Genomic DNA, 114,025 nt, shown 5'->3' on the forward strand with positions numbered 1-114,025 from the left:
TCGAAGGTGGTGACCCGAGGCGGTACACCGGGCCCGGTGGTGACGAAGACGGTCGCCTCGGCGAGGCCGTAGGCGGGCCGGGTCTTGTCCGGCGTGTAGCCGGAATCGGCGAACGCGGCGTGGAACCGGTCCAGTACCCCGGGGTTGATCGGTTCGGCGCCGTTGACGATCGCGGCGACGCGGTCGAGGCGGAGCCGGGCGCGGTCCTCCTCGCGTACCCGGGTCGCGCTGTAATGGAAGGCGAAGTTCGGCGCGGCACTCCAGCTTCCCTTGTGGTCGCTCAGCAACTCCAGCCAGCGGACCGGCCGTTCGATGAAGGCCAGCGGATCCATCAGCACCGACCGCATGCCCATCGCCAGCGGCGTGATCAGCCCGAGCACGAGACCCATGTCGTGGAACAGCGGCAGCCACGACACGGTGGTCCCCGTCGGGGCGATGCCGAGGCCGTGCACGGCCTGGCTGACGTTGGCCAGCACGTTCTCGTGGGTCAGGACCACACCCGCCGGGGTACGGGTCGAACCGGAGGTGTACTGCAGGTACGCCACGTCGTCCGGTGCCGCGGCCGGGGCGGGCCACGCGCGGGCCGGGCCTTCGATGGGCTGGTCGACCGCGACGACGGCGACGCGTTCGCCGCCGGGCAGTCCGGCGAGGAACTCGCGGACCGCGTCCTCGGACGCGGCGGTGGTGACCACGGCGGTGGGGGAGCAGTCGGTCAGCACCGCGGCGAGCCTTCCGGCGTGCCCCGGCAGTCCGGGGTCGAACAGCGGCACGGCGACCGCGCCCGCGGTGATCGCGCCGAGGAAACCGACGACGTAGTCCGCGCTCTGCGGGCACAGCACGGCCACCCGGTCGCCGGGACGGACGGGGAGCGCGCTCGCGACGGCGTCGACGCGTTCCTGGAGTTGCCCCCAGGTCAGGGTCTTCCGTCGCCCGGCGCGATCGGTCGCGAAGTCGGCGAAGGTCAGGGCCGGCCGGTCGCCGTCGACGTCCGCCCAATGCCGAAGGCAGGCGGGGAGGGTGGTGCCGGCCGTGGCGGGCAGGTTTTCGGGGGCCAGAGACATGGCATCTCCTCATTGTCTGGTGGTGAAACCGCGACCGCGATCGACGTCGGCAGGGCGCTGCTTGGTCAGCTATGTCGCGGTTGCGGACGGGGCGCCCTGCCACCGCGATAGCGGGGCCTTCGGCCGGGCGGGTCAGGGGTTCGGCGGGGTGGTGCGGGGTTCAGCGGCCGAGCGGTCCGGCGGCGTGCTGCCAGGCGGCGACGGCGAGGGCGTCGAGATCGAGGCCGGTGGTTCCGGCGTCACGAAGCACGACCAGTACGTCGTCGGCGGCGATGGCGACAGTGCGCAGGCGCAGTCCCGGCAGCTCGGGGGGCTGTCCGGGTAGCGTCAGGAGTTGCTGGTACGAAAGGGTTTTCGCGCCCGTCACGGCGGGCGGGGGTTGGACGGTGACGGTCGACACCGCGGAACCGGCCGCGTCGTCGACCGTCACCTTCGAGCACCGCGCGGCCTGCGCGGCCCACGCCGTCAGGTCGGGCGGGTTCGTCGTACGCGCGACGAGTTCGGAAACCTGCCCGCCGGGCACCGCGGACTGGAAACCCTGGCCGGTGGCGGTGGAGCCGACCAGTCTGCCGTGGACGACGTCCTCGCAGCCGCCGATGTCGATCCGGCTCTCCTCTCGGTCCGAGGTGGACAGTGCCGCGGCCAGGTCGAAACCGTCGCGCGCGGACGCGTGCGGGACGGTGTCCGGCGGGAGGAGGGCGGCGGGCGGAACGGCGGTCTGAACGGCGGGAGGGGGCGGCGCCGCGACCGCCTGAATCGATTCTCCAGGCGTGCCGGAAATGGTCGCAACCGCGGCGGCGGAGACGACGAGCGCGCGAATTCGGGCAGCCATGAATAGCCCTTTCGAAAGGGTCCTGATGGGGTCGCGGTCCCTTCGGTGGGACGCAAGCGCCAGGGTCGCGTCAGCGGACGCCGAACCTGGGCGGCACGACGAAGGCTACGGCGGGAAATCGAATACCGGAAGGTATCAAGAGAACGTAAATGTCTTTCGTGTACAGGGTGTGACCTGGGGCTTCCAGGCTTTTCCCTGGTGCGTGAGCCAGTCTGGTACCACCGTGCCACTGTCGCTCACCGTCCGTAAGCGACGGGTCACCCGGATGGGGGAGGTGGACACATTTCTTGTTTCCCTGGCATTCACATTGTCCTCCCGTAATGTGGGCAGGACAATTGCTCGGAGGGGCTTCTTCCGCTTAACGTGTCGACACCTCGGATTTCTTAGCGAGTAATCGCCGTCACATTTTCGAATTCTGTCGAACGACCGGGACAAAGGATCACGTATGCGCAATACTTCGAGGCGGCTGTGGGCCGTCGCGCTGCTGGCGGCCGTGACGAGCTTGCTGCCGAGCATCGCCACCGCCCCGGCGCTGGCCGAGAGCGGTGTCCCGGACGCCCGTGCCGACGACGGATCGCACGTTATCGCCCAGACCACTGTGGACGGCGATCCGCGGATGCTGGACCTCACCGTGCGCTCGGTCGGCGTCGGGAGCTACGCGATGGTCCGGTTGATCCTGCCGTCGGGATGGGACGCCGAACCGGACCGGAAGTGGCCGGCGGTGTACCTGCTCGCCGGGGAGACGCGCTTGCAGGACTATCGCGGCTGGACGGCCAACACCGACATCCGGAAGCTCGCCGACGATTCCGGCGCGCTGGTGGTGATGCCGGGTTCCGGTTCCGCGGGGTTCTTTTCCGACTGGTGGAATTACGGCAAGGACGTCGTCCTCAATCAATGGGAGACGTTCACCGCGGTCGAGATCCCGCAGCTGATCGATCGTGGCTTTCGCGGCGACGGGCGGCGGGTGGCGGCGGGGCTCTCACTCGGCGGATACGGCGCGGTGGAGCTCGCCGCCCGGCGGCCGGGGGTGTTCCGGTTCGCCGGGTCGTTCAGCGGCAACCTCAACCCCACCGGACCGTACGGCGAGTTGCTGACCAGCGCGATCGTCGCCTCGGCCCGGCAGGATCCCGAAGCGCTCTGGGGCGACCGGCGACGCCAGGCGTCCCGCTGGGAAGCGCACGATCCGCTGGTGAACGCCGACCGCCTGCGCGGCACCGAGCTGTACCTGTCGACGGGCAACGGCCTGCCGGGACCGTTCGACGGCAAGCTCCCGATCGACGTGCTGCCCGGAGCGATGCTGCTCGAGTTCCTGTGCTCCGGCCAGACCACCGCGATGGCCGACCGGCTGAACCGCCTCGGCGTCCCGGTCGTGACCGACTTCTACGGGCCGGGCACGCACCACTGGGCGTACTGGCAGGACCAGTTGCACAAGACCTGGCCGCGGATGCTGCGCGCGCTGTCGGCACCGGTGAAGACGGGGGAGGCGTCATGACTCGTCCTTCCTATGTGGTCACCGGGGCTTCGAGCGGGATCGGCAGGGCCTGCGTGACCGAACTCGTCCGCCGGGGCGCCCACGTCTGGGCCAGTGTGCGCACCGACGCGGACGAAACCGAACTCGTCCGCGTGTACGGCGAAGAGGTCTCCGTGCTGCGGATGGATCTCCGGGACGCGGCGTCGATCGCGGCGTGCGGGGAGAAGGTCGCGGCGGCGGGACCGTTGCGGGGACTGGTGAACAACGCCGGGATGGCCCGTCCGGGACCGCTGGAACATGTCCCGCTGGAGGATTTCCGGCAGCAGCTGGAGGTCAACGTCACCGGTCAGCTCGCCGTCACGCAGGCGATGTTGCCCGCGCTGCGCGCCGCGCCCGCCGCCCGTGTGGTGACGGTCGGGTCGATGGGCGGGCGCATCGCCGGGCCGATGGTCGGGCCGTATCACACGTCGAAGTTCGCCTTGGTCGGGTTGACCGACAGTCTGCGCGCCGAACTGGCGCCGTCCGGGATCGGCGTCATCCTCGTCGAGCCCGGCGCGGTGGCCACTTCGATCTGGCCACGCGCCCGTGCCGCCGCCGAGGAGGTGCGCGCCGCTTTGCCGGAAGTAGCGCGGGAAAGGTATGCGGTGCAACTGGCAGAGGCCGAGCGCAGCGCGGAACGTTCCGCGAAGAACGGTGTACCGCCGGAACAGGCCGCGCGGGTCGTCGTCCACGCGCTGACCGCTCGCCGTCCGGCGCCGCGGTATCTGGTCGGCCGGGACGCGCGGATCGCGGCGGTACTGGCGAACCTGCCGTTCCGGCTCCGTTACCGGCTGACCGCGGCGAAGCGATGAGCCGGCTCGTCGTGGTCGTCGCTCCCGGTTCGCGCGGCGATGTCCAGCCGTGTATCGCCCTGGGGTGTGGTCTCGCCCTCGACGGCGATCGTGTGCGGGTGCTGGCGGCGGAGCGGTTCCGGGCGCTGGTGACCGAGCGCGGCCTGGACTTCGCGCCGCTTTCGGCCGATCCCGGTGACGTCCTCGGTTCGGACGGCGGACGCGAATGGACCGAGGGCGGGCGTAATCCCGCGACGTTCCTGCGCGGGCTGCGGGGCGCTTTGGCTCCCGTGCTGGAGCGCCTGCTCGCGGATGTCCACAAAGGATCGTCCGGAGCGGATCTCGTGCTCGCGCCGACGCTGGGTTTCCTCGGCGCGCACCTGGGTGCCTCGCTCGGTGTACCCGATGTAGAACTGCACTACCAGCCCAGCGTGCCGACCCGAGCCTTCGCGCATCCGTTGCTGCCGTGGTCTTCCAGGCTCGGTCCGGGTGGGCGGCGGCTGAGCTTCCACGCCGTCGACACCGTCGCCTGGCAGGTGCTGCGCCCCGAAGTGGACCGCTGGCGCGAGCACTCGCTCGGACTGCCCGCGGCCGGCGTGCGTGGACCCCGGAGAAAGGAGACCCCGGTGCTGTGCGGGTTTTCCGACGCCGTCGTGCCCCGGCCGAAGGATTGGCCCGCCAGGGTCCACGTCACCGGATACTGGTTCCTCGATACTCCCGCCGCGTGGAGGCCGGACCCACGCTTGCGCGACTTCCTCGCTTCGGGGCCGCCGCCGGTGTACGTCGGTTTCGGCAGCATGCGGCCGTCGGAGGCTGAGCGGACCTTCGCCGCTGTCCGCACGGCGTTGCGCCGGGTCGGGCTGCGCGGTCTTCTCGGTACCGATATCGAGCTCGACGACGACGATCTGCTGGCGGTCCAGGACGTCCCGCACGCGTGGCTGTTCCCGCGCACCGCGGCGGTGGTGCATCACGGCGGCGCGGGCACGACCGCGGCGGCGTTGCGGGCGGGCGTCCCGGCGCTGGTCTGCCCGGTCTTCTCCGACCAGCCCTTCTGGGGTGACCGGGTCTCCCGTCTCGGCGCGGGCCCGCGTCCGCTACCGCTACGGGAAATCACCGCGGACGCCTTGACCGCTAGGCTGCTGGAGCTGTCCGGCAACCTCCTGTTTCGTCGTGGGGCGCAGTTCGTCGCAGCGCGGCTGCGTGCGGAGGACGGGGTGGCGCGGGCCCGAGAGGTGCTGCGGGACGTGGGTCAGCGCAGCTCCGCGAGATAGGTGGAGAGGCAGCCGAAACAGGACTGCCAGCCGTCGACGTGCTCGTCGCGCTCCACCACGGTCTCGAAAATGGCTTGGTGGAACGTCATTTCGGTTTTGCCGTCGCGGTCGGAGAAGCCGATCGTGACGAGAGTGTCGTGCCCCCGCGCGCCTTCCGGTTCCTCCCAGGCGAAACTGAAGACGAGCCGCTCTGGCGGGACGATCTCGTGGTAGACCCCCGAGGCCCACAGGTCGGTTTCGCCGTCGCTGACGCAGATCCGCCAGCGGCCGCCCTCGGCGAGGTTGACCGTGCAGGACTTGGTGGTGAACCCGGCCGGGCCCCACCAGCGGGCGAGATGGTCCGGATCGGTCCACACCTGGAAGGCGAGTTCGCGGGGCGCGTCGAGGAGGCGCGTGATCGTCAGGTCGGTCATCGATTCTCTTCCGCGACGAGGTTGTGAGGGTATTCAACCAGAGAGTTGATCAACGTGTTGGTTGAACTGTAGTGGGCTGAGTGGCCGTGTCAAGACGCGAGTAGTCGACTGGTTGCGGTGGTCTTAGTTCGCGTGAAGCGGGGTGCCTCGGGTACCTACTGGGATTTGGGTGCGATTGACCGCGGTTCCGGTCCGTGATGCCCAGCGGCCGTGTCGCGAAAGCCACTTTCGGGACATCAGACGTCGCGAAAGTGGCTTTCGCGACACCCGGAAGGCCACGCGAGTCGTCCCGCTGGGCAAGCGAAACCGCCATCCGCGCACCGCGGTCGGTACCTGAGACAACGGGATCTGGCCGGGGGTGCCGCAGGTGCCGACGCCGGTTTCGCTGTGCGTGATCATCGCCGTCCTCGTCACGGTTTCGTTCACCAGCCAGTACGCGCGGCGCCGCGAAGCCGCACGGGCGACACGGGAGCGAGCGATGATCACCGGACTCGTCGTCGGCGTCCTGATCGATCTGGCGGCCGCCCCGTCCGCCACGCGGACCGTGGCCGTGATCGAATGCTGGCGTGTCGGGTGTCCGAACCGGCGGCATGTCCGGTACGGCCGGTACGCTCCCCGGTGGTTGAGAAGTCAGCCCTCTTTTGTCCGCACGCCGGAAATACCGGTGAGGAAAGGTGGCTGTCCGTGTCCAACGCCGTGCGTCACGGCGAGCAGTCCCCACCTCGTAGACCTTCGCCGCAGCTGGATCGTTTGCACGTCCTGCTCGTCGAGGACGACGACGGTGACGCGCTCCTGGTCGAAGAGATGCTCGCGGACGCGGCCGAGAGTCTCGAACGGGTCGTCCTCGACAGGGCCACGACGCTCGAACAGGCCCTCGCGCGGCCGATCACGGCCGACTGCGTGCTCCTCGACCTCCAACTGCCGGACGCGACCGGGCTGACCGGGCTGACGCGGTTGCGGCAGCACGCGCCGTCCACCGCCGTGATCGTGCTGACCGGCCGCGAGGACGAGGCGCTCGGGGTGTCGGCGCTGGGGGCGGGCGCGCAGGACTACCTGGTCAAGCACCAGGTGGACGGTCAGCTGCTGGCGCGGACACTGCGGTACTCCTGGGAACGCAGCCGCGCCGAACACATCGAGCAGCAACTACTGCAGCACCAGCTGCTGGCCAGGGAGAACGCGCGCCTCGAACGCGGCCTGCTGCCGACCCCGCTGGTGACCGATCCCCGGCTCGGCCTCGCCGTGCGGTACCGGCCCGGCCGGAACGGCGCCCTGCTGGGCGGGGACTTCTACGACGCCGTCGAACTTCCCGACGGCACCCTGCAGCTGGTCATCGGCGACGTCTGCGGACACGGCCCGGACGAGGCGGCACTCGGGGTCGCGCTGCGGATCGCCTGGCGTTCGGTCGTGCTCGCCGGGCTGCCGATGGCGGAAACGCTGGCGATGGTGGAAAAGATGCTGCAGCACGAGGCGCTGGGACCGCTGTTCGCCACTGTCTGCATGATCACGGTCGCCCCGGACCGCCGGTCCCTGCGGATGACCCTCGCCGGTCATCCGCAGCCGCTGCTCGTCGACGACTCGGGCGGCAGACTGCTGTCCAGGGAAGCGCTCGGTCCGCCGCTGGGCGTCGCGCCCGGCACCGGGTGGCGGGAGCTGACGGTGCCGATGGGGCCGCGATGGTCGCTGCTGCTCTACACCGACGGCCTGTTCGAAGGACGCGTCGAAGGCAGCGGCGAACGGGTCGGGCTCGAACGGATGGCCGCCGCGGCGCTGAACAGCCTGTCCGCCAAGGGTGACTCCGCCGCGGCGCTGGACCACCTGATCAGCGAGATGGACGTCCTCCACGGCGGGCCACTGGACGACGACGTCGCGCTGGCCCTGCTCACGTTCGACGCCGAGGAGACGCCTCGATGAAACCCGACCCCCACCCCGGCGTCTGGTCGATCAGCCGTTGGGCGGTGCTGTCCGGCGTGATCGCGTCGCTGCTGCTCGGCGGCGCGATCGTGGCGGCCTCGATGGCGCTGGTGAGCCTCACCGACTCCCGGGCAAGGTTGCTGGACGTGACCAATCCGCAGGTGCTGCAGTCCACGTCGCTCTCGACGGCGCTGCTGAACCAGGAGACCGGCGTCCGCGGCTACATCCTCGCCGGGCGTGCCGAATTCCTCGAGCCTTACCGTGACGGGCTGCGGGCGCAGGACGCGGCCGTCGTCCAGTTACGACAGCTCGGCGCCGCACCTGGTACTCCCACCGGTGACGAACTGGACCGGGTGCTCGGCGCCGCCTCGAACTGGCGACAGAAGATCATCGAGCCGGTGCTGGCAGGCGCTCCCACCACCGGCGCGCAGATAGACGCGAGCAAACCGCTGTTCGACGACGTGCGTGGCTCCCTGAGTGTGCTGCAGAGCCGTCTGGAAGCCGAACGGCTGGACGCCCGCGAGGACCTGTCGTCCTCCGCCGACGTCTTGCGGGCCATGCTCATCATGATCGCGGTCCTGCTCTGCGCGGTGGTGGCACTGGTGTTCTTCCTGCTGCACCGGAAGCTGATCAAGCCGATCCGGCAGCTGGCGGCCGAGGTGAGCGACGTCGCGCAGAACGACATCCACCGCCCGATCCGCGGCTCCGGCCCGCGGGAAATGCGAGTGCTGGCGTCCGATGTGGAATCGCTGCGGTCACGGATCCTCGACGAGGTCACCCATCTGGAGCGCGCGCAGGAGACGATCGCCGTCCGGACGCGCGAGCTGGAGCGGTCGAACTCGGATCTGGAGCAGTTCGCCTACGTCGCCTCGCACGACCTGCAGGAGCCGCTGCGCAAGGTGGCCAGCTTCTGCCAGCTGCTCCAGAAACGCTACCAAGGGAAACTGGACGAGCGCGGTGATCAGTACATCGGGTTCGCCGTCGACGGCGCGAAACGGATGCAGGCGCTGATCAACGATCTGCTCGCCTTCTCCCGGGTCGGGCGCAGGGAGAGCGAGAGCGGGGTACTGGAGACCGGGGACCTGCTGGACACCGCGCTGGCCAATCTGGACGACGCCGTCACCGAGTCCGGCGCCCGGATCACCCGCGGCGAACTGCCCGCCGTGCAAGGGGAGAAGTCCTTGCTGACGGCGGTCCTGCAGAACCTGGTCGGCAACGCGCTCAAGTTCCGCGGGGAGAATCCGCCGGAGATCGAGGTCTCCGCCGAGCGTGACGGCGCGGACTGGCGATTCTCCGTCACCGACAACGGAATCGGCATCAGCGCCGAGTACGCCGAGCGGATCTTCGTGATCTTCCAGCGTCTGCACGGCCGCGGCGACTACCCGGGTACCGGGATCGGGCTGGCCCTGTGCCGCAAGATCGTCGAACACCACGGCGGGCGGATCTGGCTGGACACCACCGTCACGGCCGGGACCCGATTCTGCTTCACCCTGCCCGCACAACCGGCGCCGGAACCGGCGACGGCCGAAAGCTCCAGCGGAGGAAACGAACAAGCATGACCGAGTCCCTGGAACCGATCCACATCCTGCTGGTCGAGGACGACCCGGGCGACGTCCTCATGACGCGGGAGGCGTTCGAGCACCACAAGATCCGCAACACCCTGTCGGTCGTTTCGGACGGCGAGCAGGCCCTGCAGTTCCTGCGCCGCGAGGCGCCGTACGAGGACGCGCGGCGTCCGGGGTTGATCCTGCTCGACCTGAACCTGCCCCGCAAAGACGGCCGCCAGGTGCTCAGCGAGGTCAAGGCGTCACCGGAGCTGCGCACCATTCCCGTCGTCGTGCTCACCACGTCCGAAGCCGAAGAGGACATCCTCCGCAGCTACGACCTGCACGCCAACGCCTACGTCACCAAGCCGGTGGACTTCGACCAGTTCATCGAAGTGGTGCGGCAGATCGACAACTTCTTCGTCACCGTGGTGAAACTGCCCCGCTGACCGCACGGGAAGCGCGGCACGGCCAGGGGCGGCCCGTCGCGCGGGCCGCCCCCTGCGCCGGGATCAGGACTTGCGGTGCTTGCGTTCGTCGTCCGTGACCTCGAACTGCTCCTTGCGGACCTTGCCGGAGATCGTCTGGTCCTCGGTGACGGTCTCGGTCTTCAACCGAGCCCGCTCGACCGCGACGGTTTCCTTGCCCACCACCGGTTTCTCGGCGTGCAGCACGACCTCCGTCTCGTCCTCGGCGATCTCGGCATTCCCGCCGGAACCCCGCGTGATCGGTTCCCGCTCGATGCGCACCTCTTCGTGGCTGACCGGGATGGTGACCTGCTGTTCCTCGGTGACCACGTACTTGCGCAGCCGGACGTGGCCGGTCTCGACCTGTTCGGTGCCGACGTTCAGCCGCTCCTCGGAACGCGTCATGGAGTGTTCGGCGTCCCGGTCCCTCTTGCCGGTGCCCGTGCCGCCCATGGCACCCTTCCCGGCGGTCGCGTCGTCCATCCCGGGCCGGGTCTTGCCCCGCGTCTGGTCGTCCAGCTTGCCGTCCGGCGACGTCCGCGGCATCGGCATCCCGTAGTGCTTGTACAGCTGCGCGCTCTCCTCCGTGGAGAGGTGGCCGTCGGCCTCGATGCGGGGCGCGTCGGAGACGGCTTCCTTGTCGACGCGGACGTGCACACCGTCCTTGTCCTTGTGCGCGCCGGTAAGCGGGACGAAGCTCTCCTTGGTGCCGAACAGGCCCGTCTTGACCGTGATCCATTCCGGCTGGTGCGTCGCGTCGGCCAGGTAGACGTTGCCGACCTTCCCGAGCTTGTTGCCCGTCGGATCGACCACGGCACTGTCGATGAGTTCCTGCGGCTGCATGGTCTTCGCCATCGGTCCTGCTCCTCCCGAACGATGTTGCTGAGGGGCCAACCGTCTGTCGGGCCGGTGCACATGGCAACCGTCGTGGTGTACCTGTGGGTGACCCCGGAAAGTGCTGGTTTGAAGCCGCGCTCGCGGGCCAAGCACGGCGTGTCGCCGCAGGTGGAAGGGGGTGTCCGAGGGGTGACCGATGGTCACTGGTCGGCGCGAAGGTGTGGAACTCCCACTCGCCGAAAACCGGATGCGCGGATCCTGGCCCATGTCCTACCCTCGTGCTCGTGATGCAGCAACTGCTGTTCCTCTGAGGAACGACGCCTTCACCGGTACCGCGAACCGCGGCACCGGAGTTCGTTCTTCCTGCTCATCACTTCGCTGGAGGCAGTTCCTTCATGTCATCCCCTCTTTCGCCCGCGCCACTGCGCGCGGCGCACGTCCGCCTGTCCGACGTCCACCTGTCCTTCGGGGGACGGCCGGTACTCTCCGGAGTCGACCTTGTCGCCGCCGCCGGTGAGCGGGTCGCCATCGTCGGGGAGAACGGCCGTGGCAAGACCACCCTGCTCCGGGTACTCGCCGGTGAGCTGGCCGCAGACCGCGGTGAGGTGCACCGCGCGGGCACGGCCGGTGTCGCCGACCAGCAGATTCCGCTCGCGGCGACCGACACCGTCGGCGCGCTGATCGATCTCGAACTGGCCGCCGTACACGGTGCGCTGGCTCGTCTGGAGGCGGCCACCGGCGCGCTCGGCGATGGCCGTCCCGGCGCGGACGACGTCTTCGCCGCCGCGCTCGCGGAGGCCGAGGCCCTCGACGCGTGGGACGCGGACAGGCGTGTCGCGGTCTCGCTGGCCGCCTTGAACGCCGTCGACGACCGTGATCGTCCACTCGGGACACTGTCGGTCGGGCAACGCCACCGGGTGCGGCTGGCCTGCCTGCTCGGGGCCGGGCATTCCGTCCTGTTGCTCGAAGAGCCGACCAACCACCTGGACGCCGCCGGGCTCGATCACCTCACCGAACGGCTGCGTGCCCACCCTGGCGTGGTCGTCCTGGTCAGTCACGACCGGGCGTTGCTCGCGGACGTGGCCACCACGGTGATCGACCTCGATCCGTCGAGCGACGAGCGGCCACGGGTCTACGGAGGTGGCTACGCCGCCTATGTCGAGGCCCGCCGAGCCGAACGGGCTCGCTGGGAGACGTCGCACGCCGAGCAGATCGCCGAGCGGCAGCGGCTCGCGGACGACCTGTCGTCGGCTCAGAACCGGCTGCGCGACAACTGGCGGCCGCCCAAGGGCACCGGCAGGCATGTCCGCGTGACCCGCGCGCCGGGGCTGGTCAGGGCGGTCCACCGGCGGCAGGAGGAACTGGCCGGGCACGTGGTGGCGGTCCCGCCACCGCCCGCCAGGTTCGCCATGCCCGAGCTACCGGGCGGGCGTACGGCGATGGAACTCTACGACGAACAGCTCGCCAGGGCGGGGACTCCGGGGCCGGGGCTGGGCGAACTGGGCCTGCTCGCCGGATACGACCGGCACCGGCCGGTGGCCCAGCTGTCGGTCGGCGCGCGGCGGCGGCTGGACCTGGCATTGGTGCTGGCCCGCCGCCCGCACGTGGTGCTGCTGGACGAGCCGACCAATCACCTGTCCGCCACGCTCGTCGACGAGCTGACAGTCGCGCTCGGCGCCACGCCGGCCGCGGTGGTGATCGCCACGCACGACCGGCAGTTGTCGCGGGATACGGCGTCCTGGCCGCGGCTCGCGTTGTGAGCCGTCAACCGCGGTGGGCGATGGTGTAGCGCACGGTCTGTGCGAGCACCACGCTCCCGTCGGGTTCGCGCAGTGGTTCGAGCTCCGCGAGCACGGCCTGGCGTACGGCGTCGAGGCGGTCTTCCGGGACCAGTTCCCAGAACATCCGCTGGCCGTGCGACCAGGACCAGGTGATCCAGTGCCCGGGGTCGGCGAACTTCACCGGATAGACGCGTTCCACGGACGTGACACCGGTGAAGCCCGCCGAGTCCACGGCCTGGTCGAAGCCCTCGAGGGTGGCGAACAGGCCGGATCTGATGGCGAGGGTCCAGGCCAGCTCCGGCGGTACGAACGGTTTGAACACTTCGCGCACGGCCGCCCACCGGGGATCGTCCGCGCCGAACGTGGTCATGCCCAAGCGGCCGCCCGGCTGGAGCAGGCGATGCCACGACCGCAGACCGGCGACCGGATCCGGTAGGAAGAACACCACGAAGGACGCGAGGACCACATCGAAGCAGGCGTCGGCCAGCGTCGGTTCTTGGGCGTCCATAAGGGAAACCGAGGCATTGGCCAGCCCGCGGTCCTCGATGTCCTTCGCGGTGCGCTCGATCATCGCGGAGGAAAGGTCGATGCCCTGCACCGATCCGCCCGCGCCGACCCGCTCGGCCGCCGGGAACAACACCGCGCCACGTCCGCAGCCGACGTCCAGCACCCGCTCACCGGGGGCGACCCCGGCGCGATCGAGCAGTTCGCGCGCGAACGCGCCGAAGAAGTCGACGCCGAGGGCGTCGTAGGTTTTCGCCGTCCGGTCGAACAGCTGCGCCATCGCCTGCCGGGTATACGCGCTCATGCGCAGGACGATGACCCGGCGGAATGCCGTTGTCAAAGGAAGGGCCGGGATTTGTCATCCCGTGCCGATCGGCGGCGACGCGAGCGCTGAGCTGCCGGCTAGAAGGCTCGGGACAACTGGGAGAGGACGATCAAGCCGCAGATGATCAGGTTCTTGACCTTGTGGTCGACCAGGATGGCCACGAATTCGCGGATGGTGGCGCTCGGCCAGAAGTACCAGGCCGTCGGCGACCCGATGACCTGGCCGTGCACCTTGGCGCGGCGGGCGACGAGGGCGGCGCGGAGCACGTGGAAGTTGTTCGTGACCACTGTGCACCGATAGTCCGCCTTCTCCCGCTTCATGATCTCGGCGCTGAAAGTAAGATTCTCGAACGTCGTCCGAGACTGATCTTCCAGGCGGATCCGCTCCCTCGGCAGCCCGGTCTCGACCAGATAATCGGCCATGGCATGGGATTCCGGCAGGTCCTCGTCAGGACCTTGCCCGCCCGACGTGACCACCATCGTCTCCCGGCCACGGCGAGCCTCCGCGTCCACGACGCGTTTGGCCCGCTTCAGGCGGCTGGCCAGCAGCGGCGGCACCTGGTGGCCGTCCAGCAGCCCCGAGCCCAGCACCACGATGAAGTCCACGCCCTTCTCGGGGCCGATACGGCCGTAGACGATCGAGTACAGGAGGAAGCAGACGAAGAGGAACGAGACGTAGACGATGATTCCGTTGAGACTGCCCCTGAGGATGTCGAGCGGCTCCCAGGCCAGTTGCGTGACCGTGGCGTTGAACACGATCAGCAGGCAGATGCCGACCCCGGTCAGCAGCGACAGCACGTTGGCGAGCCGGCGTCCCTCGCGGCGGAGCATGGTGATCCCGTTGCAGATCAGGAAGACCGTCAACGCGAGGGTCGTCGGCACGATCAGCAGGACCACCCCCAACGTGACCACGCCCGCCGCGTCGGGCGACACCGAGGCGAGCAGCGCGATGAGGGTGATGCCGAGGAACAGGAGCGCGAAGAAGAGGTAGAAGCCGTTCCGTAGCTGGCGTCGGTCGCGGAGGAAGCTCACCAGGAACGCCGCGCAGCACAGTGCCGCGATGGCGAAGGGAATTGCGGCGGCCTTCACGAGATCTCCAGCCTTCGGACTATGCGAGCACTCATGTATCGGCACGCGGTGCGGCGGCATTGAAGCACACGGTAGCGGCGCTGGTGGCGACGACGGTCGGCGGGTCGGCTTTCCTTGCCCGACAGGGGGAAACGGTGTAGCCGCTTGACTCGGGATGGCCGGTGCGTCGGCGACAGTCTCACCCTCGGCATGGTCGGGATCCAGCGGAGTTACCGCGCCCGCTGGACCGGCCGCTCGTCCCACACCGGTTCCATCGTCTCCCGCACCTTCCCCTCGGTGCCGAACACGAGGAACCGGTCGAAGGATCGCGCGAACCACCGGTCGTGCGTCACCGCCACCGTGGTTCCTTCGTACGCTTCCCGTGCCTGCTGCAACGCTTCCGCCGAGGCGAGGTCGAGGTTGTCGGTCGGCTCGTCGAGCACCCCGGCCCGCCACTGATGGTCACCGAGCCGCCGTCGGGCTTGAGTTCGAGCGCGCAGACGGCTCCGGCGATCGCGCAACGCAATATCTCCGGTAAGGTCGGTGACGTGGAGCGAACCTACTTCGGCGTGCGGCTCAAGCTGATGCTTGCGCTGTTCCTGCCCGAGTTGTTCGTCGTCCTCCCGGTCGTCGGCGGGGTCAACCCGCTGAGCCTGGTCACCGCGCTGACGGCGTCGGTGGCGGTCGCCAACCCGCTCGGGCTGGCCGCCGCCTTGACCGCGTCGCTCGCCGTCATCCTGCTCGCGCTCGCGGCGCATCTCCGGCTGGAGCCGACGGCCGCCGCGATGAAGGTGCGCGCCATCAGCCTGCGCGAACGCGCGCAGTTGTTCTTGAGCCTGCGCGATCCCGACGCGCGCGGCCGCGTCCGGCCACGCGCTCCGTCACGGGGCATCGTGGCTGCCTGACTTCTCCTCGTTCGAAGGTGAGGCAGTCACTCCTGCCCACGCACCTTCAAACGACGGAGTGACCTGGTCATGTTCGATGCCTTTCTCTACCCTGTTTCCGCGATTCTCTGGTTCTGGCACAAGGTTTTCGGCGCCGTGGCGAGCCAGGACTCAGGCGTGGCCTGGGTGCTTTCCATCGCGTTCCTCGTCTTCACCCTGCGTCTCCTGCTGGTCAAACCCGCGCTGGGCGCGCTGCGCGCGGGCCGCCGCACACAGGCACTCGCCCCGCAGCTGCAGAAGATCAAGGAGAAATACGGCAAGGATCGCCAGCGGATGGCGAAGGAGATCCAAAAACTGCACGCCGACAACGGTTCCAGTCCGCTGGGCGGCTGCCTGCCGGCGCTGGTCCAGCTGCCGGTGTTTCTCTCGCTGTACTGGGTACTGCGTGATTTCACCCCGGATGCCCAGTCGAACCACGTGTTCGATCGTGCCGGGGTGGAGTCGTTCCTGAACGCCGACCTGTTCGGCGCGAAGCTCGGCAACTGGCTTTCGCAACCGGCGACGGAGCTGGCCGCGTTCGGCACCGACCACGCCCATATGATCGCCGTCGGGGTACCGCTGATGCTGATCGCGAGCCTGGCCACGTTCTTCTCGATGCGCTCGAGCCTCACCCGGCAGACCACGACCGCTCCGCAGGCAGCGGGGATCGCCAAGCTGATGATGTACCTGGCGCCGCTCGGGATGCTGGTCTCGGGTTCGTTCTTCCCGGTGCCGATCGGTGTCCTGCTGTACTTCCTGCCACCAACGGGTGGACGTTGGGGCAGCAGCATTTCCTCACCAAGGTCGTCGACAGGGAAGAGGCGGCCCGGAAGGTGGCGAAGCCCAAGGTGACGGGTCCTCGGCCCGGGCAGAAACCCCAGCGGCGCTAGTGTCCTGAGTCCTGCTGCTTGGGCCCTCCTGCGTCACCGGGTGGCGTCCCAGGCGTGCTCAGGAGCACGCGAGTGCGGCGAACGGGCCGGTCACCGAGGTGGTCACCGTGCCGTCACCAGATGCGTACTTCGTAAACCCGGACGGTGCCGGAGAAGCCGACGCCCTGCCAATAGCCGAGGTTCGACGATTCGTAGCGGCCATTGCGTTCGTAGTTGACCGTCACCTTGTTGTTGCCCGAGAAGATGTTGTAGACGCCGCCGATATCGGTGCCCGTGACACCCGAGTTGGCGAAGCACCTGTTGGTGCCCATTCCGTTTCCGAACGAAATGTCCAGCTTCACGAAGTCATCCCGATTTCCACAGCTGACCTGACCGATGGCGAAGGCGCTCGCCGGAACGGCCACGAACAGTCCGAGTGCGGCGGTGCCTACGACCGCAAGCCTCTTGAGACCATTTCGCATTATGGCTGTATTTCCTTTCTCGCATGGATGGTCACCTCTCTCGCTTCGTTGGCCGCGAAGGGTGGAACAAATCGAAAATGGGTTCTCGGTGCTTTCCGGTGCTCGAGAGCGAGCTTATCTTCCCGTGCGCGGCACGGAATGAAACGTCCGTGACGCTGCCTGTTTCGTGTTCTGTCGTTGCCCGAAGAGGCAGGAGGGGTGTGACCATGACCTCAGTCCGAGGACGGAAAAGGTCCAAGAACTGTTCGGTACCGGCGTGTCGGGCAAAGCTTGATCAGGAATCATCTCGCTCTGCCTGGGAACTGTTCCCTGGCGGGTGGGTGTTCCCGGCGCCGTCCGGCGCCGGGAACGCGTTGCCGCGGGTCAGCGCTTCCGCAGGTAACGGCCCGTCAGCGACGCGGGGTCCTCGGCCAGCGCCGACGGCGCGCCCTCGAACACGACCGTCCCGCCGTCGTGACCCGCGCCCGGCCCGATGTCGATGACGTGGTCCGCGTGCGCGATCACGCGCTGGTTGTGTTCGATCAGGACGAGGGTCGCGCCGTCGTCGACGAGGTCGTCGCAGAGCGCGAGGAGCCTGTCGACGTCGCTGCCGTGCAGCCCGGCGGTGGGTTCGTCGAGGACGAGGCGCAAGTCGGCCGCGGGGCCCGCGTCGGCGAGGTGGCGGGCGAGGAGGAGCCGTTGCCGTTCGCCACCGGACAAGGTGTCGAGGCTCTGTCCGATCGTCAGGTAGCCGAGGCCGACCTTCTCCAGCCACAGCAGCCGCCGCGCGATGGGGGAGTCCTCGCCGAACAGGGCGGCGGCATCCGCGGGGTTCATCGCCATGACGTCGGCGATGGTGCGGCCGTTCAGCCGGGCGGCGAGCGTGTCCGGATTGAACCGGGTGCCGCCGCAGGCGTCGCAGCCGGTTTGGACGTCGTCGAGGAACGCCAGGTCGGTGATGATGACGCCCTTGCCCTTGCAGACGGGGCAAGCTCCCCGGCCGTTGGCACTGAACCACGACGGATGCTTCCCGGTCGCCTTGCCGAAGGTGTCGCGGATGGGTTCGGCGACGCCGATCACCGTCGCGGGGGTGGAGCGGATGCGGCCGCGCAGCGGAGCCTGTTCGACGACGACGAAATCGGGATGCCGCCGGGGGAGTTCGTCCGCGATCAGGGTGCTCTTGCCGGAGCCGGCGACCCCCGAGACGACGGTCAGGACGCCGAGCGGCACGTCGACGGTGACGTCACGAAGGTTGTGACTGCTCGCGCCGGAGATCGTCACGGTTCCCCGGGCGGTGCGAGTCCGCTGCCGGAAGCGAAGCGGAGCACGCAGGACCCTGCCGGTTTCGGTGCCCGTCGCGGCGAGTTCGCCCGGACCGCCTTCGAACTGGACGCGACCGCCGTCGGCGCCGCCGGCGGGTCCGAGGTCGATGACGTGGTCGGCGGCTGCGATGACCGCGGGGTGGTGTTCGACCACGAGGATCGTGTTGTGCGCGTCGCGGAGTTCGGCCAGCAGTTCGAGCAACCGGTGCACGTCATGCGGGTGAAGGCCGGTGCTGGGCTCGTCGAACACGTAGCAGACGTCGCTGAGCGCGCTGCTGAGGTGACGGACGATCTTGACACGCTGGGCTTCGCCGCCGGACAGCGTCCTCGATTCCCTCGACAGGCTGAGATAGCCGAGGCCGACGGAATCCAGTGCGTCGAGGCGTTCCCGGATCGCCTCCACCAGCGGCGCCACAGCCGGATCGCGTACGCTCGCGACGACCTCGCGCAGGTTGCCCACCGGCAGCGCCGACCAGTCCGCGATGGACTGCCCGTCGATCAGGCTTTTCCTGGCCGCCTCGGCGAGGCGGGTCCCCGCGCAGTCCGGGCAGGTGCCGCGGGTGACGACTTCGGCGAGCCCTTCCTGCTCCTCGGTGGTGAGGCGTGAGGGCGTCTTGCGCAGATACGAATCCCTCAGCCGCGGAAGGATTCCGTCGAACATGCCGTGCTTGGGATACTCGGAGCCGGGGTCGTCGAGGGATAGTCCTTCGGCGTGCAGCAGGGTTTCGACCTTCGCCGCAGGCAACCGGCCCAACGGGACATCCGGGTCGACGAGTCCGGAGTGGACGAGCCGCTTCCACCGGTAAGTCCCAGGGGCGAACGTCGGGAAGCGTACGGCGCCTTCGCGCAGGCTCCGCGCGGGGTCGAGCAGCCGGTCGAGATCGATGTCGTCGACCACGCCGAGCCCTTCGCACCGCGGGCACATCCCGCTGGGATCGTTGAACGAATAGGCGGGCGAGAATCCGGCGCCCGGCTCTCCGAGGCGGGAGAACAGCAGGCGCAGCAACGGCGCGATGTCGCTCGCCGTGCCCACCGTGGACCGCGTGTTCCCGGTGAACCGCCGTTGATCCACGATCGTGGTGAAGACCAGCCCGTCGATCCGGTCGACGTCGGGGGGCGGATGCTGGGGGAGCCGGTTCCGGACGAAGGCGGGATAGGTTCCGGTGACCAAACGTTCGGCTTCGGCAGCGATCGTGTCGAAGGCCAACGACGACTTTCCCGAACCCGAGACGCCGGTGAACACCGTCAGCTTGTGCTTCGGCACCCGCACCGACACCTCGCGGAGGTTGTGCGTCCGGGCTCCTTCCACGGTGATCCACTGGCCGCGTTCAGTCCGTACTTTCGCCATGAAGCCAGGCTACGATGAGATGTGGCCGGTTTGCGGCCACAATTATCTCAAGGTGGGAGGCGCCGTGACGGCACCACGAGAACGGATGCTGCGGCTGCTGTCACTCCTGCAGACCGGCCGCCAGTGGCCCGCCGCCGAACTCGCGACGGCCATGGAAGTCCCGCCGCGCACGCTTCGCCGGGACATCGACCACCTCCGCACTCTGGGCTATCCCGTGGAGAGCGCCCGCGGTCCGGGTGGCAACTACCGTCTCGTCGCGGGCGGCGCGCTGCCGCCGCTCATGCTGGAACACGACGAGGCGATCGCCACCGTGCTCGGGCTGCGCCTCGCCGCGGCGGGCGGAACCGGCATCGACTTCACCGCCGAATCGGCGGACCGCGCCGCCGCGAAACTCCGCCGCGTCCTCCCGGCGGCCCTGCGCCGGCGGACCGACGAAATGCTCGCCGCGGTCGAGTTCGGAAGCGGTGAACAGGCGCGGGTCGCCCCTGACGTCCTGAACGTCCTCGCCGCGGCGATCGCGGCTCGCCGATGCATCGAGTTCGCGTATACGGCGAAAGGGGGCCCGTCGTCCCGGACAGTCGAGCCAATGCGCCTCGTCCAGCTCGGTAAGCGGTGGTATCTCTACGCGTGGGACCTCGGCCGGCGGGATTGGCGGAGTTTCCGGCTCGACCGGATCACCGCGCCGAAGACGACCGAGGTGGCGTTCGAGCCTCGTGCCCTGCCCGTCGACGACGTCGCGGCGCATCTCCAAGAACGCTTCCACAGCCCGAAATCGCTCCGGGTCACGCTGACCCTGCACGTCGGCGCGAGTGAGGCCGCGGCCCGTCTCCACCGGATCGACGGGAGTTTCGAAGCCCTCGGCGACCACCGCTGCCGGTATGTCGCGTATGTGGATTCGTTCGAATGGCTGGCCGTCGTCCTGACCCTGACCGACATCGGCTTCACCGTGGAGGAGCCGGTCGAGTTCGGCGAGTACCTCGCGCGGACGGGGCGGCGCCTGCTGCGGGGGACCGAGCCCGGCACCTCGTGAGTGTTAAGGACAATTCTCTCGAGAATTAGGGCAAAGCGTGTCTCGCTGCCCCCAATGTGGCACTGGGGACATCAGGCCTGCGGTGTGTCGTGCCGCGTGAAGGCCTCCTTCCCTGCTTTGAGGGTCAGGGTCTCGGCAAAGTCGCGGAGCCGCTGGTCACCGCTGGTGGTAAGCCGGGCTTGACATCGCTAGTGCCTGCCAGGGCCGAGTGGGGAGGTGGGACCTTGGACGTCCGAACTCTCCCCCGCTCGGACGTGTGCCGGAGGGGCATGTCCCTGAACCTCTGTTGAGCAAGCTCCGCACCCGGTGCGACCTCGAGACGATGTAGTCCTTGATCGGCCTGCTGATCTTCACCGGAGTCGGGTTCGGCGCCGCGGGGTCTCTTTCGCCACTGGCCACGATGGGGCTGGCGTCGCTCATCATGGCTCCTGCGGTGGGTCACCAACGGCAGCCGTCCGGGCAAGATCACTCGCTGACGGGCCGGCTGGCCTCAGGCGTCACCCGCCTGGGGCCACTGCTGGCCGCGGCTCCAGGAGTCCAGCACCATCAGGGTCTTCGTCCCCGTCACCTGGTGATGCCGCCGGATCTCGTCGATGGTGTGCTGCAGGTGGCCCATGTCCCGCACCCGCAGCCAGACGAGCGCGTCGGGGTCACCCGCGATGGTGAACACGGCCTGGGCTTCCGGCATCCGGGTGGTCGTCCGGACGATCTCGCCGACCTTGGTGGTCCCGGTGAACCGCAGTTCGGTGAACGCCTCGATGGCCCAGCCGAGTTTGGCGTGGTCGATCTGGACGGTGTAGCCGACGATGACGCCGTTCTCCTGCATGCGGTCGATGCGGCGTTTGACCGCGGCGGTGGACAGCGTGACGCGGGCCCCGATGTCGCCGAGGGTGCGCCGGGCGTCTTCCCGCAGGAGTTCGAGGATTTCGCGATCGGTCTCGTCGATGAGCTGGTCCGCCATGAGCCGGATGGTACGCAGACGCAACAGATATCGGCCAGTGGTGAGGATGGGCTGGATATTTTGCGCGATCGATGTCAATAGACTTCCGCTTGTTGCGGCGACCCGGGAGTTCGGGTCTTCTGTCGTGACATCACGTGGGGGTGCCGAAGGAGGCAGGTCGGTGGAGCAGTTCACGTTGGAGGACCGGTATCTACGGGAAGACGGCACCGTCTACCTCAGCGGGGTACAGGCGCTGGTCAGGATGCTGTTCGACCGGGTGCGGCACGACCGCGCCGCCGGTGCGTCCCCGGCGGTGTTCGTCTCCGGCTACGAGGGGTCCCCGCTGGCCGGGTACGACCTCGAACTCGGCCGACGGTCGGTCCTGCTCGACAACCACGACGTCGTGCACCGCCCTGGCCTGAACGAGGAACTCGCCGCGACGGCGGTGATGGGCAGCCAGCTGACCGCGTCGGTCGGCTCGTCGCCCGGCGGGGTCACCGGGTTCTGGTACGGCAAGGCACCCGGTCTGGACCGGGCGACGGACGCTTTGCGGCACGCCAACCTCGCGGGCACCGATCCGGCGGGCGGCGCGGTGGCGCTGGTCGGCGACGATCCGAACGCCAAGTCGTCCTCGGTGCCCTGTGCCTCCGAACTCGCGCTGGCCGACCTGTCCATGCCGGTGTTCTTCCCGTCCGACTCCCAGGACGTGCTGGACTTCGGCCTGCACGCCGTGGAACTGTCCCGGGCGAGCGGGCTGTGGTCGTCGATGAAACTGGTGGCGAACGTGGCCGACGCCGCGAGCACCGCCCACGTCCGGCCACAGTGGACGCCGCCGGAGCTGGCGCTGCCCGCCTATCGGCATAAGCCCAGTTCCCGGCTGCTCGGCACCACGCTGATGGCGCTCGAACGCAGTCTCTACACCGAACGCCTGCCGCTGGCCGTCGAATACGTTCGCGCGAGCGGAGTCAACCGGATCGTCCAGGAAGGACCCGCGGACCGCGTCGGCATCGTCACCGCCGGAAAGTCCTATCTGGACCTGATGCAGGCGTTGCGGTTGCTCGGCCTGGACTCCGACGCGTTGTCCCGGCACGGGATCCGGATCCTCAAACTCGGCGTCATCCATCCGCTCGAACCGTCGATCATCCGCCGGTTCGCGGACGGCCTCGCCGAGATCGTCGTGGTGGAGGAGAAGCGTTCCTTCGTCGAATCGGCGATCAAGGAGGTGCTCTACGGTACCGCCGGAGCGCCGGCCGTCCACGGCAAGACCGGCCCGGACGGCCGCACGCTGTGCACCGAACTCGGCGAACTCGACCCGGACGCCGTCGCCAGGGTGCTGGCCGGACGGTTGACCGCGCACCACGAGATCCCGTCGGTGACCGCGTGGCGGGGACAACGGCGGCGTGAGCGCATCTCGGTGCCGTTGCTGACCAGGACGCCGTACTTCTGTTCCGGCTGCCCGCACAACTCCTCGACCAAGGTGCCAGAGGGAACCGTGGTGGGCGGCGGCATCGGCTGTCACGCCATGGCGCTGTTCATGGAACCAGAACAGGTCGGCGACGTCGTCGGACTGACGCAGATGGGCGGCGAGGGCGCGCAGTGGCTCGGGATGGAGCCGTTCGTCGAGACCTCGCATTTCGTGCAGAACATCGGCGACGGCACCTTCACCCATTCCGGCAGCCTGGCGGTGCGGGCTGCGGTGGCCGCCGGGGTGAACATCACCTACAAGATCCTCTACAACGCGACCGTCGCGATGACGGGCGGCCAGGACGCCGTCGGCGGCCTCCCGGTGGAGCGGCTGGCGTCGCTCCTGCTGGTCGAAGGCGTCGCCAGGGTGGTCATCACCAGTGACGAGCCGAAGCGGTTCCGCGGCGTCCGCCTGCCCGACGGTGTGGAGGTCCGGCATCGCGACGAACTGCTGCGTACCCAAGAGGAACTGGCGGCCGTTCCCGGGGTGACGGTGCTCATCCACGACCAGGAATGCGCCGCGGAGAAGCGCCGCAAACGACGTCGCGGCAAGCTGGCCACCCCGGCGGCCAAGGTCGTGATCAACGAGCGGGTGTGCGAGGGGTGCGGCGACTGCGGTGAGAAGTCGAACTGCCTGTCGGTGCAGCCGGTCAGCACCGAGTTCGGTCGCAAGACCACGATCCATCAGTCCTCGTGCAATGTGGACTATTCGTGCCTGGCGGGGGACTGTCCCTCGTTCATGACGGTGGTGCCCACCGGGCGGAAGCAGCGGCGGCGGATGGGGGAGATCACCGCGGCCGAGCTGCCCGAGCCCGAGACCGCAGGCACCGACTTCACCGTGCGGATCACCGGGGTCGGCGGGACCGGCGTGGTCACCGTCGCGCAGATCCTCGCCACCGCCGCCGTGCTCGAAGGCAGGCAGGTCCGGACGCTGGATCAGACCGGGCTCGCGCAGAAGGGCGGCGCCGTCGTCTCGGATCTGAAGATCACCGCCGAGCCGACCCCGCAGGCCCCGAAACTCGCGGCCGGGGAATGCGATCTTTACCTGGCCTGTGACGTCCTCGTCGGCGCGGACCCGGTGCATCTGACGGTCGCGGATGCCGGCCGTACCACCGCGGTGGTCTCCACGACCGAGGTGCCGACCGGCCGGATGGTCGTCGACACCACCGTGTCCTTCCCCGACGCGGCGACCGTGCGGGGCGCGATCTCGGAGAACGCGGCGCGAACCGTGGTGATCGACGCCCGCGCGCTGGCGGAGACCCTGTTCGACGACGACCAGTTCGCCAACATCCTGCAGCTCGGCGCGGCCCACCAGACCGGCGCCATCCCGCTGGACGCGGCCAGCCTGGAACGCGCGATCGAACTCAACGGGGTCGCGGTCGCGGGCAATCTGCAGGCTTTCCGGCGCGGCAGGCAGCTCGTCGCCGATCCCGACGGACTGCACGCGGCGGTCACGCCTCCCGCCGTCGCCGCGATCCCGGCCCCGTCGGAGGCCACTCTCCGTACCCGCGCGCTCGTGCACGCCGAGCCGGGTTCGGAACTCGCGCGCCTGCTGGACATCCGCGTTCCCGAACTCGTTCAGTACCAGGACATTCGCTACGCGCGGGAGTACGCCGAGTTCGTCGAACGCGTCCGAGTGCTGGAAGGGGACTCGACCACCGTCACCGAAGCGGTGGCGCGCAACCTGCACAAGTTGATGGCCTATAAGGACGAATACGAGGTCGCGCGGCTTTCGCTCGACCCCACCGTGCTCGCGGGGATCGAGGCGGAGTTCGGCGTGGGCAGCCGCTACGCCTACCGGCTGCACCCGCCTGTTCTCCGCGCACTCGGGATGAAGCGGAAGATCGCACTGGGTAAGGGTTTCCGTCCGGTATTCGTCGCATTGCGCGCCGCGCGGAAACTGCGTGGCACGCGCTGGGACCCGTTCGGCAGGGCAGGGGTCCGGCAGGTGGAACGGGAGCTCGTCGTTCAGTACCGGGAGACGATCCTCGCCGCTTTCGGCACCGTGGACGCCGATCGCGGCAGGCTGCTGGCCTTGGCCGAGCTGCCCGATCTGGTTCGCGGCTACGAAGACGTGAAATTGGCGAACGTCGAGGCTTACCGCCGGGAACAGTCGGCGCTCCTCGCCGAACTCGTGCCGGGAGACAGGCTCAGCGTAAGCGGGTGAGTAGGCCCGTCGGCACTGAAGCCGGAGATGTCGGCACTGCGGGATATTGAGAGGTGAAGCAAAGGTCTCGTGTTCGAGTGCGGTGCCGGTCACCGGTTCCGCTGCCGGACCGCGACCCTCACTGTGTGGATTTTGGGACGTCAGATGACCCAAAATCCACACAGTCCCTATCTTCACACACCCGCATCCGACGCCACCTTACGGCGTCTGCACCTGCTGATCAGTGACCTGGATGGGCGGCGACATCGCCGGCGACACCAGAGATGTCGCCGCCGTCAGTCCCCGTCCAGTCCCAAGAGGACGGTGAGGCCGCGCAGGCAGTCCTCGAAGACCGGCTCCAGGTCGGTGTAGGCGAAGTCGAGTTGGTGCAGGACTTCCATGCACAGCAGGCCGTACAACCGAGTCCAGCAGGTCAGGAAGACGTACGCGGCCTCCGGGGGGAGACGCGCTTCGATGGTGGCGGAGTAGGCGGTCAGCTGCTTGCGGAGCGCCGGGGAAAGATCGGCCGGATCGGGTACCGGGAAAGGCCGGGTCCGCCACAGTTCGGCGGTCAGTTCGAGCAGGACGAGTTCGAACCGTTGCCCGGCCTCGTGCCGGGGTGAGCTCTGATCCAGGTCGGACGGGGTGATCGGGCTGGCGAAGATCCAGCCGAACTCGGCCGGATTGGTGATCGCCCAGGTGCGCATGGCCCGGCACACCTCGAGGATGCGACGGCCGGTCGGCGCATCGGCGTCGACGTCGCGGGCCTGTTCCAAGGCGGCGGTCAGTTCGCGGAAGAAGTCGGCGGTCACGGCACCGATCAGCTCGTCGTGACCCGCGTAGTAGTGGTACAGCGCGGGGCCGCTCATGCCGACCTGCCGGGCGACCGCGTTGATGGTCACCGCGGCCGATCCCTGCTCGACCAGCAGGGTGCGCACGGCCGCGTGGATTTCCTTCAGCGCGTCCTGGCGCCTTCTCTCCCGCCTGCTGCTCGGGCTGTCCGCCATCGCCGCCTCATCTCGTCGCACTGTTGACATCCTAGAGCACCTATGTTTCCTTAATGACTCTAAGATAGCCTAGAGCCATTAAGGAGATCTCGTGGAGTGTTGGTGCGGCCGATGAAGGTGACCATCGTGGGCGGCGGTATCGGCGGACTGACCGCCGCAGTCGCGTTCCATCAGCGCGGCTGGGAGGTCGAGGTTCTCGAGCGCGCACCCGAATTCACCGAGCTCGGGGCGGGGCTTTCGATCCAGCCCAACGCCCTGCGCGCGCTGGACGCACTCGGTCTGGGTGATCGTCTTCGCTCCGGCGGACTGGCCGACCCGTTCGCGGGTGTCCGCCGTGCGAATGGGCGATGGCTGTTCCGCAACGACGTCGCCGACCTGAAGCACCGGTTCGGCCAATGGGCGACCGTGCACCGCGCCGACCTGATCGACCTGCTCGTCGAGGCCCTGCCCGCGCGGGCGCTGCGGCCCGGCACCGACGTGCGTGAGGTGCGGCCCGACGGCGTCGTCGTGCACAGCGGTGGCACCGCCGCCGCCGACCTGGTCGTGGGCGCCGACGGTGTGCACAGTGCGACCCGGCGGTCCCTGTGGCCCGATGTACGCGGACCGCGCTACGTCGGGTACACCACTTGGCGCTTCATAGTCCCTCCGCACCCGATCACCGGAAGCGTAGAAACCTGGGGCCGTGGCGAACGGTTCGGGCACCTTCCGATGCCTGACGGCCGCGTCTATTGCTACCTGATGGCCAACGCCCCCATCCGTTCGCGCACCGGTCTGGACCAGCTACGCGAGCGGTTCGCGGGCTGGCACGATCCCATTCCCGTACTGCTGGCGGCGGCGCGGGAGGACACGGTGTCGCAGCACGACAGCCACCAGCTGCCGGAGTTGCCCACCTACGTGTCCGGCACGGTCGCTCTTCTCGGCGACGCCGCTCATGCCATGACGCCCAACCTCGGGCAGGGCGCGTGTCAGGCACTCGAGGACGCCGTCACGCTCGCTCTCGCCGTCGACACGCTCGGCGTGCCCGCGGGTCTGGAGGAATACGACCGTTCCCGTCGGCCGCGGACGCAGATGATCGCCCGCCGCTCCCTTCAAGTCGGGGCTCCCGCGCACTGGACTTTCCCGCCATTGATCGCCCTACGCGACGCAGTGCTTCCTCGCCTGCCCAGATCCTTCTTCGAGCGCTCACTCGTCCCCGCTTACACCTGGACTATCTGACAAACCGTCGTCGGAGTGATCACGATGACTTTCCGGCTGCTGGACGCGCCCGTGGTGAAGGAAACACTGGCGAAGTCGCCGGGCGTGCCGGCGGTGATCACGTCGGGATGGTTCTTCGACGAGGTCGTGCGCAACAGCGCGGTCGCGGATCCGGCGACGTTCCGTCAGGTGCGGGTGGTGGTGAAGGAGACCGCGGCGGTGGCGTGGGTCAGCCGTCCGGACCATCCCTGTCCAGCTGATCACGAAGTGCCTGCCGTCACCCCGCCGAAGCAGGCGGAACCGGAACGGGACGGCGGGGCGGTCACGATGACCGCGACCTCGTCGGACAGCGGCACGGTGTATCAGGCCGCGCGCGACCAGGAAAGTTCGCGGGCCTGGTCGGGGGTCCATGATCGTCCACCACCGTTGCAGGCTTGGCGCAGCTCGGGCATGTCTTTCCCTTTCGGAGGAAGACAGGATGCCAGTTATGGCAGAGGCTTTTGGCCACTGTTACTGCGCGTGGCAGCGTATCCGGCGGCGAAGAAGAACGGCCCGAGCCCGTTTGCAGGAGCCAGGTCATCGGCGTAAGCGACAGCGGGCTCTCAAGGTGCAGCGCGGTCGGCTGGTACACATCGCTGACCACGCCTTATCGAATCGACGTGTCAACGACGGTGCCGTGGTGTGCGTTGGCGATCGCCGGTAGCCGGCTTGCTGGCCGCGGACGTCGTCCGACTATCCGGCCGCTCAGACCCCGGCGTCCTGCTTCCGGCCGCGGCAGTCGCGATCGGTTTCTTCGCGTTTCGAGGAATTCATTCGCTACGTGAAGGAATCCAGGTTCAAACTCCAGCGCCATTCGTCTGCGGCTCCGGTGACGTTTTCGACAGCGGCGGTCCGGCCTATGTCCGGAGGTGCATGGTGTTGCGTCTTGGTGTTCCGGTGGGGTCGAGGTAGGCGGGGGCGGTGAATTCGGGGAGTCCGTCTTGGGCGATCTGGACTTTCCATTCGCTGTGGTGGATCAACCGGTGATGCTTGGTGCACAACAGAACCAGGTTGTCGATCTTTGTTTCCCCGTGGTGGCGCCAGAAAACAAGATGATGTGCCGTGCAGCGCGGCACCGGCATATCGCAGCCTGGAAAGGTGCAACCGCCATCGCGGATGGTCAACGCATACTTTTGAGCCAGGGACACGGTGCGTTTGGAGCGGCCGATGTCGAGGGGTTCCCCTGCGGTGCCGAGGACTCCGGGACGGACGCGAGCATCGCAGGCGAGGATTCTCGCATCGGTGGCACTGATCGGTCCCACCAGATCCAGGTGTGCTTCACCGATATCCCGGATGAGGTCTTCGTAGGACATGGTGACCAGAATGTGGGTGGCCTCGCCCGCTTGGCCGGGAAGATTGCGGCTGGTGGTTTTCAAGCGCACATAGTCGGTGAAGGCGTCGCCGTAGCGTTCGTCTTGGGTGCGGGAGTCCCGGATCCCGTCGATGGCCTTGTGGGGTTTGGCCATCGGATCGAGGTCGGACTTCAACCGCGCATACGTCTCCAGGTCAAGTCTCGCCTTGAGACCGAGGCTGCCGTCGCGGTGTTTGACGAAACGTAGTTCGGGCCGGGTGTCTTTGGGGTCTTCGTTGCGGGGTTCTTTGCCGTCGGGGTCGAGATGGTCGAGCAGACGACGTCCGGCCTTGGCGATTTCCCGGGGTCCGGCCCGGCGGGCGAGGGCGACGAGCGTCATCTCCCCGGCGCGGACACCGTCGTCGGGGACAGTGGAGGGGATACGGGCGAGGACGCGGATGATGGCGTCGATTTGCCGACCGCCGATCGCGCCCTCCGCGGCGGCTTCAGCGGTCAACGGTGCCAGCGGCGGGACCGGGGCACCGTCGACGGATACCCCGGGGTGCAGTGCGAGGACTCGGTCGGCGCGGTCGTCGGCGTCGCCCTTGATGAGGTGGAAGTCCTCACCGATCAACGCCGACAACGTCGAATGCCCGCTGCATCCACGAATGCCCCGGGTATTCAGTTCCGCCAGTATCGAGTCCTGCTCGAAATCCAGCTGGCGTTTGAGGACCTCGTTTTCCTGTTTTCGGGCGTGCAGCGTCGCAGTATCGGCACGCCACCATTCGGTGCGTGCTGCCTGGGGACTGTTTTCGCTGGCCACGTGATCAACATTACTCGCATTCGAACAAGTGTGCTAGTGGTTATTTATGTGACGAGCCCAGGTGTATCTCTCACCCGAAAGGGGGCAAAGTGCGACGAGAGCGAATACGCACGGAAACGGTTCGCCATTTTGTGGGCCCGTAAGCGAACCCGCCTAGTGTCGCGTGATCGACACATCCCCCTAAACCCGGCCTGACCGCGTCCGCACGTTCGGCGATGTCTATGCGTACGGCGACAGCTGGCGGGTCGCCTCCACCGCGTCCTTGATCCGGCCTTGCGGCCAGTTCGCCACGGGTAACCCGACGGCGCCGTTCTTCGCCGGCGACCTGAATCTCTCGCTCCGCGTCCAGTCCGAGAACGTCTGCCGCCAGACCGGCATCCTCAGGCCCGTCTGGCTGGAAGCCTGCACCGTGGGCGTCGCCGTACTCGGCAGCGCCTTCTATATCGATCGGCAACCGAACGTCATCGACGCCAACCCGCCACGTCTAGAAAGGTTCGACCGCAAAGCAGTTTCGGGTACGACGGGCCCGGGCAGACCACGGGCCCGCCGGTTGCTTGGTCTCGTGCCCGGGCGGGTGCGAGATCATCGCGTCCGGCGGGGGCAGGCTAGGTTGCTCAGGTGAGTCTCCTCGATGATGTGGCCGAGCGCGACGGCTGGCGATGCTGGGTGTGCGACGAACCGGTCGACGCGGACATGTCGGTGAACGACCCTCGGGGGCCGAGCGTCGACAGCCGGACCGCCGACCGGAAGGCCAAGGTCCCCGAGCGGCTCGCGCATCGCGGGTGCAACACCCGCAAGGGTGCGGTCAAGGTGGTGATCTCTTGGCCGGACCGCCTGCACGTGGTCGAACCCGCACCGCTGATCACCGTCGCCGGGAGGCTGGAGCGCAAGGGGGGTCGCGAGATGGTGGCCCGTTGCCCGACCGAAAAGGATGCCCGAGAGGCGGCGGAGTGGCTGGTGGACCGGTTCTCCCGGCTGGTACCGGGGCTGCCGGTGACTGCCGGTATCGAGCCGGGTGGCGGCCAGTTCCTCGTCATCCTGGCCACCGGCCGTCGCTGACCGGGGTCACCAAGCGCGCCGGTGGCGACAGCGGAACTTCGGCAGTCGGGCCTTCAGACGCTCGCAGATTCCGCGATCGAGCCACAAGCCGTAGCGCGGTTCAGCCGACCCACCCGCAGTACCACGATGCCCAGCCGACCGGAACCTACGACGAAAGCCGATCGGCGGGGAAACGGCGAGAAACCCCCAGATTCGGGGGCTGGCCGTCGTCTGCAAATCGGCCGTTTCGAATGCCTGAACCGTCTTGTCGATGTCGCATTCGGCGACGAGCAGAGTGGCTCCGGCGGCATTGCTCCCGACGGGGACGAGCGCGAGCAGAGGGGTTTCCGCTGTCACCCGCCCGCGCGCAGAACCTGCGAGGTCGGTCCGTCACGTGGATCATGGGGACGTTCCCGCCGCCGCAGCATCGAAGGGGTCGAGATGGCCAAGCCCAACGTCGCCGAGCAATTCGTCCAAGTCCTGCTGCAGGCCGGGGTGGAACGGATCTACGGCGTGGTCGGTGACAGCCTGAACCCGGTGGTCGACGCCATCCGCCGTACCCCGGGTATCGAGTGGGTGCACGTGCGCAACGAGGAGGCGGGCGCGTTCGCCGCGGCCGCCGAGGCCCAGCTGACCGGACGGCTCGCGGTGTGCGCGGGTAGCTGCGGACCCGGCAACACCCATCTGGTGCAGGGCCTGTATGACGCGCACCGCACCGGTGCCCCGGTACTCGCGCTCGCCTCGCACATTCCGTCCGGCCAGATCGGTACCGGGTTCTTCCAGGAGACTCACCCCGAACGGCTGTTCGTCGACTGCAGCGGCTACTGCGAGCAGATCAGTCAGCCCACTCAAATGCCCAAGGTGCTGCGGATAGCCATGCAACACGCGCTGTCCCGCGGCGAGGTTTCGGTGCTGGTGCTGCCGGGTGACGTCGCGCAGCTCGAGGCCACTTCGCCCACCGGGAGCGGGGCACCGGTCACCGAGCACGGGACGGTCATGCCGCCCGAGCCGCAGGTGGCACGGCTGGCCGAGCTGATCAACGAGGCCGAAACCGTCACCCTGTTCGCCGGTGCCGGGGTGCGCGGCGCGCACGCCGAGGTGATGGAGTTCGCCGGCGCGGTCCAGGCGCCGGTCGGCCACAGCCTGCGTGGCAAGGAGTGGATCCAGTACGACAATCCCTACGACGTCGGAATGAGCGGCCTACTCGGCTACGGCGCCTGCTACCGGGCCATGCACGAGGCGGATCTGCTGGTGCTACTGGGCACCGATTTTCCTTATGACTCCTTCCTGCCCCAGGCCAGGACCGTGCAGATCGATCATGACGCGACCCGGCTGGGCAGGCGCACCCCGCTGGAACTGGCCGTGCACGGCGACGTGGGGGAGACCCTGCGAGCCGTGCTGCCGCTCTTGCGGCGCAAGACCGACCGGGCGTTCCTGGACCGCATGCTGCGCGACCACTGCAAATCACTGGAACAGGTCGTCGACGCCTACACCCGCAACGTGGAACGGCACGTCCCCATTCACCCGGAGTTCGCCGCCGACCTCTTGGACGAGCTCGCCGCGGACGACGCGATCTTCACCGTGGACACCGGCATGTGCAATGTGTGGGCCGCCCGTTATCTCACCCCCAACGGTCGCCGCCGGGTCATCGGGTCGTTCCTGCACGGCACCATGGCCAACGCGTTGCCCCACGCCATCGGCGCGCAGTTCGCCTACCCGGGACGACAGGTGGTGTCGATGTCCGGCGACGGCGGGCTGGGCATGCTGCTCGGCGAGCTGCTCACCGTCGCCTTGCACGACCTTCCGGTCAAGATCGTCACGTTCAACAACTCCTCGCTCGGCATGGTCAAGCTGGAGATGCTTGTCGACGGCCTGCCCGACTACCAGACCGACCATCAGCCTGTCGACTTCGCCGCGATCGCGCGCGGTGCGGGTCTGCACGCCGAGCGGGTGACCGATCCGACCCGGCTGCGTTCGGCTCTCGAGGTCGCGCTGAGCCACGACGGTCCCGCGCTGGTGGACGTCGTGACCGACCCCAACGCGCTGTCCGTCCCGCCGCACATCACCGCCGGCCAGCTCGGCGGATTCGCCCTGGCCGCGAGCAAAGTCGTCCTCGAAGGCGGTGTCGGCCGGATGATCGACCTCGCCAGGGCCAACCTCCGCAACATTCCCCGGCCCTGAACTCAGCACAGCGACTGGGATGTGTCACGCAGATCGTTGATCCACGCTGGAAGGCCTGTTCCTTCCCCATGGTTCACACGGTGGAAGGGGCCTTCGTCCGATCAGACGACGAACGCGTGATCGCGGCAGGGTACGAGTACGCGGTCAGGCGTTCCGCGAGGTCCGCGTCGCCTTCGTGTGCCGCGACTGGAGCGGTGCCGGAGCGACCGGCAAGCGCGCCCGCGAACACTTCGTTCGTGAAAGCGGCCACCGCCGCCGGCGAGGGAAGAATCTCGATTCCGTGATAGGCCACGGTGATCAGGTCTTCACTGCTGTGCGTTTCGAGTGCGAGGGACCAGCCGTACCGTTCGTCCCACGTGAGCGCGACGTCTTGGGCGGGATGACCGGGAAGTCGTCGGTCCAAGGCGATGTACGCACCGGCAGTCGGCTCGAGTTGGGCGTAGAAGGCGTCGCCGTGCAGTCCGAGTTCCGCGATCACCAGCCGCACATAGCGATGAAGTCCCCGGATGACAGTGTCACCGAATCCCGATTCCATGCTGATAGCCACCTCGCACTCGTCTGGTCTGCGGCGCCGGCTGCTTGACGCGGAATGAGGGGAAGGCCCCGTCCGAGCACAGGATGACCATCCGTTGATCGCTTCAAACCTTCGGCCGGGGGCGGATTCTGCCGGCTTCCAGACGGCGGCCGCTGATCACCGATCCGGTGATCAGCGGCCCGAAACCTACCGAGACGAACTCGAACAAGACCTGCCAGACTTGAGTACCAAGCCCCGTGTTGGCGGCTTACGAACTCGGGGCGAGCCGGCGTCATGACCCGAGCCGATCAGTCGCGGTAGCAACCCCACGAATACGGATCGTAGTAGTTCGTGTACGCGGCATAGGTGTCGCTGCCCCAGTAGGTACGGCAAGCGGCGTTCAAGTCGATACCGGATTGCCGGCCGTCGTGATCGACACAGACCCAGCCATAGACATCCCAGCGAACGATCCCGGAGCGGGCGTGCCCGGTGCGCTGACACCAGTCGTCCAGCGGGAGCCCGCCTACGTAGCTCGAATCGACCGTTACACCGGGTCGGGCGGCGACCGCGCCATTGTCGCCCGCTGCGAACGCGACACTCCCGCTCAGCCCGATCCCGAGTACCGCACCGACGACGGTCATTGCCCGCTTCATCGAATTGCGCATAGCTGATTACCCCAGTTCTCGAAAGGAAATTATCGTTCAACCAACGACACCCAGTGTTGATTGTTTCTCCTTCCAGTAACAGTCGCTTTCACGTCAGGCCGAGTAAGATTTGCGCCATGACCGTCATGGGGGGCGCACGGGTACGGGTGGCCGTGCCACTGATGGCCGACCTTCCGCTGTTCGAGCTTGCGGTGCCGTGCGAGGTGTTCGGCCACGACCGGCGCTTCGCGGAGCGCACCGTCGAGGCACGCGGATCGCGTCGGTGTGCTCCGGTGCTTTCGTGCTGGCCGCCGCGGGACTTCTGGACGAGCGCAAGGCCACCACACATTGGATGCACGCCGACGATCTGCGGCGCGGCTACCCTCGGGTCACAGTCGACGAACGCGCGCTCTACATCGACGAAGGGGACGTTCTCACCAGCGCGGGAACAGCGGCGGGGATCGACATGTGCCTGGCACTTCACTCGTCAAGTCGGGCTTCCTCCGCTGAAATGGCTGAACCGGCAGCGCCTCACCGCGGCTCGTGAGCTACTGGAAACCACCACGCTGTCCGTCGACAGCATCGCCGCCCGCACCGGCTTCGACAGCGGACATCTACTGCGGCAGCATTTCCACCGGAACCTCGGTACGACCCCCGCCGCCTATCGCCGCACGTTCGGCTCCCGGCACCGCTGAAACGCGTCCGGCTCTCGACGAAGATACGGCGCCGCGTTCGCGGGGTGATCGACCTGAACAGCGGCGGACCACCTCGGCGAGTCGGACTTTCTCGACCTGGACTTCGAGGCGGCCGTAGGCGAAATGCCGTAGCAGTGGTTCGATAATTTGGCCCATCAAAGGATGCTGCTCGCTTCGGAGTATGATGCGTGAGAGTGAACGGTCTCGACAGTGGTCGAGTCATGGCGGATAATCGGATGTGCGCGGCACCCTGCAAGCAAAGCCTTTGTTGCGCTCAGTTCCCTGCTCCCATCATTTGGCGAAAAGGAAACCTATGCACGACGATGATGAGCCAGTAGGTCGGGTGCTCGGTAGGCGGCAGGCGTTGATTCTGCTCGGTGCCGCTGGTGCGACACTCGCTGTCGCTGGATCCACCACGGCCAGTGCCACCACCTCCACCGCAGGAACTTCCGACGTCTGCACGCTGGATTGTGTAGTCAAGCCAGAGCAAATGGAGGGTCCGTACTTCGTCGACGAACGACTCAACCGCTCCGATATCCGCAGTGAGCCGACCACCGGACAACTAGTTTCCGGCACTGCGCTGGTAATCAATTTCACCATTCAGCAAATTCGTCAGCAGTCGTGCACGCCACTACCGGGAGCGATGATCGACCTCTGGCAGTGCGACGCGTTCGGCCTGTACTCGGACATTCCGTCTCAGGGAAGTTCCGGCCGCCGATTCCTGCGCGGTTACCAGAACGCCGACCAGTCGGGGGCGGCCCGGTTCACTACCATTCTGCCGGGCTGGTATTCGGGGCGCACGCTGCACATCCACGTCAAAATACGCACCGTCGGAACCAACGGCCGGCCGTACGAGTTCACATCGCAGCTTTACTTCACGCCCGAGTTCGGCGCGGCCTATCTGCGGACCGAACCGTACCGGCGGAAAGGCCCGGCCGACACGACCAACAACCGCGACTCGATCTACCGCAACGGCGGCGCCCAGATGCTGCTGCGCCCGCAGCAGGCCGGAAGCGGCTACACGGCGGACTTCGCGATCGGCCTCGACCTGTCGAACACCCAAGTCGGCAGGCCCGATTAGAGCAGGCCCAGTAAGCCACCAGGACCAGAGATCGTGGACGGCGACGGTGAGTTCTGCCTAGTTGTGGCGGCGCGCGTGGCATGGCTGTTTGGGCTGGTCGAAGCAGCATTCTAGGGCGCTATTGTCCCCCTGCGAGGTCGCAGGGGGACTTGCCGTCCGCATTCCCGAGGGGCGCGACAGTCGCTACGTGCTCTGAAAGCCAACAAGCGGTTGCGACGCGAATAGCCCAGTCGCCGGAATTGCAGGTATGGACGGGCTGAAAGGTCGACGCGTTCCGGTGACCCGGTCCTGACTACTTCCGATCTTCACGACGGTAGCGTCCCGCTGTTCGTCGGTCTGCCAGTATGTTGCCCTGTCTTGCGCCAACAGCTGTCGATGACTTTCGACTGCCCGCTTCGCCGCGATCTGGTCCTTACCAACACCAAGAATGCGGCGGTGGGCGGACGGCTTGCCGTCGGGTGTCACTTGCAGCGGTGCTGGCTCGGCACAGGCCCCCGTTACGATCGATGTCTCCTTTCCAGCTCCGGCCAACGAGTTTCGAATGTCCGCCAGATACGGCGGTACTTTTAGGTACAGGGTCGGACAGCGGCCGAACCTCCGCATAACCGGACAGCAGTTGCCGGGCGCGGGCGAGGTCGAACCGGCCGGTAGCTGGAGTTCGCCGCGCCGCCGTCCGCCCGATGACCTCACGGTCGCGAAGCCAGATCGCGACCGGCACGGCGACTACCGCGGTGGACGTTGGCCGACGTCGATGAAGCGGTGCATGGCCTGCGGGTTGTTCACCCAGGAGATGAGCAGGTATCGGCCGGGGACGAGGTCCAGGTGTGCCACGACCTGATTGCCGCCGGCGATCGGGGTTATGCCCCGAGGCTGGGCGATGACGGGGTCGGGACCTTCGCCCCGGATCATTCTTTGCACGTCCTGCTCGGTGGTGTCGGCCCTGACCTGCATAAGGATCGCTTCCTCGTGGGCACCGGTCCTGTTGCGCACCAACAACCTGGCGTGCGCGGCGAGGCGTCCGGGTGCGGAGAATCGCGGCTGACCGTCCGCGCCGATGAAGTGCTCGATGACCTGGTCGAATTCGACAGGTTCGACCTGCCAGTCGCCTTGCGCCGTCAGCCGCCTGACGGGGTCTCCTGGATCAGGCTGGGCCAGCGACCGCAGATCCATCAGGTAGTAGGTCCCAGATGTGAGGAACGGGGTGAAGGTTTGAGGCGCGTCGCCCGTCACCGAGACGCCACCGAGGGCGGTGGCCTGCCGGTTCCATTTGCGCACGGCACGCGCACGCTCGACCGGGTCCACGCTCCGCATGACGGTCGTCATGGTCTCCAGGAACGCGGTCAAAGGGACATCGGGGCGCAATCGGACGGCGATCACCCAGCGCGAGGGGGTATTGGGAGTGCCGCGCGGTGTGCTTACCCGGAAGGTCGTGGTACCCGGCGGTAGCGTGGATTCGCCGGGGATGCTGAGCTTGTCCTCATCGGCGATCACCTGCACGGGCGGCCTCGGCTGGACGGGGACTTCGGCCGACGCCGTCGATCCGGGAGCAGGCGTGCCCGCCACGAGGACCACGGCCATCACGATACCGAGCAGCGCCACTCGCCTCACCTGACCAAGCGGGGTTCTGGTGAACAACATGCCGCCAGTCTCCGACCTCGACCAAAGTCGAAGTCAAGACACGACAGGACCGGCATCTTCGGATGCTGACGGCTTCGGAGCGAGCTGTCGTGGCCGCGCAAGCGGTTTTCGCTGAGCAGCATCCGGACGGCGAGGCCGCCGAAGGCCGCGCGTTTGAGCCAAGGACCTTTCGCTGGACGTCTCAGGGGCGCGGGCACATAGCCACGTACACCAGCGCTCGAGACCTGTTGGGTCGGGTCGCTGGTCGCACCCACCCCAAGTAAGCGGACGAAGCTGGGGGAGTGGTCCCTCACCTGCACGCCACCTTCCGTGACGGACAGTCGAAGACGGCACCGAGGCCATCGCCGTCTCATCGCCATTGAACTAGCTCCTGACCAGGCATTTCCTCTGTATTCGCAGGTTCGCGGTCTCCCGTTCCTCCTCGGAGGGGCGACTTCGAACGCGTTCCGGTCGCCTCAACATCGCCAGTTGATCTTTGGATTGCTAGTTACGGAAGTTGCTTCGTGTCTGTCAAAGCTGTTGGATTTCCGGTCGAGCGTGACGCTGTTCTGCAGCTAGTCACGGTGATCATCGGCGTCATCGTGGGGCTGACGTTCCTGTTCGGGTTCGGCGACGTCCTGGCCTTCCTGCCGCCCTCCGTGCGGTCGGGTTGGCCCGACTCTCGTGGTCTGGGCCCGGCGGCTCCACGGTGCCATCCGCGACGGAATGATCAGTTGATGCGCTATCGTGATCGAAGTTGACGTATTTATCCTCGAATACGTGTCGGCGCAGGTCCCGGCCTCTCGGGCGGTATCCCCGAAGGATTCCGATTGTTGCGCCTGGCAAAAAGTCTCTTTGTGCAGTGTTGTGGTTGTCGGCTCCGCGACGTCGAGGTTAGACTTGGTCCGGCCGATCGAGGGGCCTTCGGCCTATCACCTGCGACGACCTGCCGACATCGGTAGGTCGCGGTATCCGCGATGACGCGCAAAATGCCTGCCGTTACTGTATCTGGGGGACTTCTATGCCTGTGGCGAATGGTGATCTTCACGAATCCGTTTCAGAACGCATGACGCACCTGCTCGGCGAGGTGCTCAAAACCCAAAGCATGATCATCATACTGCTTTCCAGAATGCATCCGAAGGAGCAGGCGGAGCCGGCGGAGTTCGTCAAGACGGTGATCGGCTATCCGTTGGACACCGAGGGCGGCCAGGCGGTCGTGGGGACCGTTTCCGGTTCGCGGCAAGGACTGGGTTGCCAGCTCACGCCGCGCGAGCTGGAGGTGGTCCGGCAGCTGGCGGAAGGCAAGTCGAACCGGTTGATCGCCCGGACGCTGGGTATCTCCGAGCGGACGGTCAAGGTGCACCTGAAGACGGTCTTCTCCAAGCTTCGGGTGGCGTCGCGCACGGAGGCGGTTCTGAGCGCCCTGCGGCTGGGCCTGGTGGAAACCGGCAGGTAGAAGCCCTCTTCCGAAGTTCTTGTCTCGAAGTCCACTCCTACGGTGAAGCATTGACGCAACGGTGCGTCTATGCTTATATCGAGACTCAACGTTGCGTATAGGCAAGCGTATGGTCGCCGCTTCGTGAACTTTTCCGCGCCCTCAAAGCCTGATCCCCTGAACCCGCAAGGAGCGCTCCGCGTGTCGAACATCCAGACGTCGCCCGACTTACCGCCTTCCGTCGAGCGCTCGCGTGGCCCGTTGGCGGCGGTCACCGCCTTCGCCTTCTGGGCCGTGATGGTGGGCACCACGGTGCCCACCGCGCTGTACCCGCTCTACAAGTCGCAGTTCGCCTTCGGCTCGCTGGCGGTGACGATCCTGTTCGCCGTCTACGCCGTTGGTGTCGTCGCCGGCTTGCTCGTCTTCGGGCGGGTGTCGGACCAGGTCGGGCGCAAGCCGGTGGTGTTCGCCGCGGTGCTGCTGGCCGCCGTCGCCGCGGTCGTGTTCCTGACCGCGCAAGGCCTGCCCGGCCTGCTCGTCGGTCGCGTGCTGTCCGGTTTCTCCGCCGCTCTCGTCACCGGTGCGGCGACGGCCGGCATCATGGAACTGTTTCCGTTGGCGCGCAAAGGAAGGGCACCTATCGTCACCCTGCTGTCCAACATGGGCGGGCTGGCCTGCGGCAACCTGATCGCCGGACTGCTCGCCGACACCGGGATCGCGCCGCTGCGCCTGCCGTGGATCGTGCACGGCGGCCTGCTGCTGATCGCCCTGGTCTCCCAGGCGTTCGTGCCCGAGACGGTGACCGTCACCGGCAAGCTGAAGCTGGCCCCGCAAAAACTGCACGTGCCGCGCGAGATCCGCGGCGTCTTCCTGCGTTCGGCCATGACCGGTGGCGCGGGCTTCGCGGTGCTCGGCGTCCTCACCGCGGTCACCGGCATCCTGCTGGCCTCCGAACTGCACCTGACCAGTCCGGCGCTGACCGGCTTCGTCGTGTTTCTCGCGTTCGCCTGCACCGCGCTCGGTCAGCTCGTTCTCCGGCGGATGCGGCCCGCCATCGCCCTGCCCGTCGCGTGTTCGGCCCTGATCCTCGCCTCGGTGCTCGTCGCCCTCGCCGTGCTCGCCGCTTCGCTGACAGCGCTGCTGCTCGCCGCGGTGGCCACCGGTTTCGGCACCGGGATCGCGATCGGCTGCGGCATGCTGGCGATCACCACGGGCGCCGCGCCCCAGCTGCGCGGCGCCGCCGTGTCCACCTTCTTCGCGATCCTGTATGGGATGCTGAGCTTGCCCGCGGTGGGCGTGGGCGTGCTCATCCAGCTGTCCGGCCTGCGGGTCGCGGGTACCACGTTCGCGATCGTGGTCGCGCTGATCGCGGCAGGGGTGCTGCTCAGTCTGACCAGCCAGAAGAAAGCAGCCGAATGACCAGCACACGTCCGTCCACCGGTAAGAACCCCCACGGGCACGCGGGGCCCCGCCGCAACGTGAGCGCCCGACAGGCCGTGCTCGACGCTGCGGACGACCTGCTGGTGGAACGGGGTTTCGCCGGGGTGACCATCGAGGCCATCGCGAACCGCGCGGGAGTCGCCAAACAGACGATCTACCGCTGGTGGAAGTCGAAGGTCGAGATCCTCCTCGACAACCTGGAGGAAGATGGCGAAGCCGCGCTGGCCTGGGAGAACGGCGATGGTGAGCCGCTGGCGGAGCTGGTCGGCCAGCTCTCGCGGCTGCAGGCGTTCCTGCGCGACGAAGCCGCCGGTGCCGTCATGCACAGCCTCATCGGCCAAGCCCTGCACGACCTCGACACCGCCCAGCGGTTCCGGGAAGGTTTCCTGCTCGCGCAGCGGCGGCGGGATCTGGCCGGGCTGCGGAACGTGCTGGAGCGCCTGGACTGTGCGCCAACGGGCGACGCCGAGCTCGCCGAACTGCTCGACCGGCTGCTCGGCCCGATCTACTACCGGTCAGTGGTGCTCGGGATCTCGTCGAGCCCCGAGTTCCTGGCGGATCTGGCGCATTCGGTGGTCGGGCAAGCCCGTGAGGGGCGGCGGGAATGACCCGGTCGCGGCCGGACCGCCACCGCGTCCCGGCATCTGTGGTCGACGTCGTCCGGTTGTCGGAGCCGTTCGTGCGGATCACGCTCATGCTCGGCGGCGCCGACGGAGTGCGGTTCGACGGGCCGACCCGATGGGTGAAGTTGTTCGTCGTCGACCCCGACACCGGAGCGCAGGTCGGGCGGGCCTACACGGTGCGACGGCAACGCTCCGCCGAGATCGATCTCGACATCGTGTTGCACGGCAACGGCCCGGTGGCTCGGTGGGCGGAATCGCCGCTGCTCGGCGAGGTCGTGACGGTGGCCGGGCCGCGCGGCGGGTTCACCCATCCGAAGCCCGGAACGCCATACCTGCTCGCCGGCGACGAAAGCGCCGCACCGGCGATCGCCTCGATCCTCGGCTCCCTGCCCGCGGGACACGGCAAGGTGACCGTGGTGCTCGAGGGCGGTGAGCACTTGCTGCCGCCCATCGATCCGACGATGACGTCGGTGTGCTCGCTTCGCCGGAGCGAGGGGATGAAGAAGGGCACGTTGATCACCCCGGCGCTGCGTGCGCTCCCGAAACCTTCCGTCGACTCGGTGATCTGGGTCGCGGGCGAGGGCGGCGCAGTGAAGCAGGCGCGAATGTTATTTCTCAACGAATGGGGTCTCGATCGCGATGAATTCTCAACCAAAGGCTATTGGAAATACGGTGAGCCCGACCATCGCGAGTAGCTGAGCTTTCAAGTATCTGCCTTTTCGGGCGGCCCGAACGGACCCCTAGTTCTCCGAAGAGGTCATTTCGCGGCACGGTTCGCTGGATAAACTGGCGAGATGAAGGCTCTGAACCTCAATACGCTTGTCGTTCTCGACGCGCTGCTGGAGGAATGCAGTGTGACCGGCGCGGCGAAGAAGCTGGGACTCAGCGCGCCTTCGGTCAGCCGGTCGCTGTCGCGGATACGGCTCGAGCTCGGCGACCCGATTCTCGTGCGGGCGGGTCGCCGGCTCGTGCCCACTCCGCACGCGCTGGCCCTGCGTGATCGGGTTCGCGGCCTGGTCGAGGAGGCATCGGAGCTCCTTCGCCCGAAGGACCCGCTCGAGATGTTCTCGATGACCCGCACGTTCGTGGTCCGCGCCAGTGACGGCTTGGCGTCGGCGGTGGTCGGCCCGCTGGTGAAACGGTTCGGCGAGAGCGCGCCGAACGCGGTGCTGCGGTTCACGGCCGAGGGCGGGGAGGACGTCGACCCGTTGCGCGACGGGGAAATCGACCTCGACATCGGGATGATCGGGCATCTCGGCCCTGAGGTTCGGGTCGAGTGGCTGTTCGACGACAGGTTCGTGATCGCCGTGCGGAAGGGTCATCCGCTGGTGACCGGTGAGGCCACCCTCGAACAGGTCGCGGCCTATCCGCACGTGAACGTCTCGCGCCGTGGGCGGACCCACGGCCCGCTGGACGGCCTTCTGCGGCGCGAAGGCCTGAACCGCCAGGTGAGCCTGGTGGTGGCGTCGTTTTACGTGGCCCTCGAAGTGGCTTCGGCGTCGGACTTCGTCGCGGTCGTGCCGTCGAGGGTGCTCGGCTCGGCCATCGGCCGGTTCGGCCTCGCCGAGGTCGACCACCCGATCAGCGCGCCGGTCGCGATTTCCCAGGCCTGGCACCCCCGGATGGACGCAGACCCGGCCCACCGCTGGCTGCGCCACCAGTTCCGCGACGTCTGTCACCGGGAAATGGCGGGCTGAACACCCGGTTCGCCTCCGTTTATCCGAATCTCCCCGTGGGTAAGAATGCCGTGGTGCGCGCGAAGTCGCGGTCGCGGGAATGCGCCCACCTTTCGGCCGGGTATTCACGGTCCCCGTTCGCCATAGTCCTTAACGGCTAGTACCAAAAGGCGGGTACTGGACCGAACCGGGGCCGGAGATGCTGTAGCGGACGGACGAAAGAGACGAAAACTAGGTGGACAATGACGACCTCGCGACCCGAATCCGTGGAACTTCCTTACACCGGTGCCGAGTACCTGGACAGCCTGAAGGACGGGCGTGAGGTCTGGATCGGCGGTGAGCGCGTCGAGGACGTCACCGCGCACCCGGCGTTCCGGAACAACGCCGGTTCCATCGCGCGGCTCTACGACTCGTTGCACGATCCGGCCACCAGCAAGAAGCTGATCGTACCGACCGACACCGGCAACGGCGGCTTCACCCATCCCTACTTCAAGGCACCGCGGACGGTCGAGGACCTGCAGGCGGGCGTCGAGGCGATGACCCAGTGGTCGCGGATGACCTACGGCTGGATGGGCCGCACGCCGGACTTCAAGGCGGCGTTCCTGTCCACCCTGGGCTCCAACGGCGACCACTACGCGCCGTTCGAGGACAACGCCGCCAACTGGTACCGCAAGGCCCAGGAAAAGGTGATGTTCATCGGCCACGGGATCGTCAATCCGCCGATCGACCGCCACCGGGGGATGACCGAGCACAAGGACGTCTACCTCACCGTCGACCGCGAGACCGACGCCGGCCTCGTCGTGTCCGGAGCGAAGGTGGTGGGCACCGGCGCGGCCGTGACCCAGCACATCTTCGTCGGCAGTTACGCGCGGATCCCGGAGAACGGCAAGGAGTTCTCGGCGTTCTTCATCGTGCCGATGAACGCCTCCGGGCTGAAGATCATCTCGCGCCGGTCCTACGAGCAGGTCGCCTCGGCCACCAGCACCCCGTTCGATCAGCCGTTGAGCAGCCGGTTCGACGAGAACGACGGGATCCTTGTGTTCGACCAGGTCTTAGTACCCTGGGAGGACGTGTTCTGCTACGACGTCGAGAAGGCCAACAACTTCTTCGTCGGCTCCGGCTTCTTCTACCGCGCGATGCTGCACGCCTGCGTCCGGTTCGCGGTGAAGCTCGACTTCCTCACCGGCCTGCTGGCCAAGGGCCTCGACACCACCGGCACTCTCGACTACCGCGGTGTGCAGGGGCGGCTCGGCGAGGTCCTGTCCTACCGCAGCGTGTTCTGGGGCCTCATCGATTCGATGGTGCACAACCCGACGCCCTGGCCCGACGGCACGCTCGCCCCGAACGGCGAGACCGCGATGGCCTTCCGGGTGCTGGCCACCAGCGTGTACCCGAAGATCAAGGAGATCTTCTTCAAGGACCTCGGCAGCGCGTTGATCTACAACAACTCCGACGCCGCGGACTGGGGAGTGCCCGAGCTGCGCCCGTACCTCGACAAGTACATCCGCGGCCGGGGCGTTCCCGCGCAGGAGCGGGTCAAGCTGATGAAGCTCATCTGGGACGCGGTCGGGACCGAGTTCGGCGGCAGGCACGAGCTGTACGAGATGAACTACGCCGGTAACCACGAGCAGATCCGGTTCGAGGCGCTGCAGGCGCAGCAGGCCACCGGCAAGTTCGACGAGTACACCGGCCTGGTCGACTCCTGCCTGTCGGAGTACGACGTCGACGGCTGGAAGCTGCCGCACCTGCACGGGCCCCAGAGCCCGGCGCTGCGCGGGATGTGACCCGTCGTGACCGCATCGACCGACGGCCGGGACCGCCTGCGCACGGTGATGAGCGAACTGGTGACCGGAATCTGCGTCGTGTCCACCCTGGTGCACGGCAGACCAGGGGAGGCCGAGGACGCGGTCGTGGTGAACAGCTTCACCTCCGTCTCGCTCGACCCGCCGCTGGTCTCGCTCTACCTGCGGCAGGACTCGACCTTCCTCAACCGCCTGCGCCGGTCCGAAGTCTGGGCCGCCTCGATCCTGGGGTCCGGCACGGCCGAGGTGGCCAAGGCGCTGAGCCGCCCGTACGGAAGCCGGCCGCCGCTGGCCGAAGTCGGCGCCTGGCACTCCGGCCCTGAGACCGGCTGCCCGGTACTGGACGGCAGTCCCGCGACGATCGAATGCGAGCTCTACCGCTGTGTCGAGCTCGGAGACCACGTCCTGGTGATCGGCTCGGTCGTCGGGCTCGACACCACCCCGGCGCCGCCGCTGGTGTTCCACCGCGGCGCCTATCACGCCCCGTTTTCCGATCTGCCGCGCTGACGGCAGCCACCTGGAGGTATCCGCGATGTCCGAAACCGGGTCGCCCCGCGTCATCTGTGTCGTAGGGGACCGCTTCCGCGATTTCGCCGAGTCGGTCGGCGCCTGGTCGCTGAGCGAACTCGTCGCCGCGATCACGGGAGGCGAGTTCGACGAAGGGCCGTGGCCGCTGCGAATCTTGATAGGGCAAGGGATCGACGACTACTCCGGCGCCTACCTGCTGGCCGCGCTGACGCGGCGAGGTGTCCAGGAGTCCGAGGTGAGCCTGCTGCGGCCGGAAGAGGTCATCGCCGACCGGCACGAGCTGCACAAGGGCCAGGCGCACAACGTCCTGGTGGCCAACCTCACCGAGGAGACCCCCGAGGTCTTCACCGCCGATCTCCGACTGCACAACGACAACGAGCTGGTGGTCGACGCGCAGACCCGGCCACACGTGCAGGGGATGGTGGCGGTCGAGGCGGCGCGCCAGATGTTCGTGGCGGTGACCGAGCGGTTCTACCTCAGCCGTACCCCCGGCCGCCGGTACTACCTCGTCATCAACGCGATGAACACGACGTTCAAGAACTTCCTGTTCCCGGTCGGCGCCACCCTCCGCCTCACCGTGCTGCAGGCCGACCTGGACAAGCCTGAGCAGCTGGTGTTCTCCCACGAGGTCGTCATCGAGCAGGCGGGCCGCCCCGCCGCGGTGACCAGGATCGACTTCGCCGCGATCGACCTCGGCGTCATCGACGACAAGGAACAGCGCCGCGCCAAGCAGACCTTGGCCACGGTGCTGGAAAACTCCGCGGCCGCCCGGTGATCGCGGCGCAGGCGTCCCCGCGGGTCGCCGTGGTGGGTGCCGGCATCGGCGGGCTCGCCGCCGCGGTCGCCCTGCGCCGCCGGGGCCTCGAGCCGACGCTTTACGACCAGGCTGAGGAGTTCGCCGAGGTCGGCGCGGGGGTGGCGATCGGCGCCAACGCCAGCAGGCTGCTGGAGCGTCTCGGCTTGGGTGACGCCTTGCGCGCCGACGCCGTGCTGCCGTCACACGCGCAGTTCCACCGATGGGCCGGTGGCGAAGTGTTCTGCTCCCACGAGCTGGGTGACCACTACACCGGCAGATTCGGCTCGCCGTACTACACGGTGCACCGCGGCCACCTGCACCGGTTGCTGCTGGACGGGTTCGCCGACGGTGCCCTGCACCTGGGACACAAATGCGTTTCGGTCACCGAGGACGCCGACGGCGTGGAGCTGGTCTTCGACAACGGCGTCACCACGCGGGCGGACATCGTCATCGGGGCCGACGGCGTGCACTCCGCGTTGCGGGAGGCCCTGTGGGGTCCGCAGGAGGCGACGTTCTCCGGCACCAGCGGCCTGCGCGGGCTCACCCCGATCGACCACCTCCCACTGGGTCCGGGATTCGATCCGCGGAAGCCCGCGCTCTGGTTGTTCCCGGGACCGGGGCGGCACTTCATCTGCTACCCGGTCAGCGGCGGGCGGCTGATCAACTTCCTTGGCGTGGTCCCGGACCGGCACTGGACCCAGGAATCCTGGGTCACGCGCGGCGACGTCGGCGAGGCGGTGGCGGCGTTCGACGGCTGGAACACCGTGGTCACGTCGATCCTCGCCGGGGCATGGAGTATCGGCAAATGGGCGCTGTACGACCGTGAACCGCTGTCCCGCTGGAGCACTTCGCGGGTCACGCTGCTCGGCGACGCCGCCCACGCGATGCTGCCGCACCACGGGCAGGGCGCGAATCAGGCGGTCGAGGACGCGGTCGTGCTGGCGGGCCAGCTCGACGGCGTCCGTGAACCGGCCGGCATCGCCGAAGCCCTGCGCCGGTACGAAGCGCTGCGCAAGCCCAGGTCCCGGCAGCTGCAGATCGGCTCGCGGACCAACGGCGACTGCTTCCAGGTCCCCGACGGGCCGGAGGCGCTGAAGCGCGACGAGCGGCTCACCCACCTCGCGGACAACGTCGCCTGGATCCACGGTTTCGACGCCGAAGCCGAACTCGGTCTCGGCGTCTGACCCCGGAACGAAAGGAACGCGGCAGATGGCTCGCGTCTACGAGATCGACGGAGTGGTCCCGGTCATCGACCCGGAGGCGTTCGTGCACCCGGACGCGGTCCTCATCGGCGACGTCCTGATCGGCCCCGGCTGCTACATCGGCCCGCTGGCCAGCCTGCGCGGTGACTTCGGCCGGATCGAGGTCCGGGCCGGGGCGAACATCCAAGACGGCTGTGTCGTGCACTGCTTCCCCGGTTCGGTCACGGTGGTCGGCGAGAACGGGCACGTCGGCCACGGCACCGTGCTGCACGGGTGCCAGGTCGGCCGGGACGTGCTGGTGGGAATGAACAGCGTCCTGATGGACGGAGTCATCGTCGAGGACCAGTCGTTCGTCGGGGCGATGAGTTTCGTCAAGGCGGAAACCCGGGTGCCCGCGCGTTCCCTGATCGCGGGCAGCCCGGCGAAGGTGCTGCGCGAGCTGACGGACGCCGAGATCGACTGGAAGGCCAACGGGACCCGCACCTATCAGGACCTCGCACGGCGGAGCCTGGCGAGCCTGCGCGAAACCGAGCCCGCCTCCTGGGAAGAGCCCGGCCGCCGCAGTTTCGCCGGATCGGACGGCACCGAACCGGTCCACGTCACCCTCCACAGCTACCGCGTTAGATAGGAGCACGCAGTGCCTGAGCAGCAAGGAACTCTGGACTTCCGGACCGACCGGGCCCGGATCGACCAGCTCGACCAGTCCATCATCGCGCTGCTGCGGCAGCGGTTGGAGATTTCCCGCAGCATTCAGCGGCGGCGGACGAAGACCGGTGGCGCGCGGATCGCCGAAGGGCGTGAAGAGGCCGTCATCGGGCGCTATCGCGACGCGCTGGGTGGCACCGGTGGCGCCCTGGCCGAAACCCTCCTGCGGCTCTGCCGCGGCACCGAGCCGGGAAGGACACGAACATGACCGTGTTGCCGACGTGGCGCGCCGAGCGCGCGCCACACCAGCCGGACTGGCCCACCGGCCCCGACATCGTGGCGGTCGAGACCGAACTGGCCGGTTATCCGCCGCTTGTCGCGCCTCGCGAGTGCGACCGGCTGCGTGATCGCCTCGCCGACGTGTCGCTCGGCCGCGCGATGCTGCTGCAGGGCGGTGACTGCGCCGAGACGTTCGCCAAGGCGACACCTGCCTCGGTGCGGGGCAAGCTGCGCTGCCTGCGAGAGATGGCCGTCATCCTGACCTGCGCCTCCGGACTCGGAGTCGTGCAGGTGGGCCGGATCGCCGGCCAGTACGCGAAACCGCGATCGCGGCCGGTCGAGACCCGCGACGGCGTGACGTTGCCGTCCTACCTGGGCGACGCGGTGAACGACGTCGAATTCACCGAGGACGCGCGCCGGATCGATCCGTACCGGCTGCTGCGCACGTACCGCTCCTCGGCCGACACCCTCGACGAGATCAGCGCGCTGATCGGACACGACGGCATCGACCTGACGTCGCTGCACGAGCAGATCCGGGAGATGGCCGCCCGCGGCCCACGCAACGAGCGGCACCAGGAGTTGATTGAAAAGATCTCGGTGGCGCTGCGGTTCCTCGCCGGATACGCCGGGGCAGACAGCGATCTGCGCGCGCCGGACTTCTACAGCAGCCACGAGGCGCTGCTGCTGAACTACGAGACGGCCCTGGTGCGCATCGACCCCCGCACCGGTGACGACTACGGCAGCTCGGGCCATCTCCTGTGGATCGGCGAACGCACCCGTCAGCCCGATGGCGCCCATGTGGCGTTCGCGGCCCGGGTGCGCAACCCCGTCGCGGTCAAGCTGGGGCCGGCGGTGCGGCCGGAAGAGGCGCTGGCGCTCGCCGAACGGCTCGACCCGGATCGGGAGCCGGGTCGGCTCACCTTCATCGCCCGCTTGGGCGCCGACCGGGTCCGCGACCTGTTGCCGCCATTGGTGGAGCGGGTCCGCGACAGCGGGTCCCCGGCGATCTGGATCTGCGATCCGATGCACGGCAACACGATCACCGCACCCGATGGCCACAAGACGCGGCACTTCGACGACATTCTGCGCGAGGTGCAGGATTTCTTCGCGGTTCACCACGAGCTGGGAACCCACGCGGGTGGCCTGCACCTGGAGCTCACCGGCGAAGACGTGACCGAATGCGTCGGCAGCTCGGGTGTCGGGTTCGACGACCTGGCCACCCGCTACGAGTCCGCGTGCGATCCGCGGCTCAACCACGATCAGTCCCTGCATCTGGCCCTCGAACTCGCAATGGTGTTCGAGGACCGGGCCGCGGAGGACAGGAGGACGGCATGCGCTGTTTCGAGGACTTCGTGACCGGTGACGAGCACCAGCTCGGCCAGGTCGCGATGACCGAAGAGGAGATCATCGGCTACGCCAGGCAATGGGACCCGATGCCCTTCCACACCGACGAAGCGGCGGCGAGTGCCGGCCCGTTCGGCAAGCTGGTGGCGAGCGGGAACCACACCACCGCGCACGCGACCAGGCTGTACGTCTCGCAGCTGCTCGCCGACTCGACCTGCCGGGGCTCCTACGGTCTGGACGAGGTGCGGTACCTGCGGCCGGTGTTCGCCGGTGACGTGCTCGCCGTCCGCGCCGAGGTCGAGCAGGCGGTCGGCCATCCGCGCCGCCCGGACACCGGCGTGGTGCACCTGCTGGTCGCCGCCGCGGGCGCGGACGGCGAAGACGTCCTGACCTTGCGGACCCGCGTCCTCGTCGGCCGCCGGGAAGCGGTGGCGGGATGACGCTCACCGAAGACACCGCCCTCGTCCGGCCCGACGCCACGGCGCTGCTGCCCGACAACGATCCGGTGCGCGTGCTGGACACCCCCGCCGCGGCGGATCTCGATCACGAGGACTTGCTGCGCCTTTACCGCGAACTCGTGCTCGGACGCCGGTACAACGAGCAAGCGACCGCGCTGGTGAAGCAGGGCAGGCTGGCGGTGTACCCCTCGTCCACCGGGCAGGAGGCCTGCCAGGTGGCCGCCGCACTGGCACTGTCCACTCAGGACTGGCTGTTCCCGACCTACCGGGACACGCTCTCGGTCGTCCTGCGCGGGGTCGACCCGGTACAGACTTTGACGCTGCTGCGGGGCGACTGGCACACCGGTTACGATCCGCACGCCACCCGGGTCGCGCCGCTGTGCACCCCGCTGGCCACCCACCTGCCGCACGCGGTCGGCCTGGCGCACGCCGCGCGGGTCGCCGGGGACGACGTCGTCGCGATGGCGCTGGTCGGGGACGGCGGCACCAGCGAGGGTGACTTCCACGAGGCGCTGAACTTCGCCGGGGTCTGGGGTGCGCCAGTCGTGTTCCTGGTACAGAACAACGGATACGCCATTTCCGTGCCGCTCGCCAAGCAGACCGCGGCGCCGACGCTCGCGCACAAAGCCGTCGGCTACGGCATCCGGGGTGTGCTCGTCGACGGCAACGACGCGCCGGCGATGCTGGGCGTGCTCACCGAAGCCGTCGACCGCGCCCGCGACGGTGGCGGCCCGACGCTGGTCGAGGCGCTGACCTATCGCGTCGACGCACACACCAACGCCGACGACGCGACGCGGTACCGCTCCACCGCCGAAGTGGAGGCGTGGCGCGAACGCGACCCGCTGGACAGACTCGAACGTCATCTGCTGGAGACCGGCAGGCTCGACACCGGGACGATCGAAGAGGCCCGCGCCGCGGCCGAGCGGATGGCGGCCGACCTGCGGACGCGGATGCACGCCGAGCCCGCCGTCGCCCCGCTCGGCCTGTTCGACCACGTCTACGCCGAACCGACCCCCCAGCTGCTCGAACAGCGGGAACTCCTGCTCGCCGAGCTTTCCGAAGACGTGGAAGGGAATTGCTCGCCGTGACCAGTGTCCAGACGAGTCCCCGGGTACGGCCCGCTCCCGAGGACGTCGAAGAAAGCATGGCCCGTGCGCTCAACGCCGCCCTGCGCGACAGCATGGCGGCGGATCGGTCCGTGCACGTGCTGGGTGAGGACGTCGGTGCGCTCGGCGGCGTGTTCCGGGTGACCGACGGCCTGACCGCCGAGTTCGGGGAAGACCGGTGCACCGACACGCCGCTCGCGGAGGCAGGGATCCTCGGCAGCGCCATCGGCATGTGCCTCTACGGCGCCCGTCCGGTCGTCGAGATGCAGTTCGACGCGTTCGCCCACCCGGCCTTCGAGCAGCTCGTCGGACACGCCGCCAAGATGCGCAACCGGACCAGGGGAGCGGTTTCGCTGCCGCTCACCGTCCGGGTGCCCTACGGCGGTGGCATCGGCGGCGTCGAGCACCACAGCGATTCCTCCGAGGCGTACTACACGCACACCCCGGGGCTGCACGTCGTCACCCCGGCCACCGTCGATGACGCCTACGGCCTGCTGCGGCAAGCGATCGCGAGTGATGACCCGGTCGTGTTCCTCGAGCCGAAACGGTTGTACTGGGGCAAGCAGCCCTTCCGCCGCACCCTCGACGTGCCGCCCATCGGCCGCGCGGTCGTGCGCCGCCCCGGCCGGGACGCCGTGCTCGTCACGTATGGGCCGAGCCTCGAGGTGTGTCTCGAAACCGCGGAGGCGGCCAAACCGCTGGGGCTGGACGTCGCCGTGCTCGACCTGCGGAGCCTCGTCCCGCTGGACGACGAGACGATCTGCGAAGTGGTGCGCCGGACCGGCCGCGCGGTGGTCGTGCACGAGGCGACCGGTTTCGGCGGAGTGGGCGCGGAGATCGCCGCCCGGATCGTCGAGCGCTGTTTCCACCAGCTGGAAGCGCCGGTGCTGCGGGTGACCGGGTTCGACATCCCGTACCCGCCGCCTAAGCTCGAGAGCCACCATCTGCCAAGCGTGGACCGCGTGCTCGACACCCTCGCGCGCCTGCAGTGGGACGGCCGTCCGGGAGGTGTTTCCTGTGCCGGCGCGTGAATTCCTGCTGCCCGACCTCGGCGAGGGCCTGATCGAGGCCACCGTCGTCCAGTGGCTCGTCGCTGTCGGCGACCTGATCGCCGTGGACCAGCCGGTCGCCGAGGTCGAGACCGCGAAGGCGACCGTCGAGGTGCCGAGCCCGCACGGCGGCATCGTCACGGTGCTCTGCGCGGCAAAAGGCGAGACACTCGCCATCGGGAGACCGCTGCTGGTGGTGGCGGACGAAGACGAGGAAGCCCCGGTAGCGTCCGATCCCGGCTCGGGCCCGGTCCTCGTCGGTTACGGCACCACCCGGCGCTCGACGCGGAACCGGCGTGACCTGTTCGGCGGCCGAGAGCCCGCCACTCGCGGCGGCACCGCGGCGGCCCCGGCGCGCGGTGCCGTCGCGGTGGCCTCACCGGTGGTGCGGCGGCTGGCCAAGGACCACGGCGTCGACCTCACGAAGCTGCGCGGCAGTGGGCCGGGAGGGCTGATCGTGCGCGCGGACGTCGTCGCCGTCACCCGGCCCGCGGCGGACGATGAGGCCCAGCGCGTCCCGATCCGCGGCCGCCGCAAGACCGCCGCCGACCGGTTCACCCGCAGCCACGGCGAGATCCCGGCCGCGACCTGCTGGGTGGACGCCGACGCGACGGAGCTGCGCACGGCGAGGCAGCGGATCAGTACCGACGCCCGGCCGATCGGCTTGTCGGCCCTGCTCGGCCGCGTCTGCGTCGCCGCGCTGGCGAGGTATCCCGATCTCAATTCCACAGTGGACGTCGAACGCGGCGAGCTGGTCCTGCACCGGGTCGTGCACCTCGGGTTCGCCGCACAGGGCCGGGACGGACTGGTGGTCCCGGTGGTGCGCGACGCGCAGAAACTGAGCACCGCCGAGCTCGCGGCCGAGATGGCCCGGCTGGTCGAACGCGCCCGCACGGGTGACCTGTCGCTCGCCGAGATGTCGGGCGGGACGTTCACCCTCAACAACTATGGGGTGTTCGGAGTGGACGGTGCCTCGCCGCTGCTCAACCATCCGGAGGCGGCGATGCTCGGCGTGGGCCGCATCGTGCCCCGGCCGTGGGGCCACGACGGCGGGATCGAACTGCGCGATCTGGTCCAGCTCGGCCTCACCTTCGACCACCGGGTGTGCGACGGCGCCGTGGCGGGCGGATTCCTTCGCTACGTGGCCGACTGCGTGGAGGAGCCGATGCGGCTCCTCGCGGACAACTGACCCTGACGGCTGAAAGGACAGCGAATGCGCAACGGCGGGACGGCTCTCGACGAGGCCAAGGTGCGGCGCGTGCTCGACCGGATCGGTGACCGGAACGGATGGAACTCGGGGGAGGAGCCGGCGCTGGACCGGCTGCTGCGTGGCACGGACGCGCAACCGGAACTGGGCGACGTCCTCGAGGTCTACCGGGACGGCGCCTTCGCGTCACCGCCGGAGATCGGACTGCTGTTGTACTCGGCGGTCCGATCGATCAAACCGGACGTGGTGGTCGAACTCGGTACCTCGTACGGGTTTTCCACCCTGCACATCGCCGCGGCCCTGCGGGACAACGGGCACGGGACCGTCTTCACCTCCGAGATCGACCCTCGCAAGGCCAGGGACGCGACCTGGAACTTCACCGCGGCCGGCCTCCACTCCCACGTACGGGTCCTGCTGGGAGACGCCGCGACGAGCCTGAAGGGTTTCGGCGAGCAGGTCGACTTGGTGTACCTGGACAGCTGGGTGGGTTCGTACCTGGACGCGCTTATCGTCCTGCGGCCCGCGTTGCGACCCGGTGCGCAGATCTACGCGAACTCCACGCGCCGCTTCGGCGTACAGGCACGGCCATACCTGGATCACGTGCGTGACAGCGCGAACGGGTTCTTCTCCGTGGAGGTCCCCCTGGGCAACGGCCTGGAGGCATCGACCTACGTCAGCCGCGAGCTGAGGGAGGGGTCCGCCGGGGCGATCGAGTCCGGGAAGGCCGGATGAACCGGTTCGTCGCCGTTGTCGTACGTCACCGCCGGGCAGTCCGCTCCTGGTCGGCCGGTGGCAGCACCCATACGTGCCGGGGCGGCGCGAACGGTTCCGCCGCGCGCGCCGACATCGTCATCGGCGCGGACGTGCGAGGCATTCGAGGTCGCCGCTCGGCGGGTGGCCGTGAGCCCGCACCTCGTCTCCACCTCGGGGACGCAGCCCGGATTCGCTCGCGTCACCGCCGAGGTGCTCAACGCCGGCGAGCTGCCCATCACCGACGTCTTCATTCGTGTGCACAGCGCACTTTTGCAGGAGGTCCCCTTCGCCGTCGCTCACCGGCTCGATGCGGGGGAGAAGCTGACGCTTGATCTGGTCGTCGTCGAAAACCCCGATCCGGGTTCCGTGCCCTACTCCGACCGTCTCCAAACTTCCGCGAGTTTCACTGATTTTGACGGCTGGATGTGGCAGCGGTGGGCCGATGGCAGCATCAAGCCGCCGGTGGACATGCGACCTCGCAGTCGTTGGCGAACCCGTCTTCACCGGATTCGGCTTATTGGATGGCTGGTGGGCAAGTGGCGCCGTCGCGACGAGCGACCGCCTCGGCACCACACAGCGCGTTTCGGGCGTAGAGCAAGGACAACGGGCTGGGTACCTTCCGGGATCGCTGGGAAGCTCACATCCAGTACGACCGTGTCACTCTGCTCGCTACGCCGGGGCGATGCCGAAGGCGCACGATGGAACCACCTGGACCGGGAACACCGGTTTCGATGGCCTAGATTCCAAGAGCCGCCCGCAGCGCGGCATGCACGTTGCGTTTGTGCTCTTCCGATCACCGGCGACGACTGCGGCGATATCGCGGAACTCGACGCCGGCTGGGAGCCATGCCCACCCACGCCGGACACGATGCGAATACCGCCGGGGTCTGCCTGACACAGACCTCTGCCCGCATGGACGCGCCCTCATTCCCCTCCACCATGAGCGGTGGTGGCCGACGCCGAATGTGCTGCCGCACAGGTGATCCAGACAGTCCTGCGCGGTGCCGACCGCACTGATCCCGATCAGGTGCTCGGTGTACTCGACAGATGCGGCCGCAGCGCCGGGTCGGTCGGCCGAGAACGTTGCCAGGTGGCGAAGTCGGTGTAGCGCACGGGGAGTCCGGGCAGCGTCCACGCGTGTAGTCGACTGAGTGCGCAGTCGCCGGACGACCGGCGTCTTGGTCGACGGAGAATCGGGGAGGTTCACGGTGCGAGCTCGCCGGGACAGACCGTGCCGGGCGCGGGCAGGGTGCCGTCGATGAGATAGGCGTTTCCGTGGCGGCGGAGACAGGTGTTGCCCAGCAGGTAGGCGGCATGTCCGTCGCCGTGCCGGACCGGGCGCGCCCGAGGGAACTGCGACGCGACGTGTGCCGCCCCGAGATGGCCAGTGTTGTTGTCGAGTTCGCCGATCGTCACCAGGACGGGCGGTGAGTGTGGCGCCGAAAGCGGGTGTGGCGGGTAAGCGGGCTCCCCGGGGATGCCGACGCAGCGCCCGAGTTGGTAGCGGCCTTCGATCCAGCCGAAGCGCGGGGCGATGGCCTTCAGCTGTCGTTCGATCCGGAGAAATCGGTGGTAACCGGGCAATGCCGGCACGAAGTCGTGGCACAGGGTCGCGCTTTGCACGGATCCGGTCGGACCATTCGGTGGGTACTGGAGCACGGTGCGAAAGTCGCCGAAGTCACCGGCTCGCGCTTTCGCGATGGCCCGTGCCAGATCCGGCCACCGAGGTGGGTTCATGCCGACGAGCGCGCCGGCGAACAGGTCACCGGTCGAGTGGCCGGCCGACGCGACGAGGTCGTCCCAGGCTGCTGCGGCGTCCACGCCGTACAGCGCGCAGGACGGTGTTCGCGCACACCAATCGCGGAAGCGCGACAACTGCTGTTCCTGCGCTTGGGCGTGGTCGGACAACCAGTCGACGAGCCGGGCCTGCGTGTGGTCGGCGACACCATCGAGGTACAGCCGCTCCAGCCGCGCTCCGAACAGTTCGGCGTACGCCTGCCCGTAAGTGGTGCCGTAGGAATTGCCGAAGTACCGCAGCTTCTCCTCGCCGAGTGCCGCGCGGAGGGCGTCCAGATCATGCGCCATCTGCCAGGAGTTGAGGCCCGCGAACGCCGGTCCGGCGGCCTGACGACACCCGGCGTCGTACGCCGCGTTCTCCTTGGCGTGCGCCCGCCACGTGGCCTCATCCTGCCCGCGCACCAAACCGAGGATCGACGCCGGAGAGCGCGGGCACTCGATCCGCCCGGCGTCCCGGCCGAGCCCGCGCGGGTCGAACACCACGACGTCCAGCCGTTTGGTGAGCTGATCGAGCCAGCTCTGAATCGGCGCCGACCGCGGGCCGGTGATCGCGGCCGTGCTGTTGCCCGCACCGAGGTTGGCCACCACTTTGCCTGACCGGCGAGCCGGATCCTTCGCCGCGACCCGCACCACGTCGACAACGGTGGCCGGTCCCGTCCGATCGGTCCAATCCACCGGGACGGGGTCGCTGACGGCGACTCGGAAAGGTTCCATCTGTGACCGAACTCGCTCGCGTGTTGCCACCGGAAACGCTTGACCTTCACCTTCCACGAAGGACGGCACAGTCACAGCACCTGGATGGCCGAGGACGGCATCCCCGAAGTCGCCCGCCGGGGGCGGCTGGGTCAGAAGATGAAGGGCATCGCGAGGGTCTACGACACGTGACTCCGCTGATGCGCCGCCAGATTCTGCAAGCGCTCGAGACCCGCTGGATCGGGTCGCTGGTCGCCCTCACCCCGAGTGAGCGGACGAAGCTGGGGGAGTGGTTCCCGCACCTGCATGCCACGTTCGGTGACATGCGACTCGAGACGGCCCGAAGGTCATCGCCATTTCATTGCCATTGAACGACGGAAGCCCTGCTCCTCCGAGGAGGAACAGGGCTTCCGTCGTGCGAAAACAGTTGGTGCGCGATACTGGGATTGAACCAGTGACCTCTTCCGTGTCAGGGAAGCGCTCTCCCGCTGAGCTAATCGCGCGAGGTGGAGACGGGATTCGAACCCGTGTACACGGCTTTGCAGGCCGTTGCCTCGCCTCTCGGCCACTCCACCGTGTCAGGCCCTGGAAGGCCTTCCGAGCGGATGACGGGATTCGAACCCGCGACCCTCACCTTGGCAAGGTGATGCGCTACCAGCTGCGCTACATCCGCACATCCTCGGTCCAGGTGGGAGGTCAGACCCTCGCGGTTCCGTCTCTCACCTCGTCGCCGTGGTGTGTGTGAACACTATCCGACCCTGAAAGCGGCTTTGCAACCGGGGTGCCACTTGCTGTTCGCAAGCCCGTCATCAGGTCAGATCGTTGGGGATGAGGTGGGTCAATGCGTCGTCGACGTCGACCCACAGGTGCTCGTTGCCTGGCAGCACGACGTCGTAGGTCCGGTCGAGGAAGTCGGCCAGCTCCTGAGCGGATGCCTCGAACATGGCGTGCCCGGAGGGCGAGTTCAGTTCGATGAGGACGGACTCGGGATCTTCGACGGAGGGGCGGATGCGGACGTCGCCATCGCCCGCGTCGGCCAGGAGGCCGTCGGCGAGGAGATCGCGGGCGTACACCCACTCGACCCAGCCGGCGCGGCCGGTGCGGAAGGCAGCGACGACCGCGTAAGGGTCGCGTGTGTCGTATCGCAGTTCCACCTTGACCGGAACCGCGGGTGTCCGCGGCGCCAGGAGGTCGAACACCGCCGTCGAGCGGAGCGTCACGTGATCGTTGCGCATCGTCCTACCCTTCGTCTCCTTCCCGGCCCGGTCGAACCGAGTGGCGATGATGTGACGTATCGGCCGGCTGATCGGAACGCGGTTTTGCCGCAGATCACCCGGACGGGGTCATCGGACCCCGGATCCATACTCCGCCACCCCATCATCACCCGCGCGACGCGCAGCCCTACATGCGCCCTGCAGGCAGTCCACATGTACATACTGCGCGGTTTAGTCGTCACGCGATAGCACCGTCGCATGAATGTCGAAACGGGTCGCAGGCGCCCCCTGGCCTCGACAACCCCGGCTAGCTCGTGGTTGTTCGCTCCGTATTTGCTGGTGAGCGGAGTGTGGTCGGGACGAACCACCCGTTTGCAGGCGCCCTAAAGTCGTGGGGTAGTGTCTGCCGGACACCGCGAGCGGGCGATTAGCTCAGCGGGAGAGCGCTTCGTTCACACCGAAGAGGTCGCTGGTTCGATCCCAGTATCGCCCACCGGATGAAGGCCCTGGACCACTCGGTCCGGGGCCTTGATTCGTTCTCGGACGGTGTCGGCGGGCAGCCGTCCGGCGGCATTCGATCCCCAGGTCGGACGCGGGTTATGTGGGGGCGGTACTTCTACCGTCGCGGGCAGGCCCGCCTGCCCGGCTGAATTCGCCCGGTACGAAAGGGATGGCCGGGATCACCGGATCGGACATCTCCACAGCGGGCCGGTCCGGCCGGTGTGGACATTCGCCGGAAATTTGGTGTCGCGCGACGAAAACGTCACATGAGAGGTCCATCGAGACAACATTGTGATCCTCGGCACGCCGTGCCCTCCTAGGAGGTCTAGACCATGGTGGAAGTGATGCGGAGCACGGAGGAGCGGCTCACTCGTCCGGCTCTGGCTGCGGGGTCGCCGTGATGCTGACGTGATGTGACGAAACGCCACTCCCGTGACCGATTGACAAGGTAGGTCGGGACGAGGTGAGCGCGCCTCTGGGGCCGTGCTGCTCCCAGGGGGTGAAATCCACAGTGGACCGGTCGGAGATCGACTTTTCCGGACCGTCCACTATGGAGTTTTCGGGGCTGTTCGGCCGTTCGGGTGCGCTGTGCTCCAAGTGGCCGGGAAGGCCGGGAATTCGTGACTACTTTGCGTAGTTGTTCGGAGGATACGATCTATTACGCATCGTCATCATCTTGTTATCAACAGGTCATTCATTTGCCGGAAGGTCGCGCAGGGCGTGGCTGGAAATCCTTGTAACGATGGCCGGAGAGTGGCCGATACCTTGTCGTGTGTCGCCCCATCGGCCGCTGCGGGACCTTGAGAATCGATCACTCTTCGAAATCACTCTCATTTACTCAGCGTGTTGATCCGGCGTTCGGGAATCCCCAATCCGGGAGGTCTGATGGAAGAGTCGGTGCGGCCGTCGTCCACCGTTAACGGGACGCCGCAGCACATCGACCTTCAGTCGATCCCGCTTCCCCCGCAAAGGGGTGCGGGCATCGCCGCGGCGGTCGACACGACGTCGGCGCGGCCGCCGTACGCGGCTTGGGAATCGCGCTACCGTGCCTGGGTCATCGGTAGTGACGTTTTCACCGCCTTCGCACTCATCGTGATGAGCGCCTTCTTGATCGATCGATCCGATCCGCACGACATGCACGCGCTCGGTACCGCGGCGGCGTTCCTGTTCGGCTTGTCGGTCTGTCGCGCCTGGAGTCCTCGCGTGCTGGGCGAAGGCGCGGAGGAGTACCGGACGCTGGGGCGAGGTCTGGTGGCCACCGCGGTCCTCGTCGCGCTGGGCGGCTTGCTCTTCGGCGCGCTCGCCGTGCAACCGTGGGTCTTCATCGTCGTCCCGATGATCTCGGTCTTCATGTTCCTGCAGCGGTACGCGCTGCGACAGGTGCTGCACCGGCGCAGACGGCTCGGTGAGTGCCTGCTGCCGGTGCTCGCGGCCGGCAGCGCCGACACGGTCGCCGATCTCATCGCCCGCACCAAGGCCGACCCGCACGTCGGCTGGCGGGTGGAAGCGGTCTGCACGTACTCCGGCGCCGGCGCGGAGCGGGGGAGCGGTGAGGTGGAAGGCGTTCCGGTCGTCGGGAAGCTCGACGACCTCGCGGGCCATGTCCGCCGTGGCGGCTACCGCGTGGTCGCCGTGACCGCGGACCAGCACTGGAACCCGAAACGCCTGCAGCGCCTCGCCTGGGACCTCGAAGGCACCTCCGCCGAGATGGTGGTCGCCCCGATGCTGATGGAGGTGGCCGGTCCCCGGCTGAACGTCTCCGGCGTGCTCGGCATGCCACTGCTGCGGGTCAGCGCGCCGATGTTCACCGGTGGCCGCCGTCTGGTCAAGGAAGTGCTCGACAGGTTCGGCTCCGCCCTGATCCTCACCCTCGTTTCCCCGCTGTTGCTGGCGATCGCGGTCGCGATCAAGCTCGACGACCGCGGTCCGGTGATCTACCGGCAGCGCCGTGTCGGCCGCGACGGCCACACGTTCACGATGCTGAAGTTCCGCACCATGGTCACCAACGCCGACAAGCTCAAGCAGGAACTCCAGGCGGACAACGAAGGCGCGGGACCACTGTTCAAAATGCGGGAGGATCCGCGGATCACGCGGGTCGGCGGCATGCTTCGCCGGTACTCGCTCGACGAACTGCCACAGTTGCTCAACGTCGTGAGCGGGCGTATGTCCCTCGTCGGCCCTCGTCCGCCGTTGCCGGAGGAGACCGCGAAATACGCCCCCGACGCGCGCCGTCGCCTGCTGGTGAAGCCGGGCCTGACCGGGCTCTGGCAGGTCAGCGGTCGAAGCGACCTCAGCTGGGCCGAGAGCATCCGTCTCGACCTGCGCTATGTCGAGGACTGGTCGCTCGCCCTGGACCTGGTGATCCTCTGGAAGACCTTCCGGGCCGTGGTGCAGGGGCGAGGGGCCTACTGACCTCCCGATAGTGATCGACCGCACACATCCGGATAGTTGAACGAGAAATAGTTCAACGCTCAACCAGGTTGAGCCGAGTAACTGGAAGCGTACGGAAGGAAGATCCACCCATGACCACCAGCGTTGAGTCGGCCGTAACCCTGAACCTCCCACAGGACGTGCAGGACCTGCTGTTCCGCGAGGCCCGCACCGCGAACAACTTCAGTGCCGAGCCGGTGACCGACGAGCAGCTCCGCGCGATCTACGAACTGGTCAAGTGGGCCCCGACGTCGATGAACAACCAGCCGCTGCGCGCGCTGGTGATCCGGACCGAAGACGGCAAGAAGCGCCTCTCCCCGTTGCTGTCCGAGGGCAACCGCGCGAAGACCGAGGCCGCGCCCGTGACCGTCGTGCTGGCCGCCGACACCGAGTTCCACGAGCATCTGCCGCGGACGTTCCCGCACTTCCCCGGCGCCAAGGACCTGTTCGCCGACGAGGCGGGTCGCACCGAGGTCGCCAAGCTCAACGCGCTGCTGCAGGTCGGCTACTTCATCATCGGCGTCCGCGCCGCCGGGCTGGCCGCCGGTCCGATGACCGGCTTCGACCGCGAAGGCGTCGACAAGGAGTTCTTCGCGGACAAGTCGTGGAAGTCCCTCGTCGTGATCAACGTCGGCAAGCCGGGTGACAACCCCTGGTTCGACCGCCTGCCGCGGCTGGACTTCGACGAGGTCGTCGAGACCATCTGACCCGTCGCTCGAAACGCGTTGGCCTCCTTCCAATGAGAAGGAGGCCAACGCGTGGTTAGGGGTAATGCGCGTGAGTCGCGCCGCACGTGACGACTAACATCACGGGAACCATCCGCTTTCACCGCGAGGAGTCCATCGTGTCCCAGCCGTCGTCAGTAGCAGCCGCAACCGCCTCGCGCGTGGTGGTACCGGCGGGCACTACGGCGGGCGCCGCGGTCCGAGAGGCAGGTCTGCCGACCAAGGGGCCGGACACGATCGTCGTCGTGCGCGACGCCGAGGGCAACCTCCGCGACCTGGCCTGGGCCCCGGAGTCCGAGGTCGAGGTCGAGGCCGTCGCCGCCAACACCGAAGACGGCCGCAGCGTCATCCGTCACTCGGCCGCCCATGTGCTCGCCCAGGCCGTGCAGCAGCAGTTCCCGCAGGCCAAGCTCGGCATCGGGCCGCCGGTCAAGGACGGCTTCTACTACGACTTCGCCGTCGACACCCCGTTCACCCCGGAAGACCTGCAGGCGCTGGAAAAGCGCATGAAGCAGATCGTGAAGGGTTCGCAGCAGTTCTCCCGCCGCGTCTTCGACTCGGTCGACGAGGCCAAGAAGGAACTGGCCGACGAGCCGTTCAAGCTCGAACTCGTCGACATCAAGTCCGATGTGGACACTTCCGAGATCATGGAGGTCGGCGGCGGCGAGCTGACCATCTACGACAACCTCGACCCGCGCACCAAGGAGCGCGTGTGGAGCGACCTCTGCCGCGGACCGCACGTGCCGACCACCAAGTTCATCCCGGCGTTCAAGCTCACCCGCGTCGCCGCGGCGTACTGGCGCGGCGACGACAAGAACCCGCAGTTGCAGCGGATCTACGGCACCGCATGGGAATCCGCCGAGGCGCAGGACGTCTACCTGGAGCGCCTCGCCGAGGCCGAGCGCCGCGACCACCGCAAGCTGGGCGTCGAGCTGGACCTGTTCTCCTTCCCCGACGAGATCGGCTCGGGGCTGCCCGTGTTCCACCCCAAGGGCGGGATCATCCGGCAGGAGATGGAGAACTACTCGCGCCGGCGGCATGTCGAGGCCGGGTACGACTTCGTCTACTCCCCGCATATCACCAAGGGCGCGCTCTTCGAGACCTCCGGCCACCTCGACTGGTACCGCGACGGCATGTACCCGGCGATGCACCTCGACGCCGAGCACAACGAGGACGGTTCGGTCCGCAAGCCGGGCCAGGACTACTACCTCAAGCCGATGAACTGCCCGTTCCACGACCTGATCTTCCGCTCACGCGGGCGTTCCTACCGGGAACTGCCACTGCGGATGTTCGAGTTCGGCTCGGTGTACCGCTACGAGAAGTCCGGTGTCATCCACGGACTCACCCGCGTCCGGGGCATGACGCAGGACGACGCACACATCTTCTGCACCCTGGAGCAGGTCCCCGGTGAGCTGAAGTCCCTTTTGGACTTCGTGTTGAACCTGTTGCGCGACTACGGTCTCGACGACTTCTACCTCGAACTGTCCACTCGGAACGAAGAGAAGTACATCGGATCCGAAGAGGTGTGGGCCGAGGCGACCGAGGTGCTGCGCACCGCCGCCGTGGACTCCGGGCTCGAACTGGTGCCGGACCCGGGCGGCGCGGCGTTCTACGGGCCGAAGATCTCCGTGCAGGCCAAGGACGCGCTGGGTCGCACGTGGCAGATGTCGACCATCCAGCTGGACTTCATGCTGCCCGAGAAGTTCGAGCTGGAGTACACCGCTGGCGACGGCAGCCGTCAGCGTCCGGTGATGATCCACCGCGCGCTGTTCGGGTCGATCGAGCGGTTCTTCGGTGTGCTGACCGAGCACTACGCGGGCGCGTTCCCGGCGTGGCTGTCGCCGGTCCAGGTGGTCGGCATCCCGATCACCGAGGACCAGGTCGAGCACCTGCGCGGGGTCGAGAAGGCGCTGCGGGCCAAGGGGATCCGGGTCAACGTCGACGCGAGTGACGACCGGATGCAGAAGAAGATCCGCACCCACACCACGCAGAAGGTACCCTTCATGCTCCTGGCGGGCGCGAAGGACGTCGAGGCGGGCGCGGTGTCGTTCCGGTTCCGTGACGGCGGCCAGATCAACGGCATCCCGGTGGCCGACGCGGTCGAGGCGATCACCGGTTGGGTCCAGCGTCGCGAGAACTCCTCGCCGACGGTGGCGGGCTTGGAGACGGTCCTCCGGTGACGGGCCCCGATGGCCCTGAAGTCGTCGGACAGGACGGAGTAGGGGTCCCGGACGCGCTGCAGCGCCTGTGGACCCCGCACCGCCTCGCCTACGTGCAGGGCTCGAAGAAACCCGACGAAGGCTGTCCGTTCTGTCGCCTCCCCGAGAAGAGCGACGAGGACGCGCTGATCCTCGCGCGCGGGAAGAACGTGTACGCGGTACTGAACCTGTACCCGTACAACCCCGGTCACCTGATGGCCGTGCCGTACCGCCATGTCGCGGATTACCCGGACCTGACGCCGGAGGAGACCGTCGAGGTCGCCGAGTTCACCCAGCACGCGATGCGGGTGATCCGGGAGGTTTCGTCGGCGCACGGGTTCAACATCGGGATGAACCAGGGTGTGATCGCCGGCGCGGGGATCGCCGCGCACCTGCACCAGCACGTGGTGCCGAGGTGGGGCGGCGACGCGAACTTCATGCCGGTGATCGGGCATACGAAGGTCTTGCCGCAGCTGCTGGGGGAGACGCGGCAGCTGCTGGCGGATGCCTGGTAGGTGCCTGGCGCAAGTAGTCCTCTAGTTGCGGTCCTTGCACACGCAACTACCGCAACTAGAGGACTACTTGCGCCAGGCACTCACGGCCCAACCGGCCCACCCGGCCGAAGCGTGACTCAGGCGTTGAGCGCGGCCTGCAGCTCGATGTCGATCTTGACCTTCTCGGACAGGAAGGCGTTGCCCTCGGGGCCGATGCCGAAGTCGCGGCGGTTCACGGTGGCGGTGGCCGAGACGCCGAGTGTGGTGGCGTTGTCGTTGGCCGGGTTGGTGCCGATGCCGTTGAACTCGGCTTCGAGCGAGACCGGGACGCTCTTGCCGCGCCAGGTGAGTTCGCCGTCGATGACGTAGTCGCCGCCGTCCTCGCGGATGCCGGTCGAGCGGAAGGTGATGACCGGGTGCTCGTCGACGTGGAAGAAGTCCTCGGACTTGAGGTGCGTGTCACGCCCGTCGACACCGCTGGCGACCGACGAGGCGTCGATCTCGACGGTGACGGTGGAGTCGAGGATGTTGTCGGCGGTGACGACCTCGCCGGTGAAGGCGGTGAAGTTGCCGCGGGACTTCGCCAGGCCGAGGTGCTTCACGGTGTAGGCGATGTCGGAGTGGGCGGTGTCGACGGTCCACTTGCCTGCGACGTAGCCCGGGATTTCGGTGGTGGTCATTAAGTCGATCTCCAAAGTCTGTGATCTGTCTGTGGTGAACCCTCGGCTGGTTGAGCGCTCAACCACGACTGTAGCGCAGTTTGGTTGAGCGCTCAACCAGGGGTAGAATGAGTGACATGTCCGAACCCCGATGGCTCTCCGACGAGGAGCAAAGAACCTGGCGCGACTTCTCCGCGGCCACGCGGATGCTGCAAGCGCATTTGGAGGGCCAGCTCCAGCACGAGGCGGGCATGCCCCACACCTACTACGAAGTACTCGTCGCCCTGTCCGAGGCGCCGGGCCGTCGGCTGCGGATGAGCGAACTCGCCGACGCGCGCAAGGCGTCACGAAGCAGGCTTTCGCACGCGGTCGCGCGGCTCGAGGCGAACGGCTGGGTGCGCCGTGAGTCCTGCCCCGCCGACAAGCGTGGTTCCTGGGCTGTGCTCACCGCCGAAGGCTTCGCCGCGCTGGAGAAGGCCGCGCCCGGGCACGTCGAGGCCGTCCGCGAGAGCCTCTTCGACCCGCTGACCCCCGAACAGGTGAAAGCGCTCGGGGAGATCAGCGCCGCCGTGCTGGGGCGGCTGTCGCCGAAATGTGCCGCCGCGGAGGCGGAACTCGCGCTGCGGGAAGACGCTCTCGCCGACCTGGAGGACCCGGCCGAACTGGCCAAAGCGGACTGAGGGAAAGCCGGTCCAGGGGCAGGCGCGACGACGGGCGTCGGTGCGGGTGGATAGGCTTCGGGCACCATCCGACCCTGCTGCTTAGGTGCACCTGAAGAACCGATGCTCAACATTTTCGCGCGCGCCTCCGTTTCCCGCGTCACCGACCCGTTGGGGAAGGTGCTCGTGCGCGCCGGTCTGACCCCGAACGCGATGACCGTCATCGGCACGGCCGGGGCGGTGCTCTGCGCGCTCGCGTTCTTCCCCAACGACATGCTGCTGTGGGGCACCTTCACCGTCTGGGGCTTCGCGATGCTGGACCTGCTCGACGGCGCGATGGCCCGCGCCCGCGGGTACGGCACGGCGTTCGGGGCCGTCCTCGACGCGACCTGCGACAGACTGGTCGACGGCGCGTTGTTCGCCGCGATCGCGTGGTGGTGCTTCGTCCACGACGACAACCGGCCCGCCGCGGCCGCCGCGCTGATCTGCCTGGTGCTCGCGCAGGTCATCTCGTACGTCAAGGCCCGCGCCGAGGCCTCCGGGCTGGAGGCGGACGGCGGGCTCGTCGAACGCGCGGAGCGGCTGATCATCGCCCTCGTGGGAACCGGGCTGCACGGTCTGGGCGTTCCGTACACCGTGGACATCACGCTCTGGCTGCTCGCGGTGCTTTCGGTGATCACCCTGCTGCAGCGGACGGCCGCGGTGGCCAAGGCGGCGAGGGCCGCGAAGGCGGCCGGGCCACCCGTCACGGAAGGCGGGTCATGAGCGGGTACTCCCAGCGGCTCGGCGACTTCGGCTACGCGGCGGGCTGGCGGCTCGCGCGCTGGCTGCCGGAGCAGATCGGCGCGGTGACCTTCGGCCTCGGCGCCGACCTCGCCGTCCGGCGGGACGGCGGTGCGGTGCGCCAGCTCCGGAGCAATCTCGCCAGGGTCGTGCCGCAGGCGGACGATGCCGAACTCGACGAACTGACCAGCCGCGCGATGCGGTCCTACGCTCGGTACTGGCACGAAATGTTCCGGCTGCCTTCGATGGATCACAAGGAGGTCAGCCGCAAGGTCTCCCAGTCGATCACCGGGGTCGAGAACCTCGACGCCGCTCTCGCCGAGGGCAACGGCGCGGTGATGGCGTTGCCGCACAGCGGAAACTGGGACGCGGCGGGCGTCTGGCTGGCGGACTACCTCGGCGGCTTCACCACGGTCGCGGAGCGGCTGAAACCCGAATCGCTGTACCAGCGGTTCGTGTCTTATCGGGAATCCCTCGGATTCGAGATCGTGCCACTGACCGGTGACAGCTCCGCGATGCGCGTGCTGCTCAAGCGGCTGCGGGAGAACAAGGCGATCTGCCTGGTGGGGGACAGGGACCTGACGACTTCCGGGGTGCCGGTCAAGTTCTTCGGCGAGCAGACCCGGATGCCCGGCGGCCCGGCCCGGCTGGCCGCCACCACCGGTGCGGCGCTGATCCCGGCGGGCTGCTGGTTCACCGAGGACGGCTGGCAGATCCGGCTGCACCCGCGGATCCGGGTCACGAACCGGTCCGAGGTCCCGGCGGCCACCCAGGCGCTGGCGGACATCTTCGCCGGTGACATCGCCGCGCATCCGGCGGACTGGCACATGATGCAGAAGTTCTGGCTCTCCGATTTCGAAGCCGGGGAACAGGCCGACCTCGGCGAAGCGAGTTGAGCCGATGGCTCAGACGCGGGGCATGAAGATCGGGATCGTCTGCCCGTACTCGTTCGACGTGCCGGGCGGGGTGCAGGGACACGTCATCGCTCTCGCGAAGGCACTTCTCGCGCGCGGGCACGAGGTCTCGGTGCTCGCGCCCGCGGACGAGGACTCCGACGTCCCGGACTTCGTCGTCCCCGCCGGGAAGGCGCTCGGCATCCCGTACAACGGCTCGGTCGCACGGCTGCAGTTCGGCCCGGTGTCCTACGCACGGGTGCGGCGGTGGATCCGTGATGGCGAGTTCGACGTCCTGCACCTGCACGAACCCGCCGCGCCGAGTCTTTCCCTGCTGGCGTTGAAGGTCGCGGACGGCCCGATCGTGGCGACCTTCCACACCGCGACGACGCGTTCGCGCACGCTGGCGGCGTTCCAGCCGGTGCTGCGGCCGCTGCTGGAGAAGATCACCGCGCGGATCGCGGTGTCGGCGCTGGCCCGCCGGGTCCAGGTCGAGCACGCCGGCGGTGACGCGGTCGAGGTGCCCAACGGCGTCGACGTCGACTTCTTCTCGCGCGCGCTCCCGCTGGACGGCTATCCGCGAGCGGGCGGCACGGTGGGCTTCGTCGGGCGGTACCTCGAGCCCCGCAAGGGGATGAGCGTGCTGCTGGAGGCGCTGCGGATCCTGCTGCCGGACTTCGAGGACCTGCGGCTGCTGATCGTCGGCGGGGGTGACGCGGACCAGCTCCGGCGTGAGGCGGGCCCGGACCTGGCACCGCACATCGATCTGCTGGGCCAGGTCGACGACGAGACGAAGGCACGCGCCCTGCGCAGCGCCGACGTGTACTGCGCGCCCAACACGGGCGGGGAGAGTTTCGGGATGATCCTCACCGAGGCGATGGCGGCGGGCACCCCGGTGCTGGCGAGCGGACTGGATTCGTTCCGCCGGGTCCTCGACGACGGCAGGGCCGGGATGCTGACCGAAACCGGTGACCCGGTGGCGTTGGCCGACGGGTTGCGTGAGCTGCTCGGTGACCCGGCGCGGCGGGCGTCGCTGGCGGCGGCCGCGGGCGAGCGGGTCGCGATGTTCGACTGGTCCGTCATCACCACGCAGGTCCTGCGGGTTTACGAGGCGGCGATCGCCGCCGATCCCCGGCGGGTCGGCGCGGGCGAACGCGAGTTCAGCCGATGACGGCCTGGGTGTGGCTCGGCGGCCTGCTGGCCGCGATCGTGGTGCTGGGCGGGCTGTTCCTGCTCGCGACGGCGAACCGGCTGGACCGGCTGCACGTCCGCACGGACGCGGGCTGGGCGGCTCTCGACGCCGCCCTCGCGCGCCGCGCCGTCGTCGCCAGGGCGGCCGCGGTGATCCTGGCGGACGAAGAACTGCGCGCGCTGGCCGAACGGGCCGAGCACGCCCGGCGCCCGGATCGCGAAGCCGAGGAGAGCGAACTGACGCTGCGGCTGGCGCGCGTCGACCGGACGACCTTGCCACCACCGATGGCCGAGGAACTGACCGACGCCGAGCACCGCGTCGTCATCGCGCGGCGGGTGCACAACGACGCCGTCCGTGACACGCTGCATCTGCGCCGCCGCCGGAAGGTCCGCTACTTCGGCCTCGCCGGTACCGCCCGGCTCCCGGAGTACTTCGAGATCGCCGAGCCCGAGCTGTAGGAGGAACGAATCCATGAGTGAGCGGAAGCTGGTGGCCGTCTTCGCGACGCCGGTCGCGTCGTTTCTTCTGCGCTACGGCAAGGATCTCGGGTACACGACGGTGTTGTTCGAGCCGGACGGCGCGCGGGCGACCGACGTCGGGTACGGCATCGAGGCCGTCTCGACCGTGCCGGAACTCGGCGCGGGCGCCGACGTGGTCGTCACCGATCACGACCGGCCAGAACTCGGCGAGGCGCTCAGGGCCGTGCTGGACCGCCCGGCCCGGTGGGTCGGCGTGCTGGGCAACCCGCGCCACGCCGGCCCGCATGTGGTCGCGCTCAAGGCACTGGACGTTCCGGACGCCGAGATCGCGCGGGTGCATCGCCCGGTCGGGCTGAACATCGGCTCGCGTACGCCGCCGGAGATCGCCGTCGCGATCCTGGCCGGGCTGCTGGCCGACCGGAACGGGCGTCCAGGCGGTTTCGAATTCAGCAGTCAGGCGCAGCCTGTCCGTTGAGGGTGGCGGCGGGGCGGGGTCTGGGTTTAGAGGGCCATCGCTCCTTCCGGCATCGGCTCGAACCGGGCGTGCTTGCGAGTGAACGTCGCCGTGCCCGAGGTCAGCGAACGCAGGTCGATCGCGTAGCGCAATAGTTCCGCGGCGGGCACTTCGGCGCGGATCACCGTGCGGCCGCCCTCACCCGATTCGGTGCCCAGAACGCGGCCACGCCGGGACGAGAGATCACCCAGCACAGTGCCCAGGTGCTCGTCCGGAAGCCGCACCGCCACCTCATCGAGTGGTTCGAGCAACGCGATCTTCCCGGCAGCGGCCGCCTCCCTCAGCGCCAGCGCGCCCGCCGTCTGGAACGCGGCGTCCGACGAGTCGACACTGTGCGCCTTGCCGTCGACGAGGGACACCCGGATGTCGATCAGCGGATGGCCGTCGACCAGCCCTCGCTGCGCTTGGGCCCGGACTCCCTTTTCGACACTCGGGATGAACTGGTGCGGCACCGAACCGCCGACGACCTTGTCCACGAACTCGAACCCCGAACCCCGCGGCAGCGGCTGGACCTCGATGTCGCAAACGGCGAACTGGCCGTGACCACCGGACTGCTTGACGTGCCTCCCGTGGCCACGACCCGGCCCGGCGAAGGTCGAACGCAGACTGATGCGGACGGGTTCGGTGTCCACGTCGGCGCCTCCCGCGCGCAGCCGCGACAGCACGACGTCGGCGTGCGCCTCGCCCATGCACCACAGCACGAGCTGGTTGGTCTCGGCGTTGCGGTCCAGCCGCAGTGTCGGGTCGCCCGCGACGAGCCGGGAAAGGTTGCGCGCCAGCGTGTCCTCGTCGCTGCGTGTCTTCGCGATGACGGCGACCGGCAGCAGCGGTTCCGGCATCGTCCACGGTTTCATGATCAGCGGGTCTTCGGGCGAGGAGACGGTGTCACCCGTTTCCGCCGAGGCGACCTTGGTGAGCGCGCAGAGGTCGCCCGCCACGCAGTACGGGACCTCGCGCAGGTTCACGCCGAGCGGCGAGTACAGATGCGCGACCCGCTCGTCGGCGTCGTGATCCTCGTGCCCGCGTTCGGCGAGGCCGTGGCCCGAGACGTGTACCGGGCGTTCCGGGCGAAGCGTCCCGGAGAACACCCGCACCAGCGACACCCGGCCGACGTAGGAATCGACCGCTGTCCGGACGACCTCGGCGGCGAGAGGGCCGTCGGGATCGGCGCGGAGACCCGCGTGCGGTTCGCCGGTGGGCGAAGTGACCTCCGGCGGGACGTGCTCCAGCGGCGATGGGAACGCGCGCACGATCCCGTCGAGGACTTCGGCGAGCCCGACGCCGGTCGTCGCGCACACCGGGATCACCGGATGGAAGGACCCGCGGGCGACGGCGGTCTCGAGATCGGCGATCAGGGTGTCCTCGGGAATCTCCTCACCGGCGAGGTACCGGTCCATCAGGGACTCGTCCTCGCTCTCGGCGATGACCCCTTCGATCAGTTCGTTGCGTGCTTCGGTCATCCGGGCGAGTTCGTTCCCGTCCGGCTCGCCGACCGTGGGAGGGAAGCCCGCCGAATAGTCGAAGTAGCGGCGCGTGATGAGCCCGACGAGCCCGTCGCGAGCGGGCAGGTACAGCGGCAGGACGCCGGCACCGAAGGCCGCCTGGCAGGCCGCGATCTCGCCTTCGGGGTCGGCGCGGTGGTGGTCGAGCCGGGAGACGACGACCGCCCTCGGCATCCCGACCGCCGTGCACTCGTCCCAGACCGCGATCGTGGCCGCGTCGACGCCCTCCGCCGCGCAGACCACGAACAGCGCCGCGTCCGCGGCACGGAGCCCGGCCCGCAGTTCGCCGACGAAATCGGCGTATCCGGGGGTGTCGATGAGGTTGATCTTGTGGCCCTGGTGCAGCACCGGCGCGACCGAGAGGCCGACCGACCGCTGCTGCCGGACCGCGGCGGGGTCGTGGTCGCACACCGTGGTGCCCTCCACGACGGAGCCCGCCCGCGTCACCGTGCCGGACGCGGCGAGCAGTGCCTCGGCGAGCGTCGTCTTGCCGGAGCCGGACGGGCCGACCAGGACGACGTTGCGCACTTTCGCCGGGTCGGCCACAGCGACGGCGGCCCCGGAGTCTCCGTTCTTGCTCTGTTTGTCGGCCATGCCGGTCTCCTCACCACACGACGCCGCGAACAGGTGTGTCCTCGATCACACACCCGTGACGGCCGTCGCGGCAAGGCGACCGGCGAGGGACCCCCCGAATGTCGACCCGCCGTTATGCTCGATGGCGGACACCCGGAGGTGACTCCGACGGTGGGGGATGAGCGATGGAGCTCGGCAGGCGGACGATTCTGCGACTGGCAGGCGCGGTTCCGGCGCTGGCCGCGGTACCGGTGGCGTTCCCGAGGGTGGTGGCCCGTGGGAGCGACTGCGTGCCCACCTGGCGGGTGAACTGTTCCGGCCCGGTGACCCCGGTTACGACGAAGCGCGGCTCGGGTTTTTCAGCCTTCACGACCATCGAATGCCTGACGGTGTCGCAGTATGTGCGAACGAGGACGACGTCCGGCGGCGCGTCGATTTCGCGGCAAGGCACCGGATCCCGATCGTGGCTCGGTCGGGTGGGCACAGCTGCGCCGGGTACTCCATTGTGGACAAAGGGCTCGTCGTCGATCTTTCCCGGCTGAACGCGGTCGAGATCCGGCCGGGCGGCGGTCGGGGCGGGCGCGGTGCTGGGCCAGGTGTACGAGGCCCTGGCGGCGGGCTGTGCGCTGCCCGCCGGCAGCTGTCCGGGGGTCGGCCTGGCGCGCTAGCCCCCCTTCGCAATTAGTCCTCTGGTTGCGGTAGTTGCGCGTGCAACTACCGCAACCAGAGGACTAATTGCGGGCGAGATCACTCAGTGGACTGCTGAAATCGCTGCGAACTGGCCTGCTTGAGAGGTCCAAAAGCGGCCTACCCTCGGAAGCGTCACCCCACCTCGTGCGCTTTCCGAAAGGTCCAGCAGTGTCTGACGACTCCACGAACACGGCCACCACCTCGCTCACCGGCACCGCCAGGGTCAAGCGCGGGATGGCGGAGATGCTCAAGGGCGGTGTGATCATGGACGTGGTCACCGCCGAGCAGGCGAAGATCGCCGAAGACGCCGGTGCCGTCGCGGTGATGGCGCTCGAGCGGGTCCCCGCGGACATCCGCGCGCAAGGCGGCGTCGCCAGGATGAGCGACCCGGATCTGATCGACGGCATCATCGAGGCCGTCTCGATCCCGGTCATGGCGAAGGCCCGCATCGGCCACTTCGTCGAGGCTCAGCTGTTGCAGTCGCTCGGCGTCGACTACATCGACGAATCCGAGGTGCTGACCCCGGCCGACTACGAGAACCACATCGACAAGTGGGCCTTCACCGTGCCCTTCGTCTGTGGTGCGACCAATCTCGGTGAGGCGCTGCGCCGGATCAACGAAGGCGCGGCGATGATCCGCTCCAAGGGCGAAGCCGGCACAGGCGACGTCTCGAACGCGACCACGCACATGCGCAAGATCCGCGCGGAGCTGCGTCGCCTCTCCTCGCTGCCCGCAGACGAGCTTTACGTTGCGGCGAAGGAACTTCAGGCGCCATATGACCTCGTCAAGGAGGTCGCGGAGAAGGGCAAGCTCCCCGTCGTGCTGTTCACCGCGGGCGGCCTCGCGACCCCGGCCGACGCCGCGATGATGATGCAGCTCGGCGCCGAAGGCGTGTTCGTCGGCTCCGGCATCTTCAAGTCCGGCAACCCGGCGCAGCGCGCCGAGGCGATCGTCAAGGCCACCACGTTCTACGACGACCCGGACGTCATCGCGAAGGTTTCGCGCGGCCTCGGCGAGGCGATGGTCGGCATCAACGTCGACGACGTTCCTGAGCCTCACCGCCTTTCCGAGCGCGGCTGGTAAAGCCGGCTCCGTTGCTCGAGAGGCCCCGTGGATGTGTGTCCGCGGGGCCTCTCTTGTGTGCTGTCAAGCCTTCTTCAGTGCTCGGGCGAAGATCCGTACGTCGTCGATGAAGAGGTCCGGCTCTTCCATCGCTGGGTAGTGCCCGCCGCGGTCGTACTCGGTCCAGTGGATGATCGACGGGAAGTCGCGTTCGGCGAAGCGGCGGATGGCCACGAAGGCGGCGTGGGGGAACACCGCCACTCCGAGCGGGACGGGCAGCGGCGGGAAACGGCCGACCTGCGCGTTGATCGGAAGCTGCTCGACGCTTTCGTAGTACGTCTGGGCCGACGAGCCCGCGGTCGCCGTCAGCCAGTAGATCGTGACGATGGTCAGCAACAGGTCCTTGTCGACCGCGTCCTCGGGCGCTTCCGCCGAATCGGTCCAGTCCTTGAACTTCTCGGCGATGTAGGCGAGCTGCCCGACCGGCGAGTCGGTCAGGGCGTAGGAGACGGTGTTCGGCCGCGTCGAGTGGAGCTTCATCGTTCCCGACAGGTCGTCGTAGAAACGTTGAGACTGTGCCAGGCGGGCCTGGTCGCGTTCGTTCAGGCCGTCGAGTTCCCCCGGCTCCCCGCTGGGGGTGGTGGGGAGCATGTTGACGTGGACTCCGGCGACGTGCTCGGCGTCCATCATGCCGGTCATGAGTGAGATCGGGACGCCGAAGTCGCCGCCTTGCGTGACGTACCGCTCGTACCCGAGCCGTCGCATCAGCTCGACCCACGCACCCGCGATCCGGGGGAGGCCCCAGCCCGCGCCCGGTGTCGAGCCGGAGAACCCGTAGCCGGGAATGGACGGGATGACCAGGTGGAAGGCGTCGGCGGGGTCGCCGCCGTTGGCCCGCGGATCGGTCAGTGGCTCGATGACGTCGAGGAACTCGGCGACGGAGCCGGGCCAGCCGTGGGTGACGAGCAGCGGTGTCGCGTCGGGCTCGGGCGATCGCACGTGCAGGAAGTGCACGTTCGCTCCGTCGATCTCGGTGATGTACTGCGGGAATCGGTTCAGCCGCGCTTCCGCGGCGCGCCAGTCGTACGAGGTGCGCCAGTATTCGGCCAGCTCCTTGAGGTAGGCCGTCGGCACACCCCGGGTCCAGCCTTCACCTGGCAGGTTCTCCGGCCAGCGTGTGGTGCTGATCCGGCGGTTCAGGTCGTCCAGGTCCGCCTGTGGGATTTCGACGCGGAAAGGCTTCATATCGGCTCCATGTCGCTGAATGCCCTGAAGAGAAACGGAGGTCGCGGTTTATTCATCTTCTCATCGAGGTGGCTGGGGATGCATATCAAGAAATGCCTGGATTCGCCGTCCTATTTTATGACGATCGGGTTGATCGGCGACCCTATGGCGTGCGTGATCTTGAGGGGCGGAGCCGCGAAGAAGAAATCCCAGACCCCATCGCGGTGACAGTCTTCGGCGAGCTCCTCGAAATCAAGGATTTCCCCCAGAGACATACCCATGTCGCGGATCAGGATCATGTGCACGGCGAGGAACACGTCCGGTGACTCTCCCGGCAGCACCTCTATCGCCCAGTTGTCCGAACCGACGGCCGCCACCTCACGCTCGTGCAGCCAGGCGCAGCACGCTTGCCCGAGACCGGGTTCGCCCGCCATGAACGCCGCCGGATCGCCCTCGCTGAGGAACTTCTGGCGCCAGCCGGTACGGACCAGGAGGATGTCGCCAGTGCCGACTTCGACGCCGCCCTGTCTCTCGCACGCCTCGTCGAGGTCTTCCGGCTCGATGACGGTTCCCGCTTCCAGCCAGTCGACGCCTTTGAGCGCGGCGATGTCGAGGAGTACGCCGCGTCCGGCGATCCCTTTGGCCTGCTTCTCGATGGAGCAGTGCTCAGCGCCCTTCGTGGTGATGCCGTCGGCGGGAAAGCCGTTGTACAGCAGGCCGTCGTAGTGAACGTGGGCCAGGGCGTCCCACTGTGAGGCGCATTGCAGTGGCATGAGGACGTAGTCGTCCGCGAACTTGAAGCCACCGGGGAAGTCCTGTCCGGCGCCGGTCTCCGTCATCATGTGCAGGGGGTTGCTCCGGAAGGCGCCGTCCTGCGGGCCGCTCTTGTCGAACGGGATGCCGAGGTCGAAGATCGCTCCCCGGCGGATGAGGCGTCCGGCGGCCACCAGCCGCTCCGGGGTGATGAAGTTGATGGTGCCCCGTTCGTCTTCGGGGCCCCAGCGCCCCCAGTTCCGGAGCCGCTCACCAACGACCCGGAAGTCTTCGAGTCGTGTGTGCTGTCGCGTCATTGCCGCCTCCGGCTGGGATTCAGGTACTGGTCGGTTTCCGGGGTTGAGGGAAAGCCGGCGTCGGAACGTGCCAGTCGCTGCAACGCAAGGCTAAGTCATGTGCCGTTGCCGCTCAAGCAATTGTCCGGGGAATAGCGCCGCGATGGGAAAATGGGCATTTTGTAAGGAGGCGGGGGTCGTTTCGGCGAGGACTGTCCGTATCGGCTGCTTCAGACGCCGGCCGCCCGAAAGCGCGGGTCGTGCGAGAGGCGGCTCGCGCGATCCCGGATCGCTGACCGAGACGAATCGGCCGGGAGGGTGGCTCATGATCACGGTGGGTGACCTGGGCGAGGTGTCCGGCCCCCGCTGAGGTGACATCCGGCGGATTCGGCGAAATAATCGGCCGGGGATGTCCTCCCGGGCGGGTTCCGTTCGTCGTAGTGGTGAGATGTTCCCGAAGAACGGAGAGACTGTGAAGTACATGCTCCTTATCTGTGTCGGTGACGAGGTCGACGTGCCCCCGGACACGCCGAACATCGAGCAGTGGCTGGAGAAGGTGGGCAGCCGTCGTCTGCACGGGTCGGAGATGCGGCCGATCAGCGACGCGACGACCGTCCGGACACGCGGTGGTGACGTCCTGTTGTCCAGCGGGCCGTTCGCCGAGACCGCCGAGCACATCGCCGGCTACGACCTGATCGAGTGCGCGGACCTGGACGAAGCGACCGAGATCGCGGCCGCGCACCCTGTCGCCCACTTCGGGTCGGTCGAGGTACGGCCGCTTCACGAGTGAGTTTCGAAGCTGAGATCGCCGCTGTCTTCCGTGCGGAGCGGGGTCGCATCGTGGCGACTTTGATCCGGCTGACCGGTGACTGGGATCTGGCCGAGGAGTGTGTGCAGGACGCCTTCGCGCGAGCGCTCGAGCGCTGGCCGCGCGAAGGCGTCCCGCGCCGGCCAGGGGCCTGGCTCACCACGGTCGCGCGGAACGGTGCGTTCGATCGGTTGCGGCGCAAGGCCAATGAAGCCACTGTGGTGCGAGAGGCGGCGATTCGTTCCTTGTTCGACGAACCGATGGATTTCGACGACAGTGGTATCCAGGACGACCAGCTGCGGCTGATCTTCACCTGTTGCCATCCGGCGTTGCCGCCGGAGGCCAGGGTCGCGCTCACTCTTCGTGTCATCACCGGCCTGACCACCGCCGAGATCGCGAGTGCGTTCATGGTGAGTGAAGCGACGATGACCAAACGGCTCGTCCGCGCCAAGCAGAAGATCCGCAACGCCGGGATTCCCTACCGGGTCCCGCCCGCGCATCTGCTGCCGGAACGCACTGGCGCGGTTCTCGCCGTGCTGTACCTGCTGTTCAGTGAAGGCTACGCCGCGTCGGCGGGTGCGGAACTGATCCGGCAGCAACTCTGCGTCGACGCGATCGACCTGGCCACGACGCTCAGCCAGCTGATGCCCGACGAACCGGAGGCTCTCGGCCTGCTCGCGCTCATGCTGTTGCACGACGCGCGGCGGGAAGGCCGCGTGGACGACTCGGGTGAGCTGGTGCCGTTGGAACAGCAGGACCGGACCCGGTGGGATACCGGGAAGATAGCCCGCGGTGTCGAACTCCTCGAGACCGCCCTGCGCAGGGGGAGTCCAGGGCCCTACCAGATCCAGGCGGCGATCGCCGCCTGCCACGCCACCGCCGCGGAGACGGCGGCCATCGACTGGGCGCAGATCGCGCAGCTCTACGGTCAGCTGGTGACCATGAACCGTTCGGCGGTGGTCGAGCTGAACCGTGCCGTGGCGGTGGCCATGGCCGACGGCCCGGCCGAAGGGCTCGCGCTGGTGGACGCGCTGACGGAGGCGGGGGAGCTGGACGGCTACCACCTCCTGCCCGCCACCCGCGCCGATCTGCTCCGGCGGATGGACCGGCGCGGCGAGGCCGCGGCCGCTTACCACCAGGCTCTCGTGCTGGCGCCGACGGACACCGAACGGCGCTACCTCGCCAAGCGACTCAGCGAGGTCACGGTCTGAACATGGCTGTCCCGTGGTGATGGGCGGCCGGCCCGCCCATCACCCGGGAATGCTGCTACGGCAACCCGATCGGCCTGCTCGAAGGCAGGAATCCCTGACCGTCGAATGAGGACTGCGGCTGCTTCAGCCGCCGCAGCCACACCGGCAGGGTCACCAACGCCAGTACGATCAGCCCCAGCAGACCACCGAGGGACGCGACCAGGTTTCCGGACGGGGTGGTCTGCACGGCCACGTCCCCCTGTATTCGCTGCACGTGGTCGTACAACGCGAGAGCCGAATGCGCCACCACGGCGACCGCGATCACCTTCGGTAGAAGTTTCCCGGTGCGCCAGGTCGCGAAAGTCAGCCACACCAAGGCCGGCACCAGCCAGATGGCGTGATGTGGCCAGGTCACCGGCGAGATCAGCAAGGCCGTGAACCCCACCACCAGCATGCCCACCATGGCCTGCCCCCGCCGTGCCGCCCAGACCGCGGCCGCCAGACCCAGCAGACCGACAGGCACCGTGACCAACGGTACCCAGCCCAGCACGGCCGAAGTCCCGGACAGCCGGGAGAACAACCCGGACAGCGAATGATTCACCAATGCCGGGAAGTCGGACACCAAACGCTCGGAGCTGGCGAATATTTCGTCGAACCAGTATCGCCGGGAATCCCCGGGCAACACCGCGAACGCGACGGCAATCGTGAAAATCGTCCCCAGCACGGCCCGCAACGCATCCCGCCAGCGGCCGATGCAGACCAGGTACACCATGAAAATCAACGGCGTGAGCTTGATCCCGGCCGCAACGCCTATCGCGAAACCGCGCCACCGGTCGGGCATCGACCGCGAGAAGTCGGCGAGGACCAGCGCTACCAGCACCATGTTGATCTGTCCGAGATCGAAATTCACCAGTACCGGGTCGAGCAGAAAGTAGGACGGCACCATTGTCGCCACTACCAGCGTCGTGCGCAGTTTCCGGTTCACCGCGTCGACCATGCCGAAGGACAACCACAGGATGGCGCCGAGCAGCAACGCGGTCGCGAAATTCCAGAGCACCTCGGCGACCGCGCGGTCGAACAGGGAGAAAGGCACGATGAGCAGTCCCGCGAATGTCGGATAGGCGAACTGCGAGTCCGCGACGATGCCGGCATGCGCCTTGATGTCGTACATCGAGAGACCGTTCAGCACCGCCTCCCCGGCGGCGTGGTAGACCGCGAAGTCGTTCATCCACCATGGTCTCAGCGGTTTGATCACCGTCGCCAGCATCACGGTCATCGCCGCGGACACGGCTACTATGGCACCCAGGGCGAGAAGGCGGTTCCGCGACTTCTCGCGCCCCTTCTCGAAATCGTGACCGGCGACCTCGGGCTCCGGCATGACCAACCCCTAACCATGAAAGGCGTCGCGCGAGTGACAACGCACTCGCCGTGGCGACGCTCTGAGGTCTTTTACGGGATCGGCCCCAGGCTGCCGAAAAGGTTAACAAGGTCGTTGTTATCGCGTCAACAAATGGCGTTTCCGGAACAGGGCACATCACAAGGTGGCACCGTCAGCGCGGTGGTGCACACTAAAAAGAGCGGCGGCCTGGTCGGAAATCGGCGTTATTCGCGGGTGGTCGAAAATATGTTCTGCCGCTTTCAATGGGGAGTGTCAACGTACGACATCGGATCGAAAGGCGTATCAATGACTCACGTCGACACCGGGTTCACAGGTGCTCCGCCCGAGCCGCTGGACGCCGCGATGATCGAGCGATATCGCCGCGACGGCTTTCTGCTGCTCCCGCCGGAATACCTGACACAGACCGTTTTCGACACGATCACCGCCGCGGTACCGCACCTGCTGGCGGAGGACGGCCCCCGGCGGATCCTGGAGCGCGACGAGACCACGGTGCGCTCCGTCTACGGGGTGCACCAGGCCGATTCGATCATGGCCGAGCTGCCGAGGATGCCCGCGCTGCTCGGCGCCGCACGGCAGATCCTGGACGACGACGTGTACGTCCACCAGTCGAAGATCAACCTGAAGGCGCCCTTCGCCGGTGATCAGTGGGAATGGCATCAGGACTACATCTACTGGTTGCAGAACGACGGGTTGCGCAAGCCCGATCTGGTCAACGTCGCGATCTTCCTCGACGAGGTGACCGAGTTCAACGGGCCGCTCACCTTCGTCAAGGCCTCGCACCGGAGCGGTCTGCTCACCAGGATCGGGGCCGACGGCATGCCGCTCGGATACGAAGACGCGCCTGCCTGGGTGGCCACGTTGACAGCCGACGAGAAGTTCCAGGTGGGCAGCTCGGTCGTCGAGGAGATGGCCCGTGCCAACGGGCTCGTCAGCCCGAAGGGACCGGCCGGCTCGATGTTGTTCTTCGACCCGAACATCCTGCACGCGTCGGCTCCCAACATCTCGCCGTTCCGGCGAGCCATGTTGATGTACGTGTTCAACGGTGTCCGCAATGTCCCCCGTGACGTGTCGGACCCGAGGCCGCCCTTCCTGGCCGAACCGGACACGACACCGCTTCAGCCGCTGTTCTCCGTTTCCGACTCGAAATAGGGGTGTTGGCAATGCCGGGAGTGATCGAACTAATTATCCCGAATCAGGCCGAGTACTTTTTGCGAAATCCCGCGCTGCACCTCACGGGGGAACAACGCGAGGAGGTGATCCGGTTCGGGGGCACCTACGAATGCGAGCATTCGGTGTTCTGGAGCTCGAATCCGCGGGTCCTGCTTCTCCCCGCGGGCTATGACGCCGAGTGGTTCGACGACGTCCACGCCGCGCTCGGCCTGCAACCGCCGCCAGTGGTGTCCCCGGACGCGCGGTCGGGGCTGCTCGTGCGGGATCTGCTCCAGGACGGCGCCGCGCAGGCCGTACTGCGCAAGCACCTGTCCGGATGCGTCCAGGTCGACTTGACGATGACCGGCCCTACCCCCGACATCTACCTGCTGGCCGCGATGCTGCGGGGCTGGGGTCTGACGGTCGAACTCGACGGGGTGACCGAAGAGCACTACTGGAGCAGCCTGTACCTCGACTCCAAGGTGAGTTGTCTGGACCTCGCGCGGCAGCTGCCGGGAGTCCTGGTGTCGGACGGGTTGATCGTCGACAACTGGACGGAGCTGGAGGGGGCCGTGGGCGTCATGACGGCGCGCTACGGCCGGGCCATCGTCCGGAGCCTTCACGGAGTCGCGGGGAACGGAACCCTCGTCGTCAAGAGCGGCGGCTCGCTGGACACCGTGGCCAAGGACTCGTTCTTCACCTTCCCGCTCGTCGTCCAGGAGTTCATCGAGCACGCCGGGGACGTCGGCTGCCCCGCCGTCGACGTGCTGGTCGGCGAAGACGGCGTCGAGGACGTCGTGCTTTGCTCGCTGACGGTCGAGGACGGACACCTGTTCCGCAGTGTCAACGTCGGCCAGGACGCGTTGCCCGCCGTGTGGGCCGAGCGTGTCGACCAGGTCGCTCACGAACTGGGCACGGCGGCCCGCGATCTGGGCTACCGGGGCTGGATGTGCGTGGACTGCGTCGCCGGGGCCGACGAAAAACTGTATGTGACGGAGATCAACGCGAGGCGAAGCGGGTCCACCCACGCCGGCGGCCTGCTCCGGCAGTGGGGTGCCGAGCGGGACCTCACCCTGTCCGCGCACTTCATGGTGCCGGTCCCGGAGGGGACGACCTACCGCGAGCACATCAAGCCCGTCTTCGAGCGGTTGTGGGCGTCCGGAGTGCGTGCGTACCCGACCACCGTGCGGGGTGTCGGCTGGCCCGACCCGATCATCGCGGTGATCGCGGCCGCCCCCACCGCGGAGGAGGCGGAACGCATCGTGGCCGGCATCAGGGAGGCGGTCAGTCCGGCCGCCGCTCCGGGGAAAGCGTCCTAGCCGCCAAGACGAATCTCTTGAGAGGAAAGGCATGTGAACGGATCCCCTGACGTGTTCGACGCGTTGCGAGCCGAAGGCGACGCGGTGGACGGGATGGTCGCCGGGCTCGACGCGGAGCAATGGCGGGCACCCACTCCCGCTCCCGGCTGGACGGTCGCGCACCAGATCGCCCATCTGACGGCGACCTTCCGGATGGCAGGCCTGGCGGGGTCGGCCCCCGACCGGTTCGTGGCGGTCATGTCCGAGCTCGACGACGACTTCACGAAGAACGTGGCGAACGCGCTCGCCGAGTACCTGGCGGAACCTCCGGACGTGCTGCTCGAACGCTGGCGGCTCGAACGCGAAAGCGCGGCGAAAGCACTCGAGGCGGTACCGGCCGGCACGCTCGTCCCGTGGCTGGTGAACCCGTTGCCCGCCCAGGTGCTGGCGAGTGCCGGGATCATGGAGTTGTTCGCCCACGGGCAGGACATCGCCGACGCGCTCGGGGTCGACCGTGAACACGATGACCTGCTGCTCGGTCACCTGACCGCGTTCGGCGCGCGGACCTGGACCTTCGGCTACCTCTCCCGCGGTCTGCCGGTGCCGGAGACCGAGTTCAGGTTCGAGCTGACCAGCCCGTCCGGGACGACCTGGGTGTACGGGCCGGAGGACGCGCCGCAGCGAATCGCCGGTCAGGCGAGGGACTTCTGTCTCCTGGTGACCCGGCGCAGGCATCGTGACGACCTCGCGGTCACCGCGAGCGGTGACGTGGCCGAGCATTGGCTGGACATCGCGCAGGCCTACCGCGGCCCGGCGGGGGAAGGGCGCGAGCCGGGGCAGCACGGGCGAGGTCGTCGCCCGAACCGGAAGGCATGACGATCATCGTCTCCAGCGACGAAGCCGATTCAGCCACGGCATTCTCGGCTGAACGCTCCTCGTTCGCCGCGCTCCCGCTCGCGGCCTCGGTGCCTCCCGGTACCGAGGCCGCGGGCGGGATCGCGTGGCGGGCTTCCGGTGACAGTGGTGACTCCCGGCTCCAGGAACACGTCCGGAACAGACAGACCCGCTGCTTCCCCGGCAGCGGCGAAAAGACCATTGTGGACGGTGTCGCCGTCCGTGACCCGAGCCGGGGAAGCCGATGCCGGAACAAGAGAACGACACAGGCGAGACGCAAGCCGGCCTCGGCCCGATGGCCGAGGCCGGTGACACGACAGCCGCTGTCGCCTTCCACGCCGAACCCGGCCACCGGCCCGCCATCGCCTCCACCGGGAGCCTGATCCTCGACGTCGCCATCCCGGTCTACAACGAGGAAACCGACCTCGAGCCGTGCATCCGGCGGCTGCGCGACCACCTCGTGGAGCAGTTCCCGTACCCCTTTCGGATCACGATCGCCGACAACGGCAGTACCGACGGCACGCTGGACATCGCCGAACAGCTGAGCCGCGAGTTCGACGACGTCGAAGTCCGCCACCTCGACGAAAAAGGGAAAGGCCGCGCCCTTCGCGCTGTCTGGTCCACTTCGGACGCTCCGGTGCTCGCCTACATGGACGTCGACCTCTCGACCGATCTAGCCGCACTCGGCCCCCTCGTCGCGCCGTTGCTGTCCGGACATTCCGATCTCGCCATCGGCAGCAGGCTCGCCCGTGGCGCGCGAGTGGTGCGCGGACCGAAACGGGAACTCATTTCCCGCTGCTACAACCTGATCCTGCGCGGCACGCTGGCGGCGAGGTTCAGCGACGCGCAATGCGGGTTCAAGGCGATCCGCGCCGACGTCGCCGAGCGGCTGCTCCCGCATATCCACGACACCGGCTGGTTCTTCGACACCGAACTGCTCGTGCTGGCGCAAAAGGCTCGGCTGCGGATCCACGAAGTCCCGGTCGACTGGATCGACGACCCGGACTCGTCGGTGGACATCGTCGCCACCGCGACCGCCGACCTCAGAGGCATCGTGCGGCTGACGAAGGCGACGCTGACCGGCAGGGTCCCGATCAGCGGCCTGCGCGAGCAACTCGGCCGGGCGCCGATCCAGGTGCGGGCGCCAGGGGTGGCACCGAGCCTCGTGCGGCAACTGGTCCGGTTCGCCGCCGTCGGCGTCGCCAGCACCGTCGCGTATCTCCTGCTTTTCCTGCTGCTGCGGACGTTCACCGGCGCACAGGCGGCGAACCTCGTGGCGCTGCTGGTGACGGCGATCGGCAACACCGCGCTCAACCGGCGTCTGACCTTCGGCATCCGCGGCCGGAAAGGCTCCGGATTGCACCAGTTCCAAGGTCTGATCGTGTTCGGCATCGGGCTCGGGCTCACCAGCGGCGCGCTCGCCTTCGTGCATTCGTTGTCCGCAACGGGGTTGCCGCTCGAGATCACCGCACTGGTGCTCGCGAACCTCGCGGCCACCGTAGTGCGTTTCCTGTTGCTGCGCGGCTGGGTGTTCCGCTCCCGTCGCCAGCCCACCACCGAGATGGAGAGCTGACCGCGGGGACACTGACCGCGGGCCAGGGCGCTGGCGTCACGGTTGTCCCAGTGTCACCAGGGATCACAGTGGCGGGTAGCGAAGGACGCTTCACTACCTTCAGGGTAGGCGAGGAGGCCTTCACGGCCAGGACAACTCGTGTCGCGACCGGCCATCGCCGAAAAGGCGCTCACTCCGTCTCCGGAGCGAGCGCCCTTTCGTCCACCGGGCCGATCACCAGGTGACCGAGCTGATGCGGCGTACCGCCTCTTCGATCGCCTCCATCCCGGTGCAGACCGTCAAGCGGACGTACCCTTCCCCGCCCGGGCCGAAGCCGGTGGCGGGGATCCCGAGTACGCCGGCGTCTTCCAGCAGGCGCTTCGCGAAGCCGCTGCTGTCGAGGCCCGGCGGGTTTCGCACGAGGCAGTAGAAGGTCGCCTTGGGGCGGATGACATCGAGTCCGGCGGCCTCCAGACCGTCGCACAAGGTGTGCATGCGGGTCCGGTAGGTCTCGCGCAGTTGCCGGGGGTAGTCGGAGGTGTCGTCGAGGGCGGCGGCCGCCGCGTGCTGCACCGCGCCGAACGTGCCGGAGTCGGTGTTGGTCTTCACCGCCCGCAGGGCTGCCACGATCTCCGCGTTGCCCGCGGCGAACCCGACTCGCCATCCCGGCATGTTGTACGTCTTGGACAGCGAGTGGAACTCGATCCCGCAGTCCATCGCCCCCGGCGACGCCAGAAAGGAAGGCGGCGGTTCGGTGTCGTAGTAGATCTCCGTGTAGGCCGCGTCGGAAGCCACCACGAGGTCGTGGGTGCGGGCGAAGCGTGCCAGCTCGTCGAAGAACTCACTGGTGGCGAGTGCGGCCGTCGGGTTGTTCGGGTAGCACACCCAGAACAGCTTCGCGCGGGCCAGGATGTCGAGGGGGATCTCATCGAGGTTCGGCAGGAAACCGTGCTCGGGCCGCAAGGGCACCCGATACACCTCGCCGCCGCAGAAGCGTGCCCAGGTCTCGTAGACCGGGTACGCGGGGTCGGGCACCAGCACCACGTCGCCCGGCTCGATGTAGGCCAGCGTCAGGTGCGCCATCGCCTCCTTGTTCCCCAGCGTCACCAGGACCTCGGTGTCCGGATTCGTGGTCACCCCGAATCTCCGGTCCAGGAAGTTCGCGGCCGCCGTACGCATCTCGCCGGTGCCGGCGTACGGGGGATAGCGGTGCGACCTGGGGTCCATGACGGCCTGCTGGATGGCGGCCACCACCGGGGGCGGGGTGGGCAGGTCGCTGTCCCCGACCCCGAGCGGTACGGGCGCTACCCCTGAAGATTCGGCCAGCGCTCGTGTGTCGTCGATGAAGGAGAACAGGTAGTCCTCCACCTCGAGCAACCGCTTGGCAGGGCTTGGCATCGAAGTACCTCCGGATCACCTAGGAATTTGTTGCCGAAGCCGCTCTCCGCGCCACGGCAGGGATCAAGTCGGCCCGGGGGCGTCCCGGGGACTGTTCTGGTAGGCGGCGAGCAGCCATTCCCCGCCGGTCTTCACCGCCACCCAGGTGGCACGGATGGTGCGTTCGGGTGCGGGTTCGGTCTCGCCGGAGGCGAGCACGCCACCTTGGGTGATCAGCACGGCGAGCTCTCCGTCGATACGCAGGTCGACCGGCTGCCCGGTGACCCTGGTGCCCTCGAGCTCGTGCGCGAACGCCGCGGTCATGTGGGCGTGGATCGCCTCGGTGCCCTTGCAGTAGACGCCCGGCAGGATCATGGTGCCGTCGGTGGTGAACAGCCGCGCGAAGGCGGCCGCGTCGTGTGCCGCCCACGCCGTGACCAGCCGCCGCGGGATGTCCGTGACCGCGGCCTGGTCCGCGGGAAGATCAGTGGTCGTCATCGTCGTCTCGCTTTCTCGCATCCGGAACTGTCGCGAAACCCGGCGCGGAGGGCCGGGCTGGGAGAGGGCACTGCCCCGCCGGGACAGCGCCCTCGTTCACCGGACCTCGGCAGGGGCCAGCAGTCGCACGGGCAGTGTCTTCCAGCCGTTCATGATGAACGTGCCCTGCGGTTGCAGCTCCTCCGCGTCGAGGGCCAGCGACAGGCCGGGGAACCGCTCGAACAACGCGGGCAACGCGACCTGTGCTTCGAGCCGGGCGAGCGGCGCGCCGAAGCAGAAATGCGTGCCGTAGCCGAAACTGAGGTGATCCTTGTCGGTCCGGGTGATGTCCCATTCGCCGGCGTTCGCGCCGTGCAGTTCCGGGTCACGGCCGATGGCGGCGTACCCCATCAGAATCGGGTCGCCCTTGGGAATCGTCACCCCTTCGAGTTCGATGTCCTCGACGGCGAACCGCAGCGGCAACATGTTGATGGGTGATTCGGCGCGAAGCGTCTCCTCGATCACGTCTTCCCAGGACGCCCGCCCGTCCTCGACCATCGCACGCTGGTCGGGGTGGGTGAGCAACTTGTGGACGGCGTGCGTGACCAGGTTCATCACCGTTTCCGAACCCGCGCCGAGCGCGACGAACAGCGTGCCGATCAGCTCGTTGTCCGTCATGCCCGTCTCACCGTCCTCCTCGGCGGAGGCGATCAGGTCGGTGGTGAGGTCGTCGCCGGGATGCTGGCGCTTGGCTTCGAGGAGCTGCTGGAACTGCGCGGTCCAGTCACGGACGTTCGCCTCCGCCTCCTCCGGCGTGATGGAGGAGTCCGTGGTCATTTCCCCGCCGCGCAGGATGGCGGCACGGGATTCTTCGGGGATCCCGAACAGGTCGCAGATGATCGACGCGGGCAGCCGATAGCAGAACATCCGCTTCAGGTCCACGACCTCGCCGGGCGGGACCGCGGCCAGGTCGTCCAGCAGCTTCGTCACGGTCTTCTCGATGTAGGGCTGCATGGCCCGGACCCGGCGCGGCGTAAACGCCTTGACGACCGGACGCCGCAACCGGGTGTGGTCCGCGCCGTAGGTGGTGGTCATGTTGTCCATGGCCGTCCAGCTCGCCAGCGGCCAGTCCGAGCGGATCTCGCCGTTGATGTAGGCGTCCCAATGCTGGCGGGGATTCTTGGAGACGCGCGGGTCGGTCAGCAGTTTCATGGCGAGATCGTGACCGACGACCGTCCAGGCCCGAATTCCCTGCGGAAGCTCGACCTGCGCTATCGGACCTTGTTCGCGGAGGTGCGCGCCCTCGGCGTGCACGTCCTTTCCGGTGGTGTCCAGAATTACGGGACAACGGCTTTCCATGGAAACCTCTCCAAGGGGGACGTTCGGCGATGAGGTCGAAACCGACACTACGCATTCACTATCCTTGTGCCACCTCACGATGTGCCTCATCGACTTCGGTTCCCCGAGCTGCTTGAGCGGTGGAAGCCGGAAGGCGTAACGTCGTTCAGCGACGCATTTTCCCGGAACTGAAAAGTCCGGGTCGCGATTGATCCCGGCCGACCGAAAGGCAGGAACTCTTCGTGGATCCCTTCCGTATCGAGATTCCCCGAGCGGAGCTCGACGATCTGCGGCGCAGGCTCGCCGCCACCCGGTGGCCGTCGAGGCCCGCCGTGGAGGACTGGTCCCGCGGAGTTCCGCTCCGCTACCTCAAGGAGCTCGTCGACTACTGGCGCACCGGTTACGACTGGCGCGCCGCCGAAGCGCGGATCAACAAGTTTTCCCAGTATCGCACCGAAATCGACGGAGCGACCGTGCATCTGCTGCACGTGCGCTCGCCGGAGCCGCATGCCCTGCCGCTGATCCTCACCCACGGCTGGCCGAGTTCGGTCGTCGAGTTCCTCGACGTCATCGGCCCATTGTCGGACCCGGCGGCGTATGGCGGAGATCCGGCCGATGCCTTCGATCTGGTCATTCCCTCCATTCCGGGATACGGGTTCTCGGGTCCGGATCTGGCGCCCGGCTGGGATATCCGTAGGGTGGGCCGTGCCTGGGCGGAATTGATGAACAGGCTCGGTTACCGGCGTTACGGGGCGCAAGGCGGGGATTTCGGTTCACTGATTTCGCTGGAACTCGGCCGTGTCGATCCTGATCACGTCGTCGGCGTGCACACGAGCATGCTGGTCGCGTTGCCCTCGGGTGATCCGGAAGAAGTGGCGGGATTGAGTCCGGCCGACCAGGTGAAGCTGGATCGGCACGTTCTTTTCGAAACGGAACTCTCGGGTTATTTCAAGCTTCAGGCGACCAGGCCGCAGACGGTTTCCTACGGCTTGACGGATTCCCCGGTCGGACAGCTCGCCTGGATCATCGAGAAGTTCTGGGAATGGACCGACTCGGCGGAACGCCCGGAGGACGCGGTCAGCCGTGACACCCTGCTCACGAACGCCATGATCTACTGGCTGACCGGGACCGGCGGTTCCTCGGCCCAGCTCTACTACGAGTACCGCCGCCAGCTGACCGGCGGGCTGCCCGATCCGCCGATCACCGTGCCGGTCGGGGTAGCCGTGTTCCCGCACGACATGGTCCTGCCGATCCGACGGCTCGCCGACCGGGACATCAAGACCATCACCCACTGGTCCGAGTTCGAGCGCGGTGGCCATTTCAGCGCGTTGGAGCAGCCTGAGCTGTACGTGGAAGACCTGCGGAAGTTCTTCCGCGGCCTCCGGGACTGACGGACGGGTGAGCGGCTGCCCCGCGACGACGTCGCCGGGCAGCCGCTCACCGGTCAGCCGAGATGGCGGGTGGTCACGCCGGACGACGGCTCGCGCTCGAGCCAAGAATTCCCGGGAGCCGGCCGCCGCACGGCGTGCCGCAACACCCGGGCGAGCATCCGAGGCCGCATGAGCGCCTGAGGCGGGTCGAGGAGCCCGGCCACCCGCATGAAGCCTTCGGTGACCTTGGGGTCCTTCGTCGCGGCGTACTGCAACCGGGCCATGTAGGCGTTCCCCACCTTGACCTTGATCGAGCGGTGGCCCTCGACGCCGGGGAAGTCCAGATCGCCGTTGACGGACACCTCCCATGGCATGTCGATGATCTGGCCGATCTCGGTGAAGAATTCGGCGGGCCGTGGACTGCCGCCCCGGCGCAGTTGCCGCCGGAGCGCGGCCGCCTCCATCGCGGCGACGGTCATGCCCTGCCCGTACACGGGGTTGAAGCTGCACACCGCGTCGCCCAGCACGAGCAGCCCGTCCGGGAACGCGGGCAGCAGTTCGTAACGCCGTCGCACACTGGCCGGGAAGCGGAAGGTCACCGGGTCGTTCACCGGCTTGGCGCCGACGATCGCGTCGTAGACGTCCGGAATGGGGAGGGACCGGACGAACTCCAGGAATCCCGCCTCGTCCGTGGGCGGATGGTCGCCGAGGATGCCGGTCAGGGAGAGGTTGACCAGGTCGGGACCGCTCCTGCCGAAGAACGCGCCCCTGGGGTGGGCGGGCGACGCGATCGGGTTGATGGACGGGACGCCGCCGAGGATGCCGTCGGTGAGTTCGTACTGCCGGGTGGTGTAGGCGAGCCCGATCTTCACCCTGTCCTCGTCCGGCCTGCGGTAGCCGAACTGCTCCAGCCAGGCGGGGGTGCGGGAACCCCGCCCGGTGGTGTCGACCACCAGATCCGCCGTCAGTGTCTCTTCGCCGGTGCCGCCGTCCCGTGCCTCGATCTTGACCCCGATGACGCGGGTGTGGTCCCGGCTGGGAACCAGTTCTCGGATGTCGTGACGCTCACGGAAGGTCACGTTGGGCAGCGCGGCGACCTGTCGCCGGACGTGCTCCTCGAGCATCGGCCGGGGCGCCAGCACGGAGATCAGCCCGGTTCGCGCCGGCTTCAGCCGTCGCGCGTTCAGGTACCAGTGCATCTCGCCGAGGTCGCAGCTGGGCACACCGGCCGCGGCCAGGCCGTCGGTGAGACCGGGGAACAACTCCTCCAGGATCAAGTGCCCGCGCGCGTGCAGCGCGTGCGCGTGGATCGTGTGCGGCGCACCCCGCCGGGGCCGGTCCACGCCGAGCACCTCGTCCCGGTCGACGACCAGGACCTCGGCGTACGATTCCGCCAGCACCCGCGCCGCCAGGATCCCGGCCATGCTGCCGCCCAGCACCACGGCCCGCTTTCCGGTCTGGTTGTTGGTCATGGCTCGTCTCTCCGTCTCGCTCGTTCTGCGACGCCCGAAGGCACTGGACGTCGACGGCAAACACAGGTCGGGCTGCTCCGCCGCGGCGAAAGGCTTCCAGCGGTCTAGTTCCTCCGAGCGGACACGCGGATCGGCACGATCGAATCGCCGGGTCCTTCTCGGCGAGGATCGGGAATGGGAGCAAAGGCCGGAGCAGTTCCTTGACCATCTCATCGGACCGACCGGGGTCACGTATCACGAAGTGCCGTGTGCCGGTGCGGTTCGCCGTCCGGTGCGGTAATACCGGCCGGTGGGCACTATTTGAGGTGCACCGGGTTCTCGATCACGACGACAATCGGCGGTATGCCCAGGTCGGCGGAATGGTGGCATCGGCCGGACTTCGTCGAGTTGAACTCCGTGCCAAATCCTGCCGGATGACGTCCCGGCACCGGTGAATCCTGGAGGGTTCAGGCTTATGGCCGATTATCAGTCGAAACCGATCTCGTCAACCTTCGGTGCCCGGATCACGGGGCTGGACCTCGCCGCGCCGATCGATCAGGACACAGTGGACAGCCTGGTCGAAGACCTGATCAAGTATCGGGTCCTCGTGGTCCCCGGTCAGAAGCTGGGGCACGCCGACCACATTCGCGTCAGCCGCCTCTTCGGGCCGCTCGACGTCTACCCGGTGTCGAAGTACGTGGTTCCGGAATATCCCGAGGTGCTGACGATCAGCAATATCTTCGAGAACGGAAGCCCCATCGGCCTTTATGACGGCGACGAACAGGAAGAATGGCATACCGATTATTCCTTCAAGAAAGTGATGAGCAAGGCTTCGATGCTCTATTCGGTGATCGCGCCCGAGGTGGGCGGCGATACGCTCTTCGCCGACACGACGGCGGCCTACGATGAGCTCTCCGACGACCTCAAGGGCCGCATCAGGGGATTGCGCGCCGTGCATTCCATGGCGCACCTGGTTGCCGAGGAACTGAAAACCAATCCGCACAAGAAGCCGCTGACGCCGGAAGAACTCGAGCGGACGCCCGACATGGAGCAGCCGCTGGTCCGGGCGCATCCGGTCACCGGGCGCGAATCGCTGCTGCTGGGCAGCATGATCATCAGTGAGATCGTCGGGCTGGACTCGGCGGAGAGCACCGCCCTGCTGGACGAACTCCACGCCCACGCGACCGCGGACCGGTACGTCTACCGCCACCACTGGGAGGTGGGCGACCTGGTCATCTGGGACAACCAGGCCACGATGCACACCCGTACCCCGTGCGACAGCAAGCGTCACCAGCGGCTCCTGTACCGGACCACGGTGATGTAGCGCGGTCCCGGGCATGACGAGTGCTGGATGAGTGATGCTGTGAAGATCGCGTGGAGTGCAACCCCGCGAACGCCCCTTCGGCGCGAACCAAGGTCGTGAAGGCCTCCTTGCCTTCAGGGTCAGGGTCCGGCACTTGGTCCTGGTGTCCCCACTGTGGCATTGGAGACGCAATGCCACAGTGGGGACACCAAACGAACCGGGAGATTCGCTCCAAGCGCCTCTGAGCAGTGTGAACACGACTTTGCCGGGACCCTGATCCTCAAGTAGGCAAGAAGGCCTTCACAACCTCGACGATACGGACATACGGCACCCAATCGGACGATGTGACTCGAAAAGCGTCCTCTGTGGACAGTCGCAGCGCCTCACCGAGCTTCACGTGATTTTCACGGAATCAACCGTCTAGTGTCGCGTGATCCTGCAGGTCTTACCCGTGATCAGACGGCGATCTCCGGAGATCGCCGTCCAATCACGCGTAACCGCCGTCTGATCACGCGAGATCGCCGTCCGAGAAACGAAACCCAACGTCAAGCAAGCAGGATCACGCGACACTAGTCCCTCACCGGGAATCCCGGCAGGTCTGGAAAGGAACTTCTGATGGGTGCGAACGCGGCGGACACCGCCGGTCCGAGCGCCGGGCGGCGGGAGTGGATCGGTCTCGTCGTCCTCGCGCTGCCGACCCTGCTGTTGTCGCTTGACTTCAGCGTGATCTACCTGGCCGTTCCGGACCTGAGCGTCGACCTCGGGGCCGACAGCACCCAGCAGTTGTGGATCGCCGACATCTACGGCTTCATGATGGCCGGTTTCCTGGTGACCATGGGCACCGTCGGCGACCGCATCGGGCGTCGCAAGCTGCTGCTGATCGGCGCGGTGCTGTTCGGCGTCGCGTCGATCCTCGCCGCGTTCTCCACCAGCGCCGGGATGCTGATCGCGGCCAGGGCGCTGATGGGGGTCAGCGGTGCGACCTTGATGCCGTCGACGCTGGCCCTGATCAGCACGATGTTCAAGAACCCCCGGCAGATGGGGGTCGCGATCGCCGCGTGGATGGCGTGTTTCATGGGCGGCATGGCGCTGGGGCCGGTGGTCGGCGGTGTGCTGCTGGACAGCTTCTGGTGGGGCTCGGTGTTCCTGCTCGGCGTGCCGGTGATGGTGGTACTCCTCGCGGTCGGGCCGGTGCTGCTGCCGGAGTCCCGTGACCCGGACCCCGGGAAACTGGACCTGGTCAGCGTGGCGTTGTCCCTGCTCGCCGTTCTCCCGTTCGTCTACGGCCTCAAGGAACTCCTCAAGGCGGGCTTTGACGGCCTCCCGGTCGTGTCGCTCGTGCTGGGCGCCGTCTTCGCGGTCGCCTTCGTGAGCCGGCAGCGGAAACTCGCGGATCCGCTGATGGACCTGAGCCTGTTCCGCGACCGCGCGTTCAGCACCGCGCTGCTGGTCGGCTCGATGATCCCGGCATTGCAGGGTGGCACGTACTTCCTGATCGCCCAGCACCTACAGGACGTCGAGGGCCTTTCCCCGATTTCGGCGGGGCTCTGGCTGGCGCCCTCGTCGGCGATCATGATCGGGACCATCCTCGTCGCCCCCGTGCTCGCCCGCCGCGTCCGGCCCGCGTACCTGTTCTGCGTCGGCCTGCTGACCGCGGCGGCGGGATTCGTGGTTCTCACCCGGATCGACGGACCGGGACAGCTGCTGGAACTCTGGATCGGGTACGCGATCATGGCCCTCGGTGTCGGGCTCCCTGCCGGGCTGGGGACCGCGCTGGTCCTGGGAGCCGCCCCGCAGGAGAAGGCGGGTTCCGCCTCGGCCGTGTCCGAGGCGGGCAACGACCTCGGGGTGGCGATGGGGGTGGCCGTGCTCGGCAGCGTCTGCACCCTCGTCTACCGCGGCGAGTTCGCCGGCCAGGTACCGGGCGGGTTGCCGCCGTCCGCGACGGCGGCCGCGGACAACCTCGCCGCCGCGGTCCCGGTGGCCGGGCAGTTGCCGTCACCGCAGGGCCCCGAGTTGCTCGCGGCCGCCCGCGCCGCGTTCACCACCGGCCTCAACACCGTCGCGATCATCTGTAGCGCGCTTTTCGTCGCGCTCGCGGTGCTCAGCGCGGTCGCGCTCCGACACGTCCCGGCGACCGGTACCGAGGCTACCGACACCGAGCCTGCCGATACCGCGGCGGAGCAGTCGTCGCGGCAGCAGTAAGGCCCGCAAGCGAAAGGCCCGGCAGGGAAACCCTGCCGGGCCTTTCGCCTTGCGGACTCACGTCGTGGGCACCAGCCACGATCCGGTCCGGCGGGCGGCGGTGAAGCTCGCCCACGACGTCAGTTCCAGCAGAGAGCGGCCGTTCCCGCCGCCCGCCAGATACGTCCCGATGAGCTCGTCGCCGACCTGATGAGGGGAGAGCGCGGTCAGCAAGGCGAGGAGCCCCGCCGTCCGGTCGCCACTGTCCAAACCGGACGTGAACTCCGTCGCCCACGCCCGCCCAAGACCCGGCGGCTCGCCGTCCCACTGCCCGGTCACGTCGAGCACGAGTGCCCGGACCCCGCCGGGAACCGAGCGCTCCCCGGCGGTTTCGTACGCCTGGGCCGCACGGGCGTAGGCGGCCGAGATCGTGGTGTTGCCCGCCGCCCACGCCAGGTCGCCGGGCAACTCGGCCTCGGGCAACAGGGTGAGCGAAGCGCCCGGCTGGACGGTGACGCGCGCCGCGGTCCCCATCATCTTGCCGAGCAGCTTCAGCGCGCCGGCGCGGGCGATGCCCGGCACCCCGGGCGGCAGCGGGCTGTCCCGCAGGTACAGGGTCGCCATCCGGTTGATGTACTGGAAGGCGACCGCGGTCCCCGCGTACTCCGGGAGCACGGCCGCCGGGAACGGCGCGGGCCGTGAGGCCGCGCCGTCCCGCGTCGCCACCGCGCGCGCCCAGTCCTCGAGCGACGCCAGCTCCCCGTCGCGGGCGGGCGCCAGGCCCGCCAGCGTCGCTTGGTGCACGCTGACGCAGTAAAGACATTCGTTGCCGGCCGATACGGCGGCGGCCACGGTCTCCTTGCCTGCCCGGCTGGCCACACCGTCCGCGACCAGTACCTCGCGCAGCAGGATCCAGGTCGCCGCGAGCAGGTCCGGCGCGGGGGAGTGCAGTGAGACCGGTGGGGCGATCAGGCCGAAGTCGCGTTCGCACTGGCCGTAGATCGTCCGCACCTGGCCCGTGGCGGCGCCGGGCCGCACGGCCTCGATGTGCTGGATGTGGGCTATGGACCGCCGTCCGGCTGTCTTCAGCGGCGTGCTTGCCATCGCTAACGCACCGCCAGATCCGATACCAGCGGCAGCGTGCCCCGGCGGCCCGCGGTCTCACCGAGGGGCGAGGGCGCGCCGTACTTCACGGAGACGCCGCGGTCCTTCGCGGCTTGGACGATCCCGGGCATGGCGCGTTCGGCGAGTGCCGCGATGGTCAGCGCGGGGTTGACCGTCAGCGCGCCGGGTACCGCGGAGCCGTCGGTGACGAAGATGCCGGGATGCCCGCGCAACTCGTGCCGGTCGTCCAGCGCCGACGTGGCGGGATCGTCGCCGATCCGGCAGGACGCCAGCGGGTGCACGGTGTACGCGCCGACGACGTCGTTGGTCCACGGCATGACCTCGGCCAGTCCGTCGCGTTCCATCACCGCCTTGACGGCCGCGTCCGAGATCTCCCAGCCGTGCCTGGTGTTCGCGGTCGGCTCGTAGCTGATCGTGCCGCGGCCGAGCATCTGCTGCGAGATCCGGTGTGCGTTGCCGGTCGGCGGTGGCGGGCCGAACACGCCTTCGTTGTCGTCCTCGCTCATGGTGAACGTGGTCAGCCACGACTGCCACTTGCGGACGATCTCCTTCTTCTCCCGCCCGAACCAGCTCGGCCCGGCCGCGCCGGGGACCTGCGCCAGGATCGTGCCGAAACCCGGCGGGAAATACAGCTGTTCCAACGAGAACCGCGAGTACTCGGGCAGACTGGCGTCCAGGTTGTCCCAGCTCGCCACACACGGGCCCTTGCCGATCTGGTTGGCTTCGTAGGCCCGGCCGTCGCCCCGGTCGAGGCCGAACAGCTCACGGGCCCTGTCCTCGTCGACGATCGCGGTGTTGAGCCGTTCCCCGTTGCCGGAGAAGTAGCGGCCGACCGCGTCCGGCATCCCGCCGAGCGCGGCTTCGGACCGTTGCAGGATCACCGGTGTCGCGCCGGCGCCCGCCGCCATGATCACGATCTTGGCGTCGATGACGCCCTCGTCGTGGAGGATCCGGTAGTCCTCCGCGTCGACGGTCGAATAGTGCACCCGGTAGCCGTGGTCGGTGCGCGAGAGCCGCTGCACCTCGTGCAGGGGCCGGATCTCGGCACCGTGCGCGACCGCGGCCGGCAGGTAGTTGAGCAGCAGCGAGCGTTTGGCGTCGAACCGGCAGCCGGACATCATCCAGTTGCAGTTGGTGCAGCGGTCGACGTCGATGGCGACGGGCACCGGGTTGGCCGTGCGGCCCGAGTGGTTGCACGCGGCCGCGAACAGCCCGCCGGCGTAGGTCACCTGGTTCCAGTCCGACATGGACACCGGCAGGGCCTCCGAGACGCGGTCGTACCACGGCTCGAGGGTGTCGCGGGAGATCGACGAGGGCCACATGCGGCGCCCGATCGAGCCATGGCGGTCGAAGACGAACTTCGGCGCGCGAGGCATGGCGGCGAAGTAGACGACGCTGCCGCCGCCGACACAGTTGCCGCCCAGCAGGCTCATGCCGTCGCCGACCACGAAGTCGAAGATCCGGGTGTAGGAGGAGCCGAGCAGGAAGTCGTGCTCGAACTCCTCACTGCGCACCCACGGTCCGCGTTCGAGCATGACGACCTTGGCGCCGCCGGCGGCCAGGTGGTAGGCGGCGATGGCGCCGCCGAAACCCGTGCCGATCACGAGGACGTCGGTGGATTCCGTGCTGTTCATGCGGGGCTCCCCGAGGCTGTGGTGTCAGGGTGGAGTTCGGCGAACTTCCGCCGGTAGGAGTACGCGGGGAAACGCCAGAGGCCGTCGGCGTCCGGAGGCGCGAAACCGGTGGCGGCCAGTCCCGGATGCCCGGCGGCGAGCGCGTCCGCGGTGTGCATGTGCGCGGCCGTGTCGAAGGCCATGTTGCTGAACAGGGCCAAACCGACCCAGGCCTCCTTCTCGGGGTGTCCCGGCGCGAGCAGTTCGCCGACCAGTTCGGTCCGGTCGTCGAAGGAAAGCGCGACGAACGGGGGAACCTCGGGGTCCAAAGTGGTCTCGAGGTCGGCGGCGCGAGCCGTCGCGTGTCCATTGAGGACGGTGGTCAAACCGTCCAGCAGGTCGACGAGACCGGCCGCCGGCGTCTCCAGCAGTTCGATCGCACCCGCCGCCACGGCGCCCTGTCCGGTGGACGCGCCCGCGACCGCCCGGTCGTCCGGCGTGCGTTTCTCCCCGGGGATGATGGTGTCCGCGAACGCTTCGAGCGTCATCGTTCGCCTGCGGCGTTTCGCACTGTCCGATGGCATGACTGTCTCCTCGTAGGCGAGTTTCGGGATGCCGCGATCAGGCGCGGCGGACCGACATCGGGAGCCGGTCACGGATGCGAAGGGAAAGCATCGCTTCCGGAACGACGCGGTACCCGGGGGTTTTGACCAGCTTGAGCGCGCGGGCGACACTCGCGATGACGAAGACCGCTTCGAGCATGCCCAGGCTGTTTCCGACGCAGAAGCGGGGACCGGCGCCGAACGGGATGTAGGCGTACCGGGGCCGGTCGGTCGTGTTCGCCGGGGTGAACCGGTCCGGGTCGAACTTCGACGGCGCGTCCCAGAACGCCGGATGGCGGTGCAGCGTGTACGGACTGACGATCACGTCGGCCCCGGCGGGTACCGCGTAGCCGCCGACCACGTCGGCCTCCTGCGCGATCCTGGGCAGCAGCCACACCGGCGGGTAGAGGCGCATGACCTCTTCCACCACCGCCGCGGTGTAGGTCAGCCGGTGCAGGTCCGCGTAGACCGGCGGCCGGTCGCCCAGCACCTCGACCGCTTCGGCGTGCAGCCGCTCCCACACCTCGGGATGACGGTCGAGCAGGGCGAATGCCCAGCCGAGTGTGCTCGCCGTGGTCTCGTGCCCCGCCAGCAGCAAGGTGATCAGCTCGTCCCGCGCCCGTTGACCGGCGGTCAGCGGATCGTCGTCTTCGGCGGCGGAAGCGATCAGCCGGGTCAGGACGTCGTCGGCGCCCGGGACCGGGCTCTGACGACGTTCCGCCAGCAGCCTGTCGGCGACTCCGCGCAGGTTGTCACGGGCCGCGCGGAACCGGCGCTGCTTGGCCAGTGGCAGCCAGGACGGCACCAGGTTCATCGTCACGGCTTCGAACATCGCCTGGTTCTGCACGGCTTCGAACGAATGCCCCACCGCGTCGAAGCGGCCGAGGTCGGTGTCCAGCAGGGTCCGGCCGAGCACCCCGAGGGTCAGCTGGGTCATCTCTTGCAGGACGTCGACGGGTTCGCCGTGTTCGTGTGCCCTGAGCCTGGCCACCAGTTTCCCGGCCTCGTCGGCGACGATGTCCGCCTGCCGGGCGATGCGCTTGTGCTGGAAGACCGGTTGGATGGTCTTGCGCTGTTTGCGCCACAGGTCGCCTTCGCTGGTCAGCAGGCCGTCACCGAGCGCCCGTCGTGATTCCGCCAGGCCGATGCCCTTGTGGTAGTTCGCGCTGTTGTCCGCGAGCACGTGCTTGGCGTAGTCCGGGTGGTTGAACAGGTACATCGCCTTCGGCCCGATGGCGATCCGCACGGCGTCACCGTGCCGCTCCGCCGCCGACGACATCAGTTCGAGCCGGTCGGTGAACAGCATCCTCAGCAAGTTGAGCGTGGCCCGGCGCGGTGGGCCTGGGGGTACCTCGCGCCGGACCACAAGCTTGGTGGTCATGTGCGCACAGCCGGGGAGTCGTCCTTCAGCCGCGCACCGGTCTGTCCGTTGCCGTTGCCGTTGCTGCTGCCGTTGCCTGACAGGGCCACGGCCTCGGCTTCTCCCGATCCCGCTTCGCGCAGTTCCGCTTCGCGCTGTGTCCTGGCCTTGTCGACGAAGTGCAGCGACCAGAAGAACAAACCGCGGATCAGGCACACCGCCGCCGTGGCGAAGAAAAGGCCGTAAGCCACGTGGGCGACCATGAAGAAGCCGTAGAGCAGGGCGATGCCGGAGCCGAACGCCACCTGCGACGCGGGTTTCGAGGGAGTGGTGCCAGGGTCGGTGACCATGTAGTTGGTGAAGAGCACGAACGCGACACCGGTCATCATGCCGAGCGCCGCCGGGATGGAGGTGTCGAACAGCCAGCCTCGCACGATCGCTTGCAAGGCGAACGTGGCCAGCCAGGCCCCGATCAACCACATCCGGCCGGTCAGCTTCGCGTTGAGGATGGTCCCGGAGATCAGGATGATCGCCACGATCAGCCAGCCGATCCAGGTGTCCACGTTCTCGGTGAAGTGGTAGGGCGGGGCGATGCTCGCCCACGGGAACAGCAGCAGGATGACGCAGATCCCGAGGTTCGACGGGTTCATGTAGTGCCGCAGCCGACCGCGTACCGGTGCCCGCAGGATCCATTTCGCACTGACCGCGACCACGACACCGAACACCATCACTTCGATGTGGTCGTTGACGTAGGTCAGCATGTTGAGCGCGAGGCCGGTGATATGGGCCGGGAACAGGAACTCCATCATTCCCTTGGGCCCCCCGCCGGCGAAGCGGGTCGCCCGCCCTTCCATCCTCGCGCCGACGAGCTCCAGGACGATTTCGGTGGCGTAGGCGGTGGCCAGCGCGACCAGCGGCCACGACCAGGGTTGTTCGAAGCCCAGCAAGGTGTAGCCGAGGATGTTGAAGATCGTGATCGAGATGGCGAACCGCCGCAGGGCCGTGATCACTTTCGGATCGTGCCGCGGAGCGGTGCTCTTGCCGTTCTGGACGCCGTTCTTCGTATGGGCGTCGGTTGCGTGCTCGGTCATGTCGGTCACCTCATTTCTTCAGGGGTTCGGCTTGCGCGCCGAGCCGCAGGTCGTGCCAGCCCGCGTTCAACGACAGGTCCTGCTGCCGCACCTGACCGGTGCGGTCGCGCCATTGCAGGTGGACCTGTACCGGCCCGGACACCTTTTCGCCGAGGCCGATGTGCAGCTCGTGACTGCGTTTGCCGGAGTGACCGCTGCCGCCGTCCACTCGGCCGATGAGCTTGCGCCCGTCCGCGGTGGTGACGGTCGCCTCGGCGCCGATCACCGGCGAGCCGGTGGCGGCGGAAGGTCCGGCCGAGGACGGTGCGTCGTGGGAAAGCCGCAAGCCGAGGAAGGAGCCTGTGTCCGGACTGTCGTTGTGGTAGAACACCGGCGCTTCCCACTGCCGGGCGACGGCGAGGTCGAGGCGGCCGTCACCGTCGGCGTCGCCGGTGGCGATGCCCCGGGTGGGCACCGGTACGGCCAGCCCGAGCTTCGGCGCGAGGTCGGTGTAGCGGCCGTCGGAACCCTTGACGAAGAAGTGCAGCGTCTGGTCACCGGCGAGGTCGTCGCCCGCCTTGAGATTGGGCCACCACAACGGATTGTCGAGCAGTCCGTCGTTCGCCGTCGCGAGTTCCTGAAGCTGCGGCCAGCGGTTGACCGCGCCCTTGACGAAGCCGGTGGCCTGCGCGATCGCCGGGTCACCGCTGTTGTCGAAGTCGGCGATCTTGACGTCCCAGCCCCAGCCGGACCAGGCGGTCCCCGCTTCCGTGCTGCGGTCGGCGTAGGGTGCCACGCCCTTGTTCATCTCGGCCCGCATCCCGGCGTGGTCCTTGGCGTCGGCCATGAAGTGGTAGTTGCTTTCCTGGATGCCGAACGTGGTGGTGATGTTGCTGACGAACGCGTCGTTGAGGCCGTCGTGATTCAGGTCGCCGAAGTCCACGCCCATGCCCTTGAACGAGTCGTTGCCGAGCCGTTTGGACTTGGGCACCCCCGGGGTGTGCGCCCCGATCACGTCGGTGAAGGCGAACTGGCCGGGCTTGGACTGGTTGTACAGCAAGTGATCCGGGCCGAAGTCATTGGCGACGTAGAGTTCCGGCAACAGATCGCCGTCGAGGTCGGTCGCGCTGGCCGCGAGCGACCAGCCGGTGTTCGCCAGCCCTGGCAGCACGTTGTCGAAGCACTTGAAATTGGCGCTCGGCCGGTCGCCGCCGCTCGCCCCGGTCCAGCGGAACAGGTACTTGCCGCCGCTGTTGTGAGCGTGTGACATCGAGTGGTTCATCTCGACCCCGGTGCTCACGCGGTCGTCGAGCACCGGACCGTCGGGGAAGTAGTTGCCGATGAAGATGTCCTGGTGCCCGTCACCGTCGAAGTCGCCGACCGTGGCGGCGTTGGTGTTCCACAGTGGACCCGTGTAGCGCCCGGCGTCGGAGTTGTCGCCGGGCACCAGTTCGGTGGCCTGGTAGGTGGTGGCGTCGAGCCGGGTGGCGGTGGGCTTGGCGAGGTAGAGGATCGGCGTGCGGCCCCAGTAGTAGGCCAGCAGGTCCATCCGGCCGTCCTCGTTGAAGTCGCCGGGCACGCAGCCCATGGGCGCCATGATGTCGCTCGTCGGCAGCGGTGCCGGGTCCAGTGCGAACGGGGCGTAGCGGTCGCTGCCCGCGCCCGGCGTCGGGGTGATCACGACCTGGTCGCTGCGCGGGTCGACCAGGCACAGGTCGTTGGCGCGGCGGTCACCGTCGAGGTCGTTCATCGCGACCGCCGCGCCGACCGAGGAGATCCACGCGCGAATGTGCTCGTAGTCCTTGTTCACCTTGCGGATGCTCTGGTGCTTGGCCGCGGCGGGCAGCGCGATCGTCATCGGGGTGAACGCGTACTTGCTCGCCATGCGGTCCTGATCGGCGGAGGCGGCGACCGGGAGGCGCACCAGCAGGTATCCGATCACCAGCAGCACCACCGCGAGGATGCCGGGTAGCTGCTTGCGCAGCGGGCCGAACGTCGTGGTCATCGGTCAACACCTTCCGAGAGAGACGAATTGGTCGGCTGTCTGCCGGCGCCAGATCTCGTAGGCGGCGACTCCGGCTTGCGGCTCGGCCGAGCCCGGGCGGGCGCGGACGGTGAGTTCGGCGGCCTCGTGCGGGTTCATGCCGCAGAGGATCTCGGTGGCGACGCCGGTGTGCGGGACCACCAGTCCCGCTCGGACGCGGGCTTCGGCGGCGAAGGCGCTGGCCTGCGCGACGAGTGGCCAGTGTTCGCCAGACCGCTTCCGCAGCAGTTGGAGTTCTTCCCTGTCCACGCCGCCCGCGTAGGTGGCCGCGAGGGCCGCTCCGCTGTAGAGGTCTTCGTGCCGCCGTGGCGCGAACCCTTCGATCTGGGTGCAGACCCGTTCGGCGTCCGTGCCGCAGACGAACCACAAAGCCCGCCCGATGCCCTGGTCGAGTACCCGGTCGGCATACGAGGCCGGTTCGTCCGGCCAGGAGAACGCGCCGTCGACGAACTGCTCCCCGACGTACTTGGCGGTGTGGAAGTAGGCTTGGTGGAACCCGTAGCCGTCGAGGAGGAGCCAGCGGAGCAACGGGTCGTACGCGGTGATGTCGGGCCAGAGGAACCGGGGAAGCCTCGCCAGCGCCCACCCCACGCCGATGTAGGCCATGTAGACGTGTTGTGAGCTTCGGGCGGCCAGCGCGTCGAGGACCCGGCGGCCGCTGGTCAGGGGCAACGCGTCCATGACGGCGAAGCCCATCGCCGCGCCTTCGTAGGCGAAGCCGCGGAAGCGTGACGGCACCTGTTCCAATTCGGTCTCCGCCTCGGCGACCGTACGAGCCTCCGCGGCGAATCCGTACCCGGTGAGGAATGTCCTACCCACGGTTTCCAGCAAGTCCTTGCTGGCCGCTGTCTTCACGTGAAACCCGCGTGTTTCGACCTGTGTCGCCTTGACGCCTGGTGTCAGGATTTGTCGCCTGAGTGCTCTGAACATGGCGGCCAATGGATTCTCCGCTCGTGGACTGGAATGCGATTCGTTTTCGGGCAGCATGCTGATTCCGGTGCCGCGGGCACCGGGTTGACGTTTTCTGCTTTTCGGGTTTTCTACTTTTCGGAACGGGACAGCTTTTCCCGTGGCGTGGCCGGTTCCGCGAACCTGTCACGGATCCCGCGTCGCCAGAGTTCATAGGCGGGCACGCCGTTCTCGCCGGTGGTGACGGCTGCAGCGCCCGCCACTTCGAGTAGCTCGCCGGGACTGTGGCCGGTCAAGGCCCTGCTGACGACTTCGGTGTGCGGCGGGCTGTATCCCGCCAGTGTGCGGGCACTGACCGCGAAGACCGACCCCACCGCCACCGACGCCGCATGGCCGCCGGATGCCTTTCTCAGCGCGATCAGGCCGGGTTCGGCGCACCCGCCGGCGAAAGTGGCGGCCAGGCCCACGCCCGACCAGAGATCGGCGTGGCGCGGGTCGGGGAACCTGGTGACGGCGGCGGTCACCGCCTCCGGGACCCCGCCGTGCATGAACCACAGCGCCCGGCCGATGCCTTGGTCCACCGCGCGGGTGAAGTAGTCCGGCGTCCCCTGCCAGGGATAAGGCTTGGGTACCTCCTGGCGGTCCACCCAGCGTTTCTTGTCGAAGTAGGCGAGATCGAACCCGTAACCGTCGACCGCCAGCCAGCTCATGGCCGGGTGGAACAGCGAGTCGTCCAGTGACGGCAGTACCTTCTTCCACAGCATTCTCGGCAGTTTCGCCATGGCGAAACCGATCCCGATGTAGGCGAGCAGAAGATGCGGTGCCCCCGGCCCCCGGAGGAGGTCGCGGGTGCGGTGCCCGCCGCCCATCGCGTCGAGCACGGTGAACGCCATGGTGGCTCCCTCGTAGGCGAACCCACGCATTTCCGGTTCGATCAGCTCGAGTTTGCGTTCGAGTTCCCACAGGCTTCGCGTGTCTATACCCCATTCGAATCCGCAGACGACCGCCTGCGGTATCGCTTCCAGCCTGCGGACGGCGTCGGAATCCGTCACGGTGAAACCGCGGGTGGCGAAGGAGACTTCACTCAGCGCGGGGGTCAGGGCGAGTCTGCGCAGTGAACCTGATGTGGTGGGCATGGTTCCTCCTGATAAGTGATCGTGGCTCAAGCGGTCGGTGGCGTCATCTCAAGCCATGCCCGCTTCTTCGTTTTGATTCAATTGTCAGGAGCGCGTGCCACGTGGATGAACACGCGGTGGCAGAAGGTGTTTCCGCGACAGGCGGGAACCGGGGGAAATGTCCCTTGTGTTTCGATGCGCCGCCCCACTTCGCGCGGCTGAGTGATCCATGCTACCGACTTCCGCATTTGTTTCGAATGGTCGTCGCGAATAAGGGCAGACGTGAAGTCGTTAGGCAGGCGAACGGCCCAGTTGGGTCACTTTCGGTGAGTATCGCCTGGCCAGGCCGCTCCGCCAAACGGGACGCCGTTGCGACCATCGGGTGGGGGTGCCCGATAAACGAGTAAACGGCGGATCCTTGTGTGACGCTCGTTCACTCGTCCGAGGAGATTGATCCGAAGGGGTCCTGGGCGGTCGTCGTGCGTGTCAGCGGGTTTCGCGATTAATTCGAGAACATTGTTGTGTCTTGTCCGTCGTTTCGGTGGGCACGGCTGAAGGCGGAGGTTTCGCCTGCCTGGGGCAGACTGTGGACATCAAGGGTGCACGCCGCCGATGAGTGTCGATCCGCCGTCGCCGCGTGCCGAATGGAATTCTCCGCACCGAGTAAGGGGATCCATGTTGTGCGTTCCATCGCGATTAAACGAATGCCGGCTGAGGCGGATCGATGGCGGTGGAACCGGCCGGTCAACGGGCAATCACCGTGGAGGTGGTGAAAGCGTGAGCAGCACCAGGATCGCGATCGTCGGTATCGGGCTGTGCTACCCGGACGCGGGCTCGCCCCGCGAACTGTGGGAGAACGTGCTGGCAGGACGCCGAGCCTTCCGGCGGCTGCCGGACGAGCGGATGAACCACGCGGACTACTACTCGCCGGACCCGGCGGCGCCGGACCGGTTCTATTCGGCGAAAGCCGCTGTACTGCGCGACTTCGAGTTCGACCGGGCACGTTACAAGGTGTCCGGTGGAACCTACCGCGCGACGGATCTGACCCACTGGCTCGCACTCGACGTCGCCGCGCAGGCGCTGACCGACGCGGGTTACGCCGACGGTGAGGGGCTTCCGCGGCAGTCGACGGGCGTCGTTCTCGGCAACAGCCTCACCGGGGAGTTCTCCCGCGCCAACATCATGCGGCTCCGCTGGCCGTACGTCCGCCGGACGCTCGCGGCGGCGCTGGCGGAGAAGGGATGGACCCCGGAGGAGTCGGGCGAGTTCCTCCGCGAGTTTGAAACCCGCTACAAGGAACCGTTCCCGCCGATCAACGAGGACTCGCTGGCCGGGGGACTGGCGAACACCATCGCCGGCCGGATCTGCAACCACTTCGACCTGGGCGGTGGCGGCTACACGGTCGACGGCGCGTGCTCTTCCTCGCTGCTGTCCGTCGCCACGGCGGCGAAGGCGCTGGAGGATGGTGACCTCGATGTCGTGCTGGCCGGTGGGGTCGACCTGTCCATCGATCCCTTCGAGGTGATCGGGTTCGCCAAGACCGGTGCGCTCGCCAAGAGTGAGATGAAGGTCTATTCCAAGGACTCCAACGGTTTCTGGCCGGGGGAGGGGTCGGGACAGCTGGTGCTGATGCGGGAGTCCGACGCGATCGAGCAAGGGAAGCGGATCTACGCCACGATCACCGGCTGGGGCGTCTCCTCCGACGGCAAGGGTGGGATCACCCGGCCCGAGGCGGACGGCCACCGGCTCGCGCTCTCGCGCGCCTACCGCCGGGCGGGCTACGGGTTGGAGTCGGTCTCCTACTTCGAGGGGCACGGCACCGGGACCGCTCTCGGCGACGCCACGGAGATCGACGCGTTGTCTTCGGCACGCCGGGACGCGGGGCCGTCGGCCCGTCCGGCCGCGCTCAGCACCGTGAAGGGCAACCTCGGGCACACCAAGGCCGCTGCCGGGGTCGCCGGCCTGATCAAGGCGTCCCTCGCGGTGTACCACCAGGTCATCCCGCCGGGCACCGGGTTCGGCGAACCGCACCCGAAGCTGCTCGACGACTCCGCCGCGCTGTACCTGCCGCGCAGCCCTGAACTGTGGCCCACGAGCGAGCCTGTCCGGGCCGGGGTCTCGGCGATGGGCTTCGGCGGGATCAACACCCACATCGCGGTCGAGGAGCCGCGTGGTGTCACGCGCCGCGCCGAGCTGGACGGCTGGACCGCGAACGCCGCGGCCGGACGCCAGGACGCCGAGGTCTGGCTGTTCGACGCGGCCGACACCGCGGAGCTGCGGGAGCGGATCGCGAGGGCCGCCGCGGTCGCGGGCAAACTCGCGTTCGCCGAACTGGCCGACGTCGCGGCGGTTCTGGCCGGTGAACTCACCGGTGCCGTCGTCCGCGCCGCCGTGGTGGCGGCGAACCCCGAAGAAGCGGAGAAGCGCCTCGCCGGTCTGCTCGACCGGATCGACGCGGGGGAGGCCACCGTCTTCGAACCGGGTGAAGGCCTCTTCCTCGACCAGTCGGCCCGCCCACCGGCGATCGCCTTCCTCTTCCCGGGGCAGGGCTCGGGCAAGGGCACTGCCGGTGCTCTCCGGCGGCGGTTCGAAGAGGCCGACGAGCCTTTCGTGACGGTGGGGCTGTCCGGGAACGGCGACCAGGTCGCGACGCAGGTCGCCCAGCCGAGGATCGTGGCGGGAGCGGTGGGCGCGCTAGAAGTGTTGCGGCGCCTCGGAATCGAGGGTGCTGTCGCGGCGGGGCACAGCCTCGGCGAACTGAGCGCGCTGCATTGGGGCGGCGCCCTGGACACCGCGCAGGTGCTGCGTCTGGCCGCGGTGCGCGGCGAAGTCATGGCCGCGGCCAGCCGCGGTGGCGGCACGATGGCGGGTCTCGCGACCGGCCCGGACGACGCGGCACGGCTGGCCGAAGGCGAGGACGTCGTCATCGCCGGGTTCAACGGGCCCTCCCAGACTGTGCTGTCCGGCGCTGTCGCGGCGATCGAGCGGGTTTGCGCTCGAGCGGCCGCGGCCGGGGTCACCGCCACCCGGATCGCGGTCTCCCACGCGTTCCACTCACCGCTCGTCGCGCCCGCGGCCGAGGCGATGACCGAGCGTCTCGCCGAGTTCGACTTCGCGCCGTTGACCGGCCGGGTGATCTCCACCGTGACCGGCACGGCCCTTACCGCGGGGACCGACCTGCGGGCGTTGCTGCGCGAGCAGGTCCTGGCCCCGGTGCGGTTCCACCAGGCGGCCGCCGAGGCCGCTGGCCAGGCTGACCTGGTGCTCGAGCTGGGGCCCGGCCGGGTGCTCGGCGGCCTGCTGGCCGAGATCGCGCCGGACAAACCGGTGCTGTCCCTCGACACCGACAACCCGTCACTCGTCCCGCTGCTGCGGATCGTCGCGGCGGCGTTCACCGCGGGCGCGCCGGTGGACGCCGAGGCGCTCTTCGAGGGCCGAGTCGTTCGGCCGTTCCCGCTCGACGGTGGGTTCACCTTCCTGGCCAGTCCCTGTGAGGAGGCCCCGGAGAGCTCGATCGGGCAGACCATGCTCCCGGAGGAAGCGCCCGCCGAGACGGCCGTCCTCGCGTCCGGCATCGGCCAGTCGACGCTCGACCTGCTGTGCAAACTGGTCGCCGACCGGCTGGAACTCCCGCCCGATGTCGTCGGCCCGGACACTCATCCGCTCGACGACCTGCATCTGAGCTCGATCACGGTCGGCCAGCTGATCAACGACGTGACCAGGGAGCTGGGCCGTCCGGCGCTGGCCGCGACGACGAACTTCGCCACGGTGAGCATCGGTGAGCTCGCGAAGATGATCGACGAGCTGGCCGCGACCGCCCAGGCGGACGAGTCGCCGGACAACGCGGAGCCGCCCGGTGTCGCGACCTGGGTGCGGGCCTTCTCTGTCGGCGAAGTCGCCGAACCCGTCCCCGCGGCCGACGACGCGACGAGCGCCGCCCCCGGCTCCTGGACCGTTCACACGGTGGCGGGTCATCCCCTCGCCGAACCCGTGCGCGGGGCGCTCGAAGCCTCGGCCGTCGGCGAGGGTGTGTTGCTGTGCCTGCCGACCGAGTGCGACGAGTCGCATTCAGGACTGTTCCTCGAAGCGGCACGGGCGGCGTTGGCCGCGTCCGCGGGCAGCCGGTTCGCGGTGGTCCAGCACGGGCTGGGTGCGGACGGGCTGGCCAGGACGCTGTTCCTGGAGTCGGGCACCACACCCACGACCGTGATCACCTTCGACGACCCGGCGATCGCGGGCGAGGCGGCGGCAGCACTGGTGGCCACCGAGGTCGCCGCGACCACGGAATACACCGCGGTGCGCTACGCGGTGGACGGCACCCGGACAGTGCCGGCGCTCACCGCGATGCCGCCGGACCGGGCCGGACCGTCCCCTTTGGACGCCACCGACGTGGTGCTGGCGACCGGGGGCGGCAAGGGCATCACCGCCGAGTGCGCGCTGGCCATCGCCATGGACAGCGGTGCCAGGCTGGCCCTGTTCGGCAGGGCAGCGGTGCACGAGGACACCGAACTCGCCGCGAACCTGTCCAGAATGGACGCCGCGGGAGTCGAGTACCAGTACGAACAGGTCGACGTCACCTCGGCGGCGGAGGTCGCGGCCGGGGTGGCCCGGATCAAAGCCGGCCTGGGTGCCGTCACGGCCGTTCTCCACGGCGCCGGGCGCAACATGCCCGCCGCGATCGGCTCGCTGACCCCGGAGGAGTTCAGCGCGACCTTGGCGCCGAAGGTCTCGGGGCTGCGGAACGTACTGGCCGCGGTCGACCAGGACCGGCTCAAGCTGCTGCTGACCTTCGGCAGCGTCATCGGCCGTGCCGGTCTACGCGGGGAAGCGCACTACGCCACCGCCAACGACTGGATGTCCGAGCTGACCGTGCGGTTCCAGCGGGAGCACCCGCGGGCCAGGGCGCTCGCGCTCGAGTGGTCGGTGTGGTCCGGTGCGGGCATGGGGGAGCGGCTGGGAGTGGTGGAGGCGCTGATGCGTGACGGGATCACGCCGATCTCGACCGAAGAGGGAATCGCGGTGCTGCGCCAGGTGCTGGGCGACCCGTCGGCAGGACCGGTGCTGGTCGTTTCGGGCAGGCTCGGCGGGCAGCCGACGCTGAACCTGCCCCGCCCCGAACTGCCGCTGCGCCGGTTCACCGACCGGGTTCTCGTGCACTACCCGGATGTCGAACTCGTCACCGAAGCCGATCTGAGCGCGGGCAGCGACCCGTACCTCGCCGATCATCTGCTCGACGGCGACTACCTGTTCCCGGCGGTGCTGGGCATGGAGGCGATGGCGCAGGTCGGCGCCGCGGCCGTCGGGCACCGGAGCTCGCCCCTGCTTGAAAACGCCGAGTTCCTGCGCCCGATCGTCGTGCGCCCCGGCGGTGTCACGACCGTCCGGTTCGCGGCGCTCGTACGGGACGCCTCGACGGTGGAAGTGGTCATCCGCAGTGCCGAGACGGGCTTCAGCGCCGACCACTTCCGGGCCACCCTGAGGTATCCGCGTCCCCGGCTGGTGGCGGTGGTCGACGGGGCCGAGCCTGATCTGCCGCTGGTCCCGGTGGAACCGGTCAGCGACCTCTACGGCGGGGTGCTGTTCCAGGGAAAGCGGTTCCAACGGCTACAGGCCTACCGGCGCGTCGGAGCGCGACGTGCCGTCGCCGAAGTCTCGACGAGCACGACTTCGGCGTGGTTCGCGCCGTTCCTGCCGCAGGAACTGGTACTGGCCGACCCTGGCACCCGTGACACGATGATGCACGCTTTGCAGTGCTGCGTCCCCGACGCCACGTTGCTGCCCGAACGCGTCGACCGGCTCCATCTGTCCGAAGTGGAGGACCAGAACACGCCATACGTCGTTCTCGACGCGCGTGAGCGGTCACAGGACGGGGACAGCTACATCTACGACATCGACGTCCGCGACCAGGTCGGCATCCTGGTCGAACGATGGGAAGGTCTCAAGCTCAGGGCGGTCCGCAAACGCGACGGCGCCGGCCCGTGGGTGCCGTCGCTGCTGGGGCCGTATCTCGAACGCTCCCTCGAAGACGTGCTCGGGGGTGGGCGCACGGTGGTGGTCGAACCCGACCCGGTCCGGACGGACGCGGGTCCGCCCGCGGAGCGGCGGGCGCAGACGAAGCTCGCCGTGAGCCGGGCGCTGGGCCGCCCCGTCCAGGTGCGGTACCGGCCGGACGGGCGCCCCGAGACCGACGGCGCGGTCATCTCGGCTTCCCACACCGCCGGGCTGACCATGGCGGTGGTGGGCGAGGGGCGGCTGGGTTGCGACATCGAAACGGTTCTGTCCCGCGCCGAAGCCGACTGGGCGGGCCTCCTGGGGCCGGACGGCGTCGCGGTCCGCGACCTGCTGTGCTCCGTGTCGGCGGACGACGTGGCGGTGGCGGGCACCCGCGTCTGGAGCGCGCTCGAGTGCGTGCGCAAAGCGGGTTCGGCCGGTCAGGCGCTGACCGTGGACCGGGTGCTGCCCCAGGGCTGGACGGTGCTTTCCGCCGGCGACACCCGCATCGCCACCTGGGTGACGACGATCTCCGGGGTGGTCGAGCCGGTGGTGTTCGCCGTGCTGGTGGGGAAGGAGTGGTGACATGTCCGGGTACTACGAGATCCGTCACATCGTCGGGTTCGAGGAGACGAACCTGGTCGGCAACGTCTACTACGTGAACTATCTGCGCTGGCAGGGACGATGCCGCGAGATGTTCCTCAAAGACAGGGCGCCAACGGTGCTGGAGGAGGTGCGCGACGACCTCAAGCTCTTCACGCTCAAGGTCGATTGCGAGTTCTTCGCGGAGATCACCGCCTTCGACGAACTGGCGGTGCGGATGCGGCTCGAGGAACTGACGCAGACGCAGATCCAGTTCACCTTCGACTACGTACTGCTGGGGCGGGACGGCGAAGAGACGCTGGTCGCCCAGGGCCGTCAACGCATCGCTTGCATGCGAGGCCCCAACACGGCGACAGTCCCGACCAGGGTTCCTGAAGCGCTCCGCGACGCGCTCGCGCCTTATGCGGTGTCGACGGCGGCGGTGAGCCCCTGATGAGCGGCGAGGTCACACCGGGGCCGAGGCGCGGCTCCCCGGTACTCGCCAGGAACCCGGTACCCACCCGGTTCCGCGAGACGATGTCCCGGTTCGCCACCGGGGTCACGGTCCTCACCACGGGTGGCGAACGGGTGCACGGGATGACCGCCAACGCGTTCACCTCGGTGTCGCTCGAACCGCCGCTGGTGCTGTGCTGTGTGTCCCGGGCGGCGGTGATGCACGAGGCGATCACCGCCACCGGGTCGTTCGGCGTATCCGTGCTGGGTGCCCGGCAACAAGATCTGGCGAAGTACTTCGCCGGCCGGTCGCGGCCCTTGGGCGCCGCCCAGTTCGACCCCGTGGAGTGGGTACCGGGTCCGCGTACCGGCGCCCCTCTGCTGACCGGCGCGCTCGCCTGGCTCGAGTGCGAACTGGTCGACGGGCACCAGGGTGGGGACCACTCCATCTTCGTCGGGTCGGTCCTGGCGTCCACCGTGGGCGCCGGGCACGACGCGCTCGTCTTTTTCGGCGGAGCCTTCGGGCAGACGGACCAAGGGCAGGGCGTGACCCGGCTCGACCGAGGAGGAACCTGATGCAGGCCACCGGATCTCCGGGCACCGCCCGGGAAGGGACCAAAGTGGACAGAACGCCGTGGCCGGTGATCTCGTCTTGAGCACCTTCGAGCGAGAAGCCGGTCCGAGGATCCCGTTCGAAGAGCGTGTCGCCTCGGTCGTGTCGATGCGCGAGCTGCGCGAACGGCGGGACAGCCTGCACCGGAACACGCTCGCCGGCGGCCACCCGGCCGTGGAACGACAGCGCGCGAGCGGGAAGCGCACCGCACGGGAGCGACTGGACCTCCTGCTCGACGAAGGATCGTTCGTCGAACTCGGCCTGCATCGCCGGCAGCTGCCGACAGGTCCGTTGAGTCCCCGTGAGCGGCCGCGGACCGACGGCGTGGTCGTGGGATCCGGGACGATCGAGGGCCGCCAGGTGTTCGTCTACGCCCAGGACTTCTCCATTTTCGGCGGCTCACTGGGCGAAGCGCACGCGGCGAAGATCCACAAGGTGATGGATCTGGCGCTGGAGACCGGTTCGCCGTTGATCGGGCTGAACGACAGCGGCGGTGCGCGGATCCAGGAAGGGGTGATGGCGTTGCACGGCTACGGCGGGATCTTTCGCCGTCAGGTCGCCGCCTCGGGCATCATCCCCCAGATCAGCGTGGTGCTCGGCCCCTGTGCGGGCGGCGCCACCTACTCGCCCGCGCTGGCCGATTTCACCTTCATGGTCCGTGACATCGCGAAGATGTACCTGACCGGCCCCGCGGTCGTGAAGGCCGTCACCGGCGAGCACGTCAGTCACGAGGAACTCGGCGGGGCCGGGGTGCACGGCGAGTCCTCGGGGGTGGCGACCTTCGTGTACGACGACGAACCGAGTTGCCTGGAAGATGTCCGTCACCTGGTCTCGCTGCTGCCGTCCAACAACATGGAACTGCCACCTCGCTCCGCCGCGTCGGGCGCGGACACGGACGTGCGCCCCCGGCTGGCCGAGATCGTGCCCGCGGATCCGGCCAAGCCCTACGACGTCCGTGACGTGATCGCGGAGGTGACCGACGACGGCGCGTACTTCGAACTGCACGAGGGCTGGGCGGCCAACATCGTGTGCGCGTTCGCCCGCGTCGACGGTGAGGTGGTGGGGATCGTCGGCAACCAGCCGATCGTGCTCGCCGGAGTACTGGACGCCGACGCGGCACAGAAGGCGGCACGCTTCGTGCGTTTCTGTGACGCCTTCGGTATTCCTCTGGTCACCCTGGTGGACGTACCGGGCTTCCTGCCCGGCAGCGAACAGGAGCGCGGGGGCATCATCCGTCACGGAGCGAAGCTGCTCTACGCCTATTGCGAGGCGACCGTGCCACGCATCCAGGTGATCCTGCGAAAGGCATACGGCGGCGCCTACATCGTCATGGACTCCCGCTCGGTGGGCAACGACCTGTCCCTGGCCTGGCCCACCAACGAGATCGCCGTGATGGGCGCGGAGGGGGCGGTGGACATCCTGTTCCGCCGCGAACTCGCCGCCGTCGAAGACCAGCGGGAGCTGCGTGCCGAGCTGCTGGCGCACTACACCGAACAGCTGGTCCATCCGTACTACGCGGCCGAGCGGGGCCTGGTGGACGACGTGATCGACCCGGCGGAGACCCGGTCCCTGATCGCCAAGGGGCTGGCCATGTTGCGGGACAAGAGAAGGCAACCTTTCCGGCGGAAACACGGAAACGTGCCGCTGTAGGCCCGGTGGCCCGGTCCGCTCGCGGCGGGCACGATGCGCGGTATCGAAATACAAGAGAGGCTCGGAGCGAATCCGAGCAATTCTTGTATTTCGTGCCGAAAGCCGCGAAAAGGTGAAGCCGGAAGGCTATCCGACTTCCGTGAGTATCGACGACCTGATTTCCAGCAGAGCGAGCACCACTGGGGGATCGATCATTCGCTTGGGCGTGAGGGTCAGATTCACTGGCCCACAGGAGGCGCCGGCGCCTACTGTTATGGGGCCATATGCGCCAACCGACAACCCGAGGTCGTCATCGAGCGGGACACGTAAAACCTCATTGCGGTCCTTGGACAACGAGTGCGACAGCACGTACCATTCCCCGCTCGGAACGTCGTCGATGCGAAAGTGGCCCGGCCTGTCGAGCACGGTGCACTTGACCGGGCGTCCTTGGGGGATGCGGCCAGGGAACACGCCTACGAACACCACGCCGAGTTCGTCCGGGTGCTGTGCCGTGACCTTCCCGTGCACCACGCCCGGATTGTGGCTGTTCCTGCTGGTCCTGCCCTGGCAGCGCAGCTGGGCGACCCCGCCGCCACTCCGGTACTCGGTCGGCGAGACCCCGACCGCCTTGCTGAACGTCGTGCTGAAGGTGCCGACGCTGGAGTAGCCGACCAAATGGCTCACTTCGATCACGTTGATGGAGGTCGTCAGCAGCAGCCGTTTGGCCTCTTGCAGCCTGATGGCGGTGAGGAAACGCCCAGGGGAAATTCCGGTCACTCGCTGAAACATTCTTGTGAAATAAAACTTGCTGAACATGGCGACTCGCGCCAGATCTTCGACTGTCACCTTTTCATTGAAATTCTCGAACATGTATCCGACTGCACGATCAACTGCACGCTCGGAAGAAGTCATACTTTCCCCAGTCCCCTTGTGACAACCGAACTCGTAATCCCTTCAATGTCACTTTGAAACAGTACCAAGCGATTCAGGGGTCGTCAAAGGAAGCGATCTTCTTATCATGGTGACCGAACCTCGCACTAGTGATCGCGGACTTGTTCACCGCAACGGCCCATGGTGCAATTCGCAGAGTGATCCCTTTAGCGTCAAGGGTCTTACGTGGCCAAAATAAGGGAGGTCTCGAGGAGGTGCGGGACCGGGACGGACGTGACCCAAAGTGACCTTGATCGGGTGATACTCCCAGCACCGAGGCCGATAAGGGCACGGGGGAAGACGTGGGGCTCACGAGTGCCCGACGCGTTCGCGCCCCCGCCGGGCGCGACGGGATTCGATCCCCATCGCACCCGGGTGGCCAGCGGCGTCAATTCCGGGCGGTGTCCTGCAAAAGCCAGTCGAGCGCCTCGACCGCGGAGCCGAGGACCGAAATGTGCCCTTCGTCCGGCCGCAGCCAGAGCTTCGCCGAATCGCACCGGTTCGCCAGCCATTCGGCGTGCGCACTGGGCGCGATCCGGTCCTGGCCGCCGTGGATCAGCAGTACCGGCGGACGCACCTGCCCGAGGTCACAACCCCACTCCGCGACATAGGCCAGCTCGTCGTCCATCATGCCGCCGGGGTCACCCTGGATGGCCTTCTCCGCGACTTCACCCAACCAAGACCATTCGCCCGAAAGCAGGTCGTGGTCAGCGGGCGTGAACTCGTCCGGGTCGGACTCACTGTCGGAGAGGAAGTCTTCCAGCTGTGCCCGCCCCTCCGAAGCGGCGCGAAGCCTTCCCTCACCGAAGGCGGTCATCCCCGCGAACCAGTCGAGTCCCTCGACTCCCATCGGGGCCAGCCCGGAAACGCAGACCGCGCCCAGTACGCGCTCGGGCAGCAGCGCGGCGCACGCCAGCGCGTGCGAGCCGCCGCCGGAATGCCCCATCACCGCGAACTTCTCGACGCCCAGCGCGTCGGCGATCGCGGCCACGTCGGCTGCCACCGACGAGATGACCCGGCCGGGGTGGGGTGTCGATCCGCCGTAGCCGGGCCGATCGTGCGATACCCACCGCACGCCTCGTTCGGCCGCGGCGGCGAGCAGCGGCTCGGGTGGCGCGCCGACGTTCGGGGTGCCGTGATGCCAGAACACGAGAAGTCGCGTTTCGGTGTCGCCTGGGCCGGTGTCGTAGACGTGCAACGTGCGGCCGTCATTCAGTGCCAGGTCTGTTTCCGTCACCATGCGCAGAGCCTAGCCCAGGCAACCGCCCCGAATTCGACGGCCAAGCTTACGACGGAAAGGGAGAGTTCGTCGTTATCCGAGCACGGCCGAAAACAGTCGGCGAATGTATCAGTGGATCGCTTCTGCCGCGGCGCGGCATCGGGAATCGCCGCGCATTCCCCCGGAATCGGCTCCCGTGAGCAGGGCCCGCTCAGTCGCGCCAGCGTGCTGTCGGCAGTGCGGGGACTCGGTGACCTCGGTGGCCGGTCATCTCCTCGTTCGCGACGAGCGCGTTGAGCACGGCTTCTTCGGTCGCCTGCACCACGGCTTCGAAGAACGGGTCGAGCCTGCCCCAGGGAACGAACC

Annotated in this window: 97 protein-coding genes, 4 tRNA genes and 1 pseudogene (2 of these 102 cut by a window edge); 62 read left to right on the forward strand and 40 right to left on the reverse strand. The window is 68.1% G+C overall.

The genetic code is table 11. The annotated features are described in order from the left end of the window. Together ACM6LU_RS25560 and ACM6LU_RS25565 are read right to left on the reverse strand one after the other, a co-directional pair. Positions 1–1,061 carry the 5' portion of a fatty acyl-AMP ligase gene (locus tag ACM6LU_RS25560; protein ID WP_414940300.1) on the reverse strand. The gene continues 682 nt to the left of window position 1, outside the view, so only the first 1,061 of its 1,743 coding nucleotides appear in the window; the start codon lies at positions 1,059–1,061; its stop codon lies off the left edge, out of view. 160 nt (positions 1,062–1,221) lie between these two features. Further along, complete coding sequence (locus ACM6LU_RS25565; RefSeq protein ID WP_414940301.1) at positions 1,222–1,893, reverse strand: hypothetical protein; 672 nt, start codon at positions 1,891–1,893, stop codon at positions 1,222–1,224. A gap of 445 nt (positions 1,894–2,338) precedes the next feature. Between ACM6LU_RS25565 and ACM6LU_RS25570 the strand changes: the two genes are divergently transcribed. From ACM6LU_RS25570 to ACM6LU_RS25580, 3 genes are read left to right on the forward strand one after another with little or no spacing between them, the layout of a single operon-like run. Continuing rightward, positions 2,339–3,385, forward strand: a complete 1,047-nt coding sequence (locus ACM6LU_RS25570; protein ID WP_414940302.1) for an alpha/beta hydrolase — start codon at positions 2,339–2,341, stop codon at positions 3,383–3,385. Beyond that, positions 3,382–4,215 (forward strand): SDR family NAD(P)-dependent oxidoreductase, encoded by an 834-nt coding sequence (locus tag ACM6LU_RS25575; protein ID WP_414940303.1) that lies wholly within the window; start codon positions 3,382–3,384, stop codon positions 4,213–4,215. Before ACM6LU_RS25570 ends, ACM6LU_RS25575 begins: the two co-directional genes overlap by 4 nt. Next, positions 4,212–5,465, forward strand: coding sequence for a glycosyltransferase (locus ACM6LU_RS25580; protein WP_414940304.1), 1,254 nt, complete (start codon positions 4,212–4,214; stop codon positions 5,463–5,465). The genes ACM6LU_RS25575 and ACM6LU_RS25580 overlap by 4 nt, the downstream gene beginning before the upstream one ends. Here the strand turns inward: ACM6LU_RS25580 and ACM6LU_RS25585 are convergent. Then, entirely contained in the window at positions 5,444–5,878 is a 435-nt protein-coding gene (locus ACM6LU_RS25585; protein WP_414940305.1) for an SRPBCC family protein, read from the reverse strand. The two genes, ACM6LU_RS25580 and ACM6LU_RS25585, sit on opposite strands and share 22 nt — an antisense overlap. Before the next feature lie 684 nt (positions 5,879–6,562). On the opposite strand from ACM6LU_RS25585, the gene ACM6LU_RS25590 reads away from it, so the two are divergent. The 3 genes from ACM6LU_RS25590 to ACM6LU_RS25600 are packed head-to-tail and all read left to right on the forward strand — an operon-like array spanning position 6,563 to position 9,782. Further along, positions 6,563–7,789, forward strand: coding sequence for a PP2C family protein-serine/threonine phosphatase (locus ACM6LU_RS25590; RefSeq protein ID WP_414940306.1), 1,227 nt, complete (start codon positions 6,563–6,565; stop codon positions 7,787–7,789). Further along, positions 7,786–9,348, forward strand: a complete 1,563-nt coding sequence (locus ACM6LU_RS25595; RefSeq protein WP_414940307.1) for a sensor histidine kinase — start codon at positions 7,786–7,788, stop codon at positions 9,346–9,348. Before ACM6LU_RS25590 ends, ACM6LU_RS25595 begins: the two co-directional genes overlap by 4 nt. Continuing rightward, positions 9,345–9,782: a response regulator gene (locus ACM6LU_RS25600; protein WP_414940308.1), complete on the forward strand. Its 438-nt coding sequence runs from the start codon at positions 9,345–9,347 to the stop codon at positions 9,780–9,782. Before ACM6LU_RS25595 ends, ACM6LU_RS25600 begins: the two co-directional genes overlap by 4 nt. Before the next feature lie 63 nt (positions 9,783–9,845). On the opposite strand, the gene ACM6LU_RS25605 is transcribed toward ACM6LU_RS25600, so the two are convergent. Beyond that, the gene (locus ACM6LU_RS25605) at positions 9,846–10,655 is read right to left on the reverse strand and encodes a DUF2382 domain-containing protein (protein ID WP_414940309.1); all 810 of its coding nucleotides are present in this window, start codon (positions 10,653–10,655) and stop codon (positions 9,846–9,848) included. A gap of 377 nt (positions 10,656–11,032) precedes the next feature. Here ACM6LU_RS25605 and ACM6LU_RS25610 point away from each other — a divergent pair, with 377 nt between their 5' ends. Then, on the forward strand, positions 11,033–12,397 hold the full coding sequence (locus ACM6LU_RS25610) for an ATP-binding cassette domain-containing protein (protein ID WP_414940310.1): 1,365 nt from the start codon (positions 11,033–11,035) through the stop codon (positions 12,395–12,397). Positions 12,398–12,401: 4 nt separating this feature from the next. Here ACM6LU_RS25610 and ACM6LU_RS25615 read toward each other — a convergent pair whose 3' ends face one another. From ACM6LU_RS25615 to ACM6LU_RS25625, 3 genes and pseudogenes are all read right to left on the reverse strand, one after another. Beyond that, the gene (locus ACM6LU_RS25615) at positions 12,402–13,226 is read right to left on the reverse strand and encodes a class I SAM-dependent methyltransferase (RefSeq protein WP_414940311.1); all 825 of its coding nucleotides are present in this window, start codon (positions 13,224–13,226) and stop codon (positions 12,402–12,404) included. A gap of 98 nt (positions 13,227–13,324) precedes the next feature. Further along, positions 13,325–14,335: an ElyC/SanA/YdcF family protein gene (locus ACM6LU_RS25620; protein WP_414940312.1), complete on the reverse strand. Its 1,011-nt coding sequence runs from the start codon at positions 14,333–14,335 to the stop codon at positions 13,325–13,327. Between the two features lie 209 nt (positions 14,336–14,544). Then, positions 14,545–14,757 (reverse strand): annotated as a pseudogene (locus ACM6LU_RS25625) (ABC transporter ATP-binding protein); the annotation flags it as partial. A 105-nt stretch (positions 14,758–14,862) separates the two neighbouring features. Here ACM6LU_RS25625 and ACM6LU_RS25630 point away from each other — a divergent pair. Next, positions 14,863–15,219 carry a DUF6412 domain-containing protein gene (locus ACM6LU_RS25630; RefSeq protein WP_414940313.1) on the forward strand — a complete coding sequence of 119 codons (357 nt, stop codon included), beginning with the start codon at positions 14,863–14,865 and terminating at the stop codon, positions 15,217–15,219. Positions 15,220–15,288: 69 nt separating this feature from the next. Further along, a complete protein-coding gene (gene yidC / locus ACM6LU_RS25635) occupies positions 15,289–16,089 on the forward strand; it encodes a membrane protein insertase YidC (RefSeq protein ID WP_414940314.1) in 801 nt (266 codons plus the stop codon). Positions 16,090–16,240: 151 nt separating this feature from the next. Here yidC and ACM6LU_RS25640 read toward each other — a convergent pair whose 3' ends face one another. Together ACM6LU_RS25640 and ACM6LU_RS25645 are read right to left on the reverse strand one after the other, a co-directional pair. Continuing rightward, positions 16,241–16,531: a beta/gamma crystallin domain-containing protein gene (locus tag ACM6LU_RS25640; protein ID WP_414940315.1), complete on the reverse strand. Its 291-nt coding sequence runs from the start codon at positions 16,529–16,531 to the stop codon at positions 16,241–16,243. A gap of 420 nt (positions 16,532–16,951) precedes the next feature. Next, complete coding sequence (locus ACM6LU_RS25645; RefSeq protein ID WP_414940316.1) at positions 16,952–19,237, reverse strand: excinuclease ABC subunit UvrA; 2,286 nt, start codon at positions 19,235–19,237, stop codon at positions 16,952–16,954. Between the two features lie 64 nt (positions 19,238–19,301). Between ACM6LU_RS25645 and ACM6LU_RS25650 the strand changes: the two genes are divergently transcribed. After that, complete coding sequence (locus ACM6LU_RS25650) at positions 19,302–20,267, forward strand: helix-turn-helix transcriptional regulator (RefSeq protein WP_414940317.1); 966 nt, start codon at positions 19,302–19,304, stop codon at positions 20,265–20,267. Positions 20,268–20,757: 490 nt separating this feature from the next. On the opposite strand, the gene ACM6LU_RS25655 is transcribed toward ACM6LU_RS25650, so the two are convergent. Then, a complete protein-coding gene (locus ACM6LU_RS25655) occupies positions 20,758–21,228 on the reverse strand; it encodes an Lrp/AsnC family transcriptional regulator (protein WP_414940318.1) in 471 nt (156 codons plus the stop codon). A gap of 160 nt (positions 21,229–21,388) precedes the next feature. Between ACM6LU_RS25655 and ACM6LU_RS25660 the strand changes: the two genes are divergently transcribed. Further along, entirely contained in the window at positions 21,389–24,838 is a 3,450-nt protein-coding gene (locus tag ACM6LU_RS25660; protein WP_414940319.1) for an indolepyruvate ferredoxin oxidoreductase family protein, read from the forward strand. A gap of 275 nt (positions 24,839–25,113) precedes the next feature. On the opposite strand, the gene ACM6LU_RS25665 is transcribed toward ACM6LU_RS25660, so the two are convergent. Then, positions 25,114–25,845, reverse strand: a complete 732-nt coding sequence (locus tag ACM6LU_RS25665) for a TetR/AcrR family transcriptional regulator (protein ID WP_414940320.1) — start codon at positions 25,843–25,845, stop codon at positions 25,114–25,116. A 90-nt stretch (positions 25,846–25,935) separates the two neighbouring features. Between ACM6LU_RS25665 and ACM6LU_RS25670 the strand changes: the two genes are divergently transcribed. Further along, positions 25,936–27,039, forward strand: a complete 1,104-nt coding sequence (locus tag ACM6LU_RS25670) for an FAD-dependent monooxygenase (protein ID WP_414940321.1) — start codon at positions 25,936–25,938, stop codon at positions 27,037–27,039. 15 nt (positions 27,040–27,054) lie between these two features. Further along, positions 27,055–27,606 (forward strand): hypothetical protein, encoded by a 552-nt coding sequence (locus ACM6LU_RS25675; RefSeq protein WP_414940322.1) that lies wholly within the window; start codon positions 27,055–27,057, stop codon positions 27,604–27,606. A 308-nt stretch (positions 27,607–27,914) separates the two neighbouring features. Here the strand turns inward: ACM6LU_RS25675 and ACM6LU_RS25680 are convergent, their stop codons facing one another. After that, a complete protein-coding gene (locus tag ACM6LU_RS25680) occupies positions 27,915–29,171 on the reverse strand; it encodes a DUF222 domain-containing protein (protein ID WP_414940323.1) in 1,257 nt (418 codons plus the stop codon). A gap of 618 nt (positions 29,172–29,789) precedes the next feature. Here ACM6LU_RS25680 and ACM6LU_RS25685 point away from each other — a divergent pair. After that, positions 29,790–30,230, forward strand: a complete 441-nt coding sequence (locus ACM6LU_RS25685; protein ID WP_414940324.1) for a hypothetical protein — start codon at positions 29,790–29,792, stop codon at positions 30,228–30,230. A gap of 420 nt (positions 30,231–30,650) precedes the next feature. Beyond that, positions 30,651–32,390 carry a pyruvate dehydrogenase gene (locus ACM6LU_RS25690; RefSeq protein ID WP_414940325.1) on the forward strand — a complete coding sequence of 580 codons (1,740 nt, stop codon included), beginning with the start codon at positions 30,651–30,653 and terminating at the stop codon, positions 32,388–32,390. A gap of 73 nt (positions 32,391–32,463) precedes the next feature. Here ACM6LU_RS25690 and ACM6LU_RS25695 read toward each other — a convergent pair whose 3' ends face one another. Beyond that, positions 32,464–32,925 (reverse strand): DUF6292 family protein, encoded by a 462-nt coding sequence (locus ACM6LU_RS25695; RefSeq protein WP_414940326.1) that lies wholly within the window; start codon positions 32,923–32,925, stop codon positions 32,464–32,466. 287 nt (positions 32,926–33,212) lie between these two features. Next, entirely contained in the window at positions 33,213–33,545 is a 333-nt protein-coding gene (locus ACM6LU_RS25700) for a hypothetical protein (protein WP_414940327.1), read from the reverse strand. A 304-nt stretch (positions 33,546–33,849) separates the two neighbouring features. On the opposite strand from ACM6LU_RS25700, the gene ACM6LU_RS25705 reads away from it, so the two are divergent. From ACM6LU_RS25705 to ACM6LU_RS25715, 3 genes are all read left to right on the forward strand, one after another. Next, the gene (locus ACM6LU_RS25705) at positions 33,850–34,095 is read left to right on the forward strand and encodes a DJ-1/PfpI family protein (protein WP_414940451.1); all 246 of its coding nucleotides are present in this window, start codon (positions 33,850–33,852) and stop codon (positions 34,093–34,095) included. Then, on the forward strand, positions 34,064–34,243 hold the full coding sequence (locus tag ACM6LU_RS25710; protein ID WP_414940452.1) for a helix-turn-helix domain-containing protein: 180 nt from the start codon (positions 34,064–34,066) through the stop codon (positions 34,241–34,243). Before ACM6LU_RS25705 ends, ACM6LU_RS25710 begins: the two co-directional genes overlap by 32 nt. Before the next feature lie 313 nt (positions 34,244–34,556). Beyond that, on the forward strand, positions 34,557–35,324 hold the full coding sequence (locus tag ACM6LU_RS25715; RefSeq protein WP_414940328.1) for a twin-arginine translocation pathway signal protein: 768 nt from the start codon (positions 34,557–34,559) through the stop codon (positions 35,322–35,324). 723 nt (positions 35,325–36,047) lie between these two features. Here ACM6LU_RS25715 and ACM6LU_RS25720 read toward each other — a convergent pair. Next, the gene (locus ACM6LU_RS25720; RefSeq protein ID WP_414940329.1) at positions 36,048–36,962 is read right to left on the reverse strand and encodes a hypothetical protein; all 915 of its coding nucleotides are present in this window, start codon (positions 36,960–36,962) and stop codon (positions 36,048–36,050) included. A gap of 1,045 nt (positions 36,963–38,007) precedes the next feature. Here ACM6LU_RS25720 and ACM6LU_RS25725 point away from each other — a divergent pair. The 17 genes from ACM6LU_RS25725 (at position 38,008) to ACM6LU_RS25805 (ending at position 53,263) form a co-directional block, all read left to right on the forward strand. Next, complete coding sequence (locus ACM6LU_RS25725) at positions 38,008–38,397, forward strand: response regulator transcription factor (RefSeq protein ID WP_414940330.1); 390 nt, start codon at positions 38,008–38,010, stop codon at positions 38,395–38,397. A gap of 180 nt (positions 38,398–38,577) precedes the next feature. After that, the gene (locus ACM6LU_RS25730; RefSeq protein ID WP_414940331.1) at positions 38,578–39,795 is read left to right on the forward strand and encodes an MFS transporter; all 1,218 of its coding nucleotides are present in this window, start codon (positions 38,578–38,580) and stop codon (positions 39,793–39,795) included. Next, entirely contained in the window at positions 39,792–40,424 is a 633-nt protein-coding gene (locus tag ACM6LU_RS25735; protein WP_414940332.1) for a TetR/AcrR family transcriptional regulator, read from the forward strand. The genes ACM6LU_RS25730 and ACM6LU_RS25735 overlap by 4 nt, the downstream gene beginning before the upstream one ends. Next, complete coding sequence (locus tag ACM6LU_RS25740; RefSeq protein ID WP_414940333.1) at positions 40,421–41,134, forward strand: siderophore-interacting protein; 714 nt, start codon at positions 40,421–40,423, stop codon at positions 41,132–41,134. The genes ACM6LU_RS25735 and ACM6LU_RS25740 overlap by 4 nt, the downstream gene beginning before the upstream one ends. Positions 41,135–41,233: 99 nt before the next feature. Continuing rightward, complete coding sequence (locus ACM6LU_RS25745; protein ID WP_414940334.1) at positions 41,234–42,136, forward strand: LysR family transcriptional regulator; 903 nt, start codon at positions 41,234–41,236, stop codon at positions 42,134–42,136. A gap of 221 nt (positions 42,137–42,357) precedes the next feature. Then, a complete protein-coding gene (locus ACM6LU_RS25750) occupies positions 42,358–43,899 on the forward strand; it encodes a 4-hydroxyphenylacetate 3-hydroxylase N-terminal domain-containing protein (protein WP_414940335.1) in 1,542 nt (513 codons plus the stop codon). Between the two features lie 6 nt (positions 43,900–43,905). Further along, the gene (locus ACM6LU_RS25755) at positions 43,906–44,424 is read left to right on the forward strand and encodes a flavin reductase family protein (RefSeq protein ID WP_414940336.1); all 519 of its coding nucleotides are present in this window, start codon (positions 43,906–43,908) and stop codon (positions 44,422–44,424) included. A 25-nt stretch (positions 44,425–44,449) separates the two neighbouring features. After that, positions 44,450–45,220 carry an AfsA-related hotdog domain-containing protein gene (locus ACM6LU_RS25760; RefSeq protein WP_414940337.1) on the forward strand — a complete coding sequence of 257 codons (771 nt, stop codon included), beginning with the start codon at positions 44,450–44,452 and terminating at the stop codon, positions 45,218–45,220. Then, the gene (locus ACM6LU_RS25765) at positions 45,217–46,425 is read left to right on the forward strand and encodes an FAD-dependent monooxygenase (protein ID WP_414940338.1); all 1,209 of its coding nucleotides are present in this window, start codon (positions 45,217–45,219) and stop codon (positions 46,423–46,425) included. Before ACM6LU_RS25760 ends, ACM6LU_RS25765 begins: the two co-directional genes overlap by 4 nt. A gap of 25 nt (positions 46,426–46,450) precedes the next feature. Next, positions 46,451–47,071 (forward strand): transferase hexapeptide repeat family protein, encoded by a 621-nt coding sequence (locus ACM6LU_RS25770; RefSeq protein ID WP_414940339.1) that lies wholly within the window; start codon positions 46,451–46,453, stop codon positions 47,069–47,071. Between the two features lie 9 nt (positions 47,072–47,080). Further along, on the forward strand, positions 47,081–47,356 hold the full coding sequence (locus tag ACM6LU_RS25775; protein ID WP_414940340.1) for a chorismate mutase: 276 nt from the start codon (positions 47,081–47,083) through the stop codon (positions 47,354–47,356). Next, on the forward strand, positions 47,353–48,723 hold the full coding sequence (locus tag ACM6LU_RS25780) for a 3-deoxy-7-phosphoheptulonate synthase class II (protein ID WP_414940341.1): 1,371 nt from the start codon (positions 47,353–47,355) through the stop codon (positions 48,721–48,723). The genes ACM6LU_RS25775 and ACM6LU_RS25780 overlap by 4 nt, the downstream gene beginning before the upstream one ends. After that, positions 48,699–49,151 carry a MaoC/PaaZ C-terminal domain-containing protein gene (locus ACM6LU_RS25785; protein WP_414940342.1) on the forward strand — a complete coding sequence of 151 codons (453 nt, stop codon included), beginning with the start codon at positions 48,699–48,701 and terminating at the stop codon, positions 49,149–49,151. The genes ACM6LU_RS25780 and ACM6LU_RS25785 overlap by 25 nt, the downstream gene beginning before the upstream one ends. Continuing rightward, complete coding sequence (gene pdhA, locus ACM6LU_RS25790) at positions 49,148–50,257, forward strand: pyruvate dehydrogenase (acetyl-transferring) E1 component subunit alpha (protein WP_414940343.1); 1,110 nt, start codon at positions 49,148–49,150, stop codon at positions 50,255–50,257. The genes ACM6LU_RS25785 and pdhA overlap by 4 nt, the downstream gene beginning before the upstream one ends. A 56-nt stretch (positions 50,258–50,313) precedes the next feature. After that, entirely contained in the window at positions 50,314–51,306 is a 993-nt protein-coding gene (locus tag ACM6LU_RS25795) for an alpha-ketoacid dehydrogenase subunit beta (RefSeq protein ID WP_414940453.1), read from the forward strand. Further along, positions 51,293–52,513, forward strand: a complete 1,221-nt coding sequence (locus ACM6LU_RS25800) for a dihydrolipoamide acetyltransferase family protein (RefSeq protein WP_414940344.1) — start codon at positions 51,293–51,295, stop codon at positions 52,511–52,513. Before ACM6LU_RS25795 ends, ACM6LU_RS25800 begins: the two co-directional genes overlap by 14 nt. Positions 52,514–52,537: 24 nt before the next feature. Continuing rightward, positions 52,538–53,263 (forward strand): O-methyltransferase, encoded by a 726-nt coding sequence (locus ACM6LU_RS25805; protein WP_414940345.1) that lies wholly within the window; start codon positions 52,538–52,540, stop codon positions 53,261–53,263. A gap of 1,223 nt (positions 53,264–54,486) precedes the next feature. Here the strand turns inward: ACM6LU_RS25805 and ACM6LU_RS25810 are convergent. Next, positions 54,487–55,794, reverse strand: coding sequence for an alpha/beta hydrolase (locus tag ACM6LU_RS25810; protein WP_414940347.1), 1,308 nt, complete (start codon positions 55,792–55,794; stop codon positions 54,487–54,489). Positions 55,795–55,833: 39 nt separating this feature from the next. Here ACM6LU_RS25810 and ACM6LU_RS25815 point away from each other — a divergent pair, with 39 nt between their 5' ends. Beyond that, a complete protein-coding gene (locus ACM6LU_RS25815; protein ID WP_414940348.1) occupies positions 55,834–55,965 on the forward strand; it encodes a hypothetical protein in 132 nt (43 codons plus the stop codon). 236 nt (positions 55,966–56,201) lie between these two features. Here the strand turns inward: ACM6LU_RS25815 and ACM6LU_RS25820 are convergent. From ACM6LU_RS25820 to ACM6LU_RS25835, 4 genes are all read right to left on the reverse strand, one after another. After that, positions 56,202–56,276: transfer RNA gene (locus ACM6LU_RS25820), tRNA-Val, on the reverse strand. 1 nt (position 56,277) lies between these two features. Further along, positions 56,278–56,348: transfer RNA gene (locus tag ACM6LU_RS25825), tRNA-Cys, on the reverse strand. Between the two features lie 25 nt (positions 56,349–56,373). Beyond that, positions 56,374–56,446 (reverse strand) — tRNA-Gly (locus ACM6LU_RS25830). 136 nt (positions 56,447–56,582) lie between these two features. Further along, a complete protein-coding gene (locus ACM6LU_RS25835; protein WP_220241370.1) occupies positions 56,583–57,008 on the reverse strand; it encodes an SsgA family sporulation/cell division regulator in 426 nt (141 codons plus the stop codon). A 400-nt stretch (positions 57,009–57,408) separates the two neighbouring features. Between ACM6LU_RS25835 and ACM6LU_RS25840 the strand changes: the two genes are divergently transcribed. The 5 genes from ACM6LU_RS25840 to ACM6LU_RS25860 all read left to right on the forward strand — a co-directional run bounded on the left by ACM6LU_RS25840 (position 57,409) and on the right by ACM6LU_RS25860 (position 63,356). Continuing rightward, a tRNA-Val gene (locus ACM6LU_RS25840) sits at positions 57,409–57,480 on the forward strand. Between the two features lie 893 nt (positions 57,481–58,373). Then, on the forward strand, positions 58,374–59,900 hold the full coding sequence (locus ACM6LU_RS25845) for a sugar transferase (protein ID WP_414940349.1): 1,527 nt from the start codon (positions 58,374–58,376) through the stop codon (positions 59,898–59,900). Positions 59,901–60,010: 110 nt separating this feature from the next. Then, entirely contained in the window at positions 60,011–60,625 is a 615-nt protein-coding gene (locus ACM6LU_RS25850) for a malonic semialdehyde reductase (RefSeq protein WP_414940350.1), read from the forward strand. A 137-nt stretch (positions 60,626–60,762) separates the two neighbouring features. Further along, positions 60,763–62,823: a threonine--tRNA ligase gene (thrS, locus tag ACM6LU_RS25855; RefSeq protein WP_414940351.1), complete on the forward strand. Its 2,061-nt coding sequence runs from the start codon at positions 60,763–60,765 to the stop codon at positions 62,821–62,823. After that, complete coding sequence (locus tag ACM6LU_RS25860; protein ID WP_414940352.1) at positions 62,820–63,356, forward strand: HIT family protein; 537 nt, start codon at positions 62,820–62,822, stop codon at positions 63,354–63,356. Before thrS ends, ACM6LU_RS25860 begins: the two co-directional genes overlap by 4 nt. 116 nt (positions 63,357–63,472) lie before the next feature. Here ACM6LU_RS25860 and ACM6LU_RS25865 read toward each other — a convergent pair whose 3' ends face one another. Further along, complete coding sequence (locus ACM6LU_RS25865; RefSeq protein WP_410600830.1) at positions 63,473–64,015, reverse strand: YceI family protein; 543 nt, start codon at positions 64,013–64,015, stop codon at positions 63,473–63,475. A 116-nt stretch (positions 64,016–64,131) separates the two neighbouring features. Here ACM6LU_RS25865 and ACM6LU_RS25870 point away from each other — a divergent pair, with 116 nt between their 5' ends. The 6 genes from ACM6LU_RS25870 (at position 64,132) to ACM6LU_RS25895 (ending at position 68,475) form a co-directional block, all read left to right on the forward strand. Further along, positions 64,132–64,674, forward strand: a complete 543-nt coding sequence (locus ACM6LU_RS25870; RefSeq protein ID WP_414940353.1) for a MarR family winged helix-turn-helix transcriptional regulator — start codon at positions 64,132–64,134, stop codon at positions 64,672–64,674. A gap of 102 nt (positions 64,675–64,776) precedes the next feature. Continuing rightward, the gene (pgsA, locus tag ACM6LU_RS25875) at positions 64,777–65,418 is read left to right on the forward strand and encodes a phosphatidylinositol phosphate synthase (RefSeq protein ID WP_414940354.1); all 642 of its coding nucleotides are present in this window, start codon (positions 64,777–64,779) and stop codon (positions 65,416–65,418) included. Beyond that, positions 65,415–66,332: a phosphatidylinositol mannoside acyltransferase gene (locus ACM6LU_RS25880; protein WP_414940355.1), complete on the forward strand. Its 918-nt coding sequence runs from the start codon at positions 65,415–65,417 to the stop codon at positions 66,330–66,332. Before pgsA ends, ACM6LU_RS25880 begins: the two co-directional genes overlap by 4 nt. A 22-nt stretch (positions 66,333–66,354) precedes the next feature. Next, positions 66,355–67,500: a glycosyltransferase family 4 protein gene (locus ACM6LU_RS25885; RefSeq protein ID WP_414940454.1), complete on the forward strand. Its 1,146-nt coding sequence runs from the start codon at positions 66,355–66,357 to the stop codon at positions 67,498–67,500. Next, entirely contained in the window at positions 67,497–67,979 is a 483-nt protein-coding gene (locus ACM6LU_RS25890) for an NUDIX hydrolase (RefSeq protein ID WP_414940356.1), read from the forward strand. The genes ACM6LU_RS25885 and ACM6LU_RS25890 overlap by 4 nt, the downstream gene beginning before the upstream one ends. 13 nt (positions 67,980–67,992) lie before the next feature. Beyond that, positions 67,993–68,475 (forward strand): XdhC family protein, encoded by a 483-nt coding sequence (locus tag ACM6LU_RS25895; protein WP_414940357.1) that lies wholly within the window; start codon positions 67,993–67,995, stop codon positions 68,473–68,475. A 26-nt stretch (positions 68,476–68,501) separates the two neighbouring features. On the opposite strand, the gene ACM6LU_RS25900 is transcribed toward ACM6LU_RS25895, so the two are convergent. Next, entirely contained in the window at positions 68,502–70,610 is a 2,109-nt protein-coding gene (locus ACM6LU_RS25900) for an elongation factor G-like protein EF-G2 (protein ID WP_414940358.1), read from the reverse strand. Between the two features lie 358 nt (positions 70,611–70,968). Between ACM6LU_RS25900 and ACM6LU_RS25905 the strand changes: the two genes are divergently transcribed. Next, on the forward strand, positions 70,969–71,274 hold the full coding sequence (locus ACM6LU_RS25905; RefSeq protein ID WP_414940455.1) for an FAD-binding oxidoreductase: 306 nt from the start codon (positions 70,969–70,971) through the stop codon (positions 71,272–71,274). A 173-nt stretch (positions 71,275–71,447) separates the two neighbouring features. Next, positions 71,448–72,362, forward strand: a complete 915-nt coding sequence (pdxS, locus tag ACM6LU_RS25910; RefSeq protein ID WP_414940359.1) for a pyridoxal 5'-phosphate synthase lyase subunit PdxS — start codon at positions 71,448–71,450, stop codon at positions 72,360–72,362. A 63-nt stretch (positions 72,363–72,425) separates the two neighbouring features. Here the strand turns inward: pdxS and ACM6LU_RS25915 are convergent, their stop codons facing one another. Then, positions 72,426–73,586, reverse strand: coding sequence for an epoxide hydrolase family protein (locus ACM6LU_RS25915; RefSeq protein ID WP_414940360.1), 1,161 nt, complete (start codon positions 73,584–73,586; stop codon positions 72,426–72,428). A 110-nt stretch (positions 73,587–73,696) separates the two neighbouring features. Beyond that, positions 73,697–74,635: a cyclase family protein gene (locus ACM6LU_RS25920; RefSeq protein WP_414940361.1), complete on the reverse strand. Its 939-nt coding sequence runs from the start codon at positions 74,633–74,635 to the stop codon at positions 73,697–73,699. A 460-nt stretch (positions 74,636–75,095) separates the two neighbouring features. On the opposite strand from ACM6LU_RS25920, the gene ACM6LU_RS25925 reads away from it, so the two are divergent. Both ACM6LU_RS25925 and ACM6LU_RS25930 read left to right on the forward strand, forming a co-directional pair. After that, a complete protein-coding gene (locus ACM6LU_RS25925; RefSeq protein ID WP_143253076.1) occupies positions 75,096–75,404 on the forward strand; it encodes a YciI family protein in 309 nt (102 codons plus the stop codon). After that, positions 75,401–76,633 (forward strand): RNA polymerase sigma factor, encoded by a 1,233-nt coding sequence (locus ACM6LU_RS25930; RefSeq protein ID WP_414940362.1) that lies wholly within the window; start codon positions 75,401–75,403, stop codon positions 76,631–76,633. The genes ACM6LU_RS25925 and ACM6LU_RS25930 overlap by 4 nt, the downstream gene beginning before the upstream one ends. 55 nt (positions 76,634–76,688) lie before the next feature. On the opposite strand, the gene ACM6LU_RS25935 is transcribed toward ACM6LU_RS25930, so the two are convergent. Further along, positions 76,689–77,990 carry a glycosyltransferase 87 family protein gene (locus tag ACM6LU_RS25935; RefSeq protein ID WP_414940363.1) on the reverse strand — a complete coding sequence of 434 codons (1,302 nt, stop codon included), beginning with the start codon at positions 77,988–77,990 and terminating at the stop codon, positions 76,689–76,691. Positions 77,991–78,296: 306 nt separating this feature from the next. On the opposite strand from ACM6LU_RS25935, the gene ACM6LU_RS25940 reads away from it, so the two are divergent. The 4 genes from ACM6LU_RS25940 to ACM6LU_RS25955 all read left to right on the forward strand — a co-directional run bounded on the left by ACM6LU_RS25940 (position 78,297) and on the right by ACM6LU_RS25955 (position 82,925). Further along, positions 78,297–79,160, forward strand: a complete 864-nt coding sequence (locus ACM6LU_RS25940) for a phytanoyl-CoA dioxygenase family protein (RefSeq protein ID WP_414940364.1) — start codon at positions 78,297–78,299, stop codon at positions 79,158–79,160. Between the two features lie 11 nt (positions 79,161–79,171). After that, on the forward strand, positions 79,172–80,479 hold the full coding sequence (locus ACM6LU_RS25945) for a hypothetical protein (protein ID WP_414940365.1): 1,308 nt from the start codon (positions 79,172–79,174) through the stop codon (positions 80,477–80,479). Between the two features lie 33 nt (positions 80,480–80,512). Beyond that, entirely contained in the window at positions 80,513–81,334 is an 822-nt protein-coding gene (locus ACM6LU_RS25950; protein WP_414940366.1) for a TIGR03084 family metal-binding protein, read from the forward strand. Between the two features lie 313 nt (positions 81,335–81,647). After that, the gene (locus ACM6LU_RS25955; protein ID WP_414940456.1) at positions 81,648–82,925 is read left to right on the forward strand and encodes a glycosyltransferase; all 1,278 of its coding nucleotides are present in this window, start codon (positions 81,648–81,650) and stop codon (positions 82,923–82,925) included. 213 nt (positions 82,926–83,138) lie between these two features. Here the strand turns inward: ACM6LU_RS25955 and ACM6LU_RS25960 are convergent, their stop codons facing one another. The 3 genes from ACM6LU_RS25960 to ACM6LU_RS25970 all read right to left on the reverse strand — a co-directional run bounded on the left by ACM6LU_RS25960 (position 83,139) and on the right by ACM6LU_RS25970 (position 86,117). Then, complete coding sequence (locus ACM6LU_RS25960) at positions 83,139–84,302, reverse strand: aminotransferase class I/II-fold pyridoxal phosphate-dependent enzyme (protein WP_414940367.1); 1,164 nt, start codon at positions 84,300–84,302, stop codon at positions 83,139–83,141. A gap of 63 nt (positions 84,303–84,365) precedes the next feature. Next, entirely contained in the window at positions 84,366–84,779 is a 414-nt protein-coding gene (locus tag ACM6LU_RS25965; protein WP_414940368.1) for an SgcJ/EcaC family oxidoreductase, read from the reverse strand. A gap of 96 nt (positions 84,780–84,875) precedes the next feature. Continuing rightward, positions 84,876–86,117 (reverse strand): cytochrome P450 family protein, encoded by a 1,242-nt coding sequence (locus ACM6LU_RS25970; RefSeq protein ID WP_414940369.1) that lies wholly within the window; start codon positions 86,115–86,117, stop codon positions 84,876–84,878. A 221-nt stretch (positions 86,118–86,338) separates the two neighbouring features. On the opposite strand from ACM6LU_RS25970, the gene ACM6LU_RS25975 reads away from it, so the two are divergent. Further along, entirely contained in the window at positions 86,339–87,487 is a 1,149-nt protein-coding gene (locus ACM6LU_RS25975) for an epoxide hydrolase family protein (RefSeq protein WP_414940370.1), read from the forward strand. 53 nt (positions 87,488–87,540) lie between these two features. On the opposite strand, the gene ACM6LU_RS25980 is transcribed toward ACM6LU_RS25975, so the two are convergent. Continuing rightward, complete coding sequence (locus ACM6LU_RS25980) at positions 87,541–88,938, reverse strand: FAD-dependent oxidoreductase (RefSeq protein ID WP_414940371.1); 1,398 nt, start codon at positions 88,936–88,938, stop codon at positions 87,541–87,543. Between the two features lie 454 nt (positions 88,939–89,392). Here ACM6LU_RS25980 and ACM6LU_RS25985 point away from each other — a divergent pair, with 454 nt between their 5' ends. Together ACM6LU_RS25985 and ACM6LU_RS25990 are read left to right on the forward strand one after the other, a co-directional pair. Beyond that, complete coding sequence (locus ACM6LU_RS25985; RefSeq protein WP_414940372.1) at positions 89,393–90,241, forward strand: TauD/TfdA dioxygenase family protein; 849 nt, start codon at positions 89,393–89,395, stop codon at positions 90,239–90,241. Positions 90,242–90,835: 594 nt separating this feature from the next. Continuing rightward, positions 90,836–92,425, forward strand: a complete 1,590-nt coding sequence (locus ACM6LU_RS25990) for an MFS transporter (protein WP_414940373.1) — start codon at positions 90,836–90,838, stop codon at positions 92,423–92,425. A gap of 57 nt (positions 92,426–92,482) precedes the next feature. On the opposite strand, the gene ACM6LU_RS25995 is transcribed toward ACM6LU_RS25990, so the two are convergent. The 8 genes from ACM6LU_RS25995 to ACM6LU_RS26030 are packed head-to-tail and all read right to left on the reverse strand — an operon-like array spanning position 92,483 to position 102,263. After that, positions 92,483–93,508: a carboxymuconolactone decarboxylase family protein gene (locus tag ACM6LU_RS25995; RefSeq protein ID WP_414940374.1), complete on the reverse strand. Its 1,026-nt coding sequence runs from the start codon at positions 93,506–93,508 to the stop codon at positions 92,483–92,485. 2 nt (positions 93,509–93,510) lie between these two features. Then, complete coding sequence (locus tag ACM6LU_RS26000; protein ID WP_414940375.1) at positions 93,511–95,163, reverse strand: GMC family oxidoreductase N-terminal domain-containing protein; 1,653 nt, start codon at positions 95,161–95,163, stop codon at positions 93,511–93,513. Further along, on the reverse strand, positions 95,160–95,726 hold the full coding sequence (locus tag ACM6LU_RS26005; protein ID WP_414940376.1) for a DUF5987 family protein: 567 nt from the start codon (positions 95,724–95,726) through the stop codon (positions 95,160–95,162). Before ACM6LU_RS26005 ends, ACM6LU_RS26000 begins: the two co-directional genes overlap by 4 nt. Before the next feature lie 37 nt (positions 95,727–95,763). After that, a complete protein-coding gene (locus tag ACM6LU_RS26010; protein WP_414940377.1) occupies positions 95,764–97,125 on the reverse strand; it encodes a cytochrome P450 in 1,362 nt (453 codons plus the stop codon). After that, positions 97,122–98,195 carry an enediyne biosynthesis protein gene (locus ACM6LU_RS26015; protein ID WP_414940378.1) on the reverse strand — a complete coding sequence of 358 codons (1,074 nt, stop codon included), beginning with the start codon at positions 98,193–98,195 and terminating at the stop codon, positions 97,122–97,124. Before ACM6LU_RS26015 ends, ACM6LU_RS26010 begins: the two co-directional genes overlap by 4 nt. 10 nt (positions 98,196–98,205) lie before the next feature. Continuing rightward, positions 98,206–100,179, reverse strand: a complete 1,974-nt coding sequence (locus ACM6LU_RS26020) for a CRTAC1 family protein (protein WP_414940379.1) — start codon at positions 100,177–100,179, stop codon at positions 98,206–98,208. Between the two features lie 3 nt (positions 100,180–100,182). After that, positions 100,183–101,205, reverse strand: coding sequence for a DUF1702 family protein (locus ACM6LU_RS26025; RefSeq protein ID WP_414940380.1), 1,023 nt, complete (start codon positions 101,203–101,205; stop codon positions 100,183–100,185). A gap of 53 nt (positions 101,206–101,258) precedes the next feature. Continuing rightward, entirely contained in the window at positions 101,259–102,263 is a 1,005-nt protein-coding gene (locus tag ACM6LU_RS26030) for a DUF1702 family protein (protein ID WP_414940381.1), read from the reverse strand. Positions 102,264–103,019: 756 nt separating this feature from the next. On the opposite strand from ACM6LU_RS26030, the gene ACM6LU_RS26035 reads away from it, so the two are divergent. From ACM6LU_RS26035 to ACM6LU_RS26050, 4 genes are all read left to right on the forward strand, one after another. Then, positions 103,020–108,818 carry an SDR family NAD(P)-dependent oxidoreductase gene (locus tag ACM6LU_RS26035; RefSeq protein ID WP_414940382.1) on the forward strand — a complete coding sequence of 1,933 codons (5,799 nt, stop codon included), beginning with the start codon at positions 103,020–103,022 and terminating at the stop codon, positions 108,816–108,818. 1 nt (position 108,819) lies between these two features. Further along, positions 108,820–109,269, forward strand: coding sequence for an acyl-CoA thioesterase (locus tag ACM6LU_RS26040; RefSeq protein ID WP_414940383.1), 450 nt, complete (start codon positions 108,820–108,822; stop codon positions 109,267–109,269). After that, a complete protein-coding gene (locus ACM6LU_RS26045; RefSeq protein ID WP_414940384.1) occupies positions 109,269–109,844 on the forward strand; it encodes a flavin reductase family protein in 576 nt (191 codons plus the stop codon). Before ACM6LU_RS26040 ends, ACM6LU_RS26045 begins: the two co-directional genes overlap by 1 nt. A gap of 145 nt (positions 109,845–109,989) precedes the next feature. Then, on the forward strand, positions 109,990–111,531 hold the full coding sequence (locus tag ACM6LU_RS26050; protein ID WP_414940457.1) for an acyl-CoA carboxylase subunit beta: 1,542 nt from the start codon (positions 109,990–109,992) through the stop codon (positions 111,529–111,531). 126 nt (positions 111,532–111,657) lie between these two features. On the opposite strand, the gene ACM6LU_RS26055 is transcribed toward ACM6LU_RS26050, so the two are convergent. The 3 genes from ACM6LU_RS26055 to ACM6LU_RS26065 all read right to left on the reverse strand — a co-directional run. Further along, positions 111,658–112,380 (reverse strand): helix-turn-helix transcriptional regulator, encoded by a 723-nt coding sequence (locus tag ACM6LU_RS26055; protein WP_414940385.1) that lies wholly within the window; start codon positions 112,378–112,380, stop codon positions 111,658–111,660. Between the two features lie 448 nt (positions 112,381–112,828). Then, positions 112,829–113,680, reverse strand: coding sequence for an alpha/beta fold hydrolase (locus tag ACM6LU_RS26060; RefSeq protein ID WP_414940386.1), 852 nt, complete (start codon positions 113,678–113,680; stop codon positions 112,829–112,831). Between the two features lie 190 nt (positions 113,681–113,870). Beyond that, on the reverse strand, positions 113,871–114,025 hold the end of the coding sequence (locus tag ACM6LU_RS26065; RefSeq protein ID WP_414940387.1) for a P1 family peptidase. 910 nt of this gene lie beyond the right edge of the window; only the last 155 of its 1,065 coding nucleotides appear in the window; its start codon lies off the right edge, out of view; it ends in the stop codon at positions 113,871–113,873.

The organism is Amycolatopsis sp. cmx-11-51 (assembly GCF_047608665.1).
In the GTDB taxonomy this organism is placed as follows: Bacteria; Actinomycetota; Actinomycetes; order Mycobacteriales; family Pseudonocardiaceae; genus Amycolatopsis.

What these genes read in the sequence shown, in the direction of transcription:
- ACM6LU_RS25565 (WP_414940301.1), bottom strand. Translation starts at nt 1,893, where the DNA reads ATGGCTGCCCGAATTCGCGCGCTCGTCGTCTCCGCCGCCGCGGTTGCG.
- ACM6LU_RS25570 (WP_414940302.1), top strand. Translation starts at nt 2,339, where the DNA reads ATGCGCAATACTTCGAGGCGGCTGTGGGCCGTCGCGCTGCTGGCGGCC.
- ACM6LU_RS25575 (WP_414940303.1), top strand. Translation starts at nt 3,382, where the DNA reads ATGACTCGTCCTTCCTATGTGGTCACCGGGGCTTCGAGCGGGATCGGC.
- ACM6LU_RS25580 (WP_414940304.1), top strand. Translation starts at nt 4,212, where the DNA reads ATGAGCCGGCTCGTCGTGGTCGTCGCTCCCGGTTCGCGCGGCGATGTC.
- ACM6LU_RS25585 (WP_414940305.1), bottom strand. Translation starts at nt 5,878, where the DNA reads ATGACCGACCTGACGATCACGCGCCTCCTCGACGCGCCCCGCGAACTC.
- ACM6LU_RS25595 (WP_414940307.1), top strand. Translation starts at nt 7,786, where the DNA reads ATGAAACCCGACCCCCACCCCGGCGTCTGGTCGATCAGCCGTTGGGCG.
- ACM6LU_RS25600 (WP_414940308.1), top strand. Translation starts at nt 9,345, where the DNA reads ATGACCGAGTCCCTGGAACCGATCCACATCCTGCTGGTCGAGGACGAC.
- ACM6LU_RS25605 (WP_414940309.1), bottom strand. Translation starts at nt 10,655, where the DNA reads ATGGCGAAGACCATGCAGCCGCAGGAACTCATCGACAGTGCCGTGGTC.
- ACM6LU_RS25610 (WP_414940310.1), top strand. Translation starts at nt 11,033, where the DNA reads ATGTCATCCCCTCTTTCGCCCGCGCCACTGCGCGCGGCGCACGTCCGC.
- ACM6LU_RS25615 (WP_414940311.1), bottom strand. Translation starts at nt 13,226, where the DNA reads ATGAGCGCGTATACCCGGCAGGCGATGGCGCAGCTGTTCGACCGGACG.
- yidC (WP_414940314.1), top strand. Translation starts at nt 15,289, where the DNA reads ATGTTCGATGCCTTTCTCTACCCTGTTTCCGCGATTCTCTGGTTCTGG.
- ACM6LU_RS25645 (WP_414940316.1), bottom strand. Translation starts at nt 19,237, where the DNA reads ATGGCGAAAGTACGGACTGAACGCGGCCAGTGGATCACCGTGGAAGGA.
- ACM6LU_RS25655 (WP_414940318.1), bottom strand. Translation starts at nt 21,228, where the DNA reads ATGGCGGACCAGCTCATCGACGAGACCGATCGCGAAATCCTCGAACTC.
- ACM6LU_RS25670 (WP_414940321.1), top strand. Translation starts at nt 25,936, where the DNA reads ATGAAGGTGACCATCGTGGGCGGCGGTATCGGCGGACTGACCGCCGCA.
- ACM6LU_RS25690 (WP_414940325.1), top strand. Translation starts at nt 30,651, where the DNA reads ATGGCCAAGCCCAACGTCGCCGAGCAATTCGTCCAAGTCCTGCTGCAG.
- ACM6LU_RS25695 (WP_414940326.1), bottom strand. Translation starts at nt 32,925, where the DNA reads ATGGAATCGGGATTCGGTGACACTGTCATCCGGGGACTTCATCGCTAT.
- ACM6LU_RS25700 (WP_414940327.1), bottom strand. Translation starts at nt 33,545, where the DNA reads ATGACCGTCGTCGGTGCGGTACTCGGGATCGGGCTGAGCGGGAGTGTC.
- ACM6LU_RS25715 (WP_414940328.1), top strand. Translation starts at nt 34,557, where the DNA reads ATGCACGACGATGATGAGCCAGTAGGTCGGGTGCTCGGTAGGCGGCAG.
- ACM6LU_RS25720 (WP_414940329.1), bottom strand. Translation starts at nt 36,962, where the DNA reads ATGTTGTTCACCAGAACCCCGCTTGGTCAGGTGAGGCGAGTGGCGCTG.
- ACM6LU_RS25725 (WP_414940330.1), top strand. Translation starts at nt 38,008, where the DNA reads ATGACGCACCTGCTCGGCGAGGTGCTCAAAACCCAAAGCATGATCATC.
- ACM6LU_RS25735 (WP_414940332.1), top strand. Translation starts at nt 39,792, where the DNA reads ATGACCAGCACACGTCCGTCCACCGGTAAGAACCCCCACGGGCACGCG.
- ACM6LU_RS25740 (WP_414940333.1), top strand. Translation starts at nt 40,421, where the DNA reads ATGACCCGGTCGCGGCCGGACCGCCACCGCGTCCCGGCATCTGTGGTC.
- ACM6LU_RS25745 (WP_414940334.1), top strand. Translation starts at nt 41,234, where the DNA reads ATGAAGGCTCTGAACCTCAATACGCTTGTCGTTCTCGACGCGCTGCTG.
- ACM6LU_RS25750 (WP_414940335.1), top strand. Translation starts at nt 42,358, where the DNA reads ATGACGACCTCGCGACCCGAATCCGTGGAACTTCCTTACACCGGTGCC.
- ACM6LU_RS25760 (WP_414940337.1), top strand. Translation starts at nt 44,450, where the DNA reads ATGTCCGAAACCGGGTCGCCCCGCGTCATCTGTGTCGTAGGGGACCGC.
- ACM6LU_RS25770 (WP_414940339.1), top strand. Translation starts at nt 46,451, where the DNA reads ATGGCTCGCGTCTACGAGATCGACGGAGTGGTCCCGGTCATCGACCCG.
- ACM6LU_RS25780 (WP_414940341.1), top strand. Translation starts at nt 47,353, where the DNA reads ATGACCGTGTTGCCGACGTGGCGCGCCGAGCGCGCGCCACACCAGCCG.
- ACM6LU_RS25785 (WP_414940342.1), top strand. Translation starts at nt 48,699, where the DNA reads ATGCGCTGTTTCGAGGACTTCGTGACCGGTGACGAGCACCAGCTCGGC.
- pdhA (WP_414940343.1), top strand. Translation starts at nt 49,148, where the DNA reads ATGACGCTCACCGAAGACACCGCCCTCGTCCGGCCCGACGCCACGGCG.
- ACM6LU_RS25795 (WP_414940453.1), top strand. Translation starts at nt 50,314, where the DNA reads ATGGCCCGTGCGCTCAACGCCGCCCTGCGCGACAGCATGGCGGCGGAT.
- ACM6LU_RS25805 (WP_414940345.1), top strand. Translation starts at nt 52,538, where the DNA reads ATGCGCAACGGCGGGACGGCTCTCGACGAGGCCAAGGTGCGGCGCGTG.
- ACM6LU_RS25810 (WP_414940347.1), bottom strand. Translation starts at nt 55,794, where the DNA reads ATGGAACCTTTCCGAGTCGCCGTCAGCGACCCCGTCCCGGTGGATTGG.
- ACM6LU_RS25835 (WP_220241370.1), bottom strand. Translation starts at nt 57,008, where the DNA reads ATGCGCAACGATCACGTGACGCTCCGCTCGACGGCGGTGTTCGACCTC.
- ACM6LU_RS25845 (WP_414940349.1), top strand. Translation starts at nt 58,374, where the DNA reads ATGGAAGAGTCGGTGCGGCCGTCGTCCACCGTTAACGGGACGCCGCAG.
- ACM6LU_RS25850 (WP_414940350.1), top strand. Translation starts at nt 60,011, where the DNA reads ATGACCACCAGCGTTGAGTCGGCCGTAACCCTGAACCTCCCACAGGAC.
- ACM6LU_RS25865 (WP_410600830.1), bottom strand. Translation starts at nt 64,015, where the DNA reads ATGACCACCACCGAAATCCCGGGCTACGTCGCAGGCAAGTGGACCGTC.
- ACM6LU_RS25870 (WP_414940353.1), top strand. Translation starts at nt 64,132, where the DNA reads ATGTCCGAACCCCGATGGCTCTCCGACGAGGAGCAAAGAACCTGGCGC.
- pgsA (WP_414940354.1), top strand. Translation starts at nt 64,777, where the DNA reads ATGCTCAACATTTTCGCGCGCGCCTCCGTTTCCCGCGTCACCGACCCG.
- ACM6LU_RS25880 (WP_414940355.1), top strand. Translation starts at nt 65,415, where the DNA reads ATGAGCGGGTACTCCCAGCGGCTCGGCGACTTCGGCTACGCGGCGGGC.
- ACM6LU_RS25885 (WP_414940454.1), top strand. Translation starts at nt 66,355, where the DNA reads ATGAAGATCGGGATCGTCTGCCCGTACTCGTTCGACGTGCCGGGCGGG.
- ACM6LU_RS25890 (WP_414940356.1), top strand. Translation starts at nt 67,497, where the DNA reads ATGACGGCCTGGGTGTGGCTCGGCGGCCTGCTGGCCGCGATCGTGGTG.
- ACM6LU_RS25895 (WP_414940357.1), top strand. Translation starts at nt 67,993, where the DNA reads ATGAGTGAGCGGAAGCTGGTGGCCGTCTTCGCGACGCCGGTCGCGTCG.
- ACM6LU_RS25900 (WP_414940358.1), bottom strand. Translation starts at nt 70,610, where the DNA reads ATGGCCGACAAACAGAGCAAGAACGGAGACTCCGGGGCCGCCGTCGCT.
- ACM6LU_RS25905 (WP_414940455.1), top strand. Translation starts at nt 70,969, where the DNA reads ATGCCTGACGGTGTCGCAGTATGTGCGAACGAGGACGACGTCCGGCGG.
- ACM6LU_RS25915 (WP_414940360.1), bottom strand. Translation starts at nt 73,586, where the DNA reads ATGAAGCCTTTCCGCGTCGAAATCCCACAGGCGGACCTGGACGACCTG.
- ACM6LU_RS25920 (WP_414940361.1), bottom strand. Translation starts at nt 74,635, where the DNA reads ATGACGCGACAGCACACACGACTCGAAGACTTCCGGGTCGTTGGTGAG.
- ACM6LU_RS25925 (WP_143253076.1), top strand. Translation starts at nt 75,096, where the DNA reads ATGCTCCTTATCTGTGTCGGTGACGAGGTCGACGTGCCCCCGGACACG.
- ACM6LU_RS25935 (WP_414940363.1), bottom strand. Translation starts at nt 77,990, where the DNA reads ATGCCGGAGCCCGAGGTCGCCGGTCACGATTTCGAGAAGGGGCGCGAG.
- ACM6LU_RS25940 (WP_414940364.1), top strand. Translation starts at nt 78,297, where the DNA reads ATGACTCACGTCGACACCGGGTTCACAGGTGCTCCGCCCGAGCCGCTG.
- ACM6LU_RS25945 (WP_414940365.1), top strand. Translation starts at nt 79,172, where the DNA reads ATGCCGGGAGTGATCGAACTAATTATCCCGAATCAGGCCGAGTACTTT.
- ACM6LU_RS25955 (WP_414940456.1), top strand. Translation starts at nt 81,648, where the DNA reads ATGGCCGAGGCCGGTGACACGACAGCCGCTGTCGCCTTCCACGCCGAA.
- ACM6LU_RS25960 (WP_414940367.1), bottom strand. Translation starts at nt 84,302, where the DNA reads ATGCCAAGCCCTGCCAAGCGGTTGCTCGAGGTGGAGGACTACCTGTTC.
- ACM6LU_RS25965 (WP_414940368.1), bottom strand. Translation starts at nt 84,779, where the DNA reads ATGACGACCACTGATCTTCCCGCGGACCAGGCCGCGGTCACGGACATC.
- ACM6LU_RS25970 (WP_414940369.1), bottom strand. Translation starts at nt 86,117, where the DNA reads ATGGAAAGCCGTTGTCCCGTAATTCTGGACACCACCGGAAAGGACGTG.
- ACM6LU_RS25980 (WP_414940371.1), bottom strand. Translation starts at nt 88,938, where the DNA reads ATGACCAACAACCAGACCGGAAAGCGGGCCGTGGTGCTGGGCGGCAGC.
- ACM6LU_RS25985 (WP_414940372.1), top strand. Translation starts at nt 89,393, where the DNA reads ATGGCCGATTATCAGTCGAAACCGATCTCGTCAACCTTCGGTGCCCGG.
- ACM6LU_RS25990 (WP_414940373.1), top strand. Translation starts at nt 90,836, where the DNA reads ATGGGTGCGAACGCGGCGGACACCGCCGGTCCGAGCGCCGGGCGGCGG.
- ACM6LU_RS25995 (WP_414940374.1), bottom strand. Translation starts at nt 93,508, where the DNA reads ATGGCAAGCACGCCGCTGAAGACAGCCGGACGGCGGTCCATAGCCCAC.
- ACM6LU_RS26000 (WP_414940375.1), bottom strand. Translation starts at nt 95,163, where the DNA reads ATGAACAGCACGGAATCCACCGACGTCCTCGTGATCGGCACGGGTTTC.
- ACM6LU_RS26005 (WP_414940376.1), bottom strand. Translation starts at nt 95,726, where the DNA reads ATGCCATCGGACAGTGCGAAACGCCGCAGGCGAACGATGACGCTCGAA.
- ACM6LU_RS26010 (WP_414940377.1), bottom strand. Translation starts at nt 97,125, where the DNA reads ATGACCACCAAGCTTGTGGTCCGGCGCGAGGTACCCCCAGGCCCACCG.
- ACM6LU_RS26015 (WP_414940378.1), bottom strand. Translation starts at nt 98,195, where the DNA reads ATGACCGAGCACGCAACCGACGCCCATACGAAGAACGGCGTCCAGAAC.
- ACM6LU_RS26020 (WP_414940379.1), bottom strand. Translation starts at nt 100,179, where the DNA reads ATGACCACGACGTTCGGCCCGCTGCGCAAGCAGCTACCCGGCATCCTC.
- ACM6LU_RS26025 (WP_414940380.1), bottom strand. Translation starts at nt 101,205, where the DNA reads ATGCTGCCCGAAAACGAATCGCATTCCAGTCCACGAGCGGAGAATCCA.
- ACM6LU_RS26030 (WP_414940381.1), bottom strand. Translation starts at nt 102,263, where the DNA reads ATGCCCACCACATCAGGTTCACTGCGCAGACTCGCCCTGACCCCCGCG.
- ACM6LU_RS26040 (WP_414940383.1), top strand. Translation starts at nt 108,820, where the DNA reads ATGTCCGGGTACTACGAGATCCGTCACATCGTCGGGTTCGAGGAGACG.
- ACM6LU_RS26045 (WP_414940384.1), top strand. Translation starts at nt 109,269, where the DNA reads ATGAGCGGCGAGGTCACACCGGGGCCGAGGCGCGGCTCCCCGGTACTC.
- ACM6LU_RS26050 (WP_414940457.1), top strand. Translation starts at nt 109,990, where the DNA reads ATGCGCGAGCTGCGCGAACGGCGGGACAGCCTGCACCGGAACACGCTC.
- ACM6LU_RS26055 (WP_414940385.1), bottom strand. Translation starts at nt 112,380, where the DNA reads ATGTTCGAGAATTTCAATGAAAAGGTGACAGTCGAAGATCTGGCGCGA.
- ACM6LU_RS26060 (WP_414940386.1), bottom strand. Translation starts at nt 113,680, where the DNA reads ATGGTGACGGAAACAGACCTGGCACTGAATGACGGCCGCACGTTGCAC.